108 protein-coding genes and 1 tRNA gene (2 of these 109 only partly in view) are annotated in these 113325 nt (G+C 52.9%); 60 read left to right on the top strand and 49 right to left on the bottom strand.

Features of this window, described 5'->3' with window-relative positions:
* The 4 genes in view from G9Q38_RS05780 to G9Q38_RS05795 are tightly spaced (at most 17 nt apart) and all read left to right on the top strand, a layout consistent with a single transcriptional unit that may run on beyond the window.
* Positions 1-227: the end of a DODA-type extradiol aromatic ring-opening family dioxygenase gene (locus G9Q38_RS05780; RefSeq protein ID WP_166128758.1), read on the top strand. It extends 598 nt beyond the left edge of the window; 227 of the gene's 825 nt are visible here — the last part of the coding sequence; its start codon lies beyond the left edge, outside the window; the stop codon is at positions 225-227.
* Positions 228-244: 17 nt separating this feature from the next.
* A complete protein-coding gene (locus G9Q38_RS05785) occupies positions 245-1516 on the top strand; it encodes an aromatic ring-hydroxylating oxygenase subunit alpha (RefSeq protein WP_166128760.1) in 1272 nt (423 codons plus the stop codon).
* A complete protein-coding gene (locus tag G9Q38_RS05790) occupies positions 1513-2022 on the top strand; it encodes an aromatic-ring-hydroxylating dioxygenase subunit beta (RefSeq protein ID WP_166128763.1) in 510 nt (169 codons plus the stop codon). The genes G9Q38_RS05785 and G9Q38_RS05790 overlap by 4 nt, the downstream gene beginning before the upstream one ends.
* A 1-nt stretch (position 2023) precedes the next feature.
* Positions 2024-3691 carry a thiamine pyrophosphate-binding protein gene (locus tag G9Q38_RS05795; RefSeq protein WP_166128765.1) on the top strand — a complete coding sequence of 556 codons (1668 nt, stop codon included), beginning with the start codon at positions 2024-2026 and terminating at the stop codon, positions 3689-3691.
* Between the two features lie 35 nt (positions 3692-3726).
* On the opposite strand, the gene G9Q38_RS05800 is transcribed toward G9Q38_RS05795, so the two are convergent.
* On the bottom strand, positions 3727-4449 hold the full coding sequence (locus G9Q38_RS05800) for a GntR family transcriptional regulator (RefSeq protein WP_166128768.1): 723 nt from the start codon (positions 4447-4449) through the stop codon (positions 3727-3729).
* A gap of 216 nt (positions 4450-4665) precedes the next feature.
* Between G9Q38_RS05800 and G9Q38_RS05805 the strand changes: the two genes are divergently transcribed.
* The 6 genes from G9Q38_RS05805 to G9Q38_RS05830 are packed head-to-tail and all read left to right on the top strand — an operon-like array spanning position 4666 to position 9912.
* Positions 4666-5841 carry an ABC transporter substrate-binding protein gene (locus G9Q38_RS05805; RefSeq protein ID WP_166128770.1) on the top strand — a complete coding sequence of 392 codons (1176 nt, stop codon included), beginning with the start codon at positions 4666-4668 and terminating at the stop codon, positions 5839-5841.
* A gap of 14 nt (positions 5842-5855) precedes the next feature.
* Entirely contained in the window at positions 5856-6737 is an 882-nt protein-coding gene (locus tag G9Q38_RS05810; RefSeq protein WP_166128773.1) for a branched-chain amino acid ABC transporter permease, read from the top strand.
* Positions 6738-6760: 23 nt separating this feature from the next.
* The gene (locus G9Q38_RS05815; protein WP_166128776.1) at positions 6761-7621 is read left to right on the top strand and encodes a branched-chain amino acid ABC transporter permease; all 861 of its coding nucleotides are present in this window, start codon (positions 6761-6763) and stop codon (positions 7619-7621) included.
* 15 nt (positions 7622-7636) lie between these two features.
* Positions 7637-8416, top strand: coding sequence for an ABC transporter ATP-binding protein (locus G9Q38_RS05820; RefSeq protein ID WP_166128778.1), 780 nt, complete (start codon positions 7637-7639; stop codon positions 8414-8416).
* Between the two features lie 3 nt (positions 8417-8419).
* Positions 8420-9142 carry an ABC transporter ATP-binding protein gene (locus tag G9Q38_RS05825; protein ID WP_166128781.1) on the top strand — a complete coding sequence of 241 codons (723 nt, stop codon included), beginning with the start codon at positions 8420-8422 and terminating at the stop codon, positions 9140-9142.
* Complete coding sequence (locus G9Q38_RS05830) at positions 9139-9912, top strand: SDR family NAD(P)-dependent oxidoreductase (protein ID WP_166128784.1); 774 nt, start codon at positions 9139-9141, stop codon at positions 9910-9912. Before G9Q38_RS05825 ends, G9Q38_RS05830 begins: the two co-directional genes overlap by 4 nt.
* On the opposite strand, the gene G9Q38_RS05835 is transcribed toward G9Q38_RS05830, so the two are convergent.
* The 4 genes from G9Q38_RS05835 to G9Q38_RS05850 form a co-directional block, all read right to left on the bottom strand.
* Complete coding sequence (locus tag G9Q38_RS05835) at positions 9913-10896, bottom strand: META domain-containing protein (protein ID WP_166128786.1); 984 nt, start codon at positions 10894-10896, stop codon at positions 9913-9915. It lies immediately after the preceding gene.
* 36 nt (positions 10897-10932) lie between these two features.
* Entirely contained in the window at positions 10933-12084 is a 1152-nt protein-coding gene (locus tag G9Q38_RS05840) for a GGDEF domain-containing protein (RefSeq protein WP_166128788.1), read from the bottom strand.
* The gene (locus G9Q38_RS05845; RefSeq protein ID WP_166128791.1) at positions 12081-13745 is read right to left on the bottom strand and encodes a cation:proton antiporter; all 1665 of its coding nucleotides are present in this window, start codon (positions 13743-13745) and stop codon (positions 12081-12083) included. Before G9Q38_RS05845 ends, G9Q38_RS05840 begins: the two co-directional genes overlap by 4 nt.
* Before the next feature lie 74 nt (positions 13746-13819).
* Positions 13820-15433 (bottom strand): FAD-dependent monooxygenase, encoded by a 1614-nt coding sequence (locus tag G9Q38_RS05850; protein ID WP_166128794.1) that lies wholly within the window; start codon positions 15431-15433, stop codon positions 13820-13822.
* 156 nt (positions 15434-15589) lie between these two features.
* Here G9Q38_RS05850 and G9Q38_RS05855 point away from each other — a divergent pair, with 156 nt between their 5' ends.
* Positions 15590-16534 carry an AraC family transcriptional regulator gene (locus G9Q38_RS05855; protein ID WP_166128797.1) on the top strand — a complete coding sequence of 315 codons (945 nt, stop codon included), beginning with the start codon at positions 15590-15592 and terminating at the stop codon, positions 16532-16534.
* On the opposite strand, the gene G9Q38_RS05860 is transcribed toward G9Q38_RS05855, so the two are convergent.
* Positions 16524-17564, bottom strand: coding sequence for a sensor domain-containing diguanylate cyclase (locus G9Q38_RS05860; protein WP_166128799.1), 1041 nt, complete (start codon positions 17562-17564; stop codon positions 16524-16526). The genes G9Q38_RS05855 and G9Q38_RS05860 overlap by 11 nt on opposite strands.
* Before the next feature lie 129 nt (positions 17565-17693).
* Between G9Q38_RS05860 and G9Q38_RS05865 the strand changes: the two genes are divergently transcribed.
* Positions 17694-18029 (top strand): DMT family transporter, encoded by a 336-nt coding sequence (locus tag G9Q38_RS05865; protein WP_166128802.1) that lies wholly within the window; start codon positions 17694-17696, stop codon positions 18027-18029.
* A 7-nt stretch (positions 18030-18036) separates the two neighbouring features.
* Here the strand turns inward: G9Q38_RS05865 and G9Q38_RS05870 are convergent, their stop codons facing one another.
* Complete coding sequence (locus tag G9Q38_RS05870; protein ID WP_166128805.1) at positions 18037-18483, bottom strand: OsmC family protein; 447 nt, start codon at positions 18481-18483, stop codon at positions 18037-18039.
* Positions 18484-18643: 160 nt separating this feature from the next.
* On the opposite strand from G9Q38_RS05870, the gene ilvD reads away from it, so the two are divergent.
* Positions 18644-20527, top strand: coding sequence for a dihydroxy-acid dehydratase (gene ilvD / locus G9Q38_RS05875; RefSeq protein WP_166128807.1), 1884 nt, complete (start codon positions 18644-18646; stop codon positions 20525-20527).
* Positions 20528-20592: 65 nt separating this feature from the next.
* On the opposite strand, the gene G9Q38_RS05880 is transcribed toward ilvD, so the two are convergent.
* Complete coding sequence (locus tag G9Q38_RS05880; RefSeq protein ID WP_166128810.1) at positions 20593-20979, bottom strand: helix-turn-helix domain-containing protein; 387 nt, start codon at positions 20977-20979, stop codon at positions 20593-20595.
* Positions 20980-21104: 125 nt separating this feature from the next.
* Here G9Q38_RS05880 and G9Q38_RS05885 point away from each other — a divergent pair, with 125 nt between their 5' ends.
* Positions 21105-21893, top strand: a complete 789-nt coding sequence (locus G9Q38_RS05885) for a helix-turn-helix domain-containing protein (protein WP_166128812.1) — start codon at positions 21105-21107, stop codon at positions 21891-21893.
* A 7-nt stretch (positions 21894-21900) separates the two neighbouring features.
* Here the strand turns inward: G9Q38_RS05885 and proB are convergent, their stop codons facing one another.
* The 6 genes from proB to G9Q38_RS05915 all read right to left on the bottom strand — a co-directional run bounded on the left by proB (position 21901) and on the right by G9Q38_RS05915 (position 26792).
* A complete protein-coding gene (gene proB, locus G9Q38_RS05890; protein ID WP_166128815.1) occupies positions 21901-23046 on the bottom strand; it encodes a glutamate 5-kinase in 1146 nt (381 codons plus the stop codon).
* Positions 23047-23075: 29 nt separating this feature from the next.
* Complete coding sequence (gene obgE / locus G9Q38_RS05895) at positions 23076-24191, bottom strand: GTPase ObgE (protein WP_166128817.1); 1116 nt, start codon at positions 24189-24191, stop codon at positions 23076-23078.
* Positions 24192-24278: 87 nt separating this feature from the next.
* Entirely contained in the window at positions 24279-24539 is a 261-nt protein-coding gene (gene rpmA, locus G9Q38_RS05900) for a 50S ribosomal protein L27 (RefSeq protein WP_114421279.1), read from the bottom strand.
* A 29-nt stretch (positions 24540-24568) separates the two neighbouring features.
* A complete protein-coding gene (gene rplU, locus G9Q38_RS05905) occupies positions 24569-24880 on the bottom strand; it encodes a 50S ribosomal protein L21 (RefSeq protein ID WP_114421278.1) in 312 nt (103 codons plus the stop codon).
* A gap of 86 nt (positions 24881-24966) precedes the next feature.
* Complete coding sequence (argJ, locus tag G9Q38_RS05910) at positions 24967-26193, bottom strand: bifunctional glutamate N-acetyltransferase/amino-acid acetyltransferase ArgJ (protein ID WP_166128820.1); 1227 nt, start codon at positions 26191-26193, stop codon at positions 24967-24969.
* 83 nt (positions 26194-26276) lie between these two features.
* A complete protein-coding gene (locus G9Q38_RS05915) occupies positions 26277-26792 on the bottom strand; it encodes a MarR family winged helix-turn-helix transcriptional regulator (RefSeq protein ID WP_114421374.1) in 516 nt (171 codons plus the stop codon).
* A 214-nt stretch (positions 26793-27006) separates the two neighbouring features.
* Between G9Q38_RS05915 and G9Q38_RS05920 the strand changes: the two genes are divergently transcribed.
* The 6 genes from G9Q38_RS05920 to G9Q38_RS05945 are packed head-to-tail and all read left to right on the top strand — an operon-like array spanning position 27007 to position 34292.
* Positions 27007-29346 (top strand): bifunctional salicylyl-CoA 5-hydroxylase/oxidoreductase, encoded by a 2340-nt coding sequence (locus tag G9Q38_RS05920; RefSeq protein ID WP_166128823.1) that lies wholly within the window; start codon positions 27007-27009, stop codon positions 29344-29346.
* Positions 29346-30125 carry an SDR family NAD(P)-dependent oxidoreductase gene (locus G9Q38_RS05925; protein WP_166128825.1) on the top strand — a complete coding sequence of 260 codons (780 nt, stop codon included), beginning with the start codon at positions 29346-29348 and terminating at the stop codon, positions 30123-30125. Before G9Q38_RS05920 ends, G9Q38_RS05925 begins: the two co-directional genes overlap by 1 nt.
* A 26-nt stretch (positions 30126-30151) precedes the next feature.
* The gene (locus G9Q38_RS05930) at positions 30152-31000 is read left to right on the top strand and encodes an enoyl-CoA hydratase family protein (protein ID WP_166128828.1); all 849 of its coding nucleotides are present in this window, start codon (positions 30152-30154) and stop codon (positions 30998-31000) included.
* A complete protein-coding gene (locus G9Q38_RS05935) occupies positions 31001-32173 on the top strand; it encodes an acyl-CoA dehydrogenase family protein (protein ID WP_166128831.1) in 1173 nt (390 codons plus the stop codon).
* A gap of 16 nt (positions 32174-32189) precedes the next feature.
* Complete coding sequence (locus G9Q38_RS05940) at positions 32190-33848, top strand: AMP-binding protein (protein ID WP_166128833.1); 1659 nt, start codon at positions 32190-32192, stop codon at positions 33846-33848.
* Between the two features lie 33 nt (positions 33849-33881).
* Positions 33882-34292, top strand: a complete 411-nt coding sequence (locus G9Q38_RS05945; protein ID WP_166128836.1) for a RidA family protein — start codon at positions 33882-33884, stop codon at positions 34290-34292.
* 11 nt (positions 34293-34303) lie between these two features.
* Here the strand turns inward: G9Q38_RS05945 and hemL are convergent, their stop codons facing one another.
* The 3 genes from hemL to thiD all read right to left on the bottom strand — a co-directional run bounded on the left by hemL (position 34304) and on the right by thiD (position 37087).
* Positions 34304-35581: a glutamate-1-semialdehyde 2,1-aminomutase gene (gene hemL, locus G9Q38_RS05950; protein ID WP_166128838.1), complete on the bottom strand. Its 1278-nt coding sequence runs from the start codon at positions 35579-35581 to the stop codon at positions 34304-34306.
* A gap of 61 nt (positions 35582-35642) precedes the next feature.
* On the bottom strand, positions 35643-36293 hold the full coding sequence (thiE, locus tag G9Q38_RS05955; protein ID WP_166128841.1) for a thiamine phosphate synthase: 651 nt from the start codon (positions 36291-36293) through the stop codon (positions 35643-35645).
* Positions 36290-37087, bottom strand: a complete 798-nt coding sequence (gene thiD, locus G9Q38_RS05960; protein WP_166128843.1) for a bifunctional hydroxymethylpyrimidine kinase/phosphomethylpyrimidine kinase — start codon at positions 37085-37087, stop codon at positions 36290-36292. Before thiD ends, thiE begins: the two co-directional genes overlap by 4 nt.
* A 108-nt stretch (positions 37088-37195) precedes the next feature.
* On the opposite strand from thiD, the gene G9Q38_RS05965 reads away from it, so the two are divergent.
* From G9Q38_RS05965 to G9Q38_RS05980, 4 genes are read left to right on the top strand one after another with little or no spacing between them, the layout of a single operon-like run.
* Positions 37196-37360, top strand: coding sequence for a rubredoxin (locus G9Q38_RS05965; protein WP_114421268.1), 165 nt, complete (start codon positions 37196-37198; stop codon positions 37358-37360).
* Between the two features lie 40 nt (positions 37361-37400).
* Positions 37401-37991, top strand: a complete 591-nt coding sequence (locus G9Q38_RS05970) for a YqgE/AlgH family protein (protein ID WP_166128846.1) — start codon at positions 37401-37403, stop codon at positions 37989-37991.
* Positions 37984-38388 (top strand): Holliday junction resolvase RuvX, encoded by a 405-nt coding sequence (ruvX, locus tag G9Q38_RS05975; RefSeq protein ID WP_166128849.1) that lies wholly within the window; start codon positions 37984-37986, stop codon positions 38386-38388. The genes G9Q38_RS05970 and ruvX overlap by 8 nt, the downstream gene beginning before the upstream one ends.
* A 9-nt stretch (positions 38389-38397) precedes the next feature.
* On the top strand, positions 38398-39174 hold the full coding sequence (locus G9Q38_RS05980) for a lysophospholipid acyltransferase family protein (protein WP_166128851.1): 777 nt from the start codon (positions 38398-38400) through the stop codon (positions 39172-39174).
* Positions 39175-39206: 32 nt separating this feature from the next.
* Here the strand turns inward: G9Q38_RS05980 and G9Q38_RS05985 are convergent, their stop codons facing one another.
* The 8 genes from G9Q38_RS05985 to mpl form a co-directional block, all read right to left on the bottom strand.
* Positions 39207-40067, bottom strand: a complete 861-nt coding sequence (locus G9Q38_RS05985) for a symmetrical bis(5'-nucleosyl)-tetraphosphatase (RefSeq protein WP_166128854.1) — start codon at positions 40065-40067, stop codon at positions 39207-39209.
* Positions 40064-41242, bottom strand: coding sequence for an LPS export ABC transporter permease LptG (lptG, locus tag G9Q38_RS05990; RefSeq protein WP_114421372.1), 1179 nt, complete (start codon positions 41240-41242; stop codon positions 40064-40066). The genes G9Q38_RS05985 and lptG overlap by 4 nt, the downstream gene beginning before the upstream one ends.
* A gap of 102 nt (positions 41243-41344) precedes the next feature.
* Positions 41345-42055 carry a monofunctional biosynthetic peptidoglycan transglycosylase gene (gene mtgA / locus G9Q38_RS05995; protein WP_166128856.1) on the bottom strand — a complete coding sequence of 237 codons (711 nt, stop codon included), beginning with the start codon at positions 42053-42055 and terminating at the stop codon, positions 41345-41347.
* Between the two features lie 21 nt (positions 42056-42076).
* Positions 42077-42943, bottom strand: a complete 867-nt coding sequence (gene aroE / locus G9Q38_RS06000) for a shikimate dehydrogenase (RefSeq protein WP_166128859.1) — start codon at positions 42941-42943, stop codon at positions 42077-42079.
* A complete protein-coding gene (locus tag G9Q38_RS06005; protein WP_228276207.1) occupies positions 42940-43797 on the bottom strand; it encodes a TonB family protein in 858 nt (285 codons plus the stop codon). The genes aroE and G9Q38_RS06005 overlap by 4 nt, the downstream gene beginning before the upstream one ends.
* Before the next feature lie 2 nt (positions 43798-43799).
* Positions 43800-45692: a ribonuclease catalytic domain-containing protein gene (locus G9Q38_RS06010; protein ID WP_166128861.1), complete on the bottom strand. Its 1893-nt coding sequence runs from the start codon at positions 45690-45692 to the stop codon at positions 43800-43802.
* 10 nt (positions 45693-45702) lie between these two features.
* Positions 45703-46314: a YqiA/YcfP family alpha/beta fold hydrolase gene (locus G9Q38_RS06015; RefSeq protein WP_166128864.1), complete on the bottom strand. Its 612-nt coding sequence runs from the start codon at positions 46312-46314 to the stop codon at positions 45703-45705.
* Complete coding sequence (gene mpl, locus G9Q38_RS06020; RefSeq protein ID WP_166128866.1) at positions 46311-47678, bottom strand: UDP-N-acetylmuramate:L-alanyl-gamma-D-glutamyl-meso-diaminopimelate ligase; 1368 nt, start codon at positions 47676-47678, stop codon at positions 46311-46313. Before mpl ends, G9Q38_RS06015 begins: the two co-directional genes overlap by 4 nt.
* 115 nt (positions 47679-47793) lie before the next feature.
* On the opposite strand from mpl, the gene G9Q38_RS06025 reads away from it, so the two are divergent.
* The 8 genes from G9Q38_RS06025 to G9Q38_RS06060 all read left to right on the top strand — a co-directional run bounded on the left by G9Q38_RS06025 (position 47794) and on the right by G9Q38_RS06060 (position 54054).
* Positions 47794-48294, top strand: coding sequence for a TlpA family protein disulfide reductase (locus G9Q38_RS06025; protein WP_166128869.1), 501 nt, complete (start codon positions 47794-47796; stop codon positions 48292-48294).
* A gap of 106 nt (positions 48295-48400) precedes the next feature.
* Positions 48401-48835: a type II 3-dehydroquinate dehydratase gene (gene aroQ, locus G9Q38_RS06030; protein WP_114421257.1), complete on the top strand. Its 435-nt coding sequence runs from the start codon at positions 48401-48403 to the stop codon at positions 48833-48835.
* A 96-nt stretch (positions 48836-48931) separates the two neighbouring features.
* On the top strand, positions 48932-49375 hold the full coding sequence (gene accB, locus G9Q38_RS06035; protein ID WP_166128872.1) for an acetyl-CoA carboxylase biotin carboxyl carrier protein: 444 nt from the start codon (positions 48932-48934) through the stop codon (positions 49373-49375).
* Between the two features lie 3 nt (positions 49376-49378).
* Entirely contained in the window at positions 49379-50725 is a 1347-nt protein-coding gene (gene accC, locus G9Q38_RS06040; protein ID WP_119441221.1) for an acetyl-CoA carboxylase biotin carboxylase subunit, read from the top strand.
* 11 nt (positions 50726-50736) lie between these two features.
* Complete coding sequence (gene prmA / locus G9Q38_RS06045) at positions 50737-51639, top strand: 50S ribosomal protein L11 methyltransferase (RefSeq protein ID WP_166128874.1); 903 nt, start codon at positions 50737-50739, stop codon at positions 51637-51639.
* 34 nt (positions 51640-51673) lie between these two features.
* Positions 51674-52582: a zinc-ribbon and DUF3426 domain-containing protein gene (locus G9Q38_RS06050; protein WP_166132330.1), complete on the top strand. Its 909-nt coding sequence runs from the start codon at positions 51674-51676 to the stop codon at positions 52580-52582.
* Positions 52579-53520: a carbohydrate kinase family protein gene (locus G9Q38_RS06055; RefSeq protein WP_166128878.1), complete on the top strand. Its 942-nt coding sequence runs from the start codon at positions 52579-52581 to the stop codon at positions 53518-53520. Before G9Q38_RS06050 ends, G9Q38_RS06055 begins: the two co-directional genes overlap by 4 nt.
* A 36-nt stretch (positions 53521-53556) precedes the next feature.
* Positions 53557-54054: an outer membrane lipoprotein gene (locus G9Q38_RS06060; protein ID WP_166128881.1), complete on the top strand. Its 498-nt coding sequence runs from the start codon at positions 53557-53559 to the stop codon at positions 54052-54054.
* Between the two features lie 107 nt (positions 54055-54161).
* On the opposite strand, the gene G9Q38_RS06065 is transcribed toward G9Q38_RS06060, so the two are convergent.
* From G9Q38_RS06065 to G9Q38_RS06080, 4 genes are all read right to left on the bottom strand, one after another.
* The gene (locus G9Q38_RS06065) at positions 54162-54725 is read right to left on the bottom strand and encodes a YggT family protein (protein WP_166128883.1); all 564 of its coding nucleotides are present in this window, start codon (positions 54723-54725) and stop codon (positions 54162-54164) included.
* Between the two features lie 152 nt (positions 54726-54877).
* Positions 54878-55531 carry a histone H1-like repetitive region-containing protein gene (locus G9Q38_RS06070; RefSeq protein ID WP_166128886.1) on the bottom strand — a complete coding sequence of 218 codons (654 nt, stop codon included), beginning with the start codon at positions 55529-55531 and terminating at the stop codon, positions 54878-54880.
* 154 nt (positions 55532-55685) lie between these two features.
* Positions 55686-56903 (bottom strand): ribonucleotide-diphosphate reductase subunit beta, encoded by a 1218-nt coding sequence (locus G9Q38_RS06075; RefSeq protein ID WP_166128888.1) that lies wholly within the window; start codon positions 56901-56903, stop codon positions 55686-55688.
* Between the two features lie 64 nt (positions 56904-56967).
* Complete coding sequence (locus G9Q38_RS06080) at positions 56968-59922, bottom strand: ribonucleoside-diphosphate reductase subunit alpha (protein ID WP_166128891.1); 2955 nt, start codon at positions 59920-59922, stop codon at positions 56968-56970.
* A gap of 381 nt (positions 59923-60303) precedes the next feature.
* On the opposite strand from G9Q38_RS06080, the gene G9Q38_RS06085 reads away from it, so the two are divergent.
* Complete coding sequence (locus G9Q38_RS06085) at positions 60304-60786, top strand: hypothetical protein (protein WP_166128893.1); 483 nt, start codon at positions 60304-60306, stop codon at positions 60784-60786.
* Here G9Q38_RS06085 and gltX read toward each other — a convergent pair.
* Positions 60783-62204 carry a glutamate--tRNA ligase gene (gene gltX, locus G9Q38_RS06090; RefSeq protein WP_166128896.1) on the bottom strand — a complete coding sequence of 474 codons (1422 nt, stop codon included), beginning with the start codon at positions 62202-62204 and terminating at the stop codon, positions 60783-60785. The two genes, G9Q38_RS06085 and gltX, sit on opposite strands and share 4 nt — an antisense overlap.
* A gap of 87 nt (positions 62205-62291) precedes the next feature.
* Between gltX and G9Q38_RS06095 the strand changes: the two genes are divergently transcribed.
* Positions 62292-64748: a bifunctional acetate--CoA ligase family protein/GNAT family N-acetyltransferase gene (locus tag G9Q38_RS06095; protein ID WP_166128898.1), complete on the top strand. Its 2457-nt coding sequence runs from the start codon at positions 62292-62294 to the stop codon at positions 64746-64748.
* Positions 64749-64770: 22 nt separating this feature from the next.
* Here G9Q38_RS06095 and G9Q38_RS06100 read toward each other — a convergent pair whose 3' ends face one another.
* Together G9Q38_RS06100 and yjgA are read right to left on the bottom strand one after the other, a co-directional pair.
* On the bottom strand, positions 64771-65454 hold the full coding sequence (locus G9Q38_RS06100; RefSeq protein ID WP_166128901.1) for an alpha/beta hydrolase: 684 nt from the start codon (positions 65452-65454) through the stop codon (positions 64771-64773).
* A gap of 41 nt (positions 65455-65495) precedes the next feature.
* Positions 65496-66035, bottom strand: coding sequence for a ribosome biogenesis factor YjgA (gene yjgA / locus G9Q38_RS06105; protein ID WP_166128903.1), 540 nt, complete (start codon positions 66033-66035; stop codon positions 65496-65498).
* Between the two features lie 65 nt (positions 66036-66100).
* On the opposite strand from yjgA, the gene pmbA reads away from it, so the two are divergent.
* From pmbA to erpA, 7 genes are all read left to right on the top strand, one after another.
* Positions 66101-67468, top strand: coding sequence for a metalloprotease PmbA (gene pmbA / locus G9Q38_RS06110; RefSeq protein WP_166128906.1), 1368 nt, complete (start codon positions 66101-66103; stop codon positions 67466-67468).
* Between the two features lie 45 nt (positions 67469-67513).
* Positions 67514-68617: a TRAP transporter substrate-binding protein gene (locus tag G9Q38_RS06115; protein WP_166128909.1), complete on the top strand. Its 1104-nt coding sequence runs from the start codon at positions 67514-67516 to the stop codon at positions 68615-68617.
* A gap of 106 nt (positions 68618-68723) precedes the next feature.
* Positions 68724-69152, top strand: a complete 429-nt coding sequence (gene rplM / locus G9Q38_RS06120) for a 50S ribosomal protein L13 (RefSeq protein WP_166128911.1) — start codon at positions 68724-68726, stop codon at positions 69150-69152.
* A gap of 9 nt (positions 69153-69161) precedes the next feature.
* The gene (gene rpsI, locus G9Q38_RS06125) at positions 69162-69554 is read left to right on the top strand and encodes a 30S ribosomal protein S9 (protein ID WP_114421238.1); all 393 of its coding nucleotides are present in this window, start codon (positions 69162-69164) and stop codon (positions 69552-69554) included.
* Between the two features lie 183 nt (positions 69555-69737).
* On the top strand, positions 69738-70796 hold the full coding sequence (argC, locus tag G9Q38_RS06130) for an N-acetyl-gamma-glutamyl-phosphate reductase (protein ID WP_166128914.1): 1059 nt from the start codon (positions 69738-69740) through the stop codon (positions 70794-70796).
* 75 nt (positions 70797-70871) lie between these two features.
* A complete protein-coding gene (locus G9Q38_RS06135; protein ID WP_166128916.1) occupies positions 70872-71639 on the top strand; it encodes a DUF6776 family protein in 768 nt (255 codons plus the stop codon).
* A gap of 47 nt (positions 71640-71686) precedes the next feature.
* Complete coding sequence (gene erpA / locus G9Q38_RS06140; RefSeq protein ID WP_114421370.1) at positions 71687-72055, top strand: iron-sulfur cluster insertion protein ErpA; 369 nt, start codon at positions 71687-71689, stop codon at positions 72053-72055.
* A 15-nt stretch (positions 72056-72070) separates the two neighbouring features.
* On the opposite strand, the gene G9Q38_RS06145 is transcribed toward erpA, so the two are convergent.
* A complete protein-coding gene (locus G9Q38_RS06145; protein WP_166132331.1) occupies positions 72071-73189 on the bottom strand; it encodes an anhydro-N-acetylmuramic acid kinase in 1119 nt (372 codons plus the stop codon).
* Between the two features lie 12 nt (positions 73190-73201).
* A complete protein-coding gene (locus tag G9Q38_RS06150; protein WP_370523885.1) occupies positions 73202-74794 on the bottom strand; it encodes a M23 family metallopeptidase in 1593 nt (530 codons plus the stop codon).
* Positions 74795-74840: 46 nt separating this feature from the next.
* Between G9Q38_RS06150 and tyrS the strand changes: the two genes are divergently transcribed.
* The 7 genes from tyrS to G9Q38_RS06185 all read left to right on the top strand — a co-directional run bounded on the left by tyrS (position 74841) and on the right by G9Q38_RS06185 (position 80580).
* Positions 74841-76067 carry a tyrosine--tRNA ligase gene (gene tyrS / locus G9Q38_RS06155; protein WP_166128918.1) on the top strand — a complete coding sequence of 409 codons (1227 nt, stop codon included), beginning with the start codon at positions 74841-74843 and terminating at the stop codon, positions 76065-76067.
* A gap of 33 nt (positions 76068-76100) precedes the next feature.
* Positions 76101-76739 (top strand): YbhB/YbcL family Raf kinase inhibitor-like protein, encoded by a 639-nt coding sequence (locus tag G9Q38_RS06160; RefSeq protein ID WP_114421235.1) that lies wholly within the window; start codon positions 76101-76103, stop codon positions 76737-76739.
* Between the two features lie 67 nt (positions 76740-76806).
* On the top strand, positions 76807-78051 hold the full coding sequence (gene glyA / locus G9Q38_RS06165; protein ID WP_166128921.1) for a serine hydroxymethyltransferase: 1245 nt from the start codon (positions 76807-76809) through the stop codon (positions 78049-78051).
* A 53-nt stretch (positions 78052-78104) separates the two neighbouring features.
* Entirely contained in the window at positions 78105-78554 is a 450-nt protein-coding gene (gene nrdR / locus G9Q38_RS06170) for a transcriptional regulator NrdR (protein WP_166128923.1), read from the top strand.
* 20 nt (positions 78555-78574) lie between these two features.
* A complete protein-coding gene (ribD, locus tag G9Q38_RS06175; protein WP_228276208.1) occupies positions 78575-79747 on the top strand; it encodes a bifunctional diaminohydroxyphosphoribosylaminopyrimidine deaminase/5-amino-6-(5-phosphoribosylamino)uracil reductase RibD in 1173 nt (390 codons plus the stop codon).
* A 52-nt stretch (positions 79748-79799) separates the two neighbouring features.
* Positions 79800-80426 carry a riboflavin synthase gene (locus tag G9Q38_RS06180; RefSeq protein ID WP_166128926.1) on the top strand — a complete coding sequence of 209 codons (627 nt, stop codon included), beginning with the start codon at positions 79800-79802 and terminating at the stop codon, positions 80424-80426.
* Positions 80427-80489: 63 nt separating this feature from the next.
* Positions 80490-80580, top strand: a tRNA-Ser gene (locus G9Q38_RS06185).
* Between the two features lie 71 nt (positions 80581-80651).
* Here G9Q38_RS06185 and G9Q38_RS06190 read toward each other — a convergent pair.
* Genes G9Q38_RS06190 through G9Q38_RS06210 form a run of 5 tightly spaced genes read right to left on the bottom strand, consistent with a single transcriptional unit; the run spans position 80652 to position 85733 of the window.
* Complete coding sequence (locus G9Q38_RS06190) at positions 80652-81944, bottom strand: TRAP transporter large permease (protein ID WP_166128929.1); 1293 nt, start codon at positions 81942-81944, stop codon at positions 80652-80654.
* Positions 81941-82444 (bottom strand): TRAP transporter small permease, encoded by a 504-nt coding sequence (locus G9Q38_RS06195; protein WP_166128932.1) that lies wholly within the window; start codon positions 82442-82444, stop codon positions 81941-81943. Before G9Q38_RS06195 ends, G9Q38_RS06190 begins: the two co-directional genes overlap by 4 nt.
* Positions 82445-82461: 17 nt before the next feature.
* Positions 82462-83481, bottom strand: coding sequence for a TRAP transporter substrate-binding protein DctP (gene dctP, locus G9Q38_RS06200; RefSeq protein ID WP_166128934.1), 1020 nt, complete (start codon positions 83479-83481; stop codon positions 82462-82464).
* Positions 83482-83527: 46 nt separating this feature from the next.
* Positions 83528-84028: a cupin domain-containing protein gene (locus tag G9Q38_RS06205; RefSeq protein ID WP_166128937.1), complete on the bottom strand. Its 501-nt coding sequence runs from the start codon at positions 84026-84028 to the stop codon at positions 83528-83530.
* A gap of 16 nt (positions 84029-84044) precedes the next feature.
* Positions 84045-85733 carry an alkaline phosphatase family protein gene (locus G9Q38_RS06210; RefSeq protein ID WP_166128940.1) on the bottom strand — a complete coding sequence of 563 codons (1689 nt, stop codon included), beginning with the start codon at positions 85731-85733 and terminating at the stop codon, positions 84045-84047.
* Positions 85734-85864: 131 nt separating this feature from the next.
* Here G9Q38_RS06210 and G9Q38_RS06215 point away from each other — a divergent pair, with 131 nt between their 5' ends.
* A complete protein-coding gene (locus tag G9Q38_RS06215) occupies positions 85865-86776 on the top strand; it encodes a LysR substrate-binding domain-containing protein (RefSeq protein ID WP_166128943.1) in 912 nt (303 codons plus the stop codon).
* A 4-nt stretch (positions 86777-86780) separates the two neighbouring features.
* Positions 86781-87356, top strand: coding sequence for a tRNA-uridine aminocarboxypropyltransferase (locus G9Q38_RS06220; protein WP_166128946.1), 576 nt, complete (start codon positions 86781-86783; stop codon positions 87354-87356).
* A gap of 13 nt (positions 87357-87369) precedes the next feature.
* Here the strand turns inward: G9Q38_RS06220 and dctP (G9Q38_RS06225) are convergent, their stop codons facing one another.
* Both dctP (G9Q38_RS06225) and G9Q38_RS06230 read right to left on the bottom strand, forming a co-directional pair.
* Positions 87370-88392 carry a TRAP transporter substrate-binding protein DctP gene (gene dctP, locus G9Q38_RS06225; RefSeq protein ID WP_166128948.1) on the bottom strand — a complete coding sequence of 341 codons (1023 nt, stop codon included), beginning with the start codon at positions 88390-88392 and terminating at the stop codon, positions 87370-87372.
* A 239-nt stretch (positions 88393-88631) separates the two neighbouring features.
* Positions 88632-89522 (bottom strand): LysR family transcriptional regulator, encoded by an 891-nt coding sequence (locus G9Q38_RS06230; protein WP_166128953.1) that lies wholly within the window; start codon positions 89520-89522, stop codon positions 88632-88634.
* 145 nt (positions 89523-89667) lie between these two features.
* On the opposite strand from G9Q38_RS06230, the gene G9Q38_RS06235 reads away from it, so the two are divergent.
* Positions 89668-90768, top strand: coding sequence for a Rieske 2Fe-2S domain-containing protein (locus G9Q38_RS06235; protein ID WP_166128956.1), 1101 nt, complete (start codon positions 89668-89670; stop codon positions 90766-90768).
* A 30-nt stretch (positions 90769-90798) separates the two neighbouring features.
* Here G9Q38_RS06235 and G9Q38_RS06240 read toward each other — a convergent pair whose 3' ends face one another.
* Positions 90799-91734 carry a LysR family transcriptional regulator gene (locus G9Q38_RS06240; RefSeq protein WP_166128958.1) on the bottom strand — a complete coding sequence of 312 codons (936 nt, stop codon included), beginning with the start codon at positions 91732-91734 and terminating at the stop codon, positions 90799-90801.
* Between the two features lie 192 nt (positions 91735-91926).
* Between G9Q38_RS06240 and G9Q38_RS06245 the strand changes: the two genes are divergently transcribed.
* The 6 genes from G9Q38_RS06245 to G9Q38_RS06270 all read left to right on the top strand — a co-directional run bounded on the left by G9Q38_RS06245 (position 91927) and on the right by G9Q38_RS06270 (position 98787).
* On the top strand, positions 91927-93429 hold the full coding sequence (locus G9Q38_RS06245) for an aldehyde dehydrogenase (protein ID WP_166128961.1): 1503 nt from the start codon (positions 91927-91929) through the stop codon (positions 93427-93429).
* 37 nt (positions 93430-93466) lie between these two features.
* Positions 93467-94231, top strand: a complete 765-nt coding sequence (locus G9Q38_RS06250; RefSeq protein ID WP_166128963.1) for an SDR family NAD(P)-dependent oxidoreductase — start codon at positions 93467-93469, stop codon at positions 94229-94231.
* Positions 94232-94238: 7 nt separating this feature from the next.
* Positions 94239-95846, top strand: a complete 1608-nt coding sequence (locus G9Q38_RS06255; RefSeq protein ID WP_166128966.1) for a sulfatase family protein — start codon at positions 94239-94241, stop codon at positions 95844-95846.
* 96 nt (positions 95847-95942) lie between these two features.
* Positions 95943-96962 (top strand): TRAP transporter substrate-binding protein DctP, encoded by a 1020-nt coding sequence (gene dctP / locus G9Q38_RS06260; protein ID WP_166128969.1) that lies wholly within the window; start codon positions 95943-95945, stop codon positions 96960-96962.
* 57 nt (positions 96963-97019) lie between these two features.
* The gene (locus tag G9Q38_RS06265; RefSeq protein WP_166128971.1) at positions 97020-97484 is read left to right on the top strand and encodes a TRAP transporter small permease; all 465 of its coding nucleotides are present in this window, start codon (positions 97020-97022) and stop codon (positions 97482-97484) included.
* Positions 97485-97491: 7 nt separating this feature from the next.
* Positions 97492-98787 (top strand): TRAP transporter large permease, encoded by a 1296-nt coding sequence (locus tag G9Q38_RS06270; RefSeq protein WP_166128974.1) that lies wholly within the window; start codon positions 97492-97494, stop codon positions 98785-98787.
* A gap of 91 nt (positions 98788-98878) precedes the next feature.
* Here G9Q38_RS06270 and G9Q38_RS06275 read toward each other — a convergent pair whose 3' ends face one another.
* The 6 genes from G9Q38_RS06275 to G9Q38_RS06300 form a co-directional block, all read right to left on the bottom strand.
* Entirely contained in the window at positions 98879-100444 is a 1566-nt protein-coding gene (locus G9Q38_RS06275) for an inorganic phosphate transporter (protein WP_166128976.1), read from the bottom strand.
* Between the two features lie 150 nt (positions 100445-100594).
* Complete coding sequence (locus G9Q38_RS06280; protein WP_166128979.1) at positions 100595-101140, bottom strand: hemerythrin domain-containing protein; 546 nt, start codon at positions 101138-101140, stop codon at positions 100595-100597.
* Between the two features lie 19 nt (positions 101141-101159).
* Positions 101160-103523, bottom strand: a complete 2364-nt coding sequence (locus tag G9Q38_RS06285) for a glucose/quinate/shikimate family membrane-bound PQQ-dependent dehydrogenase (RefSeq protein WP_166128982.1) — start codon at positions 103521-103523, stop codon at positions 101160-101162.
* Positions 103520-106606, bottom strand: coding sequence for an efflux RND transporter permease subunit (locus G9Q38_RS06290; RefSeq protein WP_166128985.1), 3087 nt, complete (start codon positions 106604-106606; stop codon positions 103520-103522). The genes G9Q38_RS06285 and G9Q38_RS06290 overlap by 4 nt, the downstream gene beginning before the upstream one ends.
* Entirely contained in the window at positions 106603-107661 is a 1059-nt protein-coding gene (locus G9Q38_RS06295) for an efflux RND transporter periplasmic adaptor subunit (RefSeq protein ID WP_166128986.1), read from the bottom strand. Before G9Q38_RS06295 ends, G9Q38_RS06290 begins: the two co-directional genes overlap by 4 nt.
* 43 nt (positions 107662-107704) lie before the next feature.
* Entirely contained in the window at positions 107705-108685 is a 981-nt protein-coding gene (locus G9Q38_RS06300; RefSeq protein WP_166128989.1) for a TerC family protein, read from the bottom strand.
* Between the two features lie 139 nt (positions 108686-108824).
* Here G9Q38_RS06300 and G9Q38_RS06305 point away from each other — a divergent pair, with 139 nt between their 5' ends.
* Positions 108825-109724, top strand: coding sequence for a LysR family transcriptional regulator (locus tag G9Q38_RS06305; RefSeq protein ID WP_166128992.1), 900 nt, complete (start codon positions 108825-108827; stop codon positions 109722-109724).
* Here G9Q38_RS06305 and G9Q38_RS06310 read toward each other — a convergent pair.
* Positions 109673-110716: a metal-dependent hydrolase gene (locus G9Q38_RS06310; RefSeq protein WP_166128995.1), complete on the bottom strand. Its 1044-nt coding sequence runs from the start codon at positions 110714-110716 to the stop codon at positions 109673-109675. The genes G9Q38_RS06305 and G9Q38_RS06310 overlap by 52 nt on opposite strands.
* 160 nt (positions 110717-110876) lie before the next feature.
* Between G9Q38_RS06310 and G9Q38_RS06315 the strand changes: the two genes are divergently transcribed.
* A complete protein-coding gene (locus G9Q38_RS06315) occupies positions 110877-112070 on the top strand; it encodes an amino acid aminotransferase (protein ID WP_166128998.1) in 1194 nt (397 codons plus the stop codon).
* A gap of 498 nt (positions 112071-112568) precedes the next feature.
* On the top strand, positions 112569-113325 hold the 5' portion of the coding sequence (gene trhO / locus G9Q38_RS06320; RefSeq protein WP_166129000.1) for an oxygen-dependent tRNA uridine(34) hydroxylase TrhO. Its footprint extends 263 nt past the window's final position; the window shows 757 of its 1020 coding nt (coding positions 1-757); its start codon is at positions 112569-112571; its stop codon lies off the right edge, out of view.

Here is a 113325-nt window from a genome sequence, read left to right on the forward strand (position 1 = left end):
TTGACCTTGAGTTTCTAGCAGCCCTGGCGTCTGAGCGCCCTGTGCAAGTGGTCGATTGGGGCAGTGAAAAAATTGATGCAGCGGGTTTTGGTGCGTGGGAAATTCGTCAGTGGGTGACGGCTTTGGGCGCCGCGAATGGCGCACAAGCGCAAACGGTTTATTACGAGTCAGTAGCAGAGTGGGAAACCGGCTGTGGCGGAGTCGTTTTCGAGACATCGACAAGCTGAATAGTGGAGAAAATTGTATGGAAACGCAAAGTGTTGACCGGGAGTATGCCGATTTGGTCCAGCCAGAGTCGGGAATGGTGAGCAGCACCATATTTACCGACCCCGGAATCTATCAGCTAGAGTTGGAAAAAATATTCACCAAATCGTGGTTGTATTTGGGACATGAGAGCCAGTTGCCGAATGAAAATGACTTCTTCACGACCTACATGGGGTCTGATTCGGTTGTGGTAACGCGTTCCGGCGGCAAGATTCGTGCGTTTCTGAATTTTTGCACGCATCGTGGGATGAAAGTATGCCGCACGGACTCTGGGAATGCTCCCGCTTTTACTTGCCCTTATCACGGTTGGTGTTTCTCATCCAAAGGCGAACTGGTTGGTGTGCCCGGTTATCGGGAAGCTTACTATGAAAGCCTTGAGATGAGCCGTTGGGGGTTGCGGGAGGTTGCACAACTCGATACCTTCGGTGGTTTGATCTTTGCAACCTGGAATCCTAAGGCTTCCTCTTTGCTTGACTATCTTGGCGAGATGGCGGTGTATCTGGATCGGGTTGTGAGTCGCAGCGATGGCGGTGTTGAAATGATAGGCGGCGTTCAGAAGTGGGAATTGCCGGTGAACTGGAAAATGCCCGCCGAGAACTTTCTGGGTGATTCGTACCACGTTGCGACGACGCATGGCTCGGTCATGGATATTGGCTATCGCAAACGCCCGAAAAAAGATGGCTTTCAGATTTCCCTTCGCGGAGGACATGGGTTCGGTTCGGAGCTGGGTGGATTTGGTGCTGGATCGACAGGGTCATCTGCTTACGCTAAATATATTGATGAAATGCGCGCCAAACTTGACGCCCAGGACAATCCGGCCAATCAGTTCATCCCCTTGGGGCATTCAACCATTTTCCCGAATATGTCGATTTTGGATAGCGTCAAGTTTCGGATGATTCGGATGTCTCATCCGCGTGGCCCTCGTCTTACCGAAAGCCATACCATGTGCTTCGTAGACAAGAATTTGGATCCCGAATTGAAAGAAGAAATTCGTCGCGAGTTTATTCTTTCGTTTGGGCCCAGCGGCATGTTTGAGGTAGAGGATGGCGAAATATGGGGCGAAATTGCTGACAGTATCAGCGGATATATGGCATCTCGCCAGCCGTTCAACTATCAAATGGGTCTCGGAAAAGAAGAGTTGACCGCAGATAAGTTTGGACAAGGTTTGCCGGGTAGAACAGGTTGGTATTGGAGTGAAATCAACCAGCGTGAGTATTACCGTCAGTGGCGCAGCCTGATGGAGGCGAAATGAAAACGATGCTAAGTAATCCTTCTCTTTACTTTGAGGTAAAGAGTTTCCAGGCATATGAAGTCTCTTTGCTGCAGGAGCTGGCCTATCAAGAATGGCTGGGTATTTTCGCTGATGACCTTCGGTATAGAGCTCCTTTGGTTTATGTTAAGGACCAAAGGGAAGGTTCTTTATCCAGGCAAACCGATTTGATGCTGTATGACGATAGTTATGAAACCTTATCGTTAAGAGTGGCACGCGCAAAAAGTAAAAAAGCGTGGACGGAAATTCCGCCGTCTCGTTTGCGATATTTTGTAGATCCGGTGGAAATTGAGGAGGAGCCCGACGGCTTGCGGGTTGCCAGTAACTTAATCATTTATCAAACACGGCTGCAGCGCGAAGAAAACCTATTTGTAGGTCATCGCATCGATCGTGTTCGTCGAAGCGAAGATGGGTGGAAAGTATTCGACCGGTATGCGGTGATAGATCGGGCGGTATTGCCCTCGAAAAATTTGACGGTGTTTTTCTAATATGACCGGAACTTCTATATCCAGGACGGGCGCGCGTGTTCTCGTTGATCAATTGAAAGTGCACGGAGCGGATAAGGTTTTCTGCGTACCGGGCGAAAGTTATCTTTCGGTTCTTGACGCTTTTCATGATGTTGATTCAATTCAACTCGTGGTGACGCGTCATGAGGCTGGTGCATGTAATATGGCTGACGCCTATGGGAAACTGACAGGAAAACCGGGTATCTGCTTCGTGACGCGTGGGCCAGGTGCAACGCATGCGAGCATTGGAGTGCATACGGCGATGCAAGACAGCACGCCGTTGATCTTGTTCATAGGCCAAGTACAACGAAGTTCGTTCGAAAAAGAGGCATTTCAGGAAATTGATTATCGACAGATGTTCGGGGCGATGGCGAAATGGGTTGTCCAAATCGATGATGCTGATCGTATTCCGGAGTTTGTCGCGCGGGCTTTTCATACAGCCACATCGGGGCGTCCAGGCCCTGTTGTGATCGCGTTGCCGGAAGATATGCTGTTAGACGAAGTTTCAGTCGAGGATACGCCGCCTTATGCGGTGACTCAAGCGTATCCGTCGCCGAACCAGTTGAACCAATTTGAAACGTTGCTTAATCAGGCGCAGAGGCCTCTGGTGATTGCAGGCGGCAGTACCTGGACCTTCGAGGCGACCCAGTTATTAGAACAGTTTGCGATGCGTCACCATCTGCCGGTCTGTTCAGCTTTTCGAAGTCAGGATTATTTTGATAACAATCACCCCTTATACGCCGGGCATGTGGGGTTGGCGATTAATCCGAAACTGGCTGAGCGCGTACGCGAGGCTGATTTGTTGATTGTGTTGGGCGATCGGCTGAGTGAGGCTACCTCGGGTACATATAGCCTGGTTACGTCTCCTGTGCCTCGGCAAAAACTGATTCACGTTCATCCGGATGCATTGGAGATTGGTCGTGTGTTTCAACCGACTTTGGGGATTGTGTCTGGAATGATGCAATGTATGGAAGCGTTGGTGACGTTGCCCGCCAGTTCGGCACAAGGTGCATGGACAGAGTGGGCTGGTAAAGCGCGTCAGGATTATGAGTCGCATATATTTCCAGGCTCGATATCCTCTGGGGTGGATTTGGCGCAAGCTATTATTGCGTTGCGGGAAGTGTTGCCGGACGATGCGATTGTATGTAATGGAGCAGGTAATTACACCGCCTGGTTGCACCGTTATTTTAAATATCGTGGCTATCGAACCCAATTGGCGCCGGTTAATGGTGCGATGGGTTACGGTGTGCCGGCAGCGGTTGCCGCCAAAGTTGTTCATCCCGAGCGTGTGGTGGTTGCCGTGGCCGGAGACGGCTGCTTTATGATGAGTGCTCAAGAACTGGCGACCGCCCGACTATACAACTTGAATCCGATTTTTATTGTTGTCAATAACGGCATATTTGGAACCATTCGTATGCATCAGGAACGTGATTATCCCGGACGCGTTATCGGTACGACGTTGGCTAATCCGGATTTTGTGACGTTGGCTGAATCGTATGGGGCATACGCGGAACGAGTGGAAACGAATGAGGCGTTTCGCCCGGCGCTTGAACGCGCATTGAAGCAATCCGTAGCGTCAGTGATTGAATTAGTGACCGATCCTAATATGATTTCGCCAAGTACAACGATTCAAACTTTGCGGGGCGGCTAAAAGGGATTTTTTGGGATATTCTGCTGAACGATAAGTTATCGGCTCGCAAGATCGATGCCGAATGAAAACTTATGCCGGCTACCGCGAAAGTAAATCTCAGGGACGTCAATTAATCGGCCGCCTTCTTCATAGAGCAGGGCGGTAAAAAACAGAACAGGTTCCATCGCCGGGATATTCAATTTTTTTGAGACGTCGATGGGTGCGGCCATGGCTTCTATGCTGATCTCTACGTTCAGTAGCGAGATATCCATATTTTCGCGCAGTATGCGAAACATGGGATAGCGCTTGAGTTGGGAAATGGGTATGCCTTTGCCGTATTCGGGAACAATGTAATGGTTGGTAAAGCTGATTGGAACACCGTCTTTTTTTACTAGTCTTTGAATGAACATCAATTCCTTTTCCTGCGAAAAAGCATTGCTGAGATGTTCCGGTACAGGAATGATTTTGCGGTCCAGGATTTCCGTTTCGTTGTTGAACTCTTCCGAGAACATCATGTCGAGCGTGGACAGCGATTTGGATTTGGTGAGGTGCGAAGGTAATTCGGAAACAAAAGTTCCTTTTCCTCTTTTGCGTGTGATCAGATGCTCTTCTTCCAGCGCTTTAAGTGCCCGCTGAACCGTGATAACACTAATTTTGTAATCGGATGCAAATTGAACCTCGGTGGGTAGCTTGGTTCCAGGAGGGTAGGTGCCACGAATGATTTCGCCTCGAAGGTGCTGAGCCAACTGGTAAGTAATGGGCAGTTTGTCTGAGAACATATCTTTAGGGCATTTAGGGCGGAAGAATGGGTAGGTTTATACCCGCATTTTCATTTTTTTTTCTTGACAGCAAGTATACTTCATAATAACTTACATATATGTATAGATGTATACATGTTTATGGTTAATGACGAAAGGAGTCAAGAGGAAAAGTCGGTTCTGGTTGGTCGGATGCAAGGTTGACATAATTAAAGACAGTGATAGGAGACAACAATCATGAAACATGCAAAAAAGAGTTTTGCGAAGTTGCTGCTTGGTTTGGCGTGCGCGGCTTCATTCGGTTTTGGCGCAATGCTGCCTGCGCAAGCGGCTGACGAGGGTCCTCGGAAAATAGGTTTTCTGATGCCACTGACGGGCGGTGCCGGTAAATTGGGCGAAATGATGATGCAGGGCAGTACCCTGGCAGTCGAGGAAATAAATTCCAAGCACGGTGGTGCGGGAGGACGGAATGTTCAGCTCTTACCGGAGGACAGTCAAGCAACGGCGCGTGTGAGTATTTCCGGGTTTAAAAGGTTGTCCGATCTCGAAGATGCCGAGGTGGTGATTACCGGATGGACCTCGGTTGTCGCCGCAGTTGCCCCGCTTGCACAAACGGAGAAAGTGATGCTTATTTCGGCAAGCACGGCATCTCCGGCGATCAGGGGTGTTTCTCCTTATTTTCAGTCGACCTGGATGTTCGACGATGAGACCGTCCGTTTATTGCTCCCTTATGCAAAAGAACATTTGGGCGTAGAGCGCTTGGGAGTTATGACTGTTGTCAGCGACTTGGGCAATGCGCTGGCCAAGTCTGTGAAAGAGGAGTGGAAGAAACTGGGAGGCACGCTTGCAGGAGAGGGGATTCACCAGCAGGATGAATCAAATTTCCGCCCAATTTTATTGAAGCTTCTGGCTACTAATCCTGATGCGATCTACATTACGGGTTCCGTCGGGCGGCAATCTGCTCAGATTGTCCGGCAAGCTAGAGAGCTGGGCTACAAAGGTAAGTTTTTGAGTTACGGCGCATTTGAAGACCCTGAGATTCAAGCTTTGGGTGAATTGGCGGATGGCGCTTATTATGCATCCCCTTCGTTTGAGGTAACGAGCGATGCTCCGAAGACAAAAGCGTTCGTCGATGCATTCAAAGCCAAGCATGATCGTTTGCCGAATGTACACCAGGCCAACCATTACGATTTAATCTACCTGTATAAAACGGTCGTTGATGCGTTAGCCGAAAAGGGGTCAGAGGTAACGGGCACCACATTCCGTGACTACATGGTAAAGGAAATGCCGACTTATACCGGGGCGGCAGGGACATACCGCTTTGATTACTCGGATGGCAGCGTGGTTCGTCCTACTTCGCTGAAAACGCTGAAAGATGGTCAGTTTGTAAAAGTTGCTGATCTCGTTGAATAACAGGTTGTTAATAAATGGATCAAGCGACTCTGTTGGTTAATTTGCTGACCGATGGTATCAGCACGGGGGCGTTGTACGCCCTCGTTGCGATCGGTTTCTCGTTGTTATGGTGGCTGGCTGATCTCATCCACCTCGCGCATGGCGCTGTTGTCATTGCAGCAGGCTATGCCGGTTATGTAGCAATTGCTGTCCTAGGCTTGCCTTTTTGGGGTGGTATCTGTTTTGCGATTGTCGTTGCAGTTGTGCTGGGATTGCTGATCCAGCAGTTTGCATATCAGAACATGATTAAACGCGGTGCGGGGGAGATGGGTTTGTTGACTATCTCGCTCGGTTTATTAATTAGCCTCGAATACATCGTTATTTTGGTCTTTGGGCCCGAGGGCGTCCGTTTGGATGCCTTCCAGTTACGCTCACCGGTTTTCCCGGGAAGTGGCTACATACTGGATTTGTTTTCCTTAATCGTCGTCAGTTCGGTTCTGATCATATTTGTTGCACTCTTTCTATTCATCAAGTATTCCGATACGGGAAAGCGAATGCGCGCCGTGGCTGAGAACGTCGAGTTGGCTCGCGCTCTGGGCATTAGCACCCGGACGGTCACGATGACCGTTGCTGCGCTGTCAGCAGCATTGGTTGCGCCGGCATCGTTCGTGTATCTGTTTGACCGGGGTGTTGAACCGCATGATGCGATGCACATTATTTTGATGGCGGCGATTGTGGCCATTATGGGTGGGCGCGGATCCTTGTCGGGCGCATTGCTTGCCGGGCTCATTGTGGGCGTTGCGGAAAGCGTCATGGTGTGGTTTTTCGCGGCGGGCTGGCGTGAAGTCATGACCTTCACGCTGCTTTATGTCGTTTTGCTCTTCCGGCCTCAGGGTCTGTTCGGCAAGTCGCGTTAAACAACCCCTGAAAGAGTTAAGTTATGGACTATGTGCTTCATTTAATTACAACGGCAGCCATTTTTGGGATATTGGCTTTGTCGCTTGATATTTTGGTTGGGCTGGCAGGGTTGATGTCGCTGGCGGCGGCTGTATTCTTCGGTATCGGCGCCTACTCAACTGGTTTGTTAATGCAGCAAGGTTATTCCCCTTTAAGCGCACAACTATTTGGCATGTTAGTTGCGGCGGTGGTAAGCATGATTATTGCGTTTCCCGCAGTTCGTGTTAAAGGAATTTATTTCCTGATAGTAACGATCGCAGTGCAAATGGTGTTTACCGTGCTGCTTCAAAATTGGCGGGATGTAACGGGCGGGGATGCCGGAATATCGGGTATTACTCCTTACGCGTTGTTTGGCTATGAGTTTGGTAGAACCGGGTTTGCGCTATTTACGGTCGCACTGGCGGTGCTCACGCTGATTTTTTTGTTGCGCCTCGCAGCCACGCCTTTTGGTCAGCTATTGCAAGCTATTAGAGATGACGAGTTAGGCGCGGCTTCACTCGGGAAAAATGTTGCACGGGCTAAATTGGTTGCTATTGCGTTATCAAGTGCCATTGCGGCTGCTGCAGGCTCGTTCTTCGCACACTACTCTGCTTATATCGATCCGTTGAGTTTTGATATTGGCGTTTCAATATTTGCGTTGTTAATTGTTATGTTTGGCGGTGCGGGAACGCTGGTTGGGCCCTTGGTAGCCGCCGTCATTCTGTGTTTCTTGCCCGAGTTATTAAAGTTTCTACCCTTGTCGCCAACGACCGCAGCACCGGCGCGGCAGTTGGTTTATGGCTTGCTGTTGGTGCTGGTAGTGTATTTCCGCCCTCAAGGTTTGTTTGGAAGTGCCCATCGATAAAGGTTAAGGATAAAAATGGTTCAGTCAGTACACAACCCTGCAAGTCCCTTAACTGTTCGGGATATACATAAAAGTTTTGCTGGTATTCATGTGTTGAACGGGGTGTCGTTCAGCGTTGAGCCTGGCACTGTTACTGCTTTGGTAGGCTCTAATGGAGCAGGAAAGTCTACATTGATTAATGTAATGGCGGGGGTATTCCCAGCTGATCAAGGTGAGGTTTACGTGAATGGTCGGCATGTGACGGCGCAAGCAATGCACGAGCGCGTAGCAGCCGGATTTATGCGTACTTTTCAGCATCCGAGGGTATTCCGTTCGTTTACAGTGGCGCGTTGTATTGATTTCGCCCACGCGTCAGCTCAAGAGGAAACGCTTTGGTATTCGTTGGGTCAGGCTTTGGGGTTTCGTTCGCGTACGAGGCAGCGTCCGGAGCTTGATATGGCAATTCCCGCCCTGGAGCCCATACTGGCCAAGCAAGATGCGCAAGCCGGCGATCTGAGCTATGGCGAACAAAAGTTATTAATGTTGGCTCAGGCTCTGGCAACGGATAGTTCAGTCTTGTTCTTCGACGAGTTATGCGCCGGCTTGGAGCCTGCGATGGTTGACGAAGTGCGCGCGTGTATTCGGCTATTGGCGCAAGCACAGCGAACCATTGTTTTTGTGGAACATAATCTTGCTCTGGTTAAGTCGTTAGCCGATCGCGTTATTTTTTTGCATCAGGGAGAAATATTCAGAGATGGCGCAACCGATGACGTTTTACAGGACGATGAGGTTATCAAGCTATATCTGGGGCAATAACACATGAATCAGGAAATTCTTGCTACAGACCAATTGAAGGCGGGTTATGGCGGCGCGACGGTTCTTCGGGATGTCTCGGTAACGATGAGTTATCGTGAGGTTGTCGGTTTGATCGGACCCAACGGAGCGGGGAAAACAACCACATTAAAAGCGATTTCAGGATTGGTTAACCCCGACTCCGGCGAACTGACATACCAAGGCGTTTCGCTTCTCAAGATGTCGCCTTTGCAACGACGTTTGAATGGTATTTCTTACGTTCCCCAAGAGCGGAATGTTTTCCCAAATTTAACCGTTCTCGAAAACTTTGAGACGGCGTTTGGTATTGCCGGCCGTCACAAAGTGAGTCATGGTCTTTTCAAAGAACGTTTGGAATTCTTGTACGAGCTTTTTCCCCGGCTGGCCGAGCGTCAGTCTCAGGCGGCGGGCTCTATGAGTGGTGGTGAGCAACGAATGGTGGCAATTGGCATTGGGCTGATATTGCCGCCTCAGGTACTTTTGCTGGATGAACCAACGACCGGGCTTGCGCCTCACATGGTGAAATCGTTAATGGGGACGATTCATTCTTTATGTAAAGACCAGAACATTTCCATTTTGATTATTGAGCAGAACATTATGTCGATGGTTGATATTGTGGATCGCCTTTACGTGATGAAAGATGGTGTTTCACGAGAGTATGACGGGGACCCCCGCAGCATTGGTCAGAAGAATATTTGGGAGTATTTATGAGCGAACCTTTCAATCCTGGGCTGAAAGGTAAAACTGTGATCGTGACAGGTGGCGCCGCAGGTATTGGTAAAAGCATGTCCGAAGGGTTTTACCAGCGTGGTGCAAACGTTGTTATTGCCGACTTGAAAGACGCTGTATCGGCAGCCAAAAGTATCGATCCGACGGAGCAGAAGGTGCGTGGCGTCGAGGTGGACGTTCGATCGGAGGCCTCGATTCAGGCGGCTATTGCACAAACGTTATCCTGTTTTGAGCGTATCGATGTTTTGGTCAATAACGCCGGTATTGCAACGGGTATTCCGCCGCGCCCCTTCCATGAGATCGATCCAGAAGAGTGGAAGAATGTGTATGACGTTAACGTGATTGGTATTTTCAGAAGCTGCCGTGCTGTTGTTCCGTTCATGGAAAAAAATGGGGGCGGGCGTATTATTAATATTGCGTCTGCGGCTGCGTTCAAGGGAGTGCCTTACTTGTTGCACTATGTGTCGAGTAAAGGTGCGGTGTTAGCCATGACGAAAAGCTTGGCGAAAGAGTTAGGCGAAAAGAACATTCTTGTTAACGCTGTGGCGCCAGGGTTTACGTTAAGCGAGTCAGTGTTGAGTAACGAAGGACAAATGACTCGCTCAAAGGGTATTTCACTGCAGGGGCGCGCCATTGCTCGGGAGCAATATCCCGCAGATGTAGTGGGTGCCGTATTGTTTTTCGCATCGAATGATGCTGCGTTTATTACCGGACAAACCCTGGTTGTCGATGGTGGAACTTATTTGCACTAGCTATAAGGCCTTCACCTGCGCAGTCGCCCGAATTTCACCTTCGGGTGTGTTCAATATCAAAGTGTCGGCGGTATCGAAAGATATCCCGTTTACGTTTTGCAGCTGCCCAAGAAAGGTGTTTTCCTGAGTCATAAGCTTTTCGCTGCATGCCATGCGAGTGCTGCCCAGGCCTTTTATTTGCATGCCTTCTCCGGTGAGTGTGTACTCGCCAAAGAAGCGGTTGCACCCGGTGCTGCCGGCTATGCGGTTATTGGGCATGAAATGGATCTCCGGCCTTGTCTGCGCGTTTATTTCATGGCCGTTTAACTGCGCAACCCGCCAGGTTGCCCCTTGAAGTAATCGGTTTGGATCACCACCACAACCTTGCCATGTGTTTGATTGGTATTGCAGTTCGGCTTGTTGCGGATAAGGCACGCCGCTCATGGTGTCAACGCATAACGCTTCTTCCACCGTTAGCCTGAGCATATTGGCTCCACTGCCCGCTTCAAGGGTTTGGCCCTCTTTTCGCGTGTCGCTGATTTGGGCATCTTGCGTAAGCGGCGCTTTGCCTGGTCGTGTCAGGGTGGCTTCCCAGCCGTCAAAGGTAACATTCCAAAATGGCTCGTTTCCAGAGGCCTTATAGGGCGGAATAAGGGTACCGGCGGGAGCGCAAACAGGTAGCGCCTGGTCTGACCAGGTAATGTTGGCCAACACACCTTTGCCCCAGAACTCTGTTGTGGGGTCGTCCGGGGCGACATAACGCGCGCCCGACGCTGCAATGGCGGGCATCAAAATGCGGCTTTCATCGTTGATGACTAATTCAAGGACGTCGCCCAGGAACCGGTATTGCACGGGTTGACGGGCACAATATAGGGTTTCGAATGGGTGCGTTGTTTGTGAAATTTCGGTGACACGCAAAGTGGGTTGTGGCGCCCCTGTGGTTGTTGCGAAGGCTGCTTGACCAAACACTCCGGCAATGAGCGCAATGGCGAGTTTCAGAAGCATAAAAAAACCTCGTTGATGACAGAAAATTAATCACGTTCAGTTGCTTTGCGCAACTTCGATGCGGTCGCGGCCTTGGCCTTTTGCACGGTATAGTGCTTTGTCGGCGCGAATTAGCAGGCTATCGGTATTTTCCACTTCGGTCAGGGTGGTGGCAACCCCAATGCTGGCGGTGTATGGCGGCAGGTTACGAGGTTGGTGCAGTGCCGTGCGAATACGTTCAGCAATCTCAATCGCGGTTCCGCTATCGGTCTCGGGCAACAAAACGACAAACTCTTCGCCGCCGTATCGCCCCAAGACATCGTTAGGGCGCAAGACGGAACGTACCGTGTCGCAAAAATCCACAATGATTTGATCACCGAAATGATGTCCGTAAGCATCGTTGATTTGTTTGAAGTTATCTAGATCAAGAATAAGGACGGACACCGGCTTTCCCGATTTGCGGTTGTTGGATAACTCTGCTTCGGTTTTTTCGAAGAAGGCGCGGCGTGTCAGGGCTGCCGACAATTCATCGTGCTCTGCGTTGTATAGCAGTATTTCTCTGAGGCGCTCGTTAATCATCAGGATGAACCCCAGTGTGCCGATAAAAAATGTCACGCTGAAGGCGCCCAGGTAGAGAACCTGAAATCTGCTTAAATCAAAAAAAGTATTGGGTTGGTCAAGATTTAAAGTCACACTAAGGGCACGCAAAAAACACGTGACGGCGCCCAACAGAAATGACGCACCCGCTACAACACGACCTGTTGTAATAGGGCGGCCGTGCAATGCCAGGCAGCCGAGTCCGGCCAGAATGAGCGCCAGAAGGCCGGCAACAAAAACCAGGCGAAATTGAAAATTAGGCTGAATAAATGTGAACCAGACTATAACGGTGGTAAAGGCGACTGTGGCGATGCCGATGAGTCCATGGTGTCTTAGCCGACGACCGTGATAATGCAGTAATCCACTGATCATGAGCAGCAGGCTGATGATTAAGAGTAGGTTGGCCAGCACAACGCTGAACAAAGGGTGCAGTTGCCCTCGGAAATTGAAGAGCAAGCTACAAATCAGGAATGTCCAGATACCGATTGTCCAACTGTTGACACCCCGAACGGTTGCGGAAAAGCTTTGGCGCATTGCCAGAAGGATGAGTGCACTCAGTGCTGTGAGCACACTGATGACGAAGACTAATGTGCGCGGTTCGATAAAGTTCATTGGGTTTGCGTGGCACAAGCCTTTGTATGAATGAGTTGGGTCATGGATTCAATGGTGTAATCAACCGCATCGTTAATGGGGAAGAATACTTTGGTAGCGCCGAGCTGCTCGAGAAGATGACGGTAGTGCTCGTCGCGGGCCACAATCGCAATTTGTTCCTGAGGGTAATGCTTATGCAAAATGCGTAGCAGATTCATGTTCGCTTCCAGGTCCGGCAAAGTGCTGATGACCCAGGTTTCAGGATGCAATGGCAGTGTTTCAATAAATTCTTCGTCGGCCCCGTCGCCGTAGTGCACGGGAATGCCGTGGCGCCGGTTTGCTTGTGCGGTTTGTGGGTCGAAATCGACACCTACGACTTTCAGGCCGGCATGCTTCAAGCCATGCGCCAAACGTGTGCCGTATCGCCCTAAGCCGAACACAATAACGTCGGGCCGTATTTCGTTGCCGCCGTCTTGTTCCACCGCCAGTTCACGATATGGGTTGCGACGCTCGAACGGTGACAGTAAAGGGGAAAGTACGCTGTAAAGTTTCTGGGAATACAGAATCATGTAGGTTGATAAAGCAATCGTAATCAGGCCAACCAAGGTGGTGAGTCCGAGTGCGCTTTGACCCACATGGCCCATGGAAATTCCCATGGCGATGAAAATAATAGAGAACTCGCTGATTTGGGCAACGGTTAAGCCGGCCATGAAACCGGTACGTTTTCTATAACCCATGTAGCCCATGATCGCCAGCACAATAAGCGGGTTGCCGATGAGAACGAAGGCAGACAAAATGGCCGACGAAAACAGTTCGTCGCCTAAAATTGTGAAGTCCAGCTGCGACCCAAGGTGAATAAAAAAGAATAGCAGCAGAAAGTCTTTAATGCCTGAAAGCCGGGCGTTAATAGCGTCGCGATAGCCTGAAGATGCCAATGCAAATCCGGCCAGGAATGCCCCAGCCTCTTTGCTAAAGCCCGCCCATTCGCCCACAGCGGCCAGGCCTGTGCCCAGTGCCATGGCAAAAACAAGTAAAAGTTCTTGTGAACGCGCCATGGTGCCGATGACTTGTGGCAGCACCCATTTTACGAGTGCATACATGCAGACCGCTGCTGTAAGTACTTTCAACATCAATAAGCCGACCACCATTGCGTCACTGGTGGTGGTGTGCTCCATGCCAAGCGCACTCATGATCATCATCGCGATCACAACGGCAAGGTCTTGAACAATAAGGAAGCCCACGGCGATACGGCCGTGCAGTGAGTCAAGTTCACGCTTGTCCGAAAGAAGCTTGATGATAATAATCGTGCTGGAGAAGGTTAGGGCGACCGCAACGTAAAGGGCTTCCACGGCGGGCTTGCCCAGTAGCAGGATCAGTGCGAATCCAATGACAATGGTAAAGGTTAACTGGCCCAGGCCGGTTGCCAAAGCAACCGGCCCAAGTTGCCGGACTTGCTTCAAATCGAGCTTCAAGCCGACAAGAAAAAGCAGCACCGTAATACCAATTTGCGCCAGCAGTTCAATTTGGGAGTGTGCAGAAACAAAGCCGAATGCCGCAGGCCCGACAAGAATACCGACAACAATGTACGTGATGATTAACGGTTGCTTAAGCTTAAGCCCAAGGGCGCCGGCAATCGCGGCAATAATCAGTATGAGGGCGAATTCAGCATAAATTTCAGGCATCGTTTTATGTAAACGGTGGGTGTGGGAAATTTATGTTCAGTTTAGGCTATGTTGCACTGAATCTGAACCCTGAATCAACCTTTTCCCATGATGCAGCTCAGCACGTCTTTCATGAAAGGTTCTTGCGCATTTTGATTCGAAGTTGCCTTCCACGCAATAAATCCGTCGGGCCTGATTAGAACGGCCCCGCTTTTGGATACCTGGTACCGATGCGTAAATTGTTCAATCGTTTCGGGGGATACGCCTTGTGGCGTAAGTATGTAGGTGTCGAGTGGAATACCTAGTGTGCCTGCGGCGTGTTGCGCTGCGTTGGCCCAGTTGGTGCCGTCGGGGCCAACCAACAGCGCATGATGTTTTGATGCCAGGTCAAGTACCGAAAACGTATTGTCGTTTTGCGTGAGCAAAAGATGAGGTGCGCGGCTTCCCGGCCTGCCTAATGCAGTGCGTGGGTCTTCGTAAACAAGGTCATGGTCGTTCTCAACCGGCGCAATTGCCGGGGATCGGTACAAATAACCGATTTCCATATTGAGGTCATCAACCAATGGTTGCATGCCTGCGCGGTCACGCTCAGGGTGGATCCTGAGCACATAACGAGTGTAGGCTTGCTCGACGGTTAAGGCTGCTACCGGGCGACGTTCTGTGTCGTAGGTGTCCAGGAGTGTAGGCGCCGCGACACCCTTCAACACCAGTGCCAGTTTCCAGCAAAGGTTGTGCATGTCTTGTACGCCGGTGTTTCCACCGAATCCCCCTGTGGGTGGCATGGTATGGGCCGCGTCACCGGCAAGAAATACGCGCCGGCTTGAAAATGTGGCCGCGACGTCGGCAACGGCGCGCCAACGCGCAATATCTTCGATGGTGATTTTCACATGGGCGTCGCCGATGCCCTCGCGCACCAGCTCTTCGGCCAGCTTGGGGGTGATCGCGTCGGCAATGTTGTGAGCCCCAGGCCGGTGAACGTCGCCCACTGTATTCACCACGAGAAAGCCGGCTTCGCCACTACGCACCATGCGAAAGAACCCACGCAGTTTGTCATTTTTGACGTAGATGACCCCCAGGTTGCGGCCTTCCAGCCAACGGCCGCAATCGGCCTTGAAATAAATTGTGACGCTGTGGGAAAGCTCACCGTGCCCCACCATTTCAATGCCCAGCTGATTGCGAACCGGGCTGCGGTTTCCATCGGCGGCAATCATATATTTTGCGCGGATGGTGTCTTCTTTCCCCGACGGCAGGTCGCGCACGGTTGCAGTGATCCCCTCATCGTCTTGCGTGAAGTTCACAAGCTCGGTGCTATAGCTGAGTTGGGCGCCAAGCGCTTGGGCGTGTTCGCGCAGCAGGGGTTCCAGGCTTTGTTGCGTCATGAAAAGACGCCGGCTGGGGCTGTACTGTTCAACGCCGGCGTTCAGGTTTGCAATGTATTGCGCTATTTCGTTTCCGGCCAGAGATTCAACTGCGCTGATTCCGCCGTCGGGGTCAAACTGCTCTTCCGATGCACGACGAACGGCGTCTTCCAGGCCAATGGCGCGAAAGGCTTCCAGCGTACGCAAATGGAAATGACCGGCGCGCGGATGAATCGCGGTGCCTTGATGGCGTTCGACAGCAAGACACTTTACGTTGTGATGCGCGAGCATGGCAGCGGCGGATAGGCCAACCAGGCTGCCACCCACAATAAGGACATCGGTATGAATCATGATAGCGGAATCAATAAAGTTAGTGATTCAATGAATGTAGGTTGTCAGTGTGCGGTTTGCTATCAAGTTCCTGTCAATCTTTATCAGATTCGGGCTCGGTATTAACCCTAATTTAATGTGCAAGGGGGTATGTAAGTGCAAGCAGAGGCAAGGAATATGTCGGCAGGCAATGGGGAGTTCCCAGCCGCGCAAACGCATAGGATTGCTTCCATGCCAGGTAACCACTTGCTTGTTTCAAGTGAGGGTCGCGGATGGCGCAACCTATATGTGTCGTTGGCAACAGAGCAGCCGTGGTCTGCCACCGTGCGGCCGTTAGATCATATGTGTCTGGCGTATTGTGTTTCGGGTTTTGCTCATATCAAGCGACGAATTTTTGGCACGGGCCAAATGCATGCGGCCGATTTGCTGCCACGCAGTTTTGGCTCGATTCCCTCAGGGGTGGAATCGGGGTGGCAGGTTAACGGCACACCGCAGGTGATGCTGCTTTATTTACGGCGTGCTCTGATAGATCAGGTTGTAAATGAAGTATTTGAAGGCGATGCTCGTCGGGCGGAAATCCGTCCGATTCTGGGGGAAGGGGAGCCTTTGCTGGAACAGCTTTCTTTGGCGGTATTGGCAGGCTTGCGAACGCCATTTAATTTCGATAACCGTCTGTATATCGACACATTGGCCCATACGATCGCGATGCAAGCTTTATATGCCTTGGGAACTGGCGTGATTTCACAGCGTATGGATCGTGCCGCGAAGGGCAGCATTTCATCAGCCGGCGTGCGTCGTGTGCTGGATTACATTGAAACCGCGCTCGACCAGGATTTAACCATTGCTACTTTGGCACGCGTCGCCGACTACAGCCCTCATTTTTTTGCCCGGTCTTTTAAAAAACAGGTTGGGCAGACATTGCATCAGTATGTTTTGCAGCGTCGAATTGAACATGCGAGGCATCTATTGTTGGTGTCGGATCAAGTGGTCGGCCAGATCGCGGCTACGACCGGATTTTCCAGCCAAAGCCACCTTACCAGTTCATTTAAACGGGTCTTTGGAATGACGCCGGCCGCCTTCCGCGCGGAGAACGGCCGCCCGTTTGTTGTCATTAAGCGCTGAAAAGCGTTACGCCGATCCCGTCGCGTTTTGCATGGTACAGCGCCTTGTCGGCTTGGGCGATGTTGTCGTCAAGTGATCGTTGAGGATGAAACCAGGCAAGGCCGACGCTGGCGCTCACCCGTAAGGTTTGTTCAGCATGGGGTAATGGGCTTTTGCTTAAAGCGTCACGCAACCGGTGCCCAATTTTGATGGCCTGTTCGCCTGAACCAGCTTCCAGCAAGGCAATGAATTCGTCTCCTCCCCAGCGGCAAAGGGCGTCTTCAGTTCTTAATACCTGCTTCATGATGCCTGCTGCATGGTTCAAAACGATATCGCCGACCTGATGACCATAGGTATCGTTGATTTGTTTGAAGTTATCAAGGTCGATTAGCATTAAAAGCATGCCACGCTCTTGTTTGTGTTTCAACAGTGACACATGGGCCAGCTTTTCCTCAAAAGCCCGGCGGTTCAGCAGCCCCGTTAAAGGGTCTTCATGGGCCAGGCGTTGCATTTCGCCGCGCGCGTGATTCAATTCGTTTAGAAGCTTGTTTTGTGCCTGGTGTATGCGTCGGTACTCCAGCAATAACATTGTTTGCCGTCGCAAAGCCTTCAATAACTCAATCTGTTCCTCCGTTAAAGTGCGCGGTTGGTAGTCGAGTACGCATAGGGTGCCCAAAGGGAAGCCGTTATGCGATTTGATGAGCGCACCGGCGTAAAAACGCAATGCTTTATTGTTGCCGCTGACCAGGGGATTCACGCGCGTGCGGGCATCGGTGCGCGTGTCTTCAATAATCATAATGTCTTCTTCAAACAAGGCATGCCGACAGATTGAAATATCCAATGGCGTTTCCCGAATACCCAAGCCACGTTCCGCTTTGAACCACTGCCGATCGGCGTCGATGAAGTTAATGACGGCGATTGGTGCGTTGCAAATATAGGCGGCGCAATTGATTAAGTCGGTATAGGCCTGTTCGACTTGCGTATCGAGAATGTCGTAGTCTCGCAAGATCTCAAGTCGACGTTCCTCATTGAACGAGGCGGTTGGGGGCATAAACAAGGCCTGTGCTGGAAGAACAAACGGTCTGTCGGCGTGGCAACGGGCTGCCGGTAGTCGCTACACTGATAAGACTTTTATTTTAATCAATGGTTCAATTGTACATTTTTGTAACAGGGGTTAGGCATGGGTGGCTGGGGCTATGTGTATCTAGGGATCGCTATTGTGGCGGAGGTGGTTGGGACAAGTGCGCTGAAAGCATCAGACCAATTTACGCGGTTATGGCCCAGCGTGTTGACTGTGCTGGGCTATGGCATTGCTTTTTACTTTTTATCGCTAACCCTGAAAACGATTCCCACGGGCATTGCCTACGCGATCTGGTCGGGCATTGGCATTGTGCTGATTTCTTTGGTGGGATGGTGGTACTTTCGCCAGACGCTGGATTGGCCGGCCATTCTGGGCATGGGGTTGATTGTGGCCGGCGTCATTGTCATTAATGTGTTCTCAAAAGCGGTGGCGTAAGTTCCAGTTATTTAAGCTTCTTGCCGTTGGCGTCTGTAATGCTGATATCAATCGGGATGCCTTGCCCAACGCTTTGCGTGACGGTGCAGAACGCTTCAAACTGGGTTAGTACACGTTCAAGATGGCTTAAGTCTTCGGCCGCTGCACCAAGTTGAATGGCGGCATGCATATGGGTGATACGCAATCGTCCTTGTTCGTTGCGCCCAATGGTAGCCGTTACGTCGCACTCAATGGGTTCGGGGTTCCCGTTGTATTTCTTAATGGCAAAAAACAGGGAGTCGCTCAGGCAATTGCCGACAGCTGCGGCAAGAAACTGCGCCGGAGAGGGGCCTTTCCCTTCGCCGATGGGGGGCGGCTCGTCGCCCAGAATGGTGGGCAGGTTGTGGCCGAAGCTGATTTCGAATTGGAAATCTTTCTTTTGCTTGAGTTGAACGGTGACGGATTCGTTGGACATGTTGAGGTTCCTTAATTTTTTCGTTATTAATGATAACCCTCAAGGGCTTTTTTTTGCCAGATCTGTGTTTGGTTTGCAGAACATTGAGTTTGTCAACGGGGACCAAGAAGACTTGGTATCATTAAGGCGTTGATTCATCATATATTTTCAGAGACTAATCATGCCGCAATATCGTTCCAAAACCTCTACTCATGGTCGTAACATGGCCGGTGCCCGTGCGCTTTGGCGTGCCACCGGCATGAAAGATGGTGACTTCGAAAAGCCCATAATTGCGGTAGTGAACTCTTTCACCCAGTTTGTGCCCGGTCATGTACATTTGAAAGACATGGGGCAGCTTGTCGCGCGTCAAATCGAGGCGGCGGGTGGGGTGGCCAAAGAGTTCAACACAATTGCCGTCGACGACGGAATTGCGATGGGCCACGGTGGCATGCTCTATTCGCTGCCATCGCGTGAACTTATTGCCGATTCGGTTGAGTACATGGTGAATGCGCATTGTGCCGATGCGATGGTGTGCATTTCAAATTGCGACAAAATCACCCCAGGCATGCTCATGGCTGCCATGCGCTTGAATATCCCCGTAGTCTTTGTGTCGGGCGGTCCCATGGAGGCCGGCAAGGTTATTGATACGAGCAGCAAGAAAATTCTCATGAAGCTCGATTTGGTCGATGCGATGGTGAAAGCGGCCGACGATAGCGTGTCCGACGAAGACCTGGGTGAGATCGAGCGCAGCGCTTGCCCGACATGTGGCTCATGCTCCGGTATGTTTACCGCCAATTCCATGAACTGCCTCACGGAAGCACTGGGTTTGTCTTTACCGGGTAACGGCACCATTGTGGCCACCCATGCTCGTCGTCGATCGTTGTTTGAAAATGCGGGCAAACTGGTTGTTGAGTTGTGCAAACGCTATTACGAGCAGGATGACGACGCTGTTTTGCCGCGTAATATTGCAACGTTCGAGGCTTTTGAAAACGCCATGACACTTGATGTGGCAATGGGCGGCTCAACCAATACCGTATTGCACCTGCTGGCAGCCGCCCAGGAAGCCGGGGTTGATTTCACTATGTCGGATATTGATCGCATTTCACGCCATGTGCCGTGTTTGTGCAAAGTGGCACCGGCAACCGAGAAATATCATATTGAAGATGTTCATCGTGCCGGCGGGATTTTGGGTATTTTGGCCGAGTTGGCACGTGCCGACTTGCTGAACCTGGATGTAAACAACGTACATAGTGGCACGTTACGCCATGCCATTGCGCAGTTCGATGTGATGTCTGTTTCGGCGCGTAACGAGGTGGGTGACTTCTTCCGTGCTTCACCGGGCGGCATCCCCACGCAAACTGCATTCAGTCAAGATCGATACTACGATGAGCTGGATCTGGATCGCGAAGGCGGCTGTATTCGCGACAAGGCGCATGCGTATTCGCAAGACGGTGGTTTGGCTGTTTTGTATGGGAATCTGGCACCCAATGGTTGTATTGTGAAGACCGCCGGTGTAGATGAAAGCATTCTGGTGTTTACCGGCACAGCCCGTGTTTATGAAAGTCAGGATGATGCAGTTGACGGCATTCTGGGTGGCCAGGTGAAAGCCGGTGAGGTTGTCATTATTCGTTACGAAGGGCCGCGCGGCGGCCCCGGTATGCAGGAAATGTTGTACCCCACGTCTTACCTGAAGTCCAAAGGCCTGGGTGCTTCTTCTGCGCTGCTTACCGACGGGCGCTTCTCAGGTGGGTCTTCGGGGTTGGTTATTGGGCACGCGTCGCCTGAAGCGGCAGAGGGCGGCAATATTGCCTTGGTGCAAGACGGCGACACAATTGAAATTGATATCCCCAAGCGCCGTATTCACCTGGCCATTTCGGTGGAAGAGCTTGCGGCCCGCAGGGCTGAAATGGAATCCCGTGGTGACAAGGCCTGGAAGCCGGTCAATCGGCAAAGGGTGGTTTCACAGGCTTTGCAAGCTTATGCTGCATTAGCCACGTCGGCCGACCGGGGTGCAGTGCGTGATATCAATCAGGTTGTGTCGCGTACGCGAGCACATTCAAGCTAAGCAATTCATTCACACTTTCATCCAGGCTGCCCTGTCAGCCTGATGTTATAAAAGGCATCCGGTTTTTATTTCCCGGATGCCTTTTGATTTAGCATTGTTAACGCCATGGCTTCGACCAAGTCTCGCTTTTCAGCGGGTAGCGAAAAATAATCCACCGGAAGAATTTGCTGGAACGGCCATGTGTAGTGCAATGTGGGTTCACCAACTTTCTTCGTTCCTGAATCCGCCGGTATTTTGATCTCAATTTCCATTGGCGGTGTGCCGTTCAGCAGCCAAATGGGATTCACATTCAAGGCCAAGGCCAGTTGAAGAATATCTCTTGGATGGTATCGCAGTTGGTTTTCGAAATTTGAGATTGCCCCTTGTGACACGTTCGCGCGTTTTGCCAGCTCTTTTTGAGTTAGCTTTCTTAAGGTTCGCGCATACCGGAGGCGTTCTGCTAGCGTATTCACAAACGTGATTGAATAGCGTTATTCAAACACGTTGGTAATAAATAGCATCACATATGTGATAATCATATTGTTCAGTGTTATAAAAATTATTAACCTGTACGTTCAATAATCTAGAAGCAGGGGAAATGGTGCGGGCTAAGCAGTTGAAGTTGATCTGGTTTGATCCATTGCTGAGTGACGATGAGAGTGAGAGTTCGCAGTCTCTGGTGCAGGCAGCGCGCTACCATTTGGAAAAGTATGGTCTAGCGTTCGCTCATTGCGCCGATATGGATTCGGTGTATCAAGAAGCTATGGTGTCGATTGCCGCGTCGAAAATGCAAGATGTGCGTGCCTTGGTGTTACTGAACGCAGACTTTGCTCAAAATTGTGCGGTGGCGCATTATTTAAGGGCGGTTGCGCCGGGGGTGTGCATTGTTGCGCGTATACCCGATTACACAGAGCAAACACTTATGCATGCGCTGCAATCGGGGGTCGATGCGTATTTCAGCGGCACGGTATCACCTTATTTTCTCTCTACTTTGCTATTTAGCCGAATGCGCGCAGCGGGTTTGGCACTGCCGTCGTTAACGCAGGCTGAAGCCAGACCAATGCCCGATTATGGTTGGTGTTTCGCGGAGCAGGCATGGGCAATAGTGAGCCCTGACGGCAAGCGGGTTCGGTTAACGTCCGGCGAACGAGAGTTTATAATGACGATCGTTCAACAGCCCGACATGTGTGCCTCGCACGACGTTCTTATTAGTCATTTATGGCCTGATACCGAAAATGCAAAGGAAGGCGGGCGCGAGCGGATGAACGTGATGATGAGTCGTTTGCGTCAGAAATTCAAGAGCAAAGGGCTAGAATTGCCCATCCGCACACTTCACGGCAATGGTTATATGTTTTACGGGCCATTTCTGGAGCAACGCTATAGCTAAGCGCCTGTTAGGGCTGCGCAGGACGACGCAGAAAAACCATGTTGTCCCGGTGCATCAGCTCTTCGTCCGACATGACACCCAGGATTTCCGCTATTCGGTTACTGGGCTGACGCATAATGCGGCGGGTGTCGGCTGCAGAATAATTAATTAACCCGCGCCCGCACTCCAGCCCTTTTGGGTCGACGCAGGCAACCACATCGCCACGTTCAAATTCCCCTTCAACGGCAACGACGCCGATAGGCAGCAGGCTTTTGCGGCCGGTGGTTAAGGCTTTCACGGCACCTTCATCGAGTGTAACCCTGCCACGCAAGCGTAAATGGTTGGCTATCCAGCGTTGACGCGCCGATCGAATGGGAAGCTGTGCGCGCAGCTCTGTGCCAATGCGTTCCCCATTCGACAAGCGGATCAAAACATCGGGTTCCCGCCCGGAAGCAATCACAGTGTGAGCACCACTATTGGCAGCCCGGCGCGCGGCCAATACTTTGGTTAACATTCCGCCTGTCCCAATGCCACTGCCCGCGCCTCCTGCCATTGCCTCGAGTTCCGGGTCTCCGGCTTGTGCTTGAGCAATGAGTTTCGCTTCCGGATGCTTGCGCGGGTCGGCATCGTAGAGCCCCGGTTGATCTGTGAGAATGACCAGGGCATTTGCTTCAATTAGGTTGGTAACCAATGCCCCAAGTGTGTCGTTATCACCCAAACGGATTTCATCTGTGACGACGGTGTCGTTTTCGTTAACAATTGGAACGACGCCCAGCGACAGCAAGGTGTAGATGGTTGTGCGTGCGTTCAGGTAGCGTTCCCGGTCGGCCAGATCTTCATGCGTTAACAGGATTTGGGCTGTGCGAATGGCATGACGTCCGAACGCAACTTCGTAGGCTTGAACAAGCCCCATTTGCCCTACTGCCGCAGCGGCCTGGAGCTCATGCATTGTGTGTGGCCGGGTTTTCCATCCTAGTCGTGCCATGCCTTCGGCCACCGCCCCACTGGAAACCAGAACGACTTCCCGGCCTTGGGCGTGAAGTGCCGCAATTTGTGAGGCCCATTCGCCAACGGCTTGCAGATCGATGCCTTGACCTTCATTGGTAACCAGAGAGGAACCGACTTTTGCAACAACGCGCTTGGCTTGGGCGACAACGGATGTAAGGGTCGACATGGACGCAGTGAATAAACTATGAGTAAGATTTAATCGGCATTGTTCAGGGGGCCGCGCGAATCATCGAAGCGGGGGTCTTCCGCCTGATAAACACCTTCCGCCTTATCGGATTCCACGTTTTCCTTTTCCTTCTGGGCATCCAGCCAGTCTTGCAGCGCCCAGATTAATTCCTGCGTGCCGTTGCCGGTAAGTGCTGAAATGGCGAAAACCGGACCTTTCCACCCGAGAGCCTCGCAGAAGCGTTTCTGAATTTCGGTTGGGTCCTCGACCATGTCGAGTTTGTTCAATACGAGCCAGCGCGGCTTCTCGTAGAGGGCCTCATCGTACTTGCGCAGTTCTTCGGTAATGGCGCGTGCACCTTCAACCGCAGCATCTACCGGATCAATTGAGGGATCGGGTGAGGATAGGTCGACCAAATGCAACAGCACTCGTGTGCGGGACAAATGACGTAAAAACAAATGCCCCAGGCCGGCACCTTCGGAGGCACCTTCGATCAGGCCGGGAATATCGGCGATGACGAAACTGCGTGATTCCGAGGTGCGCACAACCCCCAGGTTGGGGTGCAGTGTGGTGAAGGGGTAGTCGGCGATCTTGGGCTTGGCGTTCGACACCTTACTGATGAGCGTTGACTTACCCGCATTGGGTAGGCCTAACAAGCCAACGTCGGCCAATACTTTCAGTTCAAAACGTAAGCGTCGCTGTTCACCTTCTTTGCCATAGGTGAACTGGCGGGGCGCGCGGTTTGTACTGGATTTGAAATGGATATTACCTCGGCCCCCTTCACCGCCTGCAGCCAACATGGCTTTCTCACCATGGTGGTTCAGGTCGAACAATTGTTCGTCGGTGTCGGCATCGTAAACGACGGTGCCGACGGGTACGCGCAGCGTGATGTCGGCAGCACCCGCCCCGTACTGATCGGAGCCACGTCCATTTTCGCCGTTCCTGGCCCGATGCAGGCGGGCATAGCGATAATCGACCAGCGTATTGATGTTGCGGTCGGCAATAGCAATAATGCTGCCGCCCCTACCGCCGTCGCCGCCGTCAGGCCCGCCTTTCGGAATGAATTTTTCGCGGCGAAAGCTCGCCGACCCATTGCCGCCTTTGCCGGCAATGACTTCAATGGTGGCTTCGTCTACGAATTTCATAAGTACAGACCATAAAAGGTTTCAAGAGGTATTCTAAAACAAAAAGCCCTACCGTCTGGTAGGGCTTTGCGTTCGGTTCAATGCAGATTAGTCTGCAGCGACAACCGAGACGGTGCGCTTGTTCAATGCGCCTTTGATGGCGAATTTAACTTTGCCGTCGACCAGCGAGAACAGCGTGTGGTCTTTGCCCATACCGACATTGGTGCCGGGGTGGAATTTTGTGCCGCGCTGACGAATGATGATGGAACCGGCATTGATGGCTTGACCGCCATATACCTTCACACCCAGTCGTTTCGATTCTGAATCGCGACCGTTCCGCGTTGAGCCGCCGCCTTTCTTTTGTGCCATGTTTAGCTCCTGTTAACCTGGTTCAAGCATTAAGCCGTAACGGCTTCGATGCGAATCTCGGTGTAGTTTTGACGATGGCCCTGACGCTTCTGATAGTGCTTGCGACGACGCATTTTGAAGATCTTGACCTTGTCGTGCCGGCCTTGTGCAAGAACTGTTGCCTTTACCACGGCGCCGTCAACCAAAGGCGTACCAATTTTCAATTGATCACCTTCGCCAACCGACAAAACCTGGTCTAGCGTAATTTCTTGCCCTATGTCTGCCGGTATCTGTTCTACCTTAAGTTTTTGGCCGGCTGCAACACGATACTGTTTGCCGCCGGTTTTTATGACCGCGTACATGTGGGTAACCCTTTTAAATTACATTACTGGCAAAATGCCAAGCTCAAGATAATATACTGAAAACGTTCTATAAGTCAAGCACTTAATCACGACCGGTAGTCGGCGTTGATGCTCACGTATTCATGTGAGAAATCGCTTGTGTAGACGGTTTCGGTGGTATTGCCCCGGCCTAGTGCAATGCGAACCAGGATTTCCGCCTCTTTCATGACGCGTTGACCCGCCTCTTCTACATAATCCGGGTTGCGTCCGCCTTGGCTGGCCACCAGAACGTCGCCCAACCATAAATTAACCTTGCCGACGTCCAGATCGTTGATGCCTGCGTAACCAACGGCTGCCAAAATACGACCAAGATTGGGGTCGCTGGCGTAGAACGCCGTTTTAACCAGCGGAGAGTGGGCAACGGCATAAGCCACTTTCAGCGCTTCTTCCTGGCTTGCGGCCTGTTCAACCCGGATGGTGATGAATTTGGTTGCCCCCTCGGCGTCACGAACAATTTTCTGCGCCAGCTCCAGGGCGGCGTCGGATAAAGCCCGATACAGTTCGCTGTACAAAGGATGGTGCGTGGAGTCGATATGCAGGCCGCTTTGGCCGGTTGCCATAATAATGAAGGAGTCGTTTGTGGAAGTGTCGCCGTCAACCGTGATGCGATTGAATGAGCGATTGGCAATTTCCCGTGTCATATCGGCCAGCAGGCCAGGCGGAATACCTGCGTCGGTGGCCAGGTAGCCGAGCATGGTTGCCATGTTCGGGCGGATCATACCCGCGCCTTTGCTAATGCCGGTCAGGGTAACGGGTTGGCCGCCCAGTTCAATTTTCTTCGATACGATTTTAGGTTGCGTATCGGTGGTCATAATGCTGTGGGCAGCGTTGAACCAGTTGTCGGCTGTCAGGTTCTGCATAGCGGCGGGAAGCGCTTTGATCAGCCGGTCGACCGGCAAAGGCTCCAGAATCACGCCGGTGGAAAAGGGCAGAATTTGGTTTGGAGAAACATGAAGCAATTTTGCTACTGCTTCACAGGTTTCGTGGGTGGCTTTCAACCCGCTTGGTCCGGTTCCTGCGTTGGCGTTACCCGTGTTGATAACCAAAGCGCGAATGTCGCTGTTTTGTGCCAAATGTTGTTCACACACTTGTACCGGCGCAGCACGAAAGCGGTTTTGCGTGAACACGCCGGCAACGGAAGTACCGGGCGCAAGTTGAAAAACAGTAAGGTCTTTGCGACCCTGTTTGCGAATGCCGGCTTCAGTAATGCCGATTTCAACCCCCGCAACAGGAAGAATGGTTTCAGGCGCAGGAATATGCAGGTTTACAGCCATATGGGGTCTCGCAAAAAGTAGGTGGCCAAGATGCAAAACGCCATTTTATCGTAGCTTGGGTATGTCACCGGACACGTTTCAGCTTATTTTTCATTGCTTTGCAGGCGGGTCTGGGCCAGCAGCTTAAGTTCGCCAAGTGCTTCGAACAGTGCCTGTCGACTGTGTTCTGAAAGACTTCCGAACAGGCCCCGGATCCATTGCTCGTGCGCATCGGCCATGCGTTTGAAGCTGCGCTTGCCTTTTGGTGTAAGCCGGATAATGGAGCTGCGGCGGTCGGAGGCGACCTTAATGCGTTCAACCAACCCTTCTTTTTCGAGTTGATCGGTAATGCCGGTGATGTTGCCGTTGGTGACCATCATGTGGCGCGATAACTCGCTCATTTTCATGCCTTCCGGAACACGCAACAGCTGCGCCATCAGGTCGAAGCGGGGTAGCGTCGTTTCAAAATCGGTGCGTAATCGGCTGCGAATGTCGCCTTCAATAAGATTGCAACAGGTTAGCAAACGAAGCCAGAGACGCAGATCATCGTGATCGTTCGGGCCCGCGCGACTTTCCAGGTCGGGTGTGGCGTCGTCGGATGAGTGGGTTAGGATGGTCATGTCGTTAACGCAGTTTCCAGGCCGTAAATTTAAATAAGTTAGGTCAACCCTTGGGCTTGCAACAAGAACATAGTTTAATCTTAAAGTTTCATTTTGGGGCATTTTCTTTGCCCCGCTTAAGTCGTTGACGCATTTAAAAAAATCTTGCATCTGCTTTTTTTTATGTATATAGTTTAAGCCTAAAGTAAATATTCAGCCTTTTCGGAGAACGCTCATGAATATCGTTTGTATTGGCGGAGGTCCCGCCGGCTTGTATTTTGGTCTGCTGATGAAACTCAGTGACCCAAGCCACGAAATTACCATTATCGAGCGCAATCGACCGTATGACACGTTTGGCTGGGGCGTTGTGTTTTCAGACGCAACGCTGGAGAACCTGCGCGAAGCGGATCCGGTCTCGGCCGAGAAAATTGCCCTGGCATTCAACCACTGGGACGATATCGAAACGCATTACAAAGGCAAAAGTATTCGCAATAGCGGCCATGGTTTTATTGGTATTGGTCGTAAAAAGCTGCTGAATATTCTTCAAGAACGCTGTGAAGAAGTGGGCGTGAAACTGGTGTTTGAAACTGACGTATCCGATGACCAGGAAATCGCCGAAAAATACAACGCTGATCTTGTCATTGCGTCCGATGGCTTAAACAGCAAAATTCGAACTCGCTACGAGGATACATTCAAGCCCGACATCGATGTGCGCAAGTGTCGTTTCGTATGGCTGGGCACCGAAAAAACATTTGATGCCTTTACCTTTGCGTTTGTAAAAACCGAACACGGCTGGTTCCAGGCGCATGCGTATCGGTTCGAGCCGGGGATGTCGACCTTTATTGTGGAAACACTCGACGAAACCTGGAAGGCGCACGGCATCGACAAAATGAGTCAGGAAGACGGCATCGCTTTTTGCGAGAAAATCTTTGCCCCCTGGCTCGATGGCAACAAGCTGATCAGTAACGCGTCGCACTTACGCGGTTCGGCCATCTGGATTCAATTCCCTCGTGTTATTTGTGATACCTGGGTGCATTACCAGCCATTACCCAGCGGCCGTAAAGTGCCGGTCGTGCTTATGGGCGATGCGGCCCATACGGCGCACTTCTCAATTGGTTCGGGTACCAAGCTGGCTCTGGAAGACGCGATTGAATTGAACCGATGCCTGATGGCAAAGAACTACAACGTTGAAGAGGGCTTGCAGCACTACCAGGAAGTGCGCAGTGTTGAGGTTCTGAAGATCCAGAACGCAGCGCGCAACTCCACGGAGTGGTTCGAGAACGTGGCGCGCTATGCCAACTTCGAGCCCGAGCAGTTTGTCTACTCCATGCTTACTCGTTCGCAGCGTATTTCGCATGAAAATTTGCGCCTGCGTGATCCGAAGTGGCTTGAGGGTTTTGAGCGTTGGCTGGCAACACACTCAGGCGTGAAGGAGCAGGGCGAGCGCCCGGTTCCCCCTATGCATACACCGTTTACGGCGCGCAGCGTGACCTTGAAGAATCGTATCGTTATGTCGCCGATGGCGATGTATTCTTGCGTTGACGGTGTGCCGGGTGATTTCCATTTGGTTCACCTGGGTTCTCGCGCCATGGGCGGCGCAGGTATGGTTATGGTGGAAATGACCTGCGTTTCGCCGGAAGCACGTATCACTCCGGGATGCCCGGGGTTATGGACGGATGAGCAAGGCGCGGCGTTCAAACGCATTGTTGACTTCGTTCATCAGAACACCGACGCCAAAATTGGATTGCAAATTGGTCACGCCGGCCGTAAAGCGTCTACCAAGGTAAGTTGGGAAGGCACCGATTTACCGCTCGATTCCGGCAATTGGCCTATTGTTTCGGCTTCTCCCATTCCTTACATCGAAGGTGTATCGCAAGTGCCGCAGGAAATGACGCGCGCTCAAATGGATGAAGTGAAGGACCAGTTTGTAGCGGCGACCCGTCGTGCAGTTGAAGCGGGTTTCGACTGGCTGGAACTGCACTGCGCTCACGGCTATCTACTTTCAAGCTTTATCTCGCCGATTACAAACGTGCGCACTGATGAGTACGGCGGTTCATTGGATAACCGTTTGCGTTACCCGCTGGAAGTTTTTGAAGCGGTGCGTAAGGTTTGGCCGGAAAGCTTGCCAATGTCGGTACGTATCTCTGCTCACGATTGGGTGGAAGGCGGGATTACGCCTGACGATGCCATTGAAATTGCGCGCCGCTTCAAGGCGGCCGGAGTCGACTTGGTCGACTGTTCTTCCGGGCAAGTATCCAAAGAAGAGCAGCCGGTCTATGGCCGCATGTATCAAACGCCATTTTCCGATCGCGTCCGTAACGAAGCAGAGGTGGCCACGATTGCGGTTGGGGCTATTTTCGAGGCCGACCATGTGAACAGTATTATCGCGTCCGGTCGTGCCGATCTGTGTGCGTTGGCACGTCCCCACCTGGCGGATGCCGCCTGGACATTGCGTGAGTCGGCAAAAATTGGCTATCAAGACGTAACGTGGCCCAAACAGTACTTCCCTGCCAAGCGTCAGCTGGAAACCAACTTTGAGCGGGCCGCTGCTTACGCAAAATCCATCGGAGGTTAATGATGATGACACAAGCACGCCATGCATTAGTAACCGGCGCCGCACGCGGTATTGGTTTAATCGTGGCCCAACGCCTCTTGCAGCAAGGCTGTCGCGTGACCTTAATGGGGCGCAACGTGCAGGCGTTGGAGCAAGCCGTACAACAGCTTCAGCCGCTGGGTGAGGTTGGCTTCGTTGCAGGCGACGTTGGCAATGCGCAGAATGTTGAGGCCGCTTTTGCCAAAGCCCGCGACCAATTCGGCCCGATCGATATTCTGGTGAACAATGCAGGTCAGGCCGTTAGTGAACGGTTTGATCGCATGACGCAAGACGCTTGGCACAGCATGTTGTCGGTGAATTTAACCGGCACGTTTCATTGTATCCAGGCCGCTTTACCCGATATGCTCGCTAAAAGATGGGGCCGTATTGTGAATGTGGCCAGTACTGCGGGGTTGCAAGGCTATGCCTATGTATCGGCTTACTGCGCAGCCAAACATGGGGTTGTGGGTTTAACCCGTTCCTTGGCGCTTGAAGTCGCCCGGAAAGGCATTACCGTGAACGCGGTGTGCCCGGGTTATACGGAAACCGATTTGGTGCGCGACGCACTCGACAACATTATGGAAAAAACCGGCATGACGCTCGACGAGGCGCGTGCCAAACTGGCCGAATCCAACCCTCAAGGGCGCTTGGTTCAGCCTGAAGAGGTAGCCGATGCCGTGGCCTGGTTATGCCAGCCGGGTGCCGGCGCTGTTAACGGACAATCAATCCCCGTAGACGGGGGGGAAGTGATGGTGGGCTAAGCGCGCACCGGAACCTGGAGAAATCTATGAGTACTGAACACACAATGGAACACCACAAGGGCCCCATGGCGGGATACCAACCCAAGAACTTTTTGTGGTCCGTGTCCGACGATGGCAAAGTTGCCACTATTTCCCTGAATCGTCCCGAACGCAAGAATCCCCTTACGTTTGAGTCGTATGCAGAGTTGCGTGATTTGTTCCGCAAGTTGGTTTATGCAAGCGACATTAAAATTGTTGTGGTCACCGGCTCGGGCGGAAATTTTTGTTCGGGCGGCGATGTGCATGAAATTATTGGTCCGCTGACCAAAATGACCATGCCTCAATTACTGGAATTTACCCGCATGACGGGTGATTTGGTTAAAGCCATGCGTAATTGCCCGCAGCCCATCATTGCGGCGGTCGATGGCGTGTGCGCGGGCGCGGGTGCTGTTGTGGCCCTGGCGTCCGATATGCGTTTGGCTACCGAGCAAACCAAAACGGCCTTTTTGTTTACCCGGGTAGGCTTGGCCGGCGCCGATATGGGTGCTTGCGCACTGTTGCCCCGCGTTATTGGTCAGGGTCGCGCTTCAGAATTGCTGTATACCGGTCGTTCCATGTCTGGGCAGGAAGGCCTTAACTGGGGTTTCTTTAATAGTCTGCATGCGTCTGAAGAAGTTTTGGGTGCTGCTCAGGACATGGCGCGTCGCCTGGCCGATGGTCCCACGTTTGCGCATTCCATGACGAAAAAAGCGCTGCATCAAGAGTGGTCGATGGGTGTGGATGAAGCCATTGAGGCTGAAGCCCAGGCACAGGCAATCTGCATGCAGACACAAGACTTCCATCGTGCCTATCACGCATTTGTGGCCAAGCAAAAACCCGTGTTCGAAGGTGACTAAATGACAGACTTCAGCTGGCTCGACTGGCCGTTTTTCGATGAGCGTCACCCGTCGTTTGCGCGTGAGCTCGATCAGTGGTGTTCCGAACACCTGTCCCACATTGATCACCACGATACCGATGAGGCCTGTCGGCAGTTGGTGAAGGCGTTGGGGCAGGGTGGCTGGTTGAATGTCGCTGTTCCTCAGGGCCCCGATGGTCGCTGGGGCGGACGTTGGCCGGAAATAGATTCCCGCGCGCTCTGTATCGTGCGTGAAACCCTGGCCCGCCACGAAGGGTTGGCTGATTTCGCGTTTGCCATGCAAGGCCTGGGTAGCGGCGCGATTTCCATTGCCGGCAGCGACGCACTGCGTGAAAAATATTTGCCTCGTGTCGCCAGTGGCGATGCCATAGCGGCGTTTGCGCTTTCCGAACCCGATGCGGGGTCTGATGTTGCGGCCATGAGCTGCGAGGCCACGCTCGACGGCGACCATTACGTATTGAATGGTGAAAAAACCTGGATATCGAATGGAGGTATTGCCGATTTTTACTGCGTGTTTGTACGCACAGGCGAGGCGCCGGGCGCGCGTGGCATCACGGGCTTCGTAGTGGATGCCGACACGCCTGGGTTGAATATTGCAGAACGAATCGATGTGATTGCACCGCATCCGTTGGCGCGGTTGCATTTTGATCACTGTCGTGTGCCGGTCAGTCAGCGTTTGGGTGAAGGCGGGCAGGGGTTCAAAATTGCCATGATGACGCTGGACATTTTCCGTGCTTCGGTGGCGGCAGCGGCATTGGGCTTTGCACGCCGTGCCTTGCAGGAAGGTTTAGGCCGTGCCAAGTCACGAAAAATGTTCGGTCAAACATTGGGCGATCTGCAGTTAACCCAAGCGGCGCTGGGTGATATGGCCATGGAAATCGACGCGGCGGCTTTGCTTACATACCGTGCCGCTTGGATGCGCGATGTACAAAAACAGCGCACCACGCGTGAAGCGGCCATGGCCAAAATGGCGGCAACCGAATCAGCTCAGCGAGTGATTGATCGCGCCTTACAAATGTTCGGTGGCTTGGGTGTTAAATCCGGCGAGCCGGTTGAAAAACTTTATCGGGAAATTCGTGCACTGCGTATTTACGAAGGGGCAACCGAAGTACAGAAATTGATTATTGCCCGCGAATTACTCAAAAACAGTTAAGCCGAAGGAGAGATAAATGGAACGTTCTGCTCATAAGGACACCTTTGCCCGAGACAATTTGCCGCCGCTCGAGCAGTGGCCGGAATTATTGCTCGACGGCAATCCCGATGTCGCTTATCCGGCGCGGTTGAACTGTGCTGTGGAATTGGTTGATGCGCATGTAAATGAGGGGCGCGGAGACCGCGTTGCCCTGCGGTGGCGCGAGGGCGACAACAAAAAAGCCATGACCTACAAAGAGCTCATGGTGTTGACCAACCAAATAGCCCAGGTTCTTACCGATGATATGAAGTTGGTGCCCGGCAATCGTGTGTTGCTGCGTGGGCCGAATAACCCCATGATGGCGGCTTCGTGGCTTGCCGTAGTGAAAGCCGGGTTGGTGGTTGTTCCTACCATGCCGCTGTTGCGTGCCAGTGAGCTGAAGCCGATTGTTGAAAAAGCTGAAATTACAGCCGTGTTGTGCGACAAGCGTTTGGGTGACGAGGTGGAGCATTGCCTCGACAGCAATCACCCCGCATACTGCCCGCAGTTGAAAGAGGTGCGCTACTTCTGCGACGACCGTGCCGACTCCCTTGAGTCGTTGGTGAAAACCAAATCCGAAACGTACACGGCATGCGACACCGCCGTTGACGACGTTTGTCTGATCGCATTTACCAGCGGTACAACCGGCAAACCAAAAGGTTGCATGCATTTCCACCAAGATGTGCTGGCTATGTGCGACACGTTCTCGAAACATACCTTAAGAACGCATGCCGACGACATTATTACCGGCACCCCCCCTCTGGCCTTCACCTTTGGTTTGGGTGGGATGTTGTGCTTTCCACTGCGCGTGGGCGGTTCTACGGTGCTCATTGAAAAGCTTACGCCGGAAGACTTGCTTAAAACAATCGACGATTTCGGCGTCACCATGACCTTCACCGCGCCGACGTTTTATCGCCAGATGGCGCCCTTGGCCAGCCGGTTTTCTTTGGCAACCTTGAAAAAAACGGTTTCTGCGGGCGAGGCCTTGCCCGACGCCACGCGTCAGTTGTGGAAAGACGCGACCGGCATCGAAATGATCGACGGTATTGGTGGCACGGAAATGATTCACGTGTTTGTGTCGAGCCCGCCGGAAGAAGTGCGTCGCGGTGCCATTGGTCGGGTCGTGCCGGGTTACGTTGCACAAGTCGTCGATGATGACTTCAATCCGTTGCCGCCAGGTGAGGTGGGGCGTCTGGCTGTTAAAGGCCCAACGGGTTGCCGTTACCTGAACGATGAGCGCCAGATGAAGTTTGTGCAAAATGGCTGGAACCTGCCGGGCGATACGTTCAAGATGGATGACGACGGCTACTTCTTTTACCAGGCGCGCAACGACGACATGATTATTTCCGCCGGGTACAACATTGCAGGGCCGGAAGTGGAAGACGCCTTGCTGGCGCATGAAGCGGTGGCCGAATGCGGGGTAATCGGCCAGCCAGACCCCGACCGCGGCAATATCGTTAAAGCTTTTATTGTGCTTAAACCGGGCTTCGAAGCGAACGATGCCATGGTTAAAACACTGCAGGATCACGTTAAGAACCAAATTGCACCCTATAAATATCCGCGTGCAATCGAGTTCGTTAAAACATTGCCCCGTACTGAAACCGGCAAGCTTCAGCGCTTTGTGTTGCGCCAGAAAGAGCAGGGTCAGAAGGGCTGAATCGGTTTATTCATTGATTTTTACGAGGCAAATATGAACATTCTTCAACCTCCCAATTGGGCAGAACCCAAAGGTTATGCAAACGGCACCATGGCTGAAGTGCAGGTGGGTAGCCGTATTATTTTTGTAGGTGGCCAGATCGGCTGGAATGCGCAGCAGGAGTTCGAAACCGACAACCTGGCTGAGCAAGTTGGGCAAACGTTGCGCAATATTGTTGATGTATTGAAGGAAGGGGGCGCCGGCCCAGAGCACATTACCCGGATGACCTGGTATGTGGTCGACAAAAAAGAATATACATCGCAGCTACGCGAAATTGGCAAACAGTATCGTGAGGTTATTGGGCGTCATTTCCCTGCCATGACGGCTTTTGAAGTGGCGGCGCTGATTGAAGACCGTGCACGCGTGGAAATCGAGGTAACGGCGGTGGCGCCGCCGTCGGCCTGATTTCTGGTTTCTTAAAGCGTTGCAAAAACCTTTTTTGCGGCTGCCAGGGTTTGTTCAATGACCTCGTCAGTATGGGTCGATGAAACAAACCCGGCCTCGAACGCCGAAGGCGCAAAGTAAACGCCTTGTTCGAGCATGCCGTGAAAGAATTGCTTGAACTGGTCGATATTGCAGCTTGACACTTCGTCGAAACTGCGTGGGATGCCGTCGCGGAAATACAAGCCGAACATGCCGCCGACGCAGTCGGCGCTGAATGGAACCCCGGCTGCCTGGGCGTGCTCGCTTAACCCTTGTGTGAGCCTGCGTGTTTGTTGTTCGAGTTTGTCGTAGAACCCCGGCTCTGACAAGAGCTTGAGCGTAACCAGCCCTGCCGCAACGGCAACCGGGTTGCCCGACAACGTGCCTGCCTGATACACCGGCCCCAATGGTGCCACGCAATCCATGATATCGGCCCGGCCTCCGAAAGCACCCACGGGCATCCCGCCGCCGATGACTTTTGCCAGGGTGGTTATATCGGGTGTCACACCGGTTAAACCTTGCACTCCTTGTGGGCCCACGCGAAAACCGGTCATGACTTCATCAAAAATCAATAATGCACCGTGTTGCGTGCAAAGTTCGCGTAACGTTTCAAGGAATCCGGCATCGGGCTTCACAAGGTTCATGTTGCCGGCAATCGGTTCAACAATAATGCAGGCAATATCGTTGCCTTGCTGCTCGAACGCGGCTCGCACAGCCTCAGGCTGGTTGAAATCAAGGACGATGGTGTGTTGAACGAATTCTTGCGGTACACCGGCTGAAGTAGGATTGCCGAAAGTGAGCATGCCCGACCCGGCTTTCACTAACAGGCTGTCGGCATGGCCGTGGTAACAGCCTTCAAACTTGATGATTTTTGAACGCCCGGTATAGCCGCGAGCCAGCCGGATGGCGCTCATGGTGGCTTCAGTGCCTGAACTGACCAAACGGACCTTTTCAATTGATGGCAGACGCGCCGCAATGGCTTCGGCGATGTCGATTTCCCCTTCTGAAGGTGCGCCGAAAGAAAGCCCGTCTACGGCGGCCCGTTGCACTGCCTCAATAACCTCAGGGTGAGCATGACCCAAAATGGCTGGACCCCATGACCCCACATAGTCGATATATTGTGTGTTCTCTGCATCCCAAATATAGGGGCCTTGCGCGCGTTTGATGAAGCGTGGCACGCCTCCTACGGAACGAAAAGCGCGAACAGGTGAGTTCACGCCACCTGGAATGGTTTTGCAGGCACGATCGAATAGTTCGGTATTACGGGACATAGTGAATAAAAGGTGAATAGTTACGACAAAAGGGATAGAAGGTAAAGTATAAGCCCGCGTATTAGGCTTCGAAAGCGTGGTTGAAACGCTGGGCCTGGGCGCAGACGTCGTTTGCTTCGAAAAGGCCGTTGATCACGGCAACGCTGGTGGCACCTGCCTGCACCAGGGGCGCTGCATTTTCCGGCGTGATTCCTCCGATGGCGACAATGCCGGGGCGTGCTCCCGACAATGCTGCCATTGCGGCACGGGTTTGTTGAAAGAGATCAAGGTCGGCCTTGACGGCATGGGGCTTCACGCTTGAAGGGTATACCGCGCCGAAAGCAACGTAATCGACTCCCATGCTCAGGGCTTGTTGCGCGCGCGCAAGCTCGTTGTAGCAAGATGCGCCGATCAGCTTTCCCGGGCCGATGCGTTCTCGGGCAGTTCCGGGGTCGCCGTCTTCGCGGCCTAAATGAACGCCGTCTGCATCTACCGCCAAAGCCAGATCAATGCTGTCGTTCACGATAAAAACGATGCCTTGGCGTCTGCATATTTCGCGTAGGCGGCCGGCTTTGTCGACTGCCTCATGCCCCGTTAAGGACTTTTGTCGCCATTGTAAAGCGGCCATGCCGCCTTCTGCGGCCTGTTCAACCGCATTTACAAGTTTTTCAAAATCCGTCCATTCGGGCGTGATGCCGTACAAGCCGCGGGGGAATTTCAAGCGAGATGTCATGGTGTCGAGCGATTAAAAATTTGTGCACCCATACCAGGCCGGAATGCGCGGCCGGTTAATGGTAGTGCCAGTTTTAGTGCTGATTCGGTTGCGTCGGGTACCGTGCGACCGCGGGCAAGTTCAACGGTCAGTGCGCAGGCGAGCGGACCATTCTGATGGCTGACTCTGGAAGTGGGGGGTGTCCAGGGCCAGTTAATTAAAGTTTGCTCCGGGCCGTGCAAAACATAAGCTCGTTGCCCAGGGCGTAACTCAGTGCCGGTGGTGAGTACCCATTTCGCGCCAAATTGCATGAGCGTTTTGGCGGGTGTCGGGCCGCGACGGGGCAGCAGACCATCGGCAACCCATTGCGTCAATACACTGTTGTCGACCAGTATCAAGTCGGCTTGGGGTAATAAAAGTTCAAATGTGGCGTTAATGGCTTCGTCGGGGTCGAAGTCGTCACTTTGCAATGCCTGCGGAGCGGTATGTAACTGTAGCAACAGAGGCACATTGGGATAGTCGGCGGCTATCTGGGCCAATACGCGCACTGAGTCAGTGGTGTACAGTGGACCTGCTTTGATGGCTTGCACGTGCATGTCTTCAAGCAGGCAACGCGCCTGGTCATCAATGAGTTCCGCCGTAATGGCGTGAATCTCCTCGATGTTGGCGGTGTCTTGTACGTGCAGCGCAGTTATCGTACTAAGCGCGTGCGCACCGAGCGTGCTACAGGTAATAGCATCGGCGGGCAGGCAACCCGACCCGCTTGGGTCGAAGGGGCCGTACAGAAGGACGAGGGGGGGCGAGGTTTCAAACACGAATCAAAAAACGCTTTACTATTGCGATAAGTAAAATTGACCCCATTCTATAGGAACGGTCCCGCTTGTTGGTGGACCAAACGAAATTTTCAGTGAGTAACAAAAGTTATGCGTACATGGATGTGCCTAATCTGCGGTTGGATATATGATGAGGAGGCTGGGTTGCCTGAAGAGGGGATTGCGCCGGGCACGCGTTGGGAAGATGTTCCGCCCAACTGGGTCTGTCCCGAATGCGGGGCGCGTAAGGAAGATTTTGAAATGATGGAAGTCTAAACGTAATGATGAAACTTTAAACTGTCCAGGAGGGCGAGTCATGGCATCGATACAACTTAATAATGAACTGAGCGTCGACTTGTCCAAACAATTCCTGCTGGCAATGCCAGGCATGGATATGGGTGAGTGGGCGCACAGTGTGGTGTTTTTATGTGAACACAACACGGAAGGCGCGTTGGGCCTAATTGTGAACCGACCCAGCGATATTACGGTGGCCGACATGCTGGAGCGGCTTGGTCTGCAAGTGGAACCGGGCGTTCAGGCGGTTGCCGCCCAGGCTGTTTATCACGGTGGGCCGGTGCATACCGACCGTGGTTTTGTTTTGCACACGGCCGGCAATAAAACTTATGCGTCAACTATCGATCTGGGCGATTTCCAGCTCACGACTTCGCGCGATGTACTTGAAGACATCGCCAAAGGTGAAGGGCCTGAACAGTTTTTGGTGACATTGGGTTATGCCGGATGGGGCACCGGCCAGCTTGAAAGCGAACTTGCCCAGAATGCCTGGTTGAATGTCGAGGCCGCTCCATCGATTATTTTCGATTTGCCTCACGATGGGCGTTACGAGGCCGCGCTGGGTGCCTTGGGTATTCACTCGTCGATGCTTACGGGTGTAGCGGGGCATGCCTGACAAGGTTCTGCTGGCATTTGATTTCGGGCAGAAGAAGATTGGCGTGGCGGTGGGCAACAGTCTCACCCGCCAGGCCCGTCCACTCACGATACTGTTCCCAAAAACACGGGTTGAACGTTTCAATCAGATTGCCGCTTTGCTTAAAGAATGGCAGCCGGATCAACTGATTGTTGGTTTGCCGCTTACAATGGACGGTTTGGAACAAGAGGCGTCGCGAGCTTGCAGGCGGTTTGCCAATCAGTTGAACGGGCGCTTTGGTATTGATGTGCAGTTGGTGGATGAGAGGGGCTCCAGCCTTGAGGCGCAAGATTTGCTGGGTAGTCATGCCCCCGACGACGCCATGGCTGCTGCAGTTATCTTGCAGCGCTATCTCGATGCGCTGGGTTCGCTTGAATAAGAGGTCGTTTTGCGTTTGATTCTGTTTTCGATCCGGTTTCCGCTGGTTTTAATCTGGCTTATTTCATGTCTGGTTTGCGTTGCACTGATTTATCCGTTCGTTTCGGTGGCAGTGCGCAATGCGATGAATCATCATTGGTCCAGAGCCTTGATGTTTTTATGCGGTGTAAAAATAAACGTTCTGGGCCACCCAACGCTTCAAGGTTCGGCGCTTTGGGTGGCCAACCATGTTTCCTGGATCGATATTTACGTGTTGGCCAGTGTGCGGTGTGTGGCATTTATCGCAAAAAGTGAAATCCGCGATTGGCCGGTTATTGGCTGGCTGGTTGCGAAGGTGGGCACAATTTTTGTGAATCGCAGTCAACGAAATTCGGTTCGTCAGGTAGGCACCGATATGCAAAAGTTGTTTGACCATAACATGGTGATCGGTCTATTCGCAGAGGGGACAACCAGCCGCGGTTTTGACGTTTTGCCTTTTCATTCAAGCTTGTTTGAACCACCGGTTCGGGCCGGTATTACGATCCAACCTGTTGCCCTGCGTTTCTTTCACAAAGGCCGGCGTAGCGACTATCTGGCTTTTGTGGGCAATGAAAGCCTGATGCACAATTTGTGGGTTTTATTGGGGACAACCGGTGCGATGGTCGAGGTCGAGTTCATGCCGCCGGTTCCGGTTGAACAGTATGAAGGCGGGCGCGCAAAGGTGGCCGATTATGTGCGGGAGCAGATTCGCTCGGCTGTGGTGCGAGGCATAGAGGCAGGGGCCGAAGAGGAACCTTTGGCCGCTTAATGAGATGAAGTTGAGCACCGCCGGTTGTGGCCTTAAGCGGAGCCGGGTGTTTGGTGGCTGATGCAGTCAATCTGAACCAGTTTGCGATCACTTAAACGCAGCGCTGTCAGTTTGCCGCCCCAAACGCACCCTGTATCCAGGCAAATTGCGTCCGGACGAATCATGAGTCCGAGTGTAGACCAATGACCAAAGACAATGGTTGTGTTTTGTGTGGCCCGGTCGGGAACATCGAACCAAGGCATCAGGTAGTCGGGTGCTTCGCTGCCCGGCGCGTTTTTATACGATAAATCCATGCGCCCTTTAACGTCACACATGCGTATGCGCGTGAGTGCGTTAATCACAATACGCAGACGTTTGTTTGGCCCGAGGCCGTCGCGCCAGCGATCGGGTTCGTTGCCATACATTTTTTCAAGGTGTTGCCGCCAATGTCTGGACTGCAAGGCATGCTCCACTTCGGCAGCCAGTGTCATGGTTTGTTTTAGCGTCCATGGTGCCAGGACGCCCGCATGAACAAGCAAATGGTTTTGTTCATAGTGGGCCATGGGTCGATGACGTAACCATTCAATAATCTCGTCGGCGTCGGGCGCCCCGAGAATGTCGGCGATGGTGTCGGATTTTCCAGGTTTGCGCACGCCTGCAGCTACCGCAAGTAAGTTCAGGTCGTGATTGCCCAAGACGGTGACCGCCTTGTTGCCCATGTCCATAATACGACGCACGGTATCAAGTGAGCGAGGGCCGCGATTTACAATGTCGCCGGCGAACCAGAAGCGTGCGTCGTGGTCGGCAACGACTGCAGAGTGTTCAAGTAATTGGTCCAGGGCCGAACAGCATCCTTGAATATCGCCGATGACCCAGGTTGGGGGCGCAAGGGGGGAAGCGGGGGAGAAACTCATGTTGCCGATTTATTCCATGGTCCGCGTGTGCGTACAAAGCGCTGGACCTGATGTTTGTTTTCCATGTAAATAAGCGTAGCCAATGCCAGCAGCAGGGCGGCAATATTTGGGACCAACGCTGTTACCCATGGAGACCAGCGGCTTAGCATGCCCACGTTCAGGGCAAGCTGGTTCACCATGAAAAAGCCGACGCCGAGCAAAATGCCAATAAACACTTTGCCACCGACTCCGCCTCGCCGTGTTTGCATAAACCCGATAGGGGCGGCAATGGTGATCATGACCAGAAGCGTGAACGGGTAGGCCAGCTTGCGCCATAGCGCAACGATTTGGCGGTCGGTTTGAAGATTGTTGGCTTCAAGGTAGGCAATATAATCATTTAGTACGGCAATCGACATGCGTTCCGGGGTCAGGATGCGGGCGATCAGGCGTTCCGGCGTCAAGCTGGTCGTTATCGTGCGTTCAGGAACGGTTTCCAGCGTGGTTAAGGGTTGTTCGGGCGCGGTTGCGTCATCCAGCGCACTCATGGCGTTTTCGCTAATTTGCGTTTCGGCGACCTCTTCCATTACAAGCGAGCCATTCTGAAAATAGCCTTGCTTGGCTTGTGAGAAGCGGACCAGTTCCTGACCTTCGTAGAATTCGTACAGGGTAATGCCGGCCACCCCACCATTGGGTTTGAGTTCGGAAATATTGATAATCCGGGTACCCTGGTTTGGCGCTTCTTCCTTGAACCAGTAGCCACTGTTTAACCGTCCGCCACCCGCGCGCCCCATGAGCTGCAAGGTGGCTTCGCTGGCTTTGATTTCTGCGGCGGGGGTGACGAGCTCGGAAAGGAAAAATGCGGCTACGACCCACGGGATGGTGATAATCCAGAGCATACGCAGCAACTTCATCCCGCTGACCCCTGATACCCGCAAAATGACAAGTTCATTGCGTTGAGCCAGACTGGCCAGGGCGAGAATGGCGCCGATTAACAATCCAATCGGTAAAAGCTCGTATAACCGGGTGGGCATTTGCAAGGCCTGAAGATAGAACAGGTCGAGTAATGTGAGCTTGGTGCCGACGTTGTCCAGTTCCTCAATAAGCGCGAAGAATGTAAACAGGCCTAGTAGAGCCAGCAAAACAACGATGCTGGACCGATAGATTTCTTTGGCAAGGTAACGGCGTGCAGTGCGCATGAAAAAAAAGTAAGGCTGAAACAGGCGTAAGCTTAACAAACGGCGGTGACTTCTGTGAGTTCTATTGCGTCGGCTTTAAGGATTAGGGGGAAAAATGGTGGCTCAAGGCACCTCAACCATTCGCATGCGTTGCAGCAGGGTGCGGGTGCGCGACTGCAAATAACGGGTATTGCCACGTTTGTCATAGTAAGCCGGATTAGGAAGCATGGCGGCCAATCGTGCTGATTGTGATGCGTTCAGCTGTGAAGCATGACGCTTAAAGTAATATTCAGCTGCGGCCTGGGCGCCAAAAACGTTTTTGCCCCACTGGGCAATATTCAGATACAGCTCAAGAATGCGTTGTTTGCTTAGAACGGCTTCCAGCATGAAAGTCAGGAGCAACTCCTGTGCCTTGCGCCAGTATGAGCGATCACTGGACAAGAACAGGTTTTTAGCCAGTTGCTGGGTAATGGTTGAGCCGCCTCGTACGCGTTCTGAACCGGACTCCGACATGCGGATATTGTATTCCCAGGCGCGTTGTATGGCTTCCCATTCCACCCCACTGTGGTTAATGAAGTTCGAGTCTTCTGCCGCCACGACTGCACGTTTCAAGTTTGTGCTTATTTTGTCGTATGGAACCCAGGTGTGAGTAATTTGTGCATCCGCCTGTTCTGCTTGTAATTGCGTTAGGGTGTTGCGCATGAAAGCACTGGAGCTTGGGTTGTGGAATTTTAACCAGATCACCATGACGAACAAGCCAAATTGGTAAAGCAGGAACGCGAAAAGGCCTGCCAGTAGCACGATGCCGATCAGCTTGTTTTTTGATCTGCTCATCAGGGGCTCCGGCGCGTGTTGTCAGCTGTGGCTCAGTTGAGCCCGCAGCATGGTTAAGACGGGTTCAATCTCCGGCGTGACGCCGTGCCAAATAGCGAATCCTGCCGCCGCCTGGCCCACCAACATGCCCAAGCCATCGGCTGTGCGGTCGGCCCCCGCTGCTTTTGCCGCTTGCAGAAAGGCCGTGTCGTGTGCCGCGTAGAACATGTCGTAAGCCAGTGCGCCCGGCATATATTGCATGCCGGGCAAGTTGGGTGCCGCCTGGCTGATGCTGCTGGATGTTGCGTTGATGACAATCGACCAAAGCCCCTGCGCCTGGTCGAGGCCCCCTGAAGAAAGTTGCGCCGCATAGTGGGGTAGTTCCCGCGCGATATGTTGATGCAGTTCAGTGGCTCGTTGTTCTGTGCGGTTAACGATGTGCAGTCGCGTACAACCGGCTTCCAATATGGGCGCACACGCGCCTCTGGCGGCGCCCCCGGCGCCCACCAGTAATACGTCGCGCCCTTTAACGTCAACGCCCAGCAGATGGAGGTCGGCCAGCAAGCCGACGCCATCGGTATTGCAGCCATGTAAGCGGTCGTCTCCCCACCAAAGTGTATTAACGGCGCCGGCAACTCTTGCCCGTTCGGTTAAACCGCCCTGAGCCATGGTCCACGCACGTTCTTTGAATGGCACCGTTACGTTCAATCCGCTGCCTCCTTCGGCAAAAAACCGTTCAACAACAGACTCGAATGCCTCAATAGGTGTCGGCAAGAGATCGTATTGCAATTGAATACCGGTTTGCTTGGCGAAGGCCGCATGAATTTGCGGTGATTTGCTGTGTGCAACAGGGTTGCCTATGACCGCAAAGCGCTTTACTTTCGAATGGTTTTGCTGGTTGGGCGTCATTGGGTGGTTAACTCATTGTTGGTGAAATGCCAGGTTCGGGTAATGGCCAGAATATCGGTTTCCGCTGCCACGTCGGGGGGCAGGGGGGGAAATGGCGCCGCCAGTTGTACGATGCGCCGGGCGGCTGAATTTAGAACGGGCTCCGAAGAGGGTTGGTTGATTTCAACATTTCGCAGTGTGCCGTCGCGGTCAATATACACGGTGAGCTGTAACGAGCCATAGATACGTCCACGTGCTTCCTGCGGGTAATGCTCTGTGCCGATTTGCTCAATTTTCAGGCGCCACGCTTCGACATATTGTGCATAAGCTGCGCGTTGTGCCGCCGGCCCCACAAACTGTTGTCGTGGCCGGCTGTTATAAGCCTCGATACGGGCTTTTAACGCAGCAATTCTGGCGTTAAGCACCTGAGCGTCGCGGTTCAAGTCGTCGTTGCCCGGGTCGGGAGACTCCTGGAAAAGCTCCGGCCGCAGGCGTGGCTCGGCTGTGGTGGTTTCTGCAATTAATTGTGTCAGTAGCCGCTCTTGTTCAGACTCCAGTTCCGCCTGTCGTTTGCGCAGTGCCTCCAGAATAATTTCATTCACTTCATTTTCCTGGGTGCGAGGCAATGGTGAGGAGGCATAAGTTTCGCCTGTGTCGTTGCCGCCGGCATTCAGGTTTTGTTGGGCCAGTATTTGTGCATTAGCCGGCTCGGCCTCGGTGCGCGTGTTTATCAACGTGACTTCTAGTGAGCTGACCGGCATGCGGGTATTTGGGGCAAGGTTTGAAAATGTCAGCAACAAGGCCGCCCCATGTAAACATAGGGAAGCGATTAGCCCGATAACCAGATAGGAATTGTTGTCGGGGGTTTGTTGCACCGTTATTGCTCCGTGTCGAGCGTTTCAATATACCGGCACTCTACATCGAGTGCCAGCTCATTGAAACCCGTAAGTGCAAGGCGAATCCGGCGGCCTCTTTCAAGCGTCGGCAGACCGGGAATACGCGTAACAAAAGGAGCGCAATCGAAACGAACCAGATCTTCGCGTAATACACTGGCCGTCACCTCAGTGAGTTTTTCCTGCTTAAGCCAACGAATGCACCAATAGCGCTCAATTGTCGACTGAAACTCGTTCCAGGCCGCATATTGCGCATCGAAGGCCCCAATAATGGCAAAAAGATCGGCCTCCTTGGGTTTGAAAGGCGCGACCAGGCGGGCTGATACGCCATGTTCCGCCGCCGCAATGATTTGGCCTTGATTGATGAGGTCGACGTAGCGCCGCAGCGGTGACGTGCTCCAGGCATATTGGGGCACCCCGATGGCTTCATGCGGCAGGGCTTGGGTCGACATACGCACACGACCTGCTTGTTGAGAGCGATAGATGCCCGGCACGCCGTGTTGCGCCATGAAGGCGCCCCATACATTGTTGGTGAGAATCATGTATTCGGCAATCAGACGATCAAGCGGCGCGTTACGCTGGCGCGGAGTCAGTTTTACGATACTGTCGGGGTCGTCGGGTTCGCCTTCAAGATAGAACATGTATTCAACCCGATTATTATTCTCGGGCTTGCCCCGCAACGCTTCGCGTTGGGCGTTCAAGTGGCGGGAAAATTGCCACAATGGGCGTAACCAATGAGCATAAGGTAACGGAGCCGAAGGGTCTTCCAGCGCGGCTTCCGTGACGTCGGCATCCAACCAGTTATGGCGCAGATTTTCCTTAACCGTGATGCGATCCAGCCGGGTCTGTGTTTCCAGAATCTCACCGCTGCGTAAATCGGTTGTAACGTACAGTGAAAGTGCGGGACGGCTTTGCCCGGCATCCAGTGAGAAGGTTTCAATGATCTCGTCTGGAAGCATTGGAATTTTCTGGCCTGGCATGTAAACGGTGGACATGCGTTTGCGGGCCATTTGGTCCAGCTCATTGTCTCGTTTCACCAGCAAGCCGGGGGCGGCAATGTGAATGCCAATCTGAACCTGGTCATTTCCCAGTGGGGTAACCGATAGTGCATCATCCACTTCAGTGGTGGTGATGTCGTCGATGGAGTAGGCTTCGACGTTCGCCTCCGGCAGTTCAAGGTTGAGTTCCGGGATGTCTGCAGATTGAAATTGGGTGCCTTTTGGAAAGTGGGTCGCAAAAAATCGATCGCGGTGCAGTTTTAACGGATGAGGCCAGGCGCCCACGTCGAGCAATAGTTGTTCAGGCGTGGTGCCGCGTTCTTTAACGGCAGCCTCAAAAGCTTTCCATTCAAGTGTGTTCTTGTCGGGCTTAACCAGGAACGTAGACGCGACTTCGCCGATGCGTTCCGGTAGTTGCCCGGCCACCAGTTGTTCCGTCCATTCCTGTTGTTGTTCGGCCTGGCGCTTTTTCTTTTCAATTGCGGCCAGGGCGGCTTCAAGAATATCGGGGGGCGCCGGTCGATAACTGCCTTTTCCGCGCCGGTGAAAATAAGCTGGTGCGCTGTTCAGTGCGAATATCAAAGCCGCTTTTTCTACCGATGTGGGCGGGTGACCAAAATAATCCTGGGCGAAATCCGCCGCGCTAAACTCTTCTTGCGGTGCGCACTCCCACAGGAAGTCGATCTCGAAGGTTTGGGCCAAATCTTGTGCACTTTGCAATAGTTCGGCCGGCGCAGGCGAATCGAATCGGAACAGCACCGTGGCGTTCTTTATTTTGCTTCGTTTTCCGCTTTCCGATTCAACCTGCATGGTTGAGTCGTTTTCGGAAAAAATTTTTTCGGCTTTGAAGCTTCCGCTATCTTCGTAAAGAACGTACATAAACGTTGTTTTAATCTGTTTTTTGATGACTCAAACCAGAGTCGAGAATAAAAGAGGTGACTTCAGGCATCCAACGCGCAAAATCGTGTATGCCATGGTCGCTGCCGCTAATAATTCGGCTGGGGCAGCCTGCGTACCATGCCACCATCTCCTGCCAGTCGAGTACCTCATCCCCCGTTGTTGCCATCAGGAAAAAGCGCTTCGGCTCGGTCGGTGGACCGATTTTCATTGCAGCCAGCTCTTGCAGATAATGATCGTGGAATTCGAATGGCTCGTTACTGTGATAGTGCGTTTGCTTGCCGGTATGAATCGCCAGATCACGAGCCGCATCAATGACTGGATTCAATAAAACAGCACGGCAAGACCATTTTTGCGCCAGGTATTGAGCATAAAAGCCGCCAAGTGACGAGCCAATGATGACCGGGACACGATCGCGACCGGATGGTGTGTTTGCGTGAGACGAAATGAGATTGTTACATAAATCGATGGCTTCTTGCGGACCGGCCGGCAGTTGGGGGCAATGCCAGGCATCGGCAAGGCCTTGTTTGGCCATTTCCTTTGCCAGCATTTGGGCTTTTGTGGAATGGGGCGATGAGCGAAAGCCATGTAGATACAAAATCATGGTGCGCCCAATGCTTCCAGTAATGCGCCGTGAATGCCGCCAAAACTGCCATTGCTCATAATCAGAATGTGGTCGCCCGGTTGAGCTGCGTCTTTCAACGCTTTTACCAGGGCGGCATGGTTGGAAAATGACGTTGCCCGTTTGCCTAAAGGCGCCAGTACTTCGTCGGGATTCCAACCCAGTGCGTGTTTGCCGGTTGTTTCGCCGAAGCAAAAGGTGAGGTCGGCCAGTTCGAGTGCCTGCGGCAATTGGGCCGCCATGGTACCCAGCTTCATGGTATTTGAGCGCGGCTCGATTACAGCCAGAATGCGCGCCGGGCCTACAACGTGTCGAAGGCCTTGCAAGGTGGTTGCGATGGCGGTGGGGTGATGGGCGAAGTCGTCGTAAACCGTAATGTCATTGACGACGCCCCGCACCTCCATTCGGCGCTTGACACCACTGAAACTGCTTAGCGCTTTGATCGCATGCTCAATTGAGACCCCCGCATGATGCGCAGCTGCTATTGCAGCCAACGCGTTCATACGATTGTGTTCGCCGGTGATGTTCCAACATACCGGCGGGTACAAAGCGCCGTGAAAGCTGGGGATGAAGTGGGTGGGCTGATTGCCGGGGGTATAGCGCCACATGCCGTCTGGACCGAAGGTTTGCACGGAAGACCAGCAACCCCGGGCCAGTACGTGATCGAGCGCCGGTGCATCAGTGGGCCGAATGATCAGTCCGTTTGAAGGAATCATTCGAACCAAATGGTGGAATTGGGTTTCAATGGCTTCCAGATTGGCGAAAATGTCGGCGTGATCGTATTCCAGATTGTTCAAAATGGCAGTGCGGGGCCGGTAATGTACAAATTTTGAGCGCTTATCGAAAAAGGCGGTGTCGTATTCGTCGGCCTCGATCACAAATAGGGGCTTGGCAGGATCGTAACGGGCAGAAACTTTCAAACCCGGTGCGATGCCGCCAATCAGGAAATTGGGTTCCAGGCCGGCTTGCTCCAGAATCCAGGCCAGCATTGAACTGGTCGTAGTTTTGCCGTGTGTGCCGGCAACAGCAAGCACGTGTTGGCCTTGCAAAATGTTTTCGCCCAGCCATTGCGGGCCGGAGGTATAAGGCAAGCCCTGATCGAGAATTGCTTCCATAAGGGGGTTGCCCCGGCTGACAACATTGCCGATGACAAAAAGGTCGGGCTGCAACGCCAGTTGATCTGCACTAAACCCTTCAGTCAGGTCAATACCCTGTTCTTCAAGTTGTGTGCTCATGGGGGGATAAACGCCGGCATCGCAACCGGTTACCTTGTGGCCGGCGGCTCGGGCGATAAGGGCCAGGCCGCCCATGAACGTGCCGCAAATCCCCAAAATGTGTATGTGCATGGTCTTCCTCCAGCCCCTATTGTAGTCAGACGGTGAGGCCGGCAGTGGCAGGCGGCAGTGCTAAAATGAATTTTATGATGATGTTGCATAAACCTCTACTTAGCGTCGGCGTATCATGAACCGTCGTCATTTTTTGTCGCAATCGTTAGCGTTTGTGGGTATGGCGACGAGCCTGTTTCCTTGTTTGGCATCGGCTCAAACAAGTGAGGCGCAAATTCTGTTTGCTCAATCGTATCCCGACCTGAACGGCACCGATCAACCGTTGCAAAACTGGCGCGGCCGCCCGGTAGTCATGAATTTCTGGGCGACATGGTGTCCGCCGTGCGTGAAAGAGATGCCCGACCTGGAGGCTTTGAACCAGAAATATCCGGATATTGCTTTTGTGGGGTTAGGGGTGGATACAGCTGCTAATATGCGTAACTTCCTGCCAAAAGTGCAGGTTACTTACGATTTACTGGTGGTTGGGTATGGTGGTATCGAGTTAATGAAACAGTTAGGCAACACGGCGGGGGGTTTGCCATTTACGCTGGTTTTCAATGAAAAGGGGCGGATGGTTAAGCGTATTTTGGGTCAGGTTAAGCCCGAAACGCTCGATGAAGTGTTGGCCCGGTTGTAAGGGGCGTGTTGTTGCGAGACGAAAATTAACCCTGAATTCATGCTTTTTATAGACAAATAGCGTTCTTTAGCGTAAAAAAGACGTTCCAAAACGAAAAAAGTATTCAATGGCGAAACACATACTGGTTTTGCACGGCCCCAATCTGAACATGCTCGGCGTTCGTGAGCCGGGTATATATGGTCATCAAACGCTGGCCGATATCGACGCGCGTTTAAGTCAGCTTTGTGTTGAACAAGACGCAGGATGCGCGGTATTTCAAAGTAATCATGAAGGTGAGCTGGTTGATCGCATTCAAGCCGCCCGCCACGATGAAACCGAGTTCATAATTATTAACGCCGGGGCATATACCCACACCAGTATTGCTATCCGCGATGCACTTGCTGCAGTCGGCATTCCTTTCATCGAGGTGCATTTGTCTAATGTCTATAAGCGTGAAAGTTTTCGCCATCATTCATATTTGTCAGATCAGGCTTTAGGCGTGATTGCCGGCCTTGGGCCCGCGGGATACGAAGCTGCGCTTCGTTATGCGTTGGCTCATTAGCTGCAATAGGTATTCAGTAAATTCATCAATTGTTTTTGTTTATTATTTTTTCGTGCACCTGCAGTTGCCGCCGGTGCCGTCTTTCGGGAAGGACATATGGACCTCAGAAAACTTAAAACCCTTATTGATCTTGTTGCCGACTCGGGTATTGCCGAACTGGAAATTACGGAAGGTGACGGTAAGGTCAGAATCGTGAAGTTCTCGCAATCGGTTCAGCCGGTTGCTCAGGTCGCACCCGCGGCACCTGCGACCGAGGCGGCGTCTGCATCTGCGCAACAACAGCCGGCTGCGCCCGCGCAGCCACAAGGGCATGCTGTTAAAGCGCCCATGGTCGGCACATTCTATCGGGCGCCGAACCCGGGCGCATCGCCTTTTGTTGAAGTGGGTCAATCGGTAAAAGAAGGTGAGCCGCTTTGTATTATTGAAGCAATGAAGCTGCTGAATGAAATTGAAGCCGATAAGGCCGGGGTGATCAAAGAAATCCTGGTTGAGAACGGTGAACCGGTTGAGTATGGTCAACCTTTATTTATTATTGGCTAATTCATGTTTGAAAAGATTCTGATTGCCAATCGGGGCGAAATTGCACTGCGGATTCAGCGTGCCTGCCGCGAGCTTGGCGTTAAAACTGTTGTGGTGCATTCCGAAGCCGATCGTGATGCCAAGTACGTAAAACTGGCCGACGAGTCCGTGTGTATTGGGCCCGCCCCCGCGCGCGACAGCTATCTGAATATGCCGGCTTTGATTTCTGCTGCCGAAGTGACCGATGCCGAGGCCATTCATCCCGGCTATGGCTTTTTGGCCGAGAACGCAGATTTTGCCGAGCGTGTTGAAAAGAGCGGTTTTGTGTTTATCGGCCCTCGTCCCGAGAGCATTCGTTTAATGGGTGATAAGGTCAGTGCCAAGCGTGCCATGATTGCCGCCGGTGTTCCCGTGGTGCCAGGTTCTGAGGGTGCATTGCCGGAAGATCCGCAAACCATTATGCAAATGGCCCGCGATGTCGGTTATCCGGTCATTATTAAAGCCGCCGGCGGTGGCGGTGGCCGGGGCATGCGTGTGGTGTACACGGAAGCAGCGCTGCTGAATGCTGTTGCCATGACGCGTACCGAGGCGGGGTCGGCATTTAACAACCCTGAAGTCTACATGGAAAAGTTTCTCGAAAATCCGCGTCACGTCGAGATTCAGGTGTTGGCTGATGGCGGGCGTAATGCGGTGTGGCTTGGTGAACGTGATTGTTCCATGCAGCGCCGGCACCAGAAAGTTATCGAAGAGGCGCCCGCGCCCCATATTCCGCGCAAGCTGATCGAGCGTATCGGGGAGCGGTGTGCGGAAGCGTGTCGCAAAATCAATTATCGCGGCGCCGGAACGTTTGAATTTCTTTATGAAGACGGTGAATTTTTCTTTATTGAAATGAATACCCGTATTCAAGTTGAGCACACCGTAACCGAAATGGTGACGGGAATTGATCTGGTGGCGCAACAAATTCGCATTGCAGCTGGTGAGAAGTTCACCTTGCGTCAGAAAGATGTTCAGTTCCGTGGTCACGCTATTGAGTGTCGCATCAATGCGGAAGATCCATTCAAGTTCACCCCCAGCCCAGGCAAAATCATCAACTGGCATCCGCCGGGTGGGATGGGTGTACGTATGGATTCACACGTATTCAGTGGCTACACGATTCCGCCGCATTACGACTCCATGATCGCCAAGCTCATCACTTATGGGGATACCCGCGAACAGGCCATTGCGCGCATGGATATTGCGTTGTCGGAAATGGTGGTTGAAGGGATTCAAACCAATATCCCGCTGCACCGCGAACTGATGCAAGATGCGCGCTTTGTCGAGGGTGGCACAAGCATTCACTATCTTGAGCATAAGCTCTCGCAGCGACCTTAACGGGCCGGCCCATGCGCGAACTTGTGTTGTATTGCCGGGAAGAGCAGGCGGAGGCCTGGTCTGATGCGTTGCTTGATGCAGGCGTCCTGTCTGTTTCGGTGGAAGATGCCGAGCGCGACACTGACGCCGAGCAGGCACTTTTTGGTGAGCCTGGCACGGAGCCCGAAGTGCAAGCCTGGCGGAATAATCGGGTGGTTGCGTTATTGCCCGATGATCTCGAGCCGGGCGAGGCAGTGGCGGCATTGGCTGCGGCAACCGGCGAGACCATTCCCGACACCGAATGGATCACCCGGGAAGTACCGGATGCCGATTGGGTTCGGGTAACGCAATCGCAGTTTGGCCCCATTCACGTTGGCGAACGGATTGTTATTGTGCCCAGTTGGCATGTGAACGATCCATCGTTGAACTTGTCCGATAACGTGGTAGCCATCGAACTCGATCCCGGTCTGGCATTTGGTACGGGAAGTCATCCAACAACACATTTGTGTCTTGAATGGTTGGCAGTGCATTTGCAAGGACAACCTACCGTGCTCGATTATGGTTGTGGCTCCGGTATTCTGGCCATTGCCGCGCGCAAACTGGGGGCTGGTTCGGTTTATGCTATTGATATCGACGAGCAGGCAGTCAGTTCGACTGAGTACAACGCGCAGGTGAATCAGGTTGTGCTTAAGGCAGGGTTGCCCGACGGCCTTCCGGAAGGCCGGTTTGACCTTGTTGTGGCAAACATCTTGTCGAATCCGCTGAAGGTTCTGGCACCCATGCTGGCAAATCGGGTTGCGCCCGGTGGTCGGCTGGTGTTGTCGGGTGTACTTGAGCGGCAGGCTGATGACGTTGCGGCTGCTTATGCGCCCTGGTTGAAATTGTCGGTTTGGCAGTCAAGAGAAGGTTGGGTGTGTTTACACGGCCAACGTTAATGTAAAGGCAGTTATAGGTGGTTAGGCCCGGTTTATGGAGTTGAATACCCGTTGCCCTGAGTGCGGCACTGTGTTTCCAGCGAGTCTGGAACAGATGAAGTTGCGCAAGGGCTATATTCGTTGTGTTAACTGCGCCAACATTTTCGATGGTTTCGAGTTTGTGGTGTCGACAGACACGCCGGACACATCACCCCGGCCAACGTCGCGTGAATCGACTCAGGCATCGGATAGCGTACCATTGCGTGCGGAGGCTGGATCGCCCGCATCACGGCGCACTCCCCCGCGGGTGGATTTACATACCCTAAATTTGCCCGACGACGTGCCCGACAGTGACACTGCAGGTGACGGCAATGCGGATAATGAGCCGGTGTCTGTTTATATCGAACCGCGTGAAGACCGTGTTCGACGGCCGGCGGGTGCCGAGTTCCTAACACATCGCCGGGAAGCGACAAGCTCCGGTTGGGGAGGCCTGATCGCATTGCTTGTTGTGTTGGCCTTATTGGTTGGGGCCGCATTATTGGTATATGCGTATCGGGTACAAATCGCGTCATCCGCTCCCGCCGTGCGCCCATTGCTGGAGCGTGCGTGCGTTTCAATTGGCTGCACTGTGCCGTACCCTCAGCGTGTCGATCGTATTTCAATTATGGATTCTTCTTTGCAGGCGGGGGAGTCGGAAGCCGTTATGCAATTAAATGTTGTGATGCGTAACACCTTTGGCAAGGCGCAGCAGTGGCCGGTACTGATGCTCGATCTGGTCGATTTCTCGGGAGCGGTTGTGGCAACAAAAACATACCGGCCAAGTGACTATCTGCCTGACGAGACACGGGGTCAGCCATTTCAAGCGGGCCAGGAAGTGCGTTTGAATATACCGGTTGAAGTGGATGACCTTAAAGTCAATGGTTATCAGTTGCGAAAAGTATTTCCAGATCAAGGAACAAAATGACTAAACCTATTGTTGTATGCGGCTCCGTTGCGTTTGACACCATTGCGGTGTTCGAAGGGCATTTCAAAGATCATATCCTTCCCGATAGTATTCATTCCTTAAGCGTTTCGTTTTTTGTCCCGTCGATGCGCAAAGAGTATGGTGGGTGTGCGGGAAATATAGCGTACAACTTGCGTTTGCTGGGTGGGCATCCTTTACCCGTTGGAACGGTCGGTGTTGATGCCGATGATTACTTGCAATACATGCGCAAGCTGGGTATCGATACGCGTTACGTGCGGGTTATGTCCGACATGTTTACGCCCCAGTGTTTTATTACGACCGATCTCGACAACAACCAGATTGCTTCCTTTCACCCCGGTGCCATGTCATTCTCGGCCGACAACGACGTATCAGGTGTGGAGGCGGCATGGGGAATTGTGGCGCCTGATTCAAAAGAAGGGATGTTCGCTCATGCCCGTCGTTTGAATGCCGGCGGAATTCCTTTTATTTTCGATTTGGGTCAGGCCATGCCGCTGTTCTCTGGTGAAGACCTGAATGAAATGTTGGGCCTTGCGCAGATTCTCACGGCTAACGAGTATGAAGCCGGCGTCATCGAGCAACGCACAGGGCGTAGCCTGGTCGACTTGTCTTCACGCCTGCAGGCGGTGGTGGTTACGCGTGGTGCCGAGGGTGCGTCGTTGTACGTGCATGGCGAACATACACATATTGAACCTTTCCAGGTTGACGAGGTCGTTGATCCTACAGGGTGTGGCGATGCACATCGCGCGGGTCTTTTATATGGGCTAAGCGAAGGGTGGGATTTGCGTGAAGCGTGTTGTTTGGCGAATGTGATGGGGGCGATTAAAATTTCATCACGTGGTCCGCAAAATCATCAGCCGGACCGCAGCCGGATCGGTGCCATGCTGGAGCGTCACCATGGTATTAAATTGCCCGGTTAAACTGTGTCTCTATCGGGATCTAAAAGGAGTGTTGTCATGACAGCAAGGGTTCAGCGTAAAAGTTATCGACCAGGGCGGCTTATCGCCGTGGCGGCGTTAGTCGGGGCAATGGGGGTTATTGCAGGGTGTGCGAATCCCTCGGCCTCCAGCTCGGTATACAACTACGATCAGGCGCAGCGTGAACAGATCGTGCGCTATGGCACCGTTGTGGCTGTGCGCAATGTCGTTATCCAAAACGACAAATCCAGTGGTGCGGGCATGATTGCCGGCGGTGCATTGGGCGGCGTGGCAGGTAATGCCATTGGTGGCGGCTCGGGTCGCGCTATTGCGACTGTAGGGGGCGCTATTCTGGGTGGCTTGCTGGGTAATACCGTAGAAAATCAGGTAAATAAAACACAAGGCCTGGAAATTGAGGTGCGCCTCGATAACGGTGAAACACGTGTTATTGCCCAGGCTGCCGACGTACCTATCAGTGCAGGGCAACGTGTGCGTGTTTTAAGTGGTAATGGCCCAACGCGTGTTGTACCGATGTAATTCTGCGTTCTGGGCCTGGTTTGGCCCTTTGGTGAATACGGTAAATACGAACTCAATTGGCCCGGCACTGATATGCCGGGCCAATTTTTTTCATGTTGCGTAAGTTTCTAAACCCCGAACAAGGAAAAAGCCATGCTTTCAAGAACCATCATAATGACTTGCGCCAAAATTAACAGGACCAGAGGGGAAAAATCGATGCCGCCCAGGTTCGGTAAAACGCGTCGTATGGGGTCGAGCAACGGCGCAGTAAGCGTTTGCAGAACCGGCATGATAGGCGCCATGGGGTTCACCCACGACAAAATAACCTGAATGAGTGTGAGCCACAGTACAAGGTTAAAAGCCCATTTCAGCAAGGTTAGAACGCTGGCGATGAGTGCACCGGCCAAGCCGTTCATTAGGGGGAGCGCACCGGTTAACACAAAGAATGTGAGTAACAGATAAATAAGCGCAATTAGCCACGCCGCCACAATACTTGGCCCGTCGATGCGACTGGAAGAAGGGATGACCCGTTTTAACGGTACCACCAGCCAGTCGGTCATTCGTAGCAAAGCTTGCGAGTAGGGGTTGAACGGATGCAGACGGATTGCAAACATCCAGGCCCTGATTAACAGTGCAATACCGAAAAGGGTGAACAGGATGTTGATGATGAAATGCAGTATGTTGCCAAACATGGGTATCAGTCACCATCGAAGTTAAAGATGCCACATTGTCGCATGAGAGTCTGGCAGACTGAAGTAGAAACTAAAAGAGCACTGCAAGAAATAAAAAAAGCAGCCGTTTTGGTGACGGCTGCCTGAAGGTGAATGGTGTTTAGTAAAAAACGTTACGGCCGATCTCCGGTAGGAAACGGCCAGCTAGCAGCGGGGTTCACGGTTTTGGTGGCTTCTTGAGCCTCTGCCGTTTGTGAAGCGTTTGCTGCTGCTTTGCTGGTTTTTACTTTTTTAGCGTTTTTTTTTGCCGGGGCTTTTTTTGCTACGGCCTTCTTGGCCGGAGCAGCTTTGCCGGCGACTTTTTTCGCGGGCGCTTTTTTAGCTACGGTTGCTTTTTTTGCAGGCGCTTTCTTAGCCGCTGTTTTTTTTGCGGGTGCTTTCTTCGCGACGGCTTTCTTCGCCGGGGCTTTTTTAGCTGCCGTTTTCTTTACTGCCTTTTTAACCGCGGTTGCTTTCTTTGCAGGCGCTTTCTTAGCCGCTGCTTTCTTTGCAGGTGCTTTTTTCGCTACTGCTTTTTTAGCGGGCGCTTTTTTAGCTGCGGTTTTCTTTGCTGCGACTTTTTTGGCTGTTGCTTTCTTTACGGTTGCTTTTTTTGCAGGTGCTTTCTTAGCCGCAGTTTTCTTTACCGCTTTTTTAGCAACGGCTTTCTTTGCCGCGACTACTTTTTTTGCGGGTGCCGCTTTTTTCGATGCTGCTACTTTCTTTGCCGCTGTTGCTTTTTTGGCGGTTTTTGCTTTCTTGGTTGCTGCCTTTTTGGCTGTAGCCATAGTGTGCTCCTTGAGAATGAATCGTAGAAACGTCCACCCATTTGATATGGCCCCCACTAAAAGGGTGCGACCCATTTCAAATGGTACAAGCGTGCAAAGTGCACAGCACCCGGCACGCTATGAGTCTAACTTAAGGAACAGCAGTATCCAAGCATTATTCCCAGTTTAATGCTCCACCTGTTTGATATTCGATGACACGTGTCTCAAAAAAGTTGCGTTCTTTCTTAAGATCGATCATTTCTGCCATCCAGGGGAAAGGATTTTCTTCTTGCGCAAACAAAGGTTCAATACCAATTTGCTGGCAACGACGATTGGCAATAAAGCGCAAATAAGATTTGAACATGCCCGCATTCAAACCCAGTACGCCGCGTGGCATGGTGTCTTCCGCATAAGCGTATTCAAGCTCAACGGCTTTGCGGAACAAGCCGCGAATTTCTTCGCGGAACTCGGGTGTCCATAGATGCGGGTTCTCGAGTTTGATTGTGTTGATGAGGTCGATGCCGAAATTGCAATGCATGGATTCATCGCGGAGGATGTACATGTATTGTTCGGCCGCGCCGGTCATTTTGTTCTGACGACCCAGAGCCAGAATTTGCGTAAAGCCTACATAGAAGAACAAGCCTTCCATGAGACATGCAAAAACAATCAGTGATTTCAGAAGCGTTTGATCGGCTTCAGGCGTGCCGGTTTCGAAGTTGGGGTCGGCGATGGCATCGATGAAAGGAATCAGGAATTCATCTTTGGCGCGGATGGAAGGTACTTCGTTATAAGCGTTGAAGATTTCCGACTCGTCGAGATCAAGGCTTTCAACAATATATTGATAAGCATGGGTGTGAATCGCTTCCTCAAATGCCTGGCGCAACAGGAACTGACGGCATTCAGGTGCCGTGATGTGGCGATAAGTGCCCAACACGATATTGTTGGCGGCAAGCGAGTCGGCCGTAACGAAAAAGCCCAGATTGCGCTTAACGATGCGGCGCTCGTCTTCGGTTAGCCCGTTTGGGTTCTTCCACAAGGCAATGTCGCGCGACATGTTCACTTCCTGCGGCATCCAGTGGTTGGCGCAGGTGGCCAGATACTTTTCCCAGGCCCACTTATATTTGAAAGGCACTAATTGGTTAACGTCGGTTTGGCCGTTGATAATGCGTTTGTCGGCGGCACTGACGCGACTGGTTGACACCGGTGCGGCAACTGTTGCAGCGGGTTTGGCATGCGCTGTTGGTTCACTGGCCGAGGCTGGAGCCATGGCGGCATTGTCGTAATGCGGTGCAGGCGCAGCGGTTGTGCCTTGCGCAGGTGCAGCAGGTTGACGCGCCGCCGGGCTTGCCGGCGTGGGCGTTGCTTGAGGTGTGTCGTCATCCCATGAAAGCATTGTCTTTTACCTTTTATCTGTTCGTGTATTAACCGATTGGTTTGTTGGCTTCAACGCTAATGCCTTACTGGCATGCCTCGCACTCTTCGAAACCATCGTCACCAGGTCGTAATGTGCATACCGTACCAACCACTTCGGCTTCCGGCAAGTTTGCAGTGGGCGCGAGGCTAGCCGGTTCAGTTGCAACGGATGCTGCAGCAGAAGCGGATGAAGATGTTCCCGATGCATTGCTGGAAACCGCGTTCAGTTCGCCGCCGCGGCCGGTGGATTTTTCGGCATTAGTGGCGCCGCTGGAGCGCAGGTAGTAAGTGGTTTTAAGGCCGCGAATCCAGGCTAGCTTGTAGGTGGCGTCGAGCTTTTTACCCGATACACCGGCCATGAAAATATTTAAAGACTGTGCCTGGTCAATCCATTTCTGACGTCGTGCAGCGCATTCAACCACCCAGCTCGGGTCAATTTCAAAAGCCGTTGCATAAAGTTCGCGCAGGTCTTCAGGGATACGGTCGATGCGGGCCAGGCTGCCGTCGAAATATTTCAGGTCGGACACCATGACTTCGTCCCACAGGCCGCGTGTTTTCAAGTCGCGCACCAAAGCGTCGTTCACGACGATGAATTCACCCGACAGATTCGACTTCACATACAGGTTGCGGTAGTTGGGTTCGATGCAGGGTGACACACCAATAATGTTTGAAATGGTGGCGGTGGGGGCAACGGCAACGCAGTTGGAGTTGCGCATGCCGTGCTGCTGGATATGGGCGCGCAAGGAATCCCAATCGAGCGTGCTGCTTTCATCGACTTCAACATAGCCGCCACGCTGTTCACGCAACATTTTCAGTGTGTCTTGGGGCAGGATGCCGCGATCCCACAATGAGCCGCGGAAACTGGCGTACGGACCACGCTCGGCAGCGAGCTTGCTGGATGCCTGGTAAGCGTAATAACACACGGCTTCCATTGAGCGATCGGAAAACTCGATGGCGTCGTTCGATGCAAAGGGCACGCGCATAACGTGCAGGCAATCCTGGAAGCCCATAATGCCCATGCCGACCGGACGATGGCGTACGTTGGAGTTACGTGCTTTGGGTACAGCGTAGTAGTTGATGTCGATGACGTTGTCGAGCATGCGCATAGCCACGTTAATGGTGCGCTGGAGTTTGTCGTGGTCGAGCTCGTAAGCGCCGTCAGCACCTGGCTTCAAGTGGGCGGCCAGGTTAACCGACCCCAGGTTGCAGACTGCAATTTCCGATTCGTTGGTGTTCAATGTGATTTCAGTGCACAGGTTGGAGCTGTGAACGACGCCGACGTGTTGCTGGGGCGAACGGATGTTGCAAGGGTCTTTGAAAGTGAGCCATGGGTGGCCGGTTTCAAACAACATCGACAGCATTTTGCGCCACAGGTTAACGGCCGGAATGGTTTTGTGTAGCGGCAGCTCGCCACGGGCAGCTTTTTCTTCGTAGCCAATATAAGCAGCCTCGAACTCCTGGCCGTATTTGTCGTGCAGGTCGGGAACGTCGGAGGGCGAGAAGAGTGTCCAGTCGCCGTTTTCCATAACGCGTTTCATGAACAGGTCGGGAATCCAGTTCGCCGTGTTCATGTCGTGTGTACGGCGGCGCTCGTCGCCGGTATTCTTGCGCAATTCCAGAAACTCTTCGATGTCCAGGTGCCATGTTTCCAGGTAGGCGCACACCGCGCCTTTGCGTTTGCCGCCCTGATTCACTGCAACGGCGGTGTCGTTCACTACTTTCAGGAAAGGTACAACCCCCTGGCTTTCGCCGTTGGTGCCTTTAATATGGCTGCGCAAAGCACGTACCGGTGTCCAGTCGTTGCCCAGGCCGCCGGCATATTTGGCCAACAGTGCGTTTTCCTTGATGGCGTCGTAGATACCCACCAGATCGTCGGACACGGTGGTGAGGTAGCACGAAGACAATTGTGAGTGCAATGTGCCCGAATTAAACAGGGTGGGAGTGGAACTCATGAAGTCGAAAGACGACAGCACATTGTAGAACTCGATGGCGCGTGCTTCGCGGTCGATTTCGTTCAGTGCCAGGCCCATTGCCACGCGCATGAAAAAGATCTGGGGCAGTTCGATGCGATGGCCGCGAACGTGCAGAAAGTAACGGTCGTACAGTGTTTGCAGGCCCAGATAGGTGAACTGGTTGTCGCGTTCGGCTTTCAGGGCGGCGGCAAGCTTGGGCAGGTCGAACTGGCCCAGTTTGTCGTCGAGCAAGCCATTTTCAATACCTGTTTTAATGAATTTGGGCAGATATTCGGCATAGCGGGTTTCCATTTCTGCTTGAGAAACCTCTTCGCCCAGGACTTCAATACGGATCGTATGCAAGAGCAGGCGTGCGGTAACCTGGCTGTACGCCGGGTCGTTTTCAACCATGGAGCGAGCCGACAAAATAGCCGATTTATAAACCTCTTCTGCGGGGATGCCGTCGTAAAGGTTTTTAATAGTTTCGTTCAGGATAGCGTCGGTGTCGATTTGAATGGGCAGGTTGACCCCGGCCGCTTCAATGGTCTCTTTCAGGCGTTCGATATCAAGAGGGCGTACGACGCCGTTGTCGGTCACGTTCAGGGCCGGTGTATTGGGAGCGGCCTGCTCGGGTGCACTTCGCGCGCGTTCCTGGGCCCGTTTTTCACGGTACAGTACATAGGCGCGGGCGACATCGTGTTCCCCAGAGCGCATCAGTGCCAGTTCAACCTGGTCCTGGATGTCTTCAATGTGAAAAGTACCGCCACCGGGCCGGTTGCGGATAAGTGCGTTAACAACCTGCGAAGTGAGTTGTTCCACCAATTCACGCACGCGCGCCGAAGCTGCGCTTTGCCCGCCGTTAACAGCCAGAAAAGCCTTGGTGACGGCGACGCTGATTTTATTGGGCTCGAAGGAAACGACTGCACCATTGCGTCGAATGACACTGAAATTCTGCCATGGGCTATTTTGCTGGCCGCTGGTTTTCCGTTCGGCGGCGGGCGCGCTGGGCGGAGTCTCAGGGTGGTGTTCTGATAGGGTTGTTTGCATGGATGGCTCCTGTAACCGCCGACGACGGTGGTCGGCGAAAACGTGTGTCAGATAACGGTGGATCGTGAAAACGCGGAAAAAACGCGTTGAAAAGATAGAGTTTTTTGCTTTCAGGTTTTTGTCATCAACCACTATATGTAGTGGTTTGAGATGTTTCAAGCACTAATTGTAGTGTTATGGGAAGGGCGAAGCAAGCAGGGTAAACAACTATATAAGGTTTATTTCAAAAAAGTCTTAGGGCAAGCGCGTGGGGGTTGTTGCAATTCCGTTGCAAATGCCTCAATGTATTGTCATGACGGTGTTTTTTATGCGCCTGGGTTATCGGGCGACATAATAGTCTGACAGTGCTTTATTACTTATTTGTATTGGATTAATTCGGCCATGTCTGGAATGAAAATTCGTTCGCTGCTCTTAAGCCCGATTGCGGCGCTGTTGGTAGTGGGTTGTGCCCCAATGTCCAAGCAGGCGGTGCACACGTCTGAAATAAAGTGTGAGCCGTCCGGCAATATCGATCTGGCAGGTAATTGGTTGGGTCAGCGTAATCAGGCGGGGGTGGCCGGCTCATTTCAGGTTTGGATGAATTTACACCCCGATGGAACCATGTCGTACGCCGAGCGCCTGCAACGCAAGGGTAAGCCGGCGCAGTCGTTGCGGGAAACCGGCTGTTGGCAACGCGACAGCTCTACCGGCGAATTGGTTCTGCGAACCTTGAAGTCAAACGGAGCGTGGGTCGAAGCCAATGACCCTATCTACCTGAATCGTTATCCTTACGCTTTGCAAGGTTCGGGCCAACTTAAGCTGGGCGAAGGGCAAAGCGCCTTCTTGTTAAAGCGCATGCCCAAGGATTACCGTTTGCCCTTTTAACGGTTTTCCAGCGTTGCGGCCAACCGTTTTAAAACGGTTTCGCGCCCCAGCAGGCTTAGTACGGCGTCAACTGCCGGGGTTTGTTTGCGACCCGTTACGGCAACCCGTAGTGGAATGCCCAGCTTCGGCATTTTCAGGTTGTGTTGTTTCAACACCGTTTTAATCAGGTCTGATAACGCCGGTATTGTCCATTCCGGCAGTGTTGCCGCCTGGCTAGCGAAATCGGCTAACACGGTTAACGCTTCCGGGGTCAGGTGTTCCTGCTTTAATTCCGCGTCGGCGGGGATATAGGGGCCACAAAACAACATGGCCTCTTCGGCTAATTGGTTCAACGTTTCGGCCCGCTCTTTAAGCAACCCCATGACGGCCTCCAGATCAACTGCTTCGGGGTTGCCGTCGAGCTTCACGATGCGGGGCGCCACTTTCTCTGCCAGCCTTTGGTTGCTGCTTTCACGAATATAGTGTGCATTGACCCAATTGAGTTTCTTTGGATCCCATTGCGCTGCTGATTTACTGAGGTTGCGCGTATCAAACCACTCAATGAACTGGTCGCGCGAGAAAACCTCATCGTTGCCGTGGCTCCAGCCCAGGCGCGCCAGATAATTCACCATCGCTTCGGGTAAATATCCGTCGTCATCGTATTGCATGACGCTAACCGCTCCATGGCGTTTGGAGAGTTTTTCCCCGTCGGGACCGAGAATCATGGGGACGTGGCCGTACTGAGGCAGTGTGCCGCCCAGCGCACGCAAAATATTAATCTGACGCGGAGTGTTGTTAATGTGGTCATCACCGCGAATAACGTGGGTGATTTGCATATCCCAGTCGTCTACAACGACACAAAAATTGTATGTGGGCGTGCCGTCGGCGCGTGCAATAACCAAGTCGTCCAGTTCGCTATTGTCAATACTGATAGGGCCTTTAACGAGGTCGTTCCAGCTTGTTGCGCCGTCCTGGGGAGTTTTGAAACGCACGACCGGTTTGCGGTCTTGCGGCACAGGGGGCAATGTTTTACCGGGCTCAGGTCGCCAGGTGCCGTCGTAGCGCGGCTTTAAGCCGGCCAGACGCGCTTTTTCACGCATGGCGTCTACTTCTTCGGGGCTGCTATAACAATAATACGCATGACCTTCGTTCAGCATGCGTTCAATCACGTCTCGATACAGTTCCACCCGCTCCATTTGGTAGAAGGGGCCTTCATCGGGCTGCATCCCGAGCCAGTCCATACCATTCAGAATGGCTTGAACCGCTTCGGGTGTTGAGCGTTCAAGGTCGGTGTCTTCAATACGTAAGACGAATACACCATTGTGATGGCGTGCGAAAGCCCATGAAAAAAGTGCTGTGCGAGCCCCGCCTAGATGCAGATAGCCGGTGGGAGAGGGAGCGAAACGGGTGCGGATGGTTTGGGAGGTAGACGAGCTCATAGATTATGTTTAGGCTTTGCTTGGTGCACACAATGCGCACGTGTATTCAGGAATAATGAGTCTATTTTAAAGTAAGCTTCCTTCGTCATGCTTCGTCATCGCCTTGCCGCCTTGTTTGATCCCGCTTCAGCGCTGGTTGTGGGGCCTGCCACGCTTCCCATGAAAACAATTGCCTCGCTGGGGCGTTTGGCGCGCCATCAAACGCATGTTGTTTGGTCAGACTCAGCTCCTGTGCAGTGGCCGCAAGATTTGGCCGGCGTACCGTCGGGGCGGCGTCTTGATTTGGCCGTTTTGGCGCTGCCATATCACGCGTTACCCAAAACATTGAATGCTTTGGAGCGGTATCGCCCTCGTGCACTTATCGTGCTTTCTCCACCATCGCCTTCCGCCACGCCGGGTCAAGACTGTGCGGTTTGTGTTCAGTGGGCACGTGAACATGATTGCGTCATGCTGGGGCCCCGCACACTAGGTATCCAGCGGCCCCATCTTGGTTTGAATGCCAGCCTTTCCGCCGACCTGGCGTTGCCGGGGAAAGTGGCTTTAGTGTCGCAATCGGAGGCCATTGTCAGCGCCGTGCTCGATTGGGCGCGCGATGCAAATCTGGGTTTTTCCACGGTGGCATCCATGGGAGACGAAACCGATCTGACGCTGGCCCATTTGCTAGATTATCTGGCCACCGACTCCCGAACCGACAGTATTGCGGTTTATCTTGAACATATGCCGTCGCCGCGGGCGTTGTTCAGTGCGTTGCGTGCGGCGGCCGCCGTTAAACCGGTGGTGGTGTTGAAAGCGGGCGGCGGGTCACGCAATCCCAACTCGGAAAGCGATGCCGTATTCAATGCGTTGTTGCGGCGCGCCGGCGCGGTGCGCATCCCTTATTTTGTGCAGTTGTTCTCAGCCATTAAGGTATTAAGAAGCCCTGTACGCCCCAAAGGCCGGCGCATTGCGGTTGTATCCAATGGCAGTGGGCCACCGCAGCTTGCACTCGACATTATGGGGGTTGCCGCGGCGGTACAACGGGCTGAGTTGTCGTTGCAAACGCAAAAGGCGTTGGCGGAGTCGCTGGAAGATGCGGCACAGGTTGCCAATCCAGTGGTAACACGTGTGGCACTCACACCGGAAACCATGAGAACGGTTTTAACGTCCTTAACAACCGATGTGGGTGTCGACGGTATTCTGGTTTTGCTGGCGCCCGACCAACGGGTGGATATGGCAGCCGTTGTTGCGCAATTGGCCCATACTGCCGCCAGTGCGGCGAAACCGGTTATGGCGTGTTTAATGGGCGAGGCCACCATGCGCCCTTTGCGACACCGGCTCGATGAAGCCGGCATTCCGTCGTTTCGTACGCCGGAGGCGGCGATAAATGCCTTTGGTGTACTGGCCACCTATCATTACAACCAGGTCTTGTCGCAACAAACGCTGCCCCCTGAGCCTTTGAATCAACCCCCTCAAGTCGATCAGGCTCGCCGATTGATCAAGGCTGTGCTGCAAGCGCAAAGAAACACGCTTGAGTTTGAGGAATGTGTTCAGCTGTTGGCCTGTTTCGACGTGCCGGTTGAAGTACTTTCGACGCACGACGATTTCCCCGGGTTAAGCCATGTCGACGATGTGCCCATGGCGATTCGTGTTGGGCACGATGCGCAGTATGGGCCGTTCATTAACTTTGGTTCCGGCGGCCGCACGGTTATATCGTCGCGCGACAGGGCGGTTGATTTGCCTCCACTTAACAGTTTTTTGGCCCGGCAAATTATCGAGCGCAGTGTGGTGTGGCGGCGCGCATTACGACATCAGATTAGTCCGGCTGCCCAGGCAAGCCTGGAGGACGCACTTGAGCGCTTGTCCGACATGGTGTGCATGCTGCCCGAGATTCAACATATTCTTATTGACCCCCTGTGGGCCGGAAATACGCGCCTGTTTGCGCAGTCGGTGCACATTGACGTGGCACCTTCGTGCTTGACGGCTTTGCCGGAGCAATCGGGGTATGGCCATATGGCTATTCACCCTTACCCACGTCAGTTGGTGCAGGAAAAGCAATTTGCCGATGGCCGGCCCTGGTTGATGCGCCCCATTCGGCCGGAAGATGCAGAACCATTGCAACGTTTTGTGCGTGCGCTTTCCGATGAGTCACGTTACATGCGTTTTGTTTCCATGTTGCGCGAACTGACGCCCAGCATGCTGGCGCGCTATTCCCGGATTGATTACGATCGGGAATTGGCGTTGGTGGCAACGGTACAGTTACCCAATCCTGAACATCGGGGGCATCCGCAAGAAGAGATTATTGGCTTTGCGCATTATTTGCGGAACGCCGACGGCCGGGGTGCGGAATATGCTTTGGTGGTTGCCGACAATTGGCAACGACATGGGTTGGGTAAAGAGCTGCTGCAAGGCTTGTTGCAAGTGGCTCGCGATCAGCATCTTGATTACATTGAGGGGTTTGTGCTGGCGGCGAATCGGCCCATGCTTGGGTTAATGACACGCATGGGCTTTCAGAACGATATTGATGAGGATGACCCCACCTTGCGTCGTGTGTGGCTGTCGTTATAGTGTAGGGTCTGGTCTGAATCGCTTAGGTTTGGGCAAAATGGCGCGCGAAGAATTGGGCGATATCGCGAATTTCTTCCAGGCATACTGAATGAGGCATGCCATAGGTTTTCCATTCAACGTTGTAGCCCAGTTGTTGTAATTGCGTGCATGATGCTTTCGCGCGCTCAATATCAATTACCGCGTCTTGTGTGCCGTGCGCCATAAAAATGGGTGTGGTTTGGTTGGCCTGATGGCGTTCCGCCTCGACCGTTTCGGCCAAAGGCAGATAACCGGAAAGACACAGTAAGCCCGCCAGCTTTTCTTCCAGCCGCAAGCCCGTTTGCAGTGTCATGGCGCAGCCCTGCGAGAACCCTGCCAGCATGATATTTCCGGTTGGGATGCCGCGCGCATTTTCGCGCGCAATCAACGCGCGGATGATTTGTTCTGATTGCCGAATGCCGGCTTCGTCTTCCCGACGACCGATACTGCTGTCTTTAATGTCGTACCAGGCGCGCATTTGCATGCCTTGGTTAATGGTAACGGGGATAACGGGTGCATGCGGGAAGACAAAGCGGATTTGTGGGCTGGCCGCCAGACCTAGTTCCGGCACGATGGGAGCGAAATCGTTGCCGTCGGCGCCCAGACCGTGTAGCCAGATGACAACATGGGTTGGTTCTTTGCCTGTTTCGAGTTCAATGGATTCTAGTTGGGTGGTGAAATCAGTCATGGCGTGTTGTGCTGTTTATATTTAGGTCGTGCTTTGAAAAGTCAGGAGTTTGTTTGCTGCAGTGTTTTCAGTTCTTGATACAACGCCCGATAATGCTTGCGCTTGGGCGCTTGTCCAGGTTGCAGGTTATTGTTTGTTTCCTGCTCTTTTCGCCCTGCTCGAATCAGCGCCCGCAGGTGCTGAACATCGGCTTGTGGGTATTCGGTAAGTAACTCTGTAAGAGCCTGGTCGTCCTTCAGAAGCAGGTCACGTTGGGCTTCCAGTTGATGCATGGCCGCTGCTTCTTCGCGCGAGCCATTCTCCCATACATCAAGTTGGTGTCGAATGGCGTCGGCGTCGGCGTCACGCATGAGCTTGCCGACATAATGAATTTGTCGTCGTCGGCCTTCGCGGCTATTGATACGCTGCGCCAGCCGAATCGATTCAAGCAGCTTTTCCGATAGCGGTAACTGTTTCAGGCGTTCCGGGGAAAGGTCGACCAATTGTTTGCCCAGGTCTAACAGTGCGTGCATTTCACGCTTGACCTGTGATTTGCTGGGGCGGTCGTATTCGCTTTCAGATGTTTCGGGGTCGTTTGTCATGCCTGGTAAAAGATAAGATCGTGGAATTAGCGATATGATAACTGCGTTAAACAAGAAGGGATGTAATGAGCAAAAAATCCAATTTCCATCTGCCGGTTAAAAAGAATCAGGCCCGTTTTCAAGAGCTGGTGGCTGAAGCGCTCGACTACGCCCGCTCGCTGGGTGCCAGTGATGCCGCCGCCGAGGTCTCTGAAACGCGGGGCTTATCTGTTTCTGTTCGTAATCAGGATATTGAAACGGTTGAGCAAACCCGCGATCGTTCGTTGGACGTCACTGTGTTTGCCGGCACGCAGCGGGGCTCGGCCTCAACATCCGATTTTTCCAGAAAAGCATTAAGGGAAACCGTCGATGCGGCGTGGCATATTGCCAAGTACACGGCTGCCGACCCGGCGGCGGGGTTGCCCGAGGCGGATTTCCTGGCGTTTGAGTATCCTGATCTGGACCTTTACAAGCCCTGGGATTTATCAACCGAAAAAGCGGTTCGAAAAGCCTTGAAGGCCGAGAAAGCATCACGCGATGTCAGTCCGCTGATTACCAACACCGACGGTGCGTCGGTAAGCACGTTCGAAGGTCACTTTGTTTTGGGGAATACGCGGGGTTTCATGGGCGGTTTTCCTTACACCCGTCATGGCATCTCGGTGGCGCCCATCGCCGGGCAAGGCGAAAATATGCAGCGCGATTATTGGTATTCAGCATCGCGTGATCCAAAACAATTGGCCAAAGCGTCGAAGGTGGGGCGTTATGCCGCCCACCGCAGTTTGGCGCGTTTGTCGGCGCGTCGTATCAAAACCGGAAAATACCCGGTTTTGTTTGAAGCGCCCTTGGCCGTTGGTTTGTTGGGGTCTTTGGTGCAGGCCGCCAGCGGCGGGGCGCTATATCGCCGCGCCAGTTTCCTGCTTGATGCATTAGGCAAGCCGGTTATGGCCGATCATCTCGACGTAAAAGAAAATCCACATATTCCCGGTGGCATGGGCAGTTCGCCGTTCGACGATGAGGGTGTACGCACCACAGCGCGCGATGTGGTTACCGGCGGCGTGTTGAATGGCTATTTCTTGTCCACCTACACAGCACGTAAATTGGGGATGGAAACAACCGGTAATGCCGGCGGGTCGCACAATCTGGTTTTGTCTTCCCGTCTTACCGACCCGAATGATGATTTTCGTGCCATGTTGCGCAAATTGGGAACCGGCCTGCTGGTTACTGAACTGATCGGCCAGGGCGTGAATTATGTAACGGGTGATTATTCGCGCGGCGCGTTTGGTTACTGGGTGGAAAATGGGGAAATTTCCCATGCGGTGCAAGAGTTCACTATCGCCGGGAATCTGGCTGATATGTTGCGTCAAATTGCAGCGGTCGGGGCCGACACAATCACAAGAGGATCCAAAACAACGGGGTCTATCCTTATTGAGCGCATGTCCGTGGCGGGTCAGTAAAACGGGTGCCATTCATCGTCGTTTATTTTTCGGAGAATAATCAAAATGAAACGTCGTGCTTTTCTGAGTAAGGCAGGGTTAGGTGCAGTGGCAGGCACAGCCGCCATTGCAGCGCCGGCGGTGGCGCAGCAGAACCCCAAAATCAGTTGGAAAATGGCGTCAACCTATGGGCCGAGTTTGCCGCCTTTGTTCGGGTCGGCTGAAGTTTTTTGCAAAATGATTGAAGAGGCCTCCGGGGGGCAGTTCACTATACGCTTGTATCCCGGCGGCGAGGTCGTACCGGGTTTTGGTGTGCTCGATGCCGTTGGCAATCGTACCGTCGATTGTGGTCAATCCGCCTCTTATTACTATTACGGGAAAGACCCTACGCTTTGTTTCGATACGGCTGTTCCATTTGGCTTGAATGCACGCCAAATGAACGCCTGGATGGATCAGGGTGATGGCCTGAAGCTTATGCGTGAGGTTTTTGCGCCACGGCATATCGTGAATTTCCCCATGGGAAATACCGGCACCCAAATGGGCGGATGGTACCGAAAGGAAATCAAGTCGGTGGCCGACCTGAAAGGTTTGAAAATGCGTACGGCCGGTTTTGCCGGCGAAGTGTTGTCACGTGTGGGCGTTATTCCGCAGCAAATCTCGCCGGGCGACATTTACCCCTCGCTTGAAAAGGGGGCGCTTGATGCCGTCGAGTTCGTGGGTCCGTTGGATGATGAAAAGTTGAGTTTGCAACGCGTAGCCAAGTATTACTATTACCCCGGCTGGTGGGAAGGCTCCGCCCAGGTGTCGTTATATGTGAACGAGAAAGCGTATGCAGAATTGCCTAAGCAATATCAATCGTTGATTGCACTGGCTTCGCGTTATGCCGGCCAGCAATTATTAACCGATTACGACGCACACAACGCGAATGCTTTGCGGCGCCTGGTGGCGAGTGGGGCTGAGTTGCGGGCTTTCCCTGTTGAGGTGCTCGATGCGTGTTACGACGCAGCGCAGGAAGTGTATGCCGAATTTAATGCCAAGTATCCGCAGTTCAAAAAGGTGTATGACAATTACATGGGCTTTAGAGATCAAACCATTCCCTGGTTCAGGCTGGCTGAGGGCAGTTACGATAGTTACCTGAGCCGCGCGCTGAACCGGGCAAAGCAGCAATAGTTACGCAAAAACAATAATTTATGCTATGATTGTGGGCTTTTCTAGGTAAGGGTACGGGCGAGGAACAACGCTTTGACCCAGTTTTTTTATTTTTTTAGGAACCATCATGAAGACCTTCGTGGCCAAGCCGCATGAAGTCAAACGTGACTGGTACGTGATTGATGCCAAGGGTAAAGTCCTTGGGCGTGTAGCCAGCGAAGTTGCACGTCGCCTGCGCGGCAAGCACAAACCAGAATTCACACCACACGTTGACACAGGCGATTACATCGTCATTATTAACGCAGCCGATATTGTCGTTACCGGTAACAAGGCGTTCGACAAGCGCTACTATCGTCACTCGGGTTATCCCGGCGGCATTACCGAAACCAATTTCGAGAAAATGCAGCAGCGTTTCCCCGGTCGTGCTCTCCAGAAAGCCGTGAAAGGCATGTTGCCTAAAGGTCCTCTGGGTTACGCCATGGCCAAGAAACTCAAGATTTACGCCGGCGCCGAGCACCCCCATTCTGCTCAGCAGCCTAAACCGCTCGAAATCTAAGGACAGGTCATGATCGGTAATTGGAATTATGGAACCGGGCGCCGCAAAACGTCAGTCGCTCGTGTGTTCTTGAAAAAAGGTTCAGGCAACATCGTTGTCAACGGTAAGCCTGTTGATGAATACTTCGCTCGTGAAACCGGCCGCATGGTCGTGCGTCAGCCGCTCGAGCTTACCAACCATCTCGAATCGTTCGATTTTCACATCAACGTGCATGGTGGCGGTGAGAACGGCCAGGCAGGCGCGGTGCGTCATGGTATTACACGTGCGCTCATCGACTACGATGAAACGCTGAAGCCGGTGCTTAAGCAGGCCGGGTTGGTAACACGCGATGCGCGTGAAGTTGAACGTAAGAAAGTGGGCTTCCACAAAGCCCGCCGTCGCAAGCAGTTCAGCAAGCGTTAATTTTCGTGGTGCCTTCAGGGCGGCCCTCCGGCCTCCCAATACAAAAGCCCTGGCGCCGCCGGGGCTTTTGGCATTCTGGCCTGGGCGGGTTGATGCAGGGGTAGGCTGAAAATGTCGCGGTGGTTTTTAGATTGGGTTTACGTCGTTGCATAATGGCGTTATTGTCTTTTTTTGGGGTTCAGCATGTCAGCAGTTAACGGCAAAAAAATCAAAGTGGGTATTGTTGGTGGTACAGGCTACACCGGCGTTGAGTTGCTGCGTTTGTTATCTTGCCACCCCAATGCTGAGCTCACTGCAATTACGTCGCGCAAAGAGGAAGGAATGCCGGTCGCGCAGATGTACCCTAACTTGCGTGGCCATGTTGACCTTTGCTTTACCACCCCTGAAACATCGCCGCTTGAGCAGTGTGACGTTGTCTTTTTTGCCACACCCCATGGGGTTGCCATGGAGCAGGCCCAAAGCTTGCTGGATCATGGCGTCCGTATTATCGACCTTGCCGCCGATTTTCGTTTGCAAGACACGGTTGCATTCGAGCAGTGGTACAACATGCCCCACACATGCCCTGACATTCTTGCCGAATCGGTGTACGGTTTGGTAGAGTTAAATCGCGATAAAATTGCCAATGCGCGGGTCGTTGGCAATCCTGGTTGCTATCCCACGACCGTAGTGCTCGGGCTTTTGCCGTTGTTGCGCCGGCAGGGCTTAATCGACCCTTCCTACATTATTGCCGATTGCAAATCGGGTGTGTCCGGCGCAGGGCGCAAGGCTTCGGTGCCTACTTTGTTTTCGGAAGCCAGCGATAATTTCAAGGCTTACGGCGTAGGCGGGCATCGTCATCACCCCGAAATCACCGAACAGCTTGAAGGGATTGCCGGGGGCGCCGTGCAGCTTACTTTCCTGCCGCATCTGGTACCCATGATACGGGGTATGTTTTCAACAATTTACGTGCGTGTGCAGCCCGACGCTCAGAGCACAGACTTCCAGGCCTTGTACGAGCAACACTATGCTGGTGAGCCCTTTGTTGATGTCATGCCGGCCGGTAGCGCGCCGGAAACGCGTTCGGTGCGCGCTTCGAACCAGCTTCGAATTGCGCTGCAGCGTCCGAATCCTGGCCAGCTTATTATTTTGGTCGTGCAGGATAACCTTGTGAAAGGGGCATCCGGGCAGGCGGTTCAGAATATGAATCTCATGTTTGGTTTGCCTGAAACAACGGGTTTGGGCCTGGTGGCAGTTTTGCCTTAGTAATGTGGCCGGCGCATAGCGTGTTTAAGCAGGATTGGGCCGGAACTCTTTGTTCTTTTGGCGGTCGAAATTCGCATGGGTAGCAATCAATCAAACGCTGCGGGGAAACGTCGGCCCGCCAAACGGTGGGCGTTTTGGCAGCGTGTCACATGGGTGCTGGTTTGGGTGGTTGCCATGGGGTTGGGTTTTGCTGCGGGTCAGCATATTCAGTTGGGCCAGGCTGCCAAGCAGTACGCTAACCTTCAAACCGATTTCGATGTCACAGTTGCCCAACTGCGTTACGACATGTCCAAGTTGGCCGCCGAGAAAGAGGCATTGCAAAGCCGGTTGTCGGTAGAGCAGAGTACACGTCGTAGCCTGGAAGAATCGATTCAGCGTGCTCAGGGCGACTTGGCCAAAGCGAATGAACGGTTGGCTTTTTACGATCAGCTCTTGCCGCCTGGGCCGTCCGGTTCGGTGAGTATTCGAGCGCTTAGTATCCAGCCGAACGGCGCATTTCTGGCGTATCGTGTACTGTTAACACGCAACGCGCAGCCAGGCAGTGAGTTTAATGGCCATGTTGAGTTTGTGGCTAATGGAGAAAAAAATGGTGAAAGCGTTAAAATAACGTTAAACCCAGCAACCGGTCAGGCTGGTGAAGGGTCGGTCGCGGCAAGTGCTGCGCAGCCTCTTCCCGTAAGCTTCGACCAGTTCCAGCGTTTGGAAGGCTTGTTAAGTATGCCGGAAGGTTTAAGTCTTACCTCTGTTACGCTGAATATTATTGAAGAAGGGGCGGTTCGGGTTTCCCGGTCTGTTAACTTTTCCGGCCCCGATGCCTCATCCGAAACCGATGAAACTTCATGATAAGTTCATGAATGATTAACGCGGCACGTGCCGCACTGGAGTATCAAATGAGCAATGTGACTGAATCCGTCGATTTGCAAACCCCGCCACCACCTTTGGTGTTTACAGACGCAGCTGCAGCCAAGGTAAAAGATCTGTTGGCTGAAGAAGGTAACCCCGAACTCAAGTTGCGGGTTTTCGTGCAGGGCGGTGGGTGCTCGGGCTTCCAGTATGGGTTTACGTTCGATGAAGTCATTAACGAAGATGACACCGCAATCGACAAGGAAGGCGTGCAGTTATTAATCGACCCCATGAGCTTCCAGTATTTGTTTGGCGCCGAAATCGATTACAAAGACGATCTCGAAGGGGCTCAGTTTGTGATTCGCAATCCGAATGCCACATCAACTTGTGGCTGTGGCTCTTCGTTTGCGGCCTAAGTCAGGCAGGTTGCGTTAAGCGTAGTAGCGGCAGCCCAGAATAGTGGAGTGGCGCGCGCCCGTTACGTCGGGTAAAGCGGCTTTGTGGCCTGTGTCATAGGCCCAAGCCAGCCATGCAAAAGCCAGAGCCTCTACATGTTGCGCATCTATGCCCAGTTCCGAGGTGCTTCGAACTGGGCATTTTAATTGGGCTTGTAATACCTGCATCAGCGTGTCATTTAAGGCGCCGCCTCCACACACTAATACCTCTTGCGTGGCGGATGCGTAACACTCAATGGAAGTGGCGACGGTTTTTGCTGTTAGAGCCAACAATGTGGCCTGAACATCGACTGGGCGCAAAGAAACGTTACTGTTTGAGCCCGCCCATTCTTCCAGCCGCTGGGTAAGCCAGTTTGCGTTAAACAAATCACGGCCGGTTGATTTCGGCGGTGCTTTCGTAAACCACGGCTCGCTACTTATTAAGTATTCAAGCAGATCGTTCGATGCAATGCCTTGCGCCGCCCACGCCCCATGGGCGTCGAAAGGTTGTTTCATATGGCGCTCACACCAATAGTCCATTAAGACATTGGCGGGCCCCGTGTCGAAGCCTGTTACGGGTTTGCCCGGGTGTAGTCGAGTGATATTGGCGATGCCCCCCAGATTAACGATTGTGCGTCGGGTGGCATTCGAAAGTAGCGCCTGATGGAAGGCGGGAACCAGTGGTGCTCCATGCCCGCCCGCAGCAATATCACGAGAGCGGAAGTCGGCAATGACATCGATATCTGTTGCTTCAGCCAGATGGGCGGGAGCGTTGAGCTGGATTGTGAAGCCCAAGTCGGGTCGGTGTCGCACGGTTTGCCCATGGGCGCCAATTGCGCGGATGTCGGTTGCGGTGAAATGTGTCGCCTGCAATAGTTGTACGCACGCGGTGTGGTAAAGCTTTGCTAACGCCAGGCCTGCTTCAGCCGCCCGATGCAGTTCATTGTCTCCGGGGGAGTTAAGCGCAAGCAGTGTGGTGCGAAGGCTGGGCGGCATGGCCAGCGCAATTGCTTTGATGAGCTTGGGTTGGGAGGGGTTGGCGAAATCCGCCAGCACCGCATCGACGCCGTCGGTGCTGGTGCCGGACATTAGGCCAATATACAAATGCCCGGCCACCGGTTTCAAACCTTAGTTATTTCCAGCTTGGGCAACCTGCACTTCGCTGTCGATACCGCTTTGCCCTGCGTCTTGCAGTGCGGCCAGTAAAGTGAAGTGGTTGCGATAGTTATCCAGCGTCGACTGGAACGCCGCCATTTGAGTTTTGGTAAGTGCTTCAGCAACGGGAAGGTCGATGGATAAGGGATCAACCGGTTTGCCGTTCACACGAAACTCGTAGTGAAGGTGCGGCCCGGTGGCCCAACCGGTAGAGCCCACATAGCCAATCAGTTGGCCCTGTTCAACGCGCGTACCCTTGCGAACACCTTTGGCAATACGGTGCTGGTGGGCGTAATACGTTGTGATATTGTTTTTGTGCTTCAGAATAATAATGTTGCCAAAGCCGCGCTGTTTGCCGGCAAACTGCACAACACCGTCGGCGGTGGCATGGATGGGGGTTCCGGTGGGCGCGGCGTAATCGACCCCATTGTGGCTGCGCCAGCTACCGTGAATGGGGTGGCGTCGCTTGCCGAAATTGGAACTGACGCGTGAAAACTTCAGTGCGTTGCGCAAGAATGCGCCTTTCAGGCTTTTGCCGTCGAAATCATAGTAGCCCCCCGAGCCATTTTCGGGTTCGAACCAAATGGCGTCATAGGTTTTTTTGCCGTTGTTGAATTCCAGCGCCAAAATACGACCGGAGCCCACTTCCTTGCCTTGATGAGAATGGGTTTCATACACCAGACGGAAACGATCGCCTTTACGCAGGTCGCGAATAAAGTCGATTTTGCTGCCCAGAATTTCGGCCATTTGGAATGTGATGGCATCGGGAATGTCGGCGGCATCGGTTGCGCCAAACAGCGATGAAACAATTTCCCCTTCCGCAATTCGCATTTGGGTTTCGGTGGCTTCCGCCAGTTCAAGGGCCACAAAGCCGTTGTCGTTGTCGGGGCGGATTTCCAGCCATTTTGAAACGAACTCACCGTTGTCTTTGGTGCCTGGAGTGTGGTAGTAACGCAGCCATTTCATGCTGCCATCGGCATTCAGCGCAGCCTGTACCGTACGCCCGGGATACAGCTTGTAAATAGAGCGTGCATCTTTGTTCTGGATAAGGAACTGCTGCAGGTTGGCTTCCTGAACATTCAGGCGTTGCAGTAAAGCAGCCAAGGTATCGCCCGGTTGAATGCGGGTTTCATCGATAAAAGGCGCTGAATTGGCAATTTGGCCGGGCTCAGGGAAAGGGGAGGGGAGGCTGAGCGTTTCGCGGGCTTGATATACTGGCGGCGTTGATTCGCTGATAGGCTTCACGACGGCCAGTGCCCCGGCGGCGGCAAAAAGGCCTAGTGCTACAAGCACAAGGCCACCGGTAATGTAATGATGCGTGGGTTTGTCTGCGTGCTTTCTGGGCATATTCGGCTTCAGGTAAGGTTTGTTCCAGCGCAAGGTGCGCGAATCAAAGCTTAAAATAGGTATTAATGCAGTTTGCAAACCCTGCAAGAAAGCTTGCGGGCCAAGAAAATAGGGAGCTCGCAACAGAGCCTCAACTGGGTGCTTGGCCAGCAATAGAAAGAGCGTGGTGGGTTTGCAACGGATGCGTGTTGTATTAACACGATATCCTATCGCATTCACTTGCTTTTTTCGAGTATTTTTTTGCAAATTTTTTTACGGTAACGTCATGTCATCCTCAGAAGTCACTTTATCCCCTGAATTAGAAGAAGATTTGCGCGTAGTTAAGCGAGGATGCGATGAGTTGCTGGTAGAAAGCGAATTTGTAAAAAAGATGGCACGCAGCCGTGAAACGGGCCGGCCATTGCGGATCAAGTTAGGCCTGGACCCCACCGCACCGGATATCCACCTGGGCCATACGGTGGTATTGAATAAACTCCGCCAGTTGCAAGACTTGGGGCACACCGTTATTTTTCTGATTGGCGACTTTACGTCCATGATTGGCGATCCCAGCGGTCGCAATGCCACCCGCCCGCCGTTAACGGCCGAGCAAATTCAGGAAAACGCCCAAACTTATTATGCCCAGGCCAGCCTGGTGCTGGATCCCGAACGCACGGAAGTTCGCTACAACTCTGAATGGTGCGATCCGTTGGGTGCGCGCGGCATGATTCAGCTTGCCTCGCGCTATACCGTGGCCCGGATGATGGAGCGAGAAGACTTCACCCGGCGGTTCAAATCGGGAATTCCCATTTCTGTGCACGAATTCCTGTACCCGCTGATGCAGGGCTATGATTCGGTGGCGTTGAAGGCAGATCTGGAATTGGGTGGCACCGATCAGAAATTCAACCTGCTGGTGGGCCGCGAGTTACAGAAGGAGTATGGGCAAGAGGCCCAATGCATTCTTACCATGCCTTTGCTGGAAGGAACCGATGGTGTAGACAAGATGTCGAAGTCCAAAGGGAACTACATTGGTATTTCCGAATCACCCGATTCCATGTTCGGCAAACTTATGTCGATTTCCGACACCCTTATGTGGCGTTATTTTGAATTATTGTCTTTCCGCTCTGAAGACGAAATCAGTTTGTTGCAGAAACAGGTTGAAGAAGGCGCCAATCCGCGCAATATAAAGGTGATGCTCGCGCAGGAAATTGTGACCCGTTTTCACACGCAAAATGATGCGCACGAAGCGCTCGCCCGCTTTGAGGCGCGGTTTCGAGACGGCGCCATACCCGACGATATGCCGGAAGTAAGCCTGGATGGGGCCCCCAAAGGTATTTTGAAGGTATTGCGTGAAGCCGGTTTGGTGGCATCGGGGTCAGAGGCCCAGCGCAATGTTGAGCAAGGCGGCGTGAAGGTTGAGGGGAGCCGTGTAGAAGACAAAGCATTACAGCTGAACGCCGGTACATATGTTATTCAAGTAGGTAAGCGTAAGTTCGCACGCGTTACCCTGGCTTAATCTGAAGCAAGGTATAAAAGCAAGGAGGTTTGCATGAAACTGAGCAGCACATCATTTGCCGATCAAAAGTGGATTCCCGAGCGTTACGCCTTTTGCAAGGTCGATAGCAACGCCCCCATTGCACTTTCCGACAACGTCAATCCGCAGTTGGCGTGGGCCGATGTGCCTGAAGGGACACGTTCTTTTGTTTTAATTTGTCATGACCCCGACGTACCCAGCAAACCCGACGACGTCAATCAGGAAGGCCGCGAAGTGCCGGCCGATTTGCCCCGCGTTGATTTCTACCATTGGGTGTTGGTGGATATTGCTTCGAACGTACGCGAAATTAAAGAGGGGGAGTATTGCGACAGCATTACTCCGCGCGGTAAGGGCGGCCCCGTGGCGCCGAACAATACACGTCAGGGTACCAATAACTACACGCAATGGTTCGCTGAAGACCGTGACATGAATGGCGACTACTTTGGTTACGACGGCCCTTGCCCGCCCTGGAACGATGCTATTGTGCATCGTTACGTTTTTACCGTGTACGCGCTCGATATCGAAACTGTTCCGGTTGATAACGCTTTTACCGGTCCCGACGTTCTTCAGGCCATTGAGGGCCATGTGCTTGGCAAAGCCAGCGTCACAGGTCTGTACAGCCTGAACCCGAAGTTACGTGATGCGGCGGCTTAAAGCCAAACCACGGTACAATTTCGGCTTTTACTGATCGCAATTTATTGCGCGCCTTTAGGATTGATTCATGTTTGACCGCTCCCGTACGCTTGATCAAGTTGACCCCGATTTGTGGGCCGCGATTCAGAAAGAGAATGTTCGTCAGGAACAGCATATCGAGCTGATCGCTTCCGAGAATTACACCAGCCCGGCCGTCATGCAGGCGCAGGGCTCGCAGCTGACCAACAAGTATGCTGAAGGCTATCCGGGCAAGCGCTATTACGGCGGTTGCGAGTATGTAGACATCGTGGAGCAAATGGCGATTGACCGCCTTAAGGCGCTGTTTGGCGCGGAAGCGGCAAACGTACAGCCCAATTCCGGCTCGCAGGCCAACCAGGGTGTGTACATGGCGGTGCTTAAACCCGGTGATACCGTGCTGGGTATGAATTTGGCTGAAGGGGGCCATTTAACGCATGGCTCACCGGTGAATGCGTCGGGCAAGCTGTATAACTTCATTCCTTATGGTTTGAATGAAAAAGAGGAAATCGACTACGACAAGCTGGAAGCGCTGGCCAAAGAACATAAACCCAAGTTGCTCGTTGGTGGTGCGTCGGCTTATGCTTTGCGTATCGATTTCGAGCGCATGGCGCGCATCGCACACGACAACGGTGCCTTGTTTATGGTCGACATTGCCCATTACGCTGGTTTGGTAGCCGGGGGCGCGTATCCCAACCCGTGCCCTCATGCCGACTTCGTCACCTCAACCACGCACAAATCGCTGCGCGGCCCAAGAGGCGGCGTCATTATGATGAAGGCCGAGTACGAAAAAATCATCAATTCGGCCATTTTTCCCGGCATTCAAGGCGGTCCGCTGATGCACGTTATTGCCGGTAAGGCAGTGGCTTTTCAGGAAGCCTTGCAACCGGAATTCAAAACGTATGCCGCCCAGGTTGTAAAGAATGCGGATGTGCTGGCGAAAACGCTGGTGGAACGTGGCCTGCGCATTGTGTCGGGCCGTACCGAAAGCCATGTCATGCTGGTTGATTTGCGTGCCAAAGGCATTACCGGCAAGCTGGCTGAAGCGGCTTTGGGCGAAGCACATATTACGGTTAACAAGAATGCCATTCCGAACGATCCGGAAAAACCTTTTGTAACCAGCGGCATTCGCTTGGGGACACCGGCGATGACCACCCGTGGTTTCAAAGAGGCCGAAGCCGAACTCACCGGCCATTTAATTGCTGATGTGCTCGACAACCCCGAAAATGAAACCGTTATTTCCGACGTGCGTGCCCGTGTGAACGAGCTTACCGCGCGTTTGCCGGTTTATCGTTAAATCTTATTAAGGAAAGGTCGGCTTGTTGCGGGTAGGGCAAGTCGTTACACACCATGAAATGCCCGTTCTGTCACAGCGCCGACACACAGGTTATTGACTCCCGTGTTTCGGAAGAAGGCGACACCATTCGTCGGCGTCGCCGTTGTTCGGCCTGTGACCGTCGTTTTACCACTTATGAGCGGGTGGAACTCACCATGCCGGCTGTTGTTAAACGCAATGGTACGCGGTCGGAGTTCGATCTTGACAAGCTGCGGGCCAGTTTGAAGCTGGCGTTACGCAAACGGCCGGTTAGCACCGAACAGGTAGATGCCGCAGTTGCACGTATTGAAGAGTCTTTGCTAACCAGTGGTAAACGCGAGGTGCCTTCAGGCTTTGTAGGTGAACTGGTCATGAATGAACTGATTAAATTAGACCAGGTTGCTTATGTACGCTTTGCGTCGGTGTACAAAAGCTTTGAAGACATTAACGAGTTCGTAAAAGCCATTGATGAAATCAAAGGCTAATTCCGGTACCGTCTTGCACTATGGTTGAGCCTTCCCTTACCGTACATCAGGCCCCCGCCGGCGCCGACGACGCCTATTGGATGCGGCTGGCTATTGAGCTAAGCCGTGAAGTGTTGTACTTAACCGCCCCCAATCCGCGTGTGGCGTGTTTAATTGTTAAAGACAATCAGTTGCTTGCTGCGGGTGTGACGCAGCAGGCCGGTGGACCCCATGCAGAGGTCATGGCGTTGCGTCAGGCGCAAACACGCGGGCACAGCGTGGCCGGCACCACTATTTACGTTACGCTGGAACCCTGCAGTCATTATGGTCGTACCCCGCCTTGTGTCGATGCGCTTATTCAGGCTCAACCGGCGCGCGTGGTTGTGGCCATGCCCGACCCCAACCCGCTGGTGGCGGGACAGGGCTTTGGTCGCTTGCGTGAAGCGGGCATACAGGTGCAAGCGCCTATATGCGTAGAACGGGCACTTGAAGTGAACCCAGGGTTCGTCTCGCGTATGACGCGCAAGACGCCTTGGGTATGGTTGAAGTCGGCCGTCTCGATAGACGGGCAAATTGCTTTGGCCAACGGATTGTCGCAATGGATTACCGGGCCGCAGGCACGGGCCGACGGCCACCATTGGCGTGCGCGAAGTAGCGTGGTGTTAACCGGCTTGCGCACCGTGCTGGCTGACGACCCGCAAATGACAGTGCGCGCTGTTGAAACCCCACGTCAACCCATACGCGCGGTTGTGGATACCCGTTTCGAAATACCCGAAACGGCCCGTATTCTGAACGGTTCACCCACCTGGATTTTTACGTGTGACCACGATGCCGACAAGGCGCAGCGTTTAGCCGAGCGGCAAGTGCAAACTGTTGTGATGCCCGAGCGTGACGGCCGTGTCGATTTGGCCGCTGTGCTGCAATGGATGGGGCATAACGACGTGAATGAAGTGCATGTGGAAGGGGGTGCCAGTTTGCATGGTGCGTTGCTGGAAGCCGGGTTGGTTGATGAGTTGCTGGTGTACATGGCACCTAAAATTCTGGGGGCCGGACGGGGAATGTTCACCATTCCCATGCGTCAATCGTTAACCGATCAAGATGATTTCCGATTTGTAGAGCAGGCGGTGCTGGGTGACGACATCCGTCTGCGCTTGCGACACCAGGGACACTGGCAGGCCTTGGTGCATAGCGTTTCCCAAGTGCCACAAACTTAAATTAACCGAAGAGCTAACAACACAGTTTCGTTAGCAGGTAACAGGAGTAGTTATGTTTACAGGCATTGTGGCTGCTGTTGGGGCCATTACGAAAGTAACCCCATTGCAGGAAGGTAATGAGAATGCCGGTGTACGGTTAACCATTGCGACCGGCGGCTTGCCGCTGCAAGACACCAAGCTGGGCGATTCGATTGCCATTCAAGGCGCCTGCATGACGGTGGTGTCTTTCGCCGAGAGTAGCTTCGACGTAGATGTGTCTCGTGAAAGTTTGAATAAAACAGCCGGGCTGGACAAACCGGGTGAAGTGAACCTGGAACATGCCCTGCGCGTGGGCGATTCGTTGGACGGCCACCTAGTGTCCGGCCATGTAGACGGCCTGGGCACTGTGGCAAAGTTTTCCCCGGTAGGGGAGTCGTGGGACTTGCGCATTGACGTACCCCCGCACCTGGCAAAGTATTTAGCCTATAAAGGTTCAATTACCGTTAACGGCGTCAGCTTAACGGTAAACAGCGTGCAAGACGACGCCCAGGGCGGGTGCCAGATCAGTATTAATTTAATTCCGCACACGGTACAGGTCACCACTTTAAAGCACTTGAAACCGGGCCACTCGGTGAACCTGGAAGTGGATACCATTGCCCGTTATGTTGAGCGGATGCTAAGCGTTCAGAAGGCCGGCTGATGCAGCAGAAGCCATTTTTCTGTTAGAATGGCGGACTTCACTTTGGTGGTTGATAGTGAAAAAGGACAGGTGGCCGAGTGGTTGAAGGCGCACGCCTGGAAAGCGTGTATACGTTCAAAGCGTATCGGGGGTTCGAATCCCCCTCTGTCCGCCAGGATGCAAGCCCTTGGTTCTTTGGAACCAAGGGCTTTTTTTATCCTACCTATAGGCTGGGCTGTTCCCACCCTAAAACCAGCGCAGCAGAAACACGCCGATAATAGGGAACGCAATAAATACGCCAACCCCGACCATATTTGCCGCCACGAAAGGCATGCTGCCTTTGAAAATCGTGCGAATTGGTACATCCGGATTCATCGTTTTCACCGTGAAAACATTCATGCCGACCGGAGGTGTTAACAGGCCGATTTCAATCATCATCACCACAAAAATACCAAACCAAATCGGGTGGATGCCGACAGACGTTGCAATGGCATGAAAAATAGGCGCAGTCAGAATCAGCAGACTCAGGCTTTCCATTAGTGCACCCAATACCAGGTAGATCACCATCATCATCAACAGCAATCCAAGCGTGCCCATATTCTGTTGCTGAAGCATGTCGATCAACGCTGCGGTAAGGCCGGATAACGTGATGAAGTTTGCGAACACGAATGCACCGAACACAATGGTGAAGATCATCGCGGTGGTACGGGCCGTGTCTTTCAGGCATTCGAACAGGGTCGGCCAGGTCATTTTGCGTCTGAGCAAGCCGATTAATAAGGCGCCGCTTGCCCCGATACCGGCCGATTCGGTTGCCGTGAAAATCCCGGCGTACAAACCACCAATAATAGCGACGAACAATACAAGAACCATCCACACACTTTTCAACGACGCGAACCGTTCTTGCCAGCTTTTGCGCTCTCCGGTGGGCCCCCATTCCGGACGCAGCGTAACAACGCCGACAACCGCAATAACAAACAGCAGAGCCAGCATCAGGCCTGGCACAATGGCGGCAATAAACAGCTGCCGAATGTCGGTGTTGGTTAACAGCCCGTAAACCACCAACGGTACAGAAGGCGGTATTAAAACGCCAAGCACGCCCGCCGAGGCGACGGAGCCGCACGACAGCGCATCGTGGTAACCCAGGCGGCGCATGGGAGGAATAGCTACCTTGCTCATGGTGGCGGCCGTGGCAATAGAGCTGCCCGAGATCGCAGCGAATATCGCGCACGCTGCAACCGTTGCATGCGCCAAACCGCCTCGAAGATGACCTAGCCAGGCATTGGCCGCTTTGTACAAATCTTCCGACAGGTCCGACTTGTGTACGAACAAGCCCATTAAAATAAACATGGGCAGAACGGCCATGCCGTCGTTGGCAGATGCATCGACAACCTGTTGTGCCAGCATGGAATAAGCCGACTCGAAGCTGCCGCGCAGCAGCGCAAAGCCAACCGTGCCAACGATTAACATTGCGAAAGCAAGCGGTACCCCCGCGAACGCCAACAAAAACAGGATGCCGAAGCCAATCAGAGATGCAATCATTGGGGGACCTCCGTTGGCGTTGCGACGGCCCGCATGGCTTCAATGGTGCGCACGCCGGCAACGACAACGGACACCGCCGAGAAAATCGACATTGCATAGGCCAGAGGCGCCATGTTTAAGTCGAGTACGATTGTTGCGGTGTTGTTTCCTGCGTATTCACCGGCCTGTACCCACAATCGCCAGGCGATAACAGCCAGCGCAACGCCACTAAGCAGTTCAGCCGGCACTTGTAAACAGGCTTTCCTGCGGTTGCTGACACCACTGGTAAAAAGGTCAACGGTTATGTGGCCACCGGCGTGGGTCACCAGCGGCAGGGCGGTAAAAATGGCCATTGCCATCGCGAACTGGATCATTTCCGAAGCGCCCGGAATCGGATGAGCGAAAACATATCGGGCAAATACGTCGGAAAACGTCAGTACAACAATTAATGCCAAAGGCAATGCACTGACGTAACCCAAGACGCGAGCAAAATAGCTGAAACCAAATGCTCTTGTAGTCATGGTCGTATCCGGTAGGTTTACTGCGCGTTCGCTTTGGCTTCCTGCTCGTAGAACTTAAGCGCAGCCTCACCGTCGACGTCCAGCTCAGCGGCTGCCGTTATCCAGTCACCGCGCAACTTCTTGCCGTACGTACGAAAAGCAGTCATCAGGCTTTCGTCTGCTTCCATGAACGGTACGCCTTGGTTTGCAACATCTTTGCGTAACTGGGCTTCCAGTTGGTCAATGGCTTCCAGACGAGCGGCAAAAGCCTCGCCGGATAAGTCCATGACAATCTTGCGATCGGCCTCGGAAATGGCTTGCCAGCGTTTTTTGTTGACGAACAACGCGAAGCTGGGCGCCGACATTTGCCCCGGTATGTCGGTAACGGCTTTGGCGTATTGGGCGGTATGGAATGCGGTGGCGCTATAGAGCGGATAGCCCGCAAACGCGTCGACCGTGCCACCCGAGATAATTTCGTAACTGCGGGCGGCCGGCGCAACCACGACTCCCGCGCCTGTTTTGGTTAGCATGTCGGCGACATTACCGGCAACAGAATAAATTTTGATGCCGTCAAGGTCGGCCGTGGACTTGACGGGGTCACTCATTCCGTAAATAGGCCCGCCCGGAAAAGTGAAAAGCGACAGCAACTGAACGTCTTTATATTCGTTGGCCTTGGCAAAGTATTTTTCGTAGGTGCGCCATAGGGCAATGGAGCTGCCCTTCGCATTAACATTAATGAATGGCAGATGCGCGATTTGGGAAAGCTTTACCCTGCCTTGCAGAAAGCCGTGGTACATGTAGGCGCCGTCAAAAACCCCTTTTTCAACCGCATCCATCTGCGCCTGAGGTGAGGCCATACTGGCCGGGGCGAATTCAATTTTGACACGCCCATCGGTTGCCTTGATGACGTCCTCCGCCCAAGGTTTCAACACCAGGGTGTTGAATGGGTCTTGCGGCGCCATGAACATATTAAACAGCAGTTTGGTTTCCGCTTGAGCGGCCGTTCCGACAGCGGCGAGTGCCAGCACGCCTGCACCCAGCAAGTTCTTGATATTCATGATTTGTCTCCTTTGGTGTTTGTAGATTTTGAAACTGCTTTGGCAGTTATTCGGCAGGGTTTTGCTCTGCTCTTGTTTTGGCAGCCGACGAGACAGGCGGCGCGAATATAACGTCGTAGTCACGCGCGATTCGAGTCGCCTCTGCCGGGTTGGTTACGTTGTGCAGCCGCTGATACAGCTCTAGCAATTTTCCGGCCGGGGCGGCCCAGAACAGGGCTGTGACGGCTTCGCCTGAGTTATTAAAGAAGGCATGGGGCAAGCCTCGTGGCATGCGCACCAGGTCACCACTGGAGGCTGTTCTTTTTTTGCCGTCCAAAAGCAGGTCGATACGGCCGTCAATAACAAAAATATATTCGTCCTGAAACGGGTGCGTATGCGGTGGAACAAACGTTTCAATGGGAAACGTTGCATGCCACGCGATGCTCTCTTCACTCACTTGTTTAGGTACATAAACTTGTCCCATTACATTCCAGGCCACACCATCCAGGCCAACATTGGCCGGGGTGATATCGGGGATTTCAAGGGTGGTGGATGAAGTCTCAATCATGATGAATGGCTCCTGGTTATGCCGTCAGGCGGTCTAAAGTGGATTTCACCAAGGGGTTGGTGGAAGCAAATCTGGGCTTGAAGCCTTGTCGAGCGGTTACCAACTCTTCTTCATCCCAGTAGCCAATCAAGATGCCCCCTTCTGAAATACGAGGCTGTACCTCGACCGACTCGATCGCTTCGTCGGTAACGGTGACGCGTTGACGCGGTGCCCTGGCCCACTGGAACAGCGCTTCGTGAAGCCGCGCACGCGCTTCAATGTGTTCGTGCTCTTGTGATTCACCCAAATCGTGAAATTCGTTGGGGTCGCTTTGCAGGTCAAAAAGCATCGGACGATAGTTTTCAAACAACACGTATTTCCAGCGCCCATCAAAAATCATGCGCATCCACGCCTGGCGCGCCTTCGTGTTTAGTTCAATACGAGAATCCTGGAAGGCGTAGTCGTATTCGCAAATGACTGTCTGACGCCAGTCTTTTGGTTGCTCGCCAAAAAGCAGGGGGCGCAACGAACGTCCATCCATAATGTGGGGCACGGCGGGGCCGCCGTAAGCATCGAGAAAAGTGGGGGCCAAATCCACCGCTTCTACCAGTGCTTTATTGCGCGTGTTTCGGGTGCAATCGGCCCTGGGGTCGGGGTCGTACACAATCAGCGGCACGCGAATCACCGGTTCGTGGAAAAGGTCTTTTTCACCCATCCAATGATCGCCCATGTAATCGCCATGGTCTGAAGTAAAGACGATCATGGTGTTGTCCATCAGGCCGCGCTCTTCCATGAATGAGAACAGCAGACCCAACTGGTCGTCGATTTGCTTAATGAGGCCCATGTAACCGCAAAGCACCGTTTCGCGTACCTCGTCGCGCGAGAATGTCTGTGAAACCCGATGGCGCATCATGGCTTCATAAACAGGGTGGGGGTTGTGTTTTTCTTCTTCCGAGCGCACCACCGGCAAGGCATCCGACGGCTTGAACATGCCGGCATAGGGCTCGGGCGCAATATAAGGCCAATGCGGCTTGATGTAAGACAAGTGCATGCACCACGGCCGATTACCGGCTTCGTCGATAAAGTCCATGGCGCGCCGGGTAATGTAAGGCGTTTCTGAGTGTTCGTCGGGTATGCGGGCCGCCTTGTTGGAATATTTCAGAAACCAGCCCGATCGGATATTCCCTTCATCATCGACGGTTGCGTTTGCCCACTCTTCCCAGGGGTTATCACCCTCAAAACCTTGATCCCTTAGATATTGGTTATAGGCAGGTTCGGGGTCATGACCTGAATAGGGGTGGATCCCGTCGTCTCGCTCGTAGGGGTCGAAACCACATTCGCCAATGCGGCGTCCGATTTTCGAGTTCGGGTCAATGCCCAATCTGGCCATGCCGGAAAGGTCGGCCCTCATGTGGGTTTTACCCACAATGGCCGACTGCACGCCAAGTGGACGCAGGTGATCACCTATTGTCATTTCGCCGACTTTAAGCGGAACAAAATTCCAGCTGGCACCGTGTGAATGAACATACCGACCGGTGTAATAGCTCATGCGGGATGGGCCGCAGACCGGCGATTGCACATAGGCGCGCTCAAACAAAACGCCTTTTGCGGCCAGTGCGTCGAGATTGGGGGTTTTCAAGGTGGGATGGCCAAAGCACGACAGATAATCGGCGCGCAGTTGGTCACACATAATGAAGAGGATGTTCTTCACTTTGCGCTTACTCATGTCTCCTCCTGATGCTTGTGTCATGGGGATTAATCATTCTGTAAACCAATTCTAGGGAGCAGACATTTATTCGAGTAGTGCTTTCTTTTCATGTCGATTACCATTGGTTATCGCATGAATGGAGTTAACGTATGCGTCTACAACAACTTGAACTCTTGGTTACCCTGGCCGAGCAGGGTAGTCTTCGGGCTGCGGCGGAAGTGCTGAACATCACTCAACCAGCCCTAAGCAAGTCACTACGCCGACTGGAAGAAGAGTTTGGTGCCGCGTTGGTGCAGCGCAGTGCCAAAGGGGTTCGGCTGACGCAGGTTGGCGAGCTTCTGGCCGCCCGGGCGGTCACCGTTATACGGGAAGTGGCACGCGCGCATGAAGACGTTTCCTCACACCTGGGGAATACAACCGGTCGGGTTACGGTTGGGTTATCACCCGCTGTAGCGGTGCTTTTTTCGCCGGGGGCGGTAGCGCGCTTTCGCAGGCGCTGGCCCCGCGCCAGGGTTTGCATCCGCGATGTTTTGTATCCGCAGGCGTTGCATCAGCTGCGGCGTGGTGATTTGGACTTTGTCTTAGGGCCTGTGCCGGCAACCGGGGTTGGGGCCGACCTGCTTTGTCAGGTACTGTTTCACAGCCAGGAAGTGATTGGAGCAAGACGAGGTCACCCGCTGGCCAAGGTGCGTAAATTGAAGGATTTGTCTGATGCTTCATGGATACTGGTGGGGCCGGCGCGCGGGCCGGGCGACCCCCAGCATCTGCACCTGGAAGAGCGCGGCATGCCACCACCCAAGGTGCCTCTTGAATGTGAATCTTTCTTTTCTCTGCTTAGTCTGATGCCGACACAAGACGTCATTGGCATTATGCCGCGCAGTTTTCTTAACCGTCACGGTCGCCGGGCCGGGCTGGTGTCTCTACCGATTGAGGATCCTTTGCCCATCACCACTATTTATGCGGTCTCGCGCAGCGACGCGCCCCTAAGCCTGCCGGCACAAGACCTGCTTGAGGCTTTCATGCAAGAGGCCCGCGAGGTTGTGAATAGCCAATTAAAATAAACTCATGTCTCGCGTCAATTGCCCACAATGTCGGCGTCCCGAACCATACTGCGTTTGCAAGTACATAGCAAAAGTACCCAGCACCACGCGGGTACTAATTTTGCAGCACCCTGAAGAAGACCGGCACCCGTTTAATACGGGTCGTCTGGCTGCTTTGGGCATACAAAATTGTGATCTTTGGGTGGGTGAACAATTTCCTGGTCTTAGCGAAAAACTGGCCGAGTTTTCATCTGTGTATTTGCTGTTTCCCGGCGAATCGGCAAAAACGCCGCAGACGTTGGCTGAACACGTAGCCGACAAGCCAACGTTATTAATAGTGCCCGATGGAACTTGGCGTAAAGCCCGCAAAATTGTTTATGCAAACCCGGCGCTTGAAAGTTTGCCGCGCGTTGCGTTGGGGTTGGGTAACCCCTCGCGTTATCGCATTCGCAAAGCGCCAAAACCCGAAGCCGTTGCGACCATTGAGGCGATTGTGCGCACCTTGGAAGTTTGGGAGCCCGAGCGTGATTTCTCGCCGGTGCTAAAACCATTTGAAGTGCTGGTGGAACAGCAGCTCGTTTATACTCAGGCTCCTTTTTAATGAGTCGGGTTAGTTATTTAATTGATTCCGATTCTTTAATAAAGTCTTCCAGCATGGCATCAACATTCACGCCAAGTCGTTCACCCTCTTTACGCATGGCGTCAAACTGAGGTTGTGCCGCAGCTTGCATCTTCTTATAGAAGTCAGGGTTTGCAGGAACAATTTCTACGCCATTCTTTTTCATTTCGTCGAGCGCCGCCTGCATTTCCTTGTTGCTGGCAGCGCCGGCCATCGCAGCAAAATGTTCGCCGGAAACCGACATAATTGCTTCTTTGTTTTTGTCGCTCAGCGTGTTCCATTTTTCTTGATTCATGAAAACCGAGAAGCTGGTGGATGTGACGGAACGGGGGAACCACGTAATGGTTTTGGTGTAGGGCCCAGCTTTGAAATCACGTGCAATTTCAGGAGCAATACCCATGTAGCCAGAAACAATTTTTCGGGATACCATTTCTCCTACTTGAACGGCTGGAGTGGCCACGGGACTCATGCCTAACGTTTTCAGTAAGTCGGCGGGTGGGCCCGGTAATGCCCACATTTTCCGGGACTTCAGCTCTTTGATGTCGTTGATTTTCGTGTCGGTGATACTGGCCAACTGCCCGCCTTCCCAATGAAACAACGTGAGCAAATGCGCATCGGGAAAGGGCGCTTTGGGTTCAATATGTTTTTTGTAAACACGCCATAGGGCAATCGAGGCATTTTCCGACTTATCAACCAGCCAGGGCAACATGGTTGCTTGCAACAACGGTGCTTTATTTTTCAGGAAGATATTGGCGATAAACGCAATATCGAACACACCGGATTTTACTGCTTCAAGTTGCTCCGGCGGTGGGGCCATGTTGCCCGCGGTGAACTGAATTGTCACTTCGCCGTTGGTGGCGGCCTTGACCTCTTCAGCCCATTGCGCAGTTACTTCGTGAAAGTTGTTCGAGCGTGGAACAAACACGTTGAACAGAAGGGTTGTCTCGGCCTTGAGCGGGGTCATGCCGGCGGTAAACCAAAGCGCCAGTGCAACTGCAATTCTCTTAATAAGCATCATGTCTCCTTTTCCACACTAATACGGTGGTTTGTTTACGTATACATGCTAAGTCACCTTGCTGCGACAGCAAGGACAATAAGGGGACCAAGTGTTTAATTCAAAAAACTGCGGGTTGCCTGAGTGACAGTCTAAAAGAGTGAAGTGGTAAAGAGCGACTGAAAAATTGTTATGTTGGCATCACCAGTTGGAATATCGGTAGTTATCCCAGGTCGGCACTCAAGGCGTGAGCGCGTCAGTGGCTAATTCAAAGGTGTACGGCGCACTTGGGTGGCAAAGGCTTCCGCCACCGGCGTTAAAGGAGATTGACTGCTTTTTATCAGGTAAATGGGAACGGCCGGGAATTGTTCTTGTAGAGGGATACGGCAGATATCATTGACGTGAAAGGGGTGTTGGACAATTTTTTTGGGCATCACAAAAACAAGATCTTCTTTTAACGCGGCCGCTAATAAAGACAAAATTGATTCAAAATGAAGAATGGTTTTAGGTGGCACTAATCCGCGTTGCTGGAAAGCCAGTTTGAACAGGTTGCCAGGGCCTTCTTCTGGGCCAGAGGTTGCCCATGCGGCGTCTTTTAATTCAGCCAAAGAAGTGGCGTGTTCCAAAGGGTGGCCTTTTCGACAACTAATGCCTATTTCCGACAGGAAGAGTTGTTCTACGCTGAATTCGGGACCCAACATCGGCTCAGGCAAGGGGCCAACAGCAAAATCAATATCTCGTTCCCGAATGAGTGGTAGAACCTTTGGATACAGCCCGTCCATGACGGTGATGACTACTTCCGGGTAGGTGCGTCGAAAGCGTTGTACAGCGGAAGGGATTATTGAGACTGCGGTGATCGGGGAAACCGCTACCCGTACATGACCTCCTTTGTCGCCGCGAAGGCTTTTAAGCTCTTCGGAAATGCGGTCGATCTCTGTAAATGCCGTGCGGGCTCGAGTAACCACGATGCGGCCAAATTCTGTAAGTACAACGCCACGCGCGGTGCGAGTAAGTAGTGGGGCTTGAAGTTCATCTTCCAGTTGTCGAAGGCTTTTGGTTAAGGCCGGGGCACTTACTCCCAGTAGCGCTGCAGCTTTGCGCAAGCTGCCTACCTCGGCGATCTTCAGAATGTAACGCAATTGATCAAGCTTCACTGTTAACCCCAGGTTATCGCCACTAACTATAAAGATGCTATTCAATCACGTGCCGTCTGTCTAGACTGAAATCACAAATCAGGGGTGCCAAGCCCTGTGGGTTGCCTGCCCAAATGATTTTTGAAGATTTTACGGAGACATAATTATGAATTACCTGCGTAACACCTGGTATGCGGCGATGTGGTCCCACGACCTCAAGCCAGGCCAGATAGTGGGCCGTACTTATTTGAATGAACAGGTTGTCCTGTTCCGATCAAACAATGGCGTTGTTTCCGCCCTTGACGATATTTGTCCGCATCGATTTGCGCCTTTGCATAAAGGTTCATTGGTTGACGGTTGTAAGATTCGTTGCGGATATCATGGGTTGGAGTTCGATGGCGAGGGTGCCTGCGTGCGAAACCCTCATGGTAAAGAGCGCATCCCGGCGGCCGCGCACACGCGTGCTTATCCCGTCACCGAAAAACATTCCATGATTTGGATTTGGATGGGTGATCAGCCCGCCGATCTCGATCTGGTGCCCGATTTTCAGTTGATCGATGACGCACCGCCCGAGCTGGTCAGCCGTCGCGACTGGATGAAAATGGAGGCTGGTTTTGAACTGGTCGTTGATAACCTAATGGATTTGAGCCATACGTCTTTCTTGCATGATGGCTTGTTGGGTAATGAAGCAACGATTAAGTCTGATACCAAAGTTGAACAAAGTGGCCATTGTGTAACGGTTGATCGCATGGCGCGTAATGTTCCGGTTACCAAGTTCCACGATTTGCAGTTTCTGCGCGATGGTCAACCTGTGGATTTGTGGACCAAAATTACGTGGCAACCACCTGCCTGTTTGGTCAATGATAACGGCGTAACCCGACCCGGCGCATCGCGTTCGGAAGGGACGGGTGTATATGGTATTCATTTTCTAACGCCAGAAACAGAGACAACGTGCTGGTATCACTTTGTGGCGGTTCGTCAGAATCCGGTTTATCACGGTGAACCGCTTGATACCGAAATCCGTGAGCAGATTGCTGAAATGCGTCGTTATGCGTTTCAAGAGCAGGATCACGACATGATTCGGGCTCAGCAACAAGCCATTTTGCGGTCTGGACGCTCGCTGAAAGAGTTGAGTCTTGAGTCAGACGTCGGAATTGAGCGCTATAAACGGGTGTTGCGTGGTTTAAGACAAGCAGAAAGTTCTGTTATTGATAAGCAAAAGTCTGATCGAGATACGCGTATTCCTCAAACTTTGACGGCAGTGTAGCGTTGACATTGAGCCCAATAGTTTTTGGGCTCAATGATAAATGCCCATTTCCGTACCGGCTTGGCGTAACTGTTGCATCATTGTTAACACCGCAGGTGAAGGTGCTCGTTTGCTGTTTCTTAAGATGCTGATAGGAGGAAGGCGCAGGGGTAAGTCTACTGGGAGGTAGCGCATGCGCCCCGCTTCAATGTCTTCAAGGAAAGCCTCAACAGGTAAGGGTGAGATTACATCTGAATTCAGCATCATGTGGCGGATAACCTGGTATGAAGTCGACTCCACTTGGTGCGGGGGCGGCGTTAGACGAAGTGCGCGAAACATGTCTTCTAGGGCGGCTCGGATATGAGCACCGGTTGTTGGCATCATCCACGTATAACGACAGACCTCTGCTAAAGAAAGGGTTTTGTTTTCGCTTAGCGGGTGGGTAGCGCGAACATGCAGCCGAAATGCCGACTCATACAGCGCTTCGGTAATAACGGAAGGATCTTCACCACGCCAAAAGCGCCCCACGACAAGATCAAGGTCTCCTTGAGCCAGCCTTTCAAGTAGGGTGTTGGAGCTGCCTTCAATAACTTGTACGGTGACCCGAGGAGCGGCTGTGGCAAGCTTGAGCAACGCTTTTGGAACAAGCGCGGGCGTTGAAACGGGCATGGCGCCCAGTGTCACATGGCCTGTGCCACCGGCATGCCACAAACCTAGTTCCTCTTCTGCTTCCCGAATTTCAGTCATGATTGCTTGCGCACGCTCGTACAACACCTGACCTAAAGGGGTTAGTACGCTCCCTCCCGCGCTACGTTCAACCAGGCTGGACCCAATAATTTCCTCCAGTTGGCGAAGCGTTTTAGTGGCGGCGGGTTGCGTAATGTGCAAAGCGTCGGCAGCCCGTGCAAGGGAGCCTTGTTCAGCAATACCCACAAGAAGCCGAAGTTGCCTAAGGTGTACTTGGCGTTGAAATGCGCCCAGATTCATGTCTCATCCTTGTAACGTTTTTATTGTTTTAAGCCTTTTCTTCTATTGAAAAGACTTTATTAGGGTTAGTTTGGATATTACCTCTAGATATGCCTTACTGCCAATTTTTCAATCGATTTTTTATGTCTGCGTACGTAGACTTCACTCTATCGACAAATGTCAATTCTACAGACCACCTATATGGAGACAACGATGTCTGACAGTCAAGCTAAAGCTGCCGCTTCCAATGAGCTCGAGCGTTTTCAGCTTTACATTAATGGCGAATATGTTGCTGCCAAATCCGGTAAAACATTCCTTACCGCTAACCCATACACGACCGAAAACTGGGCCGAAGTGCCAGATGCCGGCACGGAAGATGTTGATCTTGCCGTGGAGGCCGCACGTAAAGCCATGGAAGGACCGTGGGGAAGTATGTCTGGTTTCCAGCGCGCAAAACTCATTCGCCGGCTTGGCGAATTGATTGATGAGAATGCCGAGTATCTGGCCCGTATGGAAGTGCGTGATTCGGGCAAGCTCTACCGTGAAATGATTTTTCAGTTGAAGTACTTGCCTGAGTGGTTCAACTACTTCTCCGGTTTGGCAGACAAGCTGGAAGGCAAAACGATTCCAACCGACAAAAACAATTTCTTTGTTTATACCCAACGTCATCCCGTTGGGGTGGTGGCTGCAATTACGCCCTGGAATGCCCCCATGATGCTAATGGCGATGAAACTGGCACCTGCTCTGGCTGCGGGGTGTACGTTCGTTATCAAACCTTCGGAGCATGCGCCTGCCTCGACGTTGGCTTTCGGTAAATTGGTTAAAGAAGCCGGTATCCCTGACGGTGTGTTTAATGTGGTTACCGGTTTAGATCGCCAATTGGGCGCACATTTGGCTGGCCATCCGGGCGTCGGCAAGGTGGTGTTTACGGGTTCGACGGCAACAGGACGTGCGGTGGCTCAAGCAGCGGGTAGTCAGTTGAATGGTGTTGTGCTGGAGTTGGGTGGAAAGTCGCCGCAAGTCGTGTTCGAGGATTCCGATCCGGAAGCGGTTGCCAATGGTGTGATTGCCGGAATTTTCGCAGCCGGGGGGCAAACCTGCATGGCTGGGTCACGCCTCATCATACATCGCAGCATGGTGAAAGATGTGGTTGATCGTGTCGTGGCACGCGCCAAAACGATCAAGATGGGTGATCCCCAGGCCGACGATACGGAAATGGGCCCCATTTCAAACAAGCCTCAATTTGATCGTATTAGTGAGTTCTTGAAAAGTGCCGACTCGGAAGGTGCCAAAGTTGTTACCGGCGGCGTTGATACAGACAAACACGGATGGTTTGTGAAGCCCACCGTCATTACAGATGTGACTTCTGATATGCGAGTGGTGAAAGAAGAAATCTTCGGTCCGGTGTTATGCGTTATTCCATTTGACACCGAAGAAGAGGCAATTGCGTTGGCAAACGACACTGAATATGGTCTTGCCGGTTCAGTGTGGACGATGAATATTCAGCGCGCCCATCGCGTGGCGAGTAAGTTGCGTACCGGTACAGTGTGGATCAATTCCTATCGTGCGGTTTCGCCCAGCGTGCCTTTTGGCGGCTTTGGCGCCAGCGGCCTGGGTCGAGAGAATGGTGTCGAGTCCATTCTGGACTTTATGGAAACCAAGTCTGTGTGGGTTGAGTTAAGTGGTGCAACGCGCGACCCATTCCGCATGGCCTAAGCGTGGCGCTATTGTTAGAAAAGGATCAGGAGAGAACATGACAACAGGCAAATTAAACGGTAAAACCGTGGTGATCACGGGTGCGGCACAGGGAATTGGCAAGGCGTACGCAGACCGTTTGGCGCAGGAAGGCGCGCAGGTGGTTTTAGTAGACCTGAAGGCGGAGCCATTAGCCGCGGCGGTTGAGGACTTGCGTTCCAAAGGTCATCAGGCAGAAGGAAAAGTGCTGGACGTTTCCAATGAGCAAGATGTTAAGCGCGTTGGTCAAGAGTTGGGGCAAGCGTTTCCCAGAATTCATGGCCTGATCAACAACGCTGCTGTCTTTTCAACGATTCAGCTGAAACCGTTTTGGGAAATCGATTCGGCTGAGTGGGACAAAGTCATGGCCGTTAACGTGAAAGGGCCGTGGATGTTGGTGGGTGCCTTGCTGCCCTATTTGCGGGCGGCCGAGGCGGCCAGCGTTGTGAACATTGGTTCCGACGCAGTCTGGATGGGTAAAGACGGCTATATGCATTACGTTGCAAGTAAGGCGGCGGTGTATGGTATGACGCACGCGATGGCCCGTGAATTGGGCGGCGACAATATCCGGGTCAATACGTTGTCTCCTGGTTTTACAGAAACTAACGTGCCGCGTGCCACGTTCACTCAAGAACAACTGAACGGTATTATGAAGTCGCAATCGTTAAAGCGTATTGCTGATACTGACGATATTGTCGGTGTGGCATCTTTCCTGATCAGCGACGAAAGTCGCTGGATTACAGGTCAGACATTGCACACAACGGGTGGCTTGCTATTCCGTTGAGGCAATTATGCGTAAACCAAACTTTTTGCTCATAACGACTGATCAGCAATGTGCTGATCACGTGGGCTGCTATGGCAATACGCAGTTACGTACGCCAGTCATTGATAAGTTGGCGCAACAGGGAAGACGTTTCGACCGCTTCTATGTGGCATCGGGTGTTTGCATGCCGAATCGGGCTTCGCTGATGACCGGGCGGCTTCCTTCGTTGCATGACACGCGTTGTAACGGGATCCCGCTTTCTCGTAGCGCGACAACTTTCGTTGATGTGTTGCGGGCTGCAGGCTATAAGACGGGCCTGGTTGGTAAGTGCCATTTGCAAAACATGACAGATATGCCGCCTGAGATGCCGGCGCCGGTGCTGCCTGAAGGTAAATCTGCGCCACCTGCCGGATTGGAAGATGCGATGAAAAATCGTTGGTGGGAGGGCGGCTATGACATGGAGTTGTTGCGGCGTTGGCGCGAAGATGCTTCGCACCGGGTGCAGGCGCCATACTACGGCTTTGATCATATTGACCTGGCCACTATGCATGGTGATTTAGTTGAGGGGGATTATGCGCGCTGGCTGGCGGACCAGGTTGGAGACATCGATCGAGTTCGGGGCCAGAAAAACGCCTTAAAGGACGAACGTTATTCGGCGCCTCAGGCGTGGCGTACCCGTGTTCCTGAACATCAGTATCCTACTGCCTGGACGGGTGATCGGGCTGAGGACTTCATAGAACTGGCGGCTAAAGACGCGCAGCCCTTCTTTTTGCATTGCTCTTTTGCTGATCCTCATCATCCCTTTACGCCACCGGGCAAGTATTGGGATATGTATGACCCAGAAGACATTATTTTGCCGCGCTCATTCTATGCTGATTACAACCAATGTTTTGATCCGGTTAAATCCCTGCATGCTCAGCGAGAGGGTGGCTGCGCGCGTAAGACGTCGACAGTGGGATTTGCGGCGACCGAGCGTGAGGCTAAGGAATCGCTGGCTTTAACGTACGGCATGATCACCATGATTGATGACACCGTTGGCCGAATTCTAAAGAAGCTTGAAGCATTGGGTCTGGATCAGGATACGATCGTGATTTTTACCAGCGATCATGGTGATTTCATGGGTAGTCATGGGTTGCTGCTGAAGTCTGCCTTGCATTATCAAAGTTTAATTCGGGTTCCTTTTATTTGGACCGAACCATCAGGCGTGAAAATGCAAAACCGCGGTAGTACGACCTGCGCGCTGGCCAGCACGCTTGATATTTCGACAACCATTTTGTCGCGGGCGGGATTGGCGCCTTACTACGGTATTCAAGGGGTGGATTTGTTGCCCGTTGTGCAGGAAGACCATCCCGGATTGCGCAGTGCGGTTTTAATCGAAGAAGATGGTCATGCGCCTACCTTTGCCCTGGATCATCCTGTCCGCGCTCGTACTGTCGTAACGGATCTGTATCGCTTAACGGTATATGACGAAGGCAATTGGGTTGAGTTGTATGACCTTGAGAACGACCCCGATGAGTTAAACAATCTGGCCCAAGATCCTGCCTATGCAACGCTGCGCAGCCAGATGTTTGAGGTGCTGGCAAGGGAACTTATGTTGTCGGCGGATCGCTCGCCATTCCCTTTGGGGAGGGCTTGAAATTTGGGGTGTGGGCGTGTTTGCGTGAGCGCTTATTACTCAACATGGAATCGCGTAAATCCTATAAATAACTAGTGGTATGTGAGGAGATAAAACATGCTTAAGAAAATAGCGGGCTTAATGGTAATGGGCCTGGCCCTGAATATCGCTCCGGTGCAAGCCAAAACAACCCTTTTGTTTAATGTTTTTGTGCCGCGGTCGAATAATTTCCACGAAGTAGCCAGGCAGTGGGCGCAAGAAGTTGAAAAAGCAACCAACGGCGAAGTTGCCATTCAGTTTACGGCGGGTAACATGGCTCCGCCACCAGAGCAGTTGGAGGCAGTTAATTCGGGCGTGTTCGATATTGCTTTTATGGCCAATATCTTTATTAAGAACAAGGCGCCTTTATTGCAAGCTACTATGCTGCCCTGGTTAGTCGATGAATCAGAGAACGCATCAGTTGCCTTATGGCGTGTGTACAAAAAACACATTGAACCCAAAGCACCGTTTCCCGATGCGCATTTGCTGGGGCTTTTCCACAATGCCGGAGGCCAAATGGCCAGCCTTACCGATACACCCATCAACAATGTTGAAGAGTTGAAGTCGCGCAAGATGTGGGCTTTGCCTGGGCCGCCTGCTGACTTGTTGAAAGAGTTAGGATCAAGCCCGGTTGCAACACCCGCTGTGCAGGTTGGAGAAATGGTTTCGCGAAAAATCGTGTCGGGCTATACCGGTATTGCGCCTGAGATTGCCCGTGATTACAAGGCAGGGCCTTATACTAAATCGTTTACCTGGTTCCCCCGCGCAATCACATCAACCAGCTTTTCAATCTTTGTCAACAAGGATAAGTGGAATGCACTAAGCGAAAAAAATCGTGAAGCGATTATGTCTGTTTCGGGCGAAAAGCTGGCTGCAATGGGCGGTGCAGCCAGTTATAACGAAATGCAAATCGCTTTGAAAGAAATGAAAGATAATGGCGTCAAAGTGATTCCTGCCGATGCGTCTTTTTATGCTGAACTTCAGAAAGCCGCTGAGCCGCAGTTTGAGGCTATGCGCGAAATCGGCATGCAAGTGGGTGTCGATATGGATGCGATGTTGGATGACTTTATGAAAGAGTCTGGCATTACAAAAAAATGATAGATGTCGAGGGTCAGCTTTTGAAAGTTGACCCTCATCGCTCTTAAGGAGCCGGTCATGGCTTTTGCCAAATTTTTATTCAAGTTGGCCAGTATTGTTTCGGTCTTTTTGTTGGTTTTCATGGTTGTCATGACTGACGCCGATGTCTTCTTTCGTCAGCTGTTTAATCGATCCATCTTCGGGGCGGCGGAACTCGTTAATTTTGCGCTTGCTATTGTGATTGGTGCAGGGTTGGTGACAGCAGTGCGTGATAAATGCCATATCAGCGTCGATATATTCAGTGATTATCTTTCCTGCATTCTTCCACGGTTTCACAGGGCGTGGCTTGCATGGATAAATGTGTTGGGAATTTTTTCCGTAGCCTCGCTGGTGACGTTTTATGCGGTAAAAAAAATCCACGATCGCGAGCTGTCTTTTCTTCTGGAATTCCAGGTGGGCTGGGTGTTTCTTGCCTGTGGCATATTGTGTTTTATGGCATTTCTGGTCCAGTTGATCACCCAAGTTCTACGACATCCAGAGTAGGGTTGATATGTATTTAGCCATTATTGGTTTTTGCGCGTTAATTGCGCTTAGTTTCACAGGTATTCCACTTGCCTATGCTTCGCTTATTGTTGGCATTGTTGGGTTCGGTTTAATGCGTGATTTTGGCGCTGCCTTCACAATGGCCGGCCAACAGGTGGCGGAACTGTTTGTTAACCCGAATCTGGTCGTGGTGCCTTTATTTATTTTAATGGGCGAACTGATTCGTCGCTCCAATGTGGCAGATGAGTTATACGCGATTGGCAACGTTATGGTGGGGCGTTTCCGAGGTGGGCTGGCAATGGCAACCATTTTGGCCTGTGGCGCGTTTTCAGCTGTCTGTGGTAGCTCAGTTGCTGCGGCGGCTTCAATGACCAAAGTCTCTATGCCGCCGATGCGGCGTCATGGCTATAAAGATAGTATTTCCGCAGGTTCCGTCGCGGCAGGTGGGACACTGGGCATTCTGATTCCGCCTAGTATTCCCATGGTGATTTATTGTATTTTTGCGCGCGAAGATATTGGTTTGATGTTTGCAGCGGGAGTGGTGCCGGGCTTGTTATTGATCTTGGTTTTTTTGTTGGCTATTCGCATTTGGATTTTTTTCCGACCCCAGTTGGCTCCTTTGGGAGAGCCGATGTCAACGACTGACAAGATTGGCGTCTTCAAAAAAGGTGGGGCGTTTTTACTGTTGTTCATTATTGTGTTGGGCGGTATTTATGTGGGGGTGTTTACGCCCACTGAAGCGGCCAGTGTAGGGGCGGCCGGCGCTTGGCTGATTGCTATTCAGCGTGGCTATATGCGTCGTTGGCGTGAGTATGTGGACACTTTTAGTGTCGCAGCATCTATTACGGCGGCTATTTTTCTGATTGCCGCTTGCGCTATGGTTTTTGCGCAGTTTATCAACCTTACCGGGTTACCTTTTATTCTGGTGAATTTAGTTGATACCTTGAACTTAAGTGGCTTGGCTTTAATTTTAATCATTGGCCTTTTCGTCGTGGTACTGGGTATGATTTTTGAGTCTTTGGGGATCCTGGTGCTTATCGTGCCCATGTTTATTCCTGCCCTTGTAGATCAAGGCGTGAATTTGATTTGGTTCGGTGTGCTTGTGATGATTTTGATTGAAGTCGGTTTAATCACGCCGCCGGTGGGTATTAATGTCTTTACGGTGAAGTCTGCCAGCCCTGATTTGAAACTTATGGATATTTTTGCCGGCGTATTCCCGTTTGTGCTGTCTATGTTTGTGGTTGCCGGTATTATTATTGCGTTTCCAGGGCTGGTTTTATGGTTACCGGATTTGATTCGCTAGTCGCCTGCTAAAAGCGTTGTATATAAAGAGGGCCTCATGAACGCGTGAGGCCCTCTTTATTAGCATTCAAGAAAACGAATAATGGCGCCCCTTACAACAACGACGCCATCAACCAGTAAATAATGGCGGCCAGTAGCGCTGATGCGGGCACGGTGATAATCCAGGCGGCCACAATTTTGGTCACCGCAGTACGCTTCACCAGTTCATTTTTGTAAACCTTGCGAATTTTCTTATATTCTTTTTTGCTCAGTTCGATGTCGGCTTCATGGGCTTTCAGCTCTTTCAGCATGGTTTGTTTGGTGGCAACGTCGGCGGCTGCAAAGCGGTCGAGGAAGGCTTCAACAATTTCCTTGTCGGTACCGGAGTGGTGGTGCTTTATTTCTTCCAGCATGCGTGAATAGTTTGACTTCAAACGTTCACGCAGGAAACCCACGCCAAAAATGCCACCAATGGCAATATGGGTGGAGCTGACCGGCAGGCCCAACTGCGAAGCGATAATAACGGTAATGGCGGCAGCCATGGCCACTGAAAACGCGCGCATTTGGTCGAGGTCGGTAATTTCGCCGCCTACGGTACGAATCAGTTTGGGGCCATATAGCGCCAAGCCAAGCGCGATACCGAATGCGCCGATTAACAATACCCATAATGGAATACCGGCCTGGTCGGATACGCCGCCGCGCATGACGGTGTCGGCAATGGCGGCCAACGGGCCGATGGCGTTAGCGACATCGTTGGCGCCGTGAGCGAAGCTTAACAATGCGGCCGCGAAAATTAACGGGATAATGAACAGCGAGTTGATGGCTTTTTTGGTGTTGTTAAGCTGACCGGCTCGACGCGTAAGTAATTTACGCATAAGCAGCCAGAAGACCAGGCCCATGGCAAGGCCGATTCCGGCTGCAGTGAAAAAATCCACCTTCCAGACTTTACTTAACCCTTTCAGCATCAGGTAAGTTGTGAAAGAAAACGCCATCACACCGATCAGGATGGGCACCGTGCGGCGGGCGGCTTCCACCATGTCGGTTTTGTAGGTGATGGCGCGTTTAATCCATAGCAGGAAGCCGGCGGCAATAAGCCCACCCATGACGGGTGAGATGACCCAGCTGGCGGCGATTTTTCCCATAACAGGCCAGTTGGCGGCGGCGAAACCACCGGCAGCCAGGCCGGCGCCCAAAACGGCACCCACAATAGAATGGGTGGTGGAGACCGGGGCGCCGAGCGCGGTCGCCAGGTTCAGCCAGAGTGCGCCGGCAAGTAGCGCCGCCGTCATGAGTGCGATGAAATGATCACTGTCGGGTACGTACGACATGTCGATAATGTCACCGCGTACCGTGGAAATGACGTCGCCCCCTGCGATGATGGCGCCGGCCATTTCGAATATGGCCGCAATGACAATGGCCCACCCCATGGAGATCGATTGCGACCCCACGGCCGGACCGACATTGTTGGCGACATCGTTGGCGCCAATATTCATGGCCATGTAGCCACCAATCATGGCGGCAACCACCAGCAAGATGCCTTGTTGCCCGGTGATGCCCAAGCCCAGAGAAGAGTAAATCATGATTCCGGCAACAAACAGTAGTGCCAGTCCGTAGCGGAAGAACTCGCGTCGGCTGCGTTTGGTACCTTGTTGCAGGTCGTTCACGTTTTGGAGCTTCATGGGTAAACTGGGGCTTGTTCTGGGTTAAGGAAAACAGCGTTTAAGCATACAGCGCAAATTATGACATTTCTTTTTTTTGTCATATTTCGCACATGAAAAAGCCCATGTGTTGCATGCATGGGCGGGTTGTATTTTAACCGTTATTGCGGATTAGGCTGTTTGCAGGCTCAGGGCAAATTGCATATGGTGCTGATGGTGGTGGGCGTGGATTCGCTCGACCTCTGCAAAGCCCACTTTCAGCGCATTGACTTGTGCATCGCTTAATAGGCGTTCCGCCATGGGGAACACCATAGCGTCTTCTTTCCAAATGTGGTCGGGGTAGAGCAGGGCAATGCCGTGAATAGCTTCGCAAATGGTCTGGCGCGCTTTCGCTTCGTCTGTATCCAGAAAATCAATGCCTTCTTCAAGTTGCCCTACCAGTTTTCGGCCTTTAATGTGTTCGCCTTTTAGCCCGCCAATTGGGCACCCGCTCTCCGGGACATTGGCGTCGACCAGTGCGGGAAAGAGCAGGTCTTCCTCTTTGCCGTGATGGCAGTGGTCGGCAAATTCACGCATGAATTGAACGGCTTGTCGCAGGACGGACGCATTAACGGGTTCAGAGCCGGCAATACCAGGCGCAAGGCTATTTAAATGATTTACAACCATCAGAATATAGCGATGGTCGTCAACAAGCTGTTGAATGGGATGGTCTGACATCGTTCGACTCCTTTAAGAATTAGGGCAACGTATATGCAATGACATCATCACCTGCAGTGGTGTCCAGTGAACCATGGCCGCCAGCAACGACCACCAGATACTGCTTGCCGTTTTTACCCATGAAACTCATGGGTGTAGCCTGACCACCTGCGGGCAAGCGCTGCTTCCACAGTTGTTTGCCGGTAGAAACATCGTATCCGCGTACGTAATTATCGATAGTGCCCGAAAGGAAAGCGACACCGCCCGCTGTCATGAGCGGGCCTCCGAGGTTGGGAACGCCCATTTTGAAGGGAAGCGACAACGGTGAGCTGTCGACAACGGTGCCGTTTTTGTGTTTCCAGACAATCTCGCCGGTAGCCAGGTCGGCACCGGCCACATAACCCCATGGTGGGGCCTGGCACGGTATGCCCAGCAACGACAAGAAGGGAAAGAGCTTAACCGCGTAGGGCGCGCCAAAGTTTTCGTTCAGTGCGGGTAAACCGTGCTCCGGTGGTGTGTTGTGGACTACCAGTGAAGTGTCGTCTTTACGGGGGATAAGTTGTGAGACAAACGCAAGGTACGTTGGGGTGGTGAACGCAACCTGGCGTTGAGGATCAACCGCGATACTGCCCCAATTGAACACGCCAAAATTGCCCGGGTAAATAAGAGACCCTTCCAGCGAAGGCGGGGTGAACCGGCCGTCGTAACGATAACGATGGAACTGAATGCGGCAAGCTAACTGGTCGAACAAAGTTGCGCCCCACATATCAGCACCCGTCAGTTCCGGTGGGTTGAACGACAGTTTCGAAACAGGTTGGGTGGGCGCCGTGAAGTCACCCAGCACAGCGCCTTGGGGGGCGGGCTCTTCCTTCACCGGCAAAATGGGCTCGCCGGTTAGCCGGTTCAGAACAAAAAGCTCACCTTGTTTGGTGGGTTGAACCAGGGCGGGCACGGTTTCGCCGTTAACCGTCAGGTCGAGCAAACTGGGCTGCGAGGGAACATCGTAATCCCACAAGTCGTGATGCACGGTTTGGTAATGCCAGCGAACCCGGCCGGTATCCAGCTCCAGTGCGACAATCGAGGTGGAATATTTCTCGACTTCGGGGCTGCGGTTACCACCCCACTGGTCGGGTGGCTGGTTGCCCATGGGAACGTAAATTAGCCCAAACTCTTCGTCGACACTGCTGATGCTCCAGCTGTTGGGCGAATTCGGCGTATAGGTTTCGCCTGGTGCTATCGGTTCGGTTTGTTCGGGGTTGGCGGCATCCCAGTTCCAGACTAATTCACCGGTATTGACATTGAATGCACGAATAACGCCCGAGGGTTCGCTGGTGGAAACATTGTCGAGTACGGTGCCACCCACAATCAGCAGGTCTTCGGTGACCACTGCCGGCGAAGTTGAGTAATAGCCGCCCACGCGTTTGTTGGGCATGTTGTTCCAAAGGTCAATTTCACCGTTGCCTTTCCCGAAGGCAGAGCAGACCTCGCCGTTTTCAGGGTTCAGCGCAATGATGCGGCCATCGGAAGTGGGCATGAATAAACGTGAATTACAGTTGTCAGAAAACCCTTCCAGTGCGGTTTTATCCACTTCGGCCTGATACGAAACGCCGCGGCAGGTAAGGTGTTGCAAGGCCATATCGCCTTCGATTTCCGGGTCGAAACGCCAGAGCTCGTCACCCGAAGTGGCATCCAGTGCAATCACGTTCTGGTGCGGGGTGCACAGGAACAAACGGTTGCCCACGTTCAGGGGCGTGACCTGGAAGGTGGTTTCAACCGGGTCGCCTGGTTGGCCACGCATATCGCCTGTTTTATAGTGCCAGGCCACTTCCAACTGCCCGATGTTCTCCGGTGTAATTTGTTCCAGCGGTGAATAACGCTGACCGAAGCCGGTACGGCCATAGGCATGCCACTCTTCTTTGGGGACGTTGGGCGCGCGATAGGTGTCGGGGGTGGTGCGCATGGCAAGCGTGCCATCGATGCGATGCGGGTCGTTGATCCAGCTGGCGGCGGACACAACCAGTGTGCCTAGCAACGCCAGCCACAACAAGCCTTTGTTTAGCCCTGGTGCGCCTTGCAGCGACCGGTTAACCCATGGCACCAGCAACCACAGACCCACCACGAAAAACAGCCCGACCCTTGCGGCCAGTGGCCACCAATCGAACCCTTGTTCTTGAATGGACCACCATAGCAAGCCGCCCAGCAGCACGGCGTACCAGAAAAAAGCCAGGGCTTTTTGCTTGAACAGCAGGATGGCGACCAGCATTAATGCCAACCCAAAAGCGATATAAAGTGGGGTGTCGCCCAGTATGAAAAGCCAGAGCCCGCCGGCTGATAACGCTAACCCGGCCAGTAACAGCACAAATGCGGTAAGGGTAAGAAGTAACGGGCGCCTGGTTAAGTTCATTCGTTCTCCTGTGGTTTGATTCGGAACCAAAGCCCGTAAAGGGCTGGTACAAATAATAGAGTAATAGCGGTGCCTACGGCTACCCCTCCAATGAGTACGAAGGCAAGTGGGCCCCAGAAGGTGTCCAGGGTTAACGGCACAAATGCAAATACCGCGGCCAATGCGGTGAGTATGACCGGGCGCGCACGTTGTACGGCCGCTTCTACAACGCCTTCAAATTGACTCATGCCGGCTTCGAAGTTGTCGGCTACCTGTTGCGTAAGAATCAGTGTATTGCGCATGAGAATGCCTGCCAGACCGGTGAGCCCAAGCAGGGCGACAAAGCCAAAAGGCTGCTGGAACATCAGTAAAGCCAGTACTGCGCCGATAAGCCCAAGAGGGGCGGTGGCGATGACCATGAAGGTGCCGGAGAACGAACGCATTTGCAGCATGATGAAAATCAACATCACTGCAAACATAATGGGTTGCATTTTTTGTATGGAGGACTCACCTTTGGTCGACTCTTCAACCGAGCCGGCCAGCTCCAGATGATATCCCGGGGGCAGGTTGCTGCGTAACGTTTTAAGGTTGTCCCACAAGGCCAGGCTAACGTCATTGGGTTGCGCGCCTTCAACATCGCCCTGCACCATCAGCACGCGTTCGCGATTGTGTCTTTTAATGACGGGTTCTTCAAAGCGGGTTTCTATCTTCCCCAATTGTGAAAAGGGCAGCTTGCGCCCTTCTGGCGTGACAATTTCAATGCGACTCAGTATGTCGGCATTGCTGCGCGCATCGTGGCTCAATCCCGCCATGCGCGCGACGACATTTACACTGCGAATGTCCTGGCGCAGCTGGGTGACGGTGATGCCTTCCAGTTGGAATTGAAGCTGGCGCGAAACGTCGAGCGGCGTCATGCCCAGTAGGCGCAGACGCTCTTTATTCATGTTCAGATGCAGAATGGGAGCACGTTCATTCCAGTCGAGGTGGGCGCCGCGAACGTGCGGGTTTTGCTCCATTACGTTGCGGATATCGTAGGCAATGTCGCGCAGCGTATCTGGATTAGGCCCCAAGATACGAAAGGCAACCGGCCAAGTAACAGGCGGGCCATACAACAAGCCCGTTGCGCGTATCCGGGCCTCGGGGAAACGGCCGCGATCAATGGCCTGGTTCACCTGGTCGATGACTCGGTCGCGTGCTTGTGCGTCCGTTGCCACAGCAATCAATTTAGCAAATCCGGGGTCGGGCATTTCGGGGCTGGCGGAAATGAAGAATCGCGGGGCGCCTGCACCAATGTAGGCCGACAACGATTCAATTTCCTCCATGGGTGATAACAATGCCTCAAGCTTTTGAACGGTGCGGTCCGTGGCCTCGATACTGGTACCTGGCGGCATGTAAACGCTAATCAGCACCTCGGGCCGGTCGGACGTGGGAAAGAATTGCTTCTGTACTACGGTGGCCATGCCTGCAATAGCCAAAAGCAGTAGTCCAATCGTGATAAACACAACGGTTTTGCGGTGCACGACACACCAGGTTATGAGTGAACGCAAGCGTTGATATCGTGAAGACTGATAGGGTTGATGGTGTGATTGCGCCGGGTCTTGGCCCTGATGGGTCTTGTGTTGGGCCGGCAACATCTTAACGCCCAGGTACGGGACGAAAATGACGGCAACCAGCCACGATACGATGAGCGAAATGCCCAGTACCCAGAAAATGTTGCCCGTGTATTCGCCTACGGCCGACTGCGCAAAACCAATCGGTATGAAGCCGGCAACGGTGACCAGCGTGCCGAACAGCATAGGCGCAGCGGTCACTGTCCAGGCATGCGCCGCCGCTTTAACGCGGTCCCATCCTTCCTCCATTTTTACCAGCATCATTTCAACCGAGATAATCGCGTCGTCTACCAATAAACCCAGAGCCAGAATCAGGGCACCCAAGGTCACGCGATCCAGATTGATACGCATCATAAGCATGATCAAAAAGGTAATGCCCAGCGTAACGGGCACGGCAATGCCGACGATAAGGCCTGCACGTAAGCCGATGGCGAGCATGCTGACGGCAACAACGACAGCCACAGCGATAAAAAATTTGATTTGAAACAGATTCACTGCGCCGGCAATCGCGTCGGCCTGATTGGTTAACACATTCAGCGACATCCCGAGCGGTAAACGAGCACGTTCTTCTTCTATAAAATTTTCCAGCCGTTCACCCAGTTCCAGGCCGTTGGCGCCGCTTTCCATGACAACACCAATTAAAACAGCGTCTTGCCCTTTGGAACGAACCAGGTAACTGGGCGGGTCTTCGTAGCCCCGGTGAACCGTGGCGATGTCGGCCAGACGAATCAGGCGCTCGCCAATACGTAATGGAACGTTCGCGAGTTCTTCCGGCTCAGACAGGTCGCTGTCCAGGCGCAAGTACAAACGCGGCCCCTCGGTTTCAATGCGCCCGGCCGGCACCAGCCGGTTATTCGCGTCGATGGCTTCGAAAATTGCCGTGGGCGAGAGCCCCAGGTTATTCAAGCGTATCGGATCGAACTCGATGAACACACGTTCGCTGCGTTCGCCTAGTATCAGCGCTTTACGCACGCCCGGCACTTGGTGGATACGGTCGCGAATGTTTTCCGCGTCTCGTGTCACCAGGCGCATGGGCAGGCCTGGCGCAGTCACGGCAATCAGGTTGAAGTAAACGTCGGCAAAGTCATCATTCACAATGGGGCCGATGACGCCTTCAGGCAGGCTGCCGGCCTCTTCCTGCATGCGTTTGCGCACTTCGTAAAACAGGTCCGGTACGATTTCTTTGGGTGTGTTGTCTTGAAATTCCACCAGCAGGTTGGCCTGCCCGGGGCGCACGGTGGTTTCAATTTCGTGCAGGTGGGGCACTTCCTGAATGCGTTTTTCCAGTCGGTTCGCCACCTGTTCTTGCATTTCCTGTGGCGTGGCGCCGGGCCAGTTGGCCGACACCACGAGCGCCCGGACCGTGAAGGGAGGGTCTTCGGCGCGGCCCAATGACAAAAAAGCATAGATGCCTGCAATAACCGCCAGAATGAGAAAAAACAGGGTAATGGCGCGTTCCTTAACCGCCAGCGCCGACAGGTTTGGAAAGCTCATTCGTCTTGCACCCGAACGGACATGTCGTTTTGCAGCAGGTGTGTGCCGACGGCAACAATCTGTTCGCCGCTTTCAAGCGACCCTTTTACGTGGGCGGTTTCCGTTTCAATGCTGATGATGGAGACGGGTACCGGGTTGACTTTTCCATCTTGAATCCGCCACACGTGGGGGCCGTTACCCCGCTCGTTGATTGCGCCCAGCGGCACGACAAAAGACGTTTCATTTGATGGGGGGGCGCTAAATCGGGTACGCACCACACTGCCTAACTGCAGGTCAGAATTATTGCTATCTTGTTCAACGAGGGCGTAGCGCGCACGTAGTGTGCGGCTTTGCGGGTCGACCGCGCCGGCGGTTTCCCGCAGCGATAACGCAAGCGATTGTTCGTTAAGCAGCAGCGCGCCCTTTTCAGGCGGTGTCGTGCTTTCGGGGAAATACACTTCGACTTCTCGCTTGCCGGCGTGGGCCAGGCGGGCCACGGTATAGCCCGACGCCACGACTTGCCCTTCGTCTGCGCTGACTTCAATTAATACGCCGTTGGCTGGTGCATTGAGTTGCGCGTAATCCAACGCATTTTTTGCCTGACTCAGTTGTGTTTGCGCCACTTCGCGTCGCGCACGTGCTTCGCGCAGCATTAATTCCGCCTGCTCGGCCGCTTGTTTACTTACAGCGTTGTGTCGCAATAATTCCTGGTGTCGAGTCAGATCTGCCTGCGCAATTCGCAAGGCAGCGTTCGCGGCGGCTAAATCGGCCTGGGCACCCTGAACGCGTTCCTGAAAGTCGCGAGGGTCCAGCGCGAGCAAGGGTTGCCCCTGGGTAACGGTTTGCCCGGCATCTACGAAACGCTTGGCAATCCGGCCGGCTATTTGAAAAGCCAGGGGAGATTCGGTACGCGCACGGACGATGCCGGACAAGCTGATTGACGATTGGTTGTCTGTTTCCAATACCCATGGCTTGACGATGGGCGCTTGCGATTGAGACGTGGAAGTGGCGGCGTTGTTGCATCCGGTAAGCAACAACGCTGCAGCCGTGGCGAAGCAAACAACAAATGCGCGCATGGTACGTTCTCGTGATGATGATCAGCGAGATCGTACCGCATTCTTATGCCTGGGTTTTAGTCCCCGCCGTTTTATACAACGACAAGATAACCCCGCCGGCAAGAAGCGTTATTGTGACGCCCAACGAGACGGAGGGGGGGACCTTGCCGATTATGTTGACCAGGAACACCTTGCCGCCGATGAACACCAAAATCAAGGCCAGCGCGTATTTCAAATAATGGAAACGGTGAATGATTGCGGCTAGGGCGAAATACAGTGCGCGCAGCCCCAGAATAGCGAAAATATTGCTGGTGTAAACAATAAATGGATCGGTCGTGATAGCGAAAATGGCTGGAATGGAGTCAACTGCGAATACGACGTCGGTGAATTCCACCAGAATCAGCGCCAAAAACAGGGGCGTGGCTTTTCGCATTACGCGACCCGATTGTGGGTCGGCTTCTTTCACCCAGAAAGCATTGCCGCGCAAACCGTCAGTGAACGGGATGTAACGCTTTAGAATTTTCAGCAACAGGTTTTTGGAAATGTCGGGGGTGTGGTCGACCATAAACCACATTTTGACGCCGGTAAACACCAGGAAAGCGCCGAATACGTAGAGTATCCATTCGAATTCGTGAATCAGGCCTGCGCCCACCCCAATCATGATGGCACGCAGTACGATCACGCCCATAATGCCCCAGAACAGAACGCGGTGTTGATATTTGCGTGGAATGGCGAAAAACGTGAAGATCAGCGCAATGACAAAAATATTGTCCATCGACAGGGATTTTTCGATAAGAAACCCGGTGTAGTAATGCATGCCGTCTTCAGGTCCGAAGAACCACCAAACCCAGCCGCCGAACATGACGGCAGCCAAAATGTAGCCGGCGGAAAGAAAAAGGCTCTCACGGATGCCGATTTCGCGTTCCTCTTTATGAAGCACGCCCAGGTCGAATGCCAGCAATGCAATTACAACAACGAAAAAAACGACCCAGGTCCACGCCGGTACACCTGCGACGGTGAGAAACAGAAAATCAAATCCATTCATGGCAATGCGATTCCGTATAAATGGTCAATGTTGGAACGACGCTATCATGCCTTTTCTTTTAATATATATAAATACTGAATAAACTGACTAATACTTCGAAAAAAACGAAGTTTTGGCTTAGACGGCACAGGTCGTTCAAATGAATTATCGCCATCTTTATTATTTTTGGATTGTGGGTAAGGAAGGGGGCTTTGCACGTGCGGCGAGTCGCCTGGGAATAGCGGTGCAGACCGTGTCTGCGCAAGTACGGGCGCTGGAAAAGGATTTGGGGCATGAATTGCTCAAGCCGGATGGTCGCGGTGTGGTTTTAACCGATGCCGGCCGGCGTGCGCTGATTCGTGCCGATGAAATCTTTCAGTTGGGTAAAGTACTGCAAGATGAGGTTGCACAGATAGCTTCGCGTCCGGTTATGCGCTTTTCCGTGGGTCTTTCTGACGGGTTGTCAAAGTTGGCGGCCCACACCTTGTTGCAACCCGTTTTGGAAGAAAGTGGCCTGCAGCTTTTATGCCATGAGGGAGAGTTGGAGGCGTTGCTGTCTGAGCTGGCCCAATATCGGCTTGATGTCGTGTTGGCCAGTCAGCCTGCGCCACCGAACCCTAATCTGCGCTTGTTGTCCGACCGGATTGCTTCCAGTGAGATTGATTGGTTTGGCCCCAGGAAATGGGTTGGTAAAGAGGCACAACAGGCATTCCCCGAGATTCTGGCCACGCTTCCCGTTTTGTTGCCGACTCGGCACTCGATGTTGCGTTTGTCGCTGGATCGTTGGTTCGATGCATGCGCCATTAAACCCAACGTTGTGGGCGAGTTCGAAGACAGTGCTTTAATGGCCGTGTTTGGCTCGAAAGGAATGGGCGTATTTCCAACAAGCAGGTTGGGGGCGTCGGATTGGGATCTGTTACCCCGGCTACGCCGTTTGGGGCAATGCACTGGCGTGCACGAGGATATTTATGCCATTCGCCACCGTCGCAGTGATGCACATCCTTTGCTTCAGCGCGTCATGCGTGTTTCCCAACTGGCTAGGGGCAAGGGTGGACTCTGATGAATGATGCGGGTAAGAACGTTACCCAGTGCATCAACGCCGCGCTCTGAACGCCATCTTTCCGGCGGGGTGGTGCGCCATTGCCCGGTAACCGGGTCGCGCTGCGCGACTTTGAAGCGGAAGGAGTAATAGCCGGTGCCCAGGCCCATGCGTAAGTCAGTGGCAACAAGTTGGTTGTCAATTTCATCGTAACGCAACCAATCGCCACTGAACCAGCGTAAACCATCAAGCATTGGATTGTCCGTTAACGCGTGGGCGGGCTTGCTATTCAGCGGTAAACGAATTCGCTCCCCGGGCTTGTCGTCAAGAAAGCCCGTAATCACCTCATAGTAATGATCATCGGGGGTTTTTGCCATTACGCGCCAAAGCAGAATATTGAAGGGCGCGGGTGTTGAGAACATGTCGGTGATTTCAATGTTCGATTCTGCGAATTCGGCGCGCACGCGGGCTTCAGTGACGTTTTTGGCGACCACTGACACTGCTAAATAAAGCGCGCAATAACCCAGAACCCAGCCATTGAAACGCTGCACACCGGGTCGTGCGCCCGCTGCAATGCCCGCAACAGCGGCAATCAGCAGGGGCAGCGTAAAGAAAGGGTCGATAATAAATATGCTGGACACACTGGTGGGGGTGGGGTGCCAGGGCCAGAACAGTTGGGTGCCGTAGCTGGTGAGCGCATCCAGAAGGACGTGCGTCATGAAGATTAACCAGAGGGTTAAAAACAGGCGTCCTTTGCTGTATTGATGCGTTGGCGGCCAAAGCCGGAACAGCCAGGTCAGCAATAAGGAAAACAGGGTAAGGACAAACACCGAATGGGAAAACCCACGGTGATAGATCATGTTGGCAATGGGATTGCCGTAATCAATAATAACGTCGAGATCGGGCAGGGTGGCCAGAACGGCGCCGGTCACATAGGCTTTGCGACCGTGAAAGCGCCCCAGCATCACACCGGTAACACTTGCGCCTAGTACCGCTTGCGTAACTGAGTCCATGGGGAGTGTCGCGTTTTGAAGTCGCCTGATACTACCACAGGCGTCTTGCATTTGCGGTGCGTGGGGCTGCGTTTTTCCGGGTCGCCGGGCGCGTTAAAATGCACTTTTCATTCAACTTCTTGCCGCCCGTGCATGCGTCGGGGGCGCTAAAGGAATGCTCTTGTTCAATGTACTGTCCGCCTATGCCGGCGACCCTATTTTGTCCATGCAACTGGCGTATCGCGATGACGCCCGCCCCGAGAAAACCAATTTAAGTATCGGTCTGTATTACGACGATCAAGGGCGTATTCCTCGTTTAAGTTCGGTGCAGCAGGCACGGGAACGGGTGTTGCGTTCTACAGATCCCAGTATGTATTTGCCCATGAGCGGAAACCCCGCCTACTGCAAGGCGAGTCAGGTCCTGGTATTTGGGGCCGACGCCCCCGCATTGCATGAAGGTCGTATCGCTACCATTCAAACCGTCGGCGGTTCGGGTGCGTTGAAAGTAGGAGCCGACGTTCTTCGTAAATTTTTCCCGGGATCCCAGGCACGTATCAGCGACCCCAGTTGGGATAATCACCGTGCCATTCTGGAAGGGGCGGGGTTTGTGGTTGAAACCTATCCGTATTTCAATCGTGACACGCAACGCCTGGATTTCGATCGCATGCTGGCGGGTTTGAAAGCGTTGCCGCAAGAAACGGTTGTATTGTTTCATCCTAGTTGCCATAACCCGACGGGCGCGGATTTAAGCCAGGCGCAGTGGGATCAGGTCGTCGATATTGTGGTGAGTCGCCGGTTAATTGCTTTTCTGGATATGGCATACCAGGGCTTTGGCGATGGCCTTGATGACGATGCTTATCTGGTTCGCGCGCTGGTTTGCGCGAATGCATCGTTCCTGGTGGCGAATTCGTATTCCAAAACGTTCTCACTTTACGGCGAGCGTTGCGGGTCGTTAAGCATGGTGTGCGCAAATGCCGATGAAGCGGGCCGTGCGCTTGGCCAGATGCAACAGGCGGTACGTCGTAATTACTCCAGCCCGCCGGCGTTTGGGGCAAGCCTGGTGGAAACCGTTTTGAACGATGCTGAACTGGCGGCGCTGTGGCGCAGCGAATTGGCGGAAATGCGCACGCGCATCCAAACCATGCGCTCACGGCTCTACGAGGGCTTGTGTGCGCAGCAACCGGGGGTTGACTGGGCGTTTCTAATGGCTCAGAAAGGCATGTTCGGTTATGCACCGGTTTTGGCGCAACACATGATGCGTTTAAGAAATGAGCATGCGGTTTATATCATTGAATCGGGCCGCATTTGTGTGGCGGGGTTGAATGACGCCAATGTAGATCGTGTGGCGTACGCTTTTGCTGCAGTGCTGAAATAGGGCGAAATTAAGCGAATTTCGTATATTTTTTGCCAACATGCTCATAAGTTATCCGGAATAACCCCTAAATTCAGCGAAGTGTCATCTCTTTGACTTGTTTTTGGGGTACGCTCTTGGTGCAGTACAGAACTTTTGTGCTAACCGTAACTTTCAAGAGGTTATACAAGATGTTGGTTAAACCGCGTACTCCCGCTCCATTCCGTCCTTTCAAGGCCAGTTCTCAGCTAGTGGTCAATCACGAGCGCGCCAAACAGGCGTCCGCCAAACGTATTATCAGCATTGGCAGCATTGGCAACGATCGTTACGGGAGAAAACGCGACAGCTGATTCACAGCGTTTCCAATATCGAAAAGCCAGGTCTCGAGCCTGGCTTTTTTGTGCGCCCAGTATGGGCGCACTCCTGTGGGTGCTATTTTTAGGGTGATGGTTGGCGGCACGATAATTGGTATTGGGTAAAGCGTTAAAATTAAAGATTAAATTTATTTTTTGTTGAAAGTTTATGTCTCAGATTCTGGTTGCGGCGCTTTACAAGTTTGTTCGTCTGGATGATTTCCAGGCCCTGCAGGCGCCTATTCAGCAGGTGTGTGAAAGCCACGGTGTGATGGGTACGTTACTGTTGGCCAAAGAGGGAATCAATGGCACCATTGCCGGTCCGGAAGCGGGTATTCGGGGCGTGCTCGACTATTTACGTTCTGATGCCCGCCTGGCTACCCTCACGCATAAAGAATCTTGGGCCGACACCATGCCGTTCTACCGGCTCAAGGTGAAACTGAAACGTGAAATTGTCACCATGGGTGTTCCGGATATCGATCCGGAAACCATGGCCGGCCAGTATGTTACGCCCGAGAAATGGAATGATCTGATTTCCGATCCAGATGTCGTTGTTGTCGACGTGCGTAACGATTACGAAGTGACCATTGGCAGTTTTCAAGGGGCGGTGAATCCCAAAACGGAAAGTTTTACCGAGTTTCCCGAGTGGGTGCAGGCGCAGTCTTCCGAAACAGGCCTTTTACGCAAAAAGAAAAAAGTGGCAATGTTCTGCACCGGCGGTATTCGCTGTGAAAAATCCACAGCCTATTTGCGTTCTCAGGGTTTTGACGAGGTTTATCATTTGGAAGGCGGCATTCTGAAATACCTGGAAACGGTTCCGCCGGAAAAAAGTCTTTGGAAAGGTGAGTGTTTTGTGTTCGATGAACGTGTTTCGGTGGGCCATGGCTTAACGCCTGGTGAGTACGAATTGTGCCGTGCGTGTCGCC

The sequence above is a fragment of the Pusillimonas sp. DMV24BSW_D genome (genome assembly GCF_011388195.1).
GTDB lineage: Bacteria > Pseudomonadota > Gammaproteobacteria > Burkholderiales > Burkholderiaceae_B > Neopusillimonas > Neopusillimonas aestuarii.

Coding starts and splice junctions, on each gene's coding strand:
- G9Q38_RS05915 (WP_114421374.1), bottom strand. CDS start 26,792: ATGACCATCCTAACCCACTCATCCGACGACGCCACACCCGACCTGGAA.
- G9Q38_RS05930 (WP_166128828.1), top strand. CDS start 30,152: ATGAGTACTGAACACACAATGGAACACCACAAGGGCCCCATGGCGGGA.
- G9Q38_RS06220 (WP_166128946.1), top strand. CDS start 86,781: ATGTCTCGCGTCAATTGCCCACAATGTCGGCGTCCCGAACCATACTGC.
- G9Q38_RS06085 (WP_166128893.1), top strand. CDS start 60,304: ATGTCTGGAATGAAAATTCGTTCGCTGCTCTTAAGCCCGATTGCGGCG.
- G9Q38_RS06115 (WP_166128909.1), top strand. CDS start 67,514: ATGAAACGTCGTGCTTTTCTGAGTAAGGCAGGGTTAGGTGCAGTGGCA.
- G9Q38_RS05795 (WP_166128765.1), top strand. CDS start 2,024: ATGACCGGAACTTCTATATCCAGGACGGGCGCGCGTGTTCTCGTTGAT.
- G9Q38_RS05970 (WP_166128846.1), top strand. CDS start 37,401: ATGGCATCGATACAACTTAATAATGAACTGAGCGTCGACTTGTCCAAA.
- G9Q38_RS06135 (WP_166128916.1), top strand. CDS start 70,872: ATGGGTAGCAATCAATCAAACGCTGCGGGGAAACGTCGGCCCGCCAAA.
- rpsI (WP_114421238.1), top strand. CDS start 69,162: ATGATCGGTAATTGGAATTATGGAACCGGGCGCCGCAAAACGTCAGTC.
- G9Q38_RS05870 (WP_166128805.1), bottom strand. CDS start 18,483: ATGTCCAACGAATCCGTCACCGTTCAACTCAAGCAAAAGAAAGATTTC.
- G9Q38_RS05925 (WP_166128825.1), top strand. CDS start 29,346: ATGATGATGACACAAGCACGCCATGCATTAGTAACCGGCGCCGCACGC.
- proB (WP_166128815.1), bottom strand. CDS start 23,046: ATGTCGACCCTTACATCCGTTGTCGCCCAAGCCAAGCGCGTTGTTGCA.
- G9Q38_RS05835 (WP_166128786.1), bottom strand. CDS start 10,896: ATGCTTCTGAAACTCGCCATTGCGCTCATTGCCGGAGTGTTTGGTCAA.
- G9Q38_RS06265 (WP_166128971.1), top strand. CDS start 97,020: ATGGCTTTTGCCAAATTTTTATTCAAGTTGGCCAGTATTGTTTCGGTC.
- dctP (WP_166128934.1), bottom strand. CDS start 83,481: ATGAATATCAAGAACTTGCTGGGTGCAGGCGTGCTGGCACTCGCCGCT.
- G9Q38_RS05820 (WP_166128778.1), top strand. CDS start 7,637: ATGGTTCAGTCAGTACACAACCCTGCAAGTCCCTTAACTGTTCGGGAT.
- ruvX (WP_166128849.1), top strand. CDS start 37,984: ATGCCTGACAAGGTTCTGCTGGCATTTGATTTCGGGCAGAAGAAGATT.
- G9Q38_RS06285 (WP_166128982.1), bottom strand. CDS start 103,523: ATGAACTTAACCAGGCGCCCGTTACTTCTTACCCTTACCGCATTTGTG.
- G9Q38_RS06240 (WP_166128958.1), bottom strand. CDS start 91,734: ATGAATCTGGGCGCATTTCAACGCCAAGTACACCTTAGGCAACTTCGG.
- G9Q38_RS05855 (WP_166128797.1), top strand. CDS start 15,590: ATGTCGGCAGGCAATGGGGAGTTCCCAGCCGCGCAAACGCATAGGATT.
- mtgA (WP_166128856.1), bottom strand. CDS start 42,055: ATGAGCAGATCAAAAAACAAGCTGATCGGCATCGTGCTACTGGCAGGC.
- tyrS (WP_166128918.1), top strand. CDS start 74,841: ATGTCATCCTCAGAAGTCACTTTATCCCCTGAATTAGAAGAAGATTTG.
- aroQ (WP_114421257.1), top strand. CDS start 48,401: ATGGCGAAACACATACTGGTTTTGCACGGCCCCAATCTGAACATGCTC.
- G9Q38_RS06160 (WP_114421235.1), top strand. CDS start 76,101: ATGAAACTGAGCAGCACATCATTTGCCGATCAAAAGTGGATTCCCGAG.
- accB (WP_166128872.1), top strand. CDS start 48,932: ATGGACCTCAGAAAACTTAAAACCCTTATTGATCTTGTTGCCGACTCG.
- G9Q38_RS06305 (WP_166128992.1), top strand. CDS start 108,825: ATGAATTATCGCCATCTTTATTATTTTTGGATTGTGGGTAAGGAAGGG.
- G9Q38_RS06180 (WP_166128926.1), top strand. CDS start 79,800: ATGTTTACAGGCATTGTGGCTGCTGTTGGGGCCATTACGAAAGTAACC.
- G9Q38_RS06255 (WP_166128966.1), top strand. CDS start 94,239: ATGCGTAAACCAAACTTTTTGCTCATAACGACTGATCAGCAATGTGCT.
- G9Q38_RS06245 (WP_166128961.1), top strand. CDS start 91,927: ATGTCTGACAGTCAAGCTAAAGCTGCCGCTTCCAATGAGCTCGAGCGT.
- prmA (WP_166128874.1), top strand. CDS start 50,737: ATGCGCGAACTTGTGTTGTATTGCCGGGAAGAGCAGGCGGAGGCCTGG.
- thiE (WP_166128841.1), bottom strand. CDS start 36,293: ATGACATCTCGCTTGAAATTCCCCCGCGGCTTGTACGGCATCACGCCC.
- pmbA (WP_166128906.1), top strand. CDS start 66,101: ATGAGCAAAAAATCCAATTTCCATCTGCCGGTTAAAAAGAATCAGGCC.
- G9Q38_RS05845 (WP_166128791.1), bottom strand. CDS start 13,745: ATGCCTGAAATTTATGCTGAATTCGCCCTCATACTGATTATTGCCGCG.
- G9Q38_RS05800 (WP_166128768.1), bottom strand. CDS start 4,449: ATGTTCTCAGACAAACTGCCCATTACTTACCAGTTGGCTCAGCACCTT.
- G9Q38_RS06270 (WP_166128974.1), top strand. CDS start 97,492: ATGTATTTAGCCATTATTGGTTTTTGCGCGTTAATTGCGCTTAGTTTC.
- G9Q38_RS06300 (WP_166128989.1), bottom strand. CDS start 108,685: ATGAATGGATTTGATTTTCTGTTTCTCACCGTCGCAGGTGTACCGGCG.
- dctP (WP_166128969.1), top strand. CDS start 95,943: ATGCTTAAGAAAATAGCGGGCTTAATGGTAATGGGCCTGGCCCTGAAT.
- G9Q38_RS05850 (WP_166128794.1), bottom strand. CDS start 15,433: ATGATTCATACCGATGTCCTTATTGTGGGTGGCAGCCTGGTTGGCCTA.
- G9Q38_RS05920 (WP_166128823.1), top strand. CDS start 27,007: ATGAATATCGTTTGTATTGGCGGAGGTCCCGCCGGCTTGTATTTTGGT.
- G9Q38_RS05985 (WP_166128854.1), bottom strand. CDS start 40,067: ATGAGTTTCTCCCCCGCTTCCCCCCTTGCGCCCCCAACCTGGGTCATC.
- nrdR (WP_166128923.1), top strand. CDS start 78,105: ATGAAATGCCCGTTCTGTCACAGCGCCGACACACAGGTTATTGACTCC.
- G9Q38_RS06075 (WP_166128888.1), bottom strand. CDS start 56,903: ATGCTTTCATGGGATGACGACACACCTCAAGCAACGCCCACGCCGGCA.
- G9Q38_RS06290 (WP_166128985.1), bottom strand. CDS start 106,606: ATGAGCTTTCCAAACCTGTCGGCGCTGGCGGTTAAGGAACGCGCCATT.
- G9Q38_RS06050 (WP_166132330.1), top strand. CDS start 51,674: ATGGAGTTGAATACCCGTTGCCCTGAGTGCGGCACTGTGTTTCCAGCG.
- ribD (WP_228276208.1), top strand. CDS start 78,575: ATGGTTGAGCCTTCCCTTACCGTACATCAGGCCCCCGCCGGCGCCGAC.
- G9Q38_RS06095 (WP_166128898.1), top strand. CDS start 62,292: ATGCTTCGTCATCGCCTTGCCGCCTTGTTTGATCCCGCTTCAGCGCTG.
- G9Q38_RS05840 (WP_166128788.1), bottom strand. CDS start 12,084: ATGAACTTTATCGAACCGCGCACATTAGTCTTCGTCATCAGTGTGCTC.
- G9Q38_RS06250 (WP_166128963.1), top strand. CDS start 93,467: ATGACAACAGGCAAATTAAACGGTAAAACCGTGGTGATCACGGGTGCG.
- rplU (WP_114421278.1), bottom strand. CDS start 24,880: ATGTACGCGGTCATAAAAACCGGCGGCAAACAGTATCGTGTTGCAGCC.
- erpA (WP_114421370.1), top strand. CDS start 71,687: ATGAGCAATGTGACTGAATCCGTCGATTTGCAAACCCCGCCACCACCT.
- G9Q38_RS05790 (WP_166128763.1), top strand. CDS start 1,513: ATGAAAACGATGCTAAGTAATCCTTCTCTTTACTTTGAGGTAAAGAGT.
- G9Q38_RS06065 (WP_166128883.1), bottom strand. CDS start 54,725: ATGTTTGGCAACATACTGCATTTCATCATCAACATCCTGTTCACCCTT.
- accC (WP_119441221.1), top strand. CDS start 49,379: ATGTTTGAAAAGATTCTGATTGCCAATCGGGGCGAAATTGCACTGCGG.
- G9Q38_RS06275 (WP_166128976.1), bottom strand. CDS start 100,444: ATGAAGCTCCAAAACGTGAACGACCTGCAACAAGGTACCAAACGCAGC.
- G9Q38_RS05935 (WP_166128831.1), top strand. CDS start 31,001: ATGACAGACTTCAGCTGGCTCGACTGGCCGTTTTTCGATGAGCGTCAC.
- G9Q38_RS05860 (WP_166128799.1), bottom strand. CDS start 17,564: ATGCCCCCAACCGCCTCGTTCAATGAGGAACGTCGACTTGAGATCTTG.
- G9Q38_RS05785 (WP_166128760.1), top strand. CDS start 245: ATGGAAACGCAAAGTGTTGACCGGGAGTATGCCGATTTGGTCCAGCCA.
- G9Q38_RS05945 (WP_166128836.1), top strand. CDS start 33,882: ATGAACATTCTTCAACCTCCCAATTGGGCAGAACCCAAAGGTTATGCA.
- dctP (WP_166128948.1), bottom strand. CDS start 88,392: ATGATGCTTATTAAGAGAATTGCAGTTGCACTGGCGCTTTGGTTTACC.
- mpl (WP_166128866.1), bottom strand. CDS start 47,678: ATGCACATACACATTTTGGGGATTTGCGGCACGTTCATGGGCGGCCTG.
- rplM (WP_166128911.1), top strand. CDS start 68,724: ATGAAGACCTTCGTGGCCAAGCCGCATGAAGTCAAACGTGACTGGTAC.
- ilvD (WP_166128807.1), top strand. CDS start 18,644: ATGCCGCAATATCGTTCCAAAACCTCTACTCATGGTCGTAACATGGCC.
- G9Q38_RS06310 (WP_166128995.1), bottom strand. CDS start 110,716: ATGGACTCAGTTACGCAAGCGGTACTAGGCGCAAGTGTTACCGGTGTG.
- G9Q38_RS06070 (WP_166128886.1), bottom strand. CDS start 55,531: ATGGCTACAGCCAAAAAGGCAGCAACCAAGAAAGCAAAAACCGCCAAA.
- hemL (WP_166128838.1), bottom strand. CDS start 35,581: ATGTCCCGTAATACCGAACTATTCGATCGTGCCTGCAAAACCATTCCA.
- G9Q38_RS06295 (WP_166128986.1), bottom strand. CDS start 107,661: ATGCGCGCATTTGTTGTTTGCTTCGCCACGGCTGCAGCGTTGTTGCTT.
- lptG (WP_114421372.1), bottom strand. CDS start 41,242: ATGCGCACTGCACGCCGTTACCTTGCCAAAGAAATCTATCGGTCCAGC.
- gltX (WP_166128896.1), bottom strand. CDS start 62,204: ATGAGCTCGTCTACCTCCCAAACCATCCGCACCCGTTTCGCTCCCTCT.
- G9Q38_RS06025 (WP_166128869.1), top strand. CDS start 47,794: ATGAACCGTCGTCATTTTTTGTCGCAATCGTTAGCGTTTGTGGGTATG.
- G9Q38_RS06280 (WP_166128979.1), bottom strand. CDS start 101,140: ATGTCAGACCATCCCATTCAACAGCTTGTTGACGACCATCGCTATATT.
- G9Q38_RS06100 (WP_166128901.1), bottom strand. CDS start 65,454: ATGACTGATTTCACCACCCAACTAGAATCCATTGAACTCGAAACAGGC.
- rpmA (WP_114421279.1), bottom strand. CDS start 24,539: ATGGCACAAAAGAAAGGCGGCGGCTCAACGCGGAACGGTCGCGATTCA.
- G9Q38_RS05965 (WP_114421268.1), top strand. CDS start 37,196: ATGCGTACATGGATGTGCCTAATCTGCGGTTGGATATATGATGAGGAG.
- G9Q38_RS05830 (WP_166128784.1), top strand. CDS start 9,139: ATGAGCGAACCTTTCAATCCTGGGCTGAAAGGTAAAACTGTGATCGTG.
- G9Q38_RS06060 (WP_166128881.1), top strand. CDS start 53,557: ATGACAGCAAGGGTTCAGCGTAAAAGTTATCGACCAGGGCGGCTTATC.
- G9Q38_RS05940 (WP_166128833.1), top strand. CDS start 32,190: ATGGAACGTTCTGCTCATAAGGACACCTTTGCCCGAGACAATTTGCCG.
- G9Q38_RS05815 (WP_166128776.1), top strand. CDS start 6,761: ATGGACTATGTGCTTCATTTAATTACAACGGCAGCCATTTTTGGGATA.
- G9Q38_RS06210 (WP_166128940.1), bottom strand. CDS start 85,733: ATGAGTAAGCGCAAAGTGAAGAACATCCTCTTCATTATGTGTGACCAA.
- G9Q38_RS06235 (WP_166128956.1), top strand. CDS start 89,668: ATGAATTACCTGCGTAACACCTGGTATGCGGCGATGTGGTCCCACGAC.
- G9Q38_RS06190 (WP_166128929.1), bottom strand. CDS start 81,944: ATGATTGCATCTCTGATTGGCTTCGGCATCCTGTTTTTGTTGGCGTTC.
- G9Q38_RS05825 (WP_166128781.1), top strand. CDS start 8,420: ATGAATCAGGAAATTCTTGCTACAGACCAATTGAAGGCGGGTTATGGC.
- G9Q38_RS05805 (WP_166128770.1), top strand. CDS start 4,666: ATGAAACATGCAAAAAAGAGTTTTGCGAAGTTGCTGCTTGGTTTGGCG.
- G9Q38_RS06055 (WP_166128878.1), top strand. CDS start 52,579: ATGACTAAACCTATTGTTGTATGCGGCTCCGTTGCGTTTGACACCATT.
- G9Q38_RS06080 (WP_166128891.1), bottom strand. CDS start 59,922: ATGCAAACAACCCTATCAGAACACCACCCTGAGACTCCGCCCAGCGCG.
- argC (WP_166128914.1), top strand. CDS start 69,738: ATGTCAGCAGTTAACGGCAAAAAAATCAAAGTGGGTATTGTTGGTGGT.
- G9Q38_RS05810 (WP_166128773.1), top strand. CDS start 5,856: ATGGATCAAGCGACTCTGTTGGTTAATTTGCTGACCGATGGTATCAGC.
- G9Q38_RS06010 (WP_166128861.1), bottom strand. CDS start 45,692: ATGTACGTTCTTTACGAAGATAGCGGAAGCTTCAAAGCCGAAAAAATT.
- G9Q38_RS06215 (WP_166128943.1), top strand. CDS start 85,865: ATGCGTCTACAACAACTTGAACTCTTGGTTACCCTGGCCGAGCAGGGT.
- G9Q38_RS06205 (WP_166128937.1), bottom strand. CDS start 84,028: ATGATTGAGACTTCATCCACCACCCTTGAAATCCCCGATATCACCCCG.
- glyA (WP_166128921.1), top strand. CDS start 76,807: ATGTTTGACCGCTCCCGTACGCTTGATCAAGTTGACCCCGATTTGTGG.
- aroE (WP_166128859.1), bottom strand. CDS start 42,943: ATGACGCCCAACCAGCAAAACCATTCGAAAGTAAAGCGCTTTGCGGTC.
- G9Q38_RS06015 (WP_166128864.1), bottom strand. CDS start 46,314: ATGATTTTGTATCTACATGGCTTTCGCTCATCGCCCCATTCCACAAAA.
- obgE (WP_166128817.1), bottom strand. CDS start 24,191: ATGAAATTCGTAGACGAAGCCACCATTGAAGTCATTGCCGGCAAAGGC.
- G9Q38_RS06195 (WP_166128932.1), bottom strand. CDS start 82,444: ATGACTACAAGAGCATTTGGTTTCAGCTATTTTGCTCGCGTCTTGGGT.
- yjgA (WP_166128903.1), bottom strand. CDS start 66,035: ATGACAAACGACCCCGAAACATCTGAAAGCGAATACGACCGCCCCAGC.
- G9Q38_RS05885 (WP_166128812.1), top strand. CDS start 21,105: ATGGTGCGGGCTAAGCAGTTGAAGTTGATCTGGTTTGATCCATTGCTG.
- G9Q38_RS05865 (WP_166128802.1), top strand. CDS start 17,694: ATGGGTGGCTGGGGCTATGTGTATCTAGGGATCGCTATTGTGGCGGAG.
- argJ (WP_166128820.1), bottom strand. CDS start 26,193: ATGGCTGTAAACCTGCATATTCCTGCGCCTGAAACCATTCTTCCTGTT.